Source organism: Sphingobacteriia bacterium (assembly GCA_017304685.1).
Taxonomy (GTDB): domain Bacteria; phylum Pseudomonadota; class Alphaproteobacteria; order Rickettsiales; family 33-17; genus JAFKLR01.
The window spans coordinates 345,079-460,421 of record JAFKLR010000003.1; the positions used below are offsets into that span (position 1 = coordinate 345,079).

103 protein-coding genes and 4 tRNA genes (1 of these 107 running past the window's edge) are annotated in these 115,343 nt (G+C 28.5%); 58 read left to right on the forward strand and 49 right to left on the reverse strand.

From position 1 onward, the window contains the following. Positions 1 to 568: the 3' portion of a hypothetical protein gene (locus J0H68_01640; GenBank protein ID MBN8827391.1), read on the forward strand. 296 nt of this gene lie to the left of the window's left edge; 568 of the gene's 864 nt are visible here — the last part of the coding sequence; its start codon lies off the left edge, out of view; it ends in the stop codon at positions 566 to 568. Between the two features lie 27 nt (positions 569 to 595). Continuing rightward, positions 596 to 1,471: a hypothetical protein gene (locus tag J0H68_01645; GenBank protein ID MBN8827392.1), complete on the forward strand. Its 876-nt coding sequence runs from the start codon at positions 596 to 598 to the stop codon at positions 1,469 to 1,471. A 136-nt stretch (positions 1,472 to 1,607) separates the two neighbouring features. Here the strand turns inward: J0H68_01645 and J0H68_01650 are convergent, their stop codons facing one another. After that, the gene (locus J0H68_01650; protein MBN8827393.1) at positions 1,608 to 1,832 is read right to left on the reverse strand and encodes a ChaB family protein; all 225 of its coding nucleotides are present in this window, start codon (positions 1,830 to 1,832) and stop codon (positions 1,608 to 1,610) included. A gap of 290 nt (positions 1,833 to 2,122) precedes the next feature. Between J0H68_01650 and J0H68_01655 the strand changes: the two genes are divergently transcribed. Further along, positions 2,123 to 4,519, forward strand: coding sequence for a hypothetical protein (locus J0H68_01655; GenBank protein ID MBN8827394.1), 2,397 nt, complete (start codon positions 2,123 to 2,125; stop codon positions 4,517 to 4,519). Between the two features lie 49 nt (positions 4,520 to 4,568). Here J0H68_01655 and J0H68_01660 read toward each other — a convergent pair whose 3' ends face one another. Then, positions 4,569 to 5,063, reverse strand: coding sequence for a VOC family protein (locus J0H68_01660; GenBank protein ID MBN8827395.1), 495 nt, complete (start codon positions 5,061 to 5,063; stop codon positions 4,569 to 4,571). Between the two features lie 101 nt (positions 5,064 to 5,164). Here J0H68_01660 and J0H68_01665 point away from each other — a divergent pair, with 101 nt between their 5' ends. From J0H68_01665 to J0H68_01680, 4 genes are all read left to right on the forward strand, one after another. Continuing rightward, positions 5,165 to 6,049 carry a LysR family transcriptional regulator gene (locus J0H68_01665; GenBank protein MBN8827396.1) on the forward strand — a complete coding sequence of 295 codons (885 nt, stop codon included), beginning with the start codon at positions 5,165 to 5,167 and terminating at the stop codon, positions 6,047 to 6,049. Positions 6,050 to 6,195: 146 nt separating this feature from the next. Further along, a complete protein-coding gene (locus J0H68_01670) occupies positions 6,196 to 7,485 on the forward strand; it encodes a hypothetical protein (protein MBN8827397.1) in 1,290 nt (429 codons plus the stop codon). Between the two features lie 80 nt (positions 7,486 to 7,565). Continuing rightward, the gene (locus tag J0H68_01675; GenBank protein MBN8827398.1) at positions 7,566 to 8,786 is read left to right on the forward strand and encodes a hypothetical protein; all 1,221 of its coding nucleotides are present in this window, start codon (positions 7,566 to 7,568) and stop codon (positions 8,784 to 8,786) included. 118 nt (positions 8,787 to 8,904) lie between these two features. Continuing rightward, complete coding sequence (locus J0H68_01680) at positions 8,905 to 10,995, forward strand: hypothetical protein (GenBank protein MBN8827399.1); 2,091 nt, start codon at positions 8,905 to 8,907, stop codon at positions 10,993 to 10,995. Between the two features lie 127 nt (positions 10,996 to 11,122). On the opposite strand, the gene J0H68_01685 is transcribed toward J0H68_01680, so the two are convergent. From J0H68_01685 to J0H68_01695, 3 genes are read right to left on the reverse strand one after another with little or no spacing between them, the layout of a single operon-like run. Next, positions 11,123 to 11,974 (reverse strand): hypothetical protein, encoded by an 852-nt coding sequence (locus tag J0H68_01685; protein ID MBN8827400.1) that lies wholly within the window; start codon positions 11,972 to 11,974, stop codon positions 11,123 to 11,125. Continuing rightward, entirely contained in the window at positions 11,971 to 12,690 is a 720-nt protein-coding gene (locus tag J0H68_01690; protein ID MBN8827401.1) for a tetratricopeptide repeat-containing protein, read from the reverse strand. Before J0H68_01690 ends, J0H68_01685 begins: the two co-directional genes overlap by 4 nt. A gap of 10 nt (positions 12,691 to 12,700) precedes the next feature. Beyond that, entirely contained in the window at positions 12,701 to 13,426 is a 726-nt protein-coding gene (locus tag J0H68_01695) for a hypothetical protein (protein ID MBN8827402.1), read from the reverse strand. 602 nt (positions 13,427 to 14,028) lie between these two features. On the opposite strand from J0H68_01695, the gene pheS reads away from it, so the two are divergent. From pheS to J0H68_01725, 6 genes are all read left to right on the forward strand, one after another. After that, positions 14,029 to 15,087 (forward strand): phenylalanine--tRNA ligase subunit alpha, encoded by a 1,059-nt coding sequence (gene pheS / locus J0H68_01700; GenBank protein ID MBN8827403.1) that lies wholly within the window; start codon positions 14,029 to 14,031, stop codon positions 15,085 to 15,087. Between the two features lie 128 nt (positions 15,088 to 15,215). After that, the gene (locus J0H68_01705; GenBank protein MBN8827404.1) at positions 15,216 to 15,938 is read left to right on the forward strand and encodes a hypothetical protein; all 723 of its coding nucleotides are present in this window, start codon (positions 15,216 to 15,218) and stop codon (positions 15,936 to 15,938) included. 44 nt (positions 15,939 to 15,982) lie between these two features. Further along, entirely contained in the window at positions 15,983 to 16,567 is a 585-nt protein-coding gene (locus tag J0H68_01710) for a peptide deformylase (GenBank protein ID MBN8827405.1), read from the forward strand. 71 nt (positions 16,568 to 16,638) lie between these two features. Beyond that, positions 16,639 to 18,315 carry a hypothetical protein gene (locus J0H68_01715; GenBank protein MBN8827406.1) on the forward strand — a complete coding sequence of 559 codons (1,677 nt, stop codon included), beginning with the start codon at positions 16,639 to 16,641 and terminating at the stop codon, positions 18,313 to 18,315. Positions 18,316 to 18,405: 90 nt separating this feature from the next. Beyond that, positions 18,406 to 19,128, forward strand: a complete 723-nt coding sequence (locus tag J0H68_01720; protein ID MBN8827407.1) for a carbonic anhydrase family protein — start codon at positions 18,406 to 18,408, stop codon at positions 19,126 to 19,128. 188 nt (positions 19,129 to 19,316) lie between these two features. Beyond that, the gene (locus J0H68_01725) at positions 19,317 to 20,570 is read left to right on the forward strand and encodes a hypothetical protein (protein MBN8827408.1); all 1,254 of its coding nucleotides are present in this window, start codon (positions 19,317 to 19,319) and stop codon (positions 20,568 to 20,570) included. A 421-nt stretch (positions 20,571 to 20,991) separates the two neighbouring features. Here J0H68_01725 and J0H68_01730 read toward each other — a convergent pair whose 3' ends face one another. Further along, positions 20,992 to 21,666 (reverse strand): HAD family phosphatase, encoded by a 675-nt coding sequence (locus tag J0H68_01730; GenBank protein MBN8827409.1) that lies wholly within the window; start codon positions 21,664 to 21,666, stop codon positions 20,992 to 20,994. A 192-nt stretch (positions 21,667 to 21,858) separates the two neighbouring features. Between J0H68_01730 and J0H68_01735 the strand changes: the two genes are divergently transcribed. From J0H68_01735 to J0H68_01755, 5 genes are all read left to right on the forward strand, one after another. Next, a complete protein-coding gene (locus tag J0H68_01735; protein MBN8827410.1) occupies positions 21,859 to 23,211 on the forward strand; it encodes an ankyrin repeat domain-containing protein in 1,353 nt (450 codons plus the stop codon). A gap of 79 nt (positions 23,212 to 23,290) precedes the next feature. Continuing rightward, the gene (locus tag J0H68_01740) at positions 23,291 to 25,669 is read left to right on the forward strand and encodes a phenylalanine--tRNA ligase subunit beta (protein ID MBN8827411.1); all 2,379 of its coding nucleotides are present in this window, start codon (positions 23,291 to 23,293) and stop codon (positions 25,667 to 25,669) included. 462 nt (positions 25,670 to 26,131) lie between these two features. Continuing rightward, the gene (locus J0H68_01745; GenBank protein ID MBN8827412.1) at positions 26,132 to 26,389 is read left to right on the forward strand and encodes a hypothetical protein; all 258 of its coding nucleotides are present in this window, start codon (positions 26,132 to 26,134) and stop codon (positions 26,387 to 26,389) included. Between the two features lie 151 nt (positions 26,390 to 26,540). Continuing rightward, the gene (locus J0H68_01750) at positions 26,541 to 27,140 is read left to right on the forward strand and encodes a hypothetical protein (protein ID MBN8827413.1); all 600 of its coding nucleotides are present in this window, start codon (positions 26,541 to 26,543) and stop codon (positions 27,138 to 27,140) included. Positions 27,141 to 27,254: 114 nt separating this feature from the next. After that, entirely contained in the window at positions 27,255 to 30,278 is a 3,024-nt protein-coding gene (locus tag J0H68_01755; GenBank protein MBN8827414.1) for an ankyrin repeat domain-containing protein, read from the forward strand. Positions 30,279 to 30,325: 47 nt separating this feature from the next. Here J0H68_01755 and J0H68_01760 read toward each other — a convergent pair whose 3' ends face one another. Both J0H68_01760 and J0H68_01765 read right to left on the reverse strand, forming a co-directional pair. Next, positions 30,326 to 30,523 carry a hypothetical protein gene (locus J0H68_01760; protein ID MBN8827415.1) on the reverse strand — a complete coding sequence of 66 codons (198 nt, stop codon included), beginning with the start codon at positions 30,521 to 30,523 and terminating at the stop codon, positions 30,326 to 30,328. 228 nt (positions 30,524 to 30,751) lie between these two features. After that, positions 30,752 to 31,246: a hypothetical protein gene (locus J0H68_01765; protein ID MBN8827416.1), complete on the reverse strand. Its 495-nt coding sequence runs from the start codon at positions 31,244 to 31,246 to the stop codon at positions 30,752 to 30,754. Between the two features lie 182 nt (positions 31,247 to 31,428). Here J0H68_01765 and lepA point away from each other — a divergent pair, with 182 nt between their 5' ends. From lepA to J0H68_01780, 3 genes are all read left to right on the forward strand, one after another. Then, complete coding sequence (gene lepA / locus J0H68_01770) at positions 31,429 to 33,237, forward strand: elongation factor 4 (GenBank protein MBN8827417.1); 1,809 nt, start codon at positions 31,429 to 31,431, stop codon at positions 33,235 to 33,237. 171 nt (positions 33,238 to 33,408) lie between these two features. Further along, complete coding sequence (locus J0H68_01775) at positions 33,409 to 34,851, forward strand: hypothetical protein (GenBank protein MBN8827418.1); 1,443 nt, start codon at positions 33,409 to 33,411, stop codon at positions 34,849 to 34,851. 75 nt (positions 34,852 to 34,926) lie between these two features. Then, positions 34,927 to 35,235, forward strand: coding sequence for a hypothetical protein (locus J0H68_01780; protein MBN8827419.1), 309 nt, complete (start codon positions 34,927 to 34,929; stop codon positions 35,233 to 35,235). 73 nt (positions 35,236 to 35,308) lie between these two features. Here the strand turns inward: J0H68_01780 and J0H68_01785 are convergent, their stop codons facing one another. After that, complete coding sequence (locus J0H68_01785; GenBank protein MBN8827420.1) at positions 35,309 to 36,445, reverse strand: ankyrin repeat domain-containing protein; 1,137 nt, start codon at positions 36,443 to 36,445, stop codon at positions 35,309 to 35,311. A gap of 332 nt (positions 36,446 to 36,777) precedes the next feature. Here J0H68_01785 and J0H68_01790 point away from each other — a divergent pair, with 332 nt between their 5' ends. Beyond that, entirely contained in the window at positions 36,778 to 37,713 is a 936-nt protein-coding gene (locus J0H68_01790; GenBank protein MBN8827421.1) for a hypothetical protein, read from the forward strand. 81 nt (positions 37,714 to 37,794) lie between these two features. Here the strand turns inward: J0H68_01790 and J0H68_01795 are convergent, their stop codons facing one another. Further along, positions 37,795 to 38,928, reverse strand: a complete 1,134-nt coding sequence (locus tag J0H68_01795; GenBank protein MBN8827422.1) for a branched-chain amino acid transport system II carrier protein — start codon at positions 38,926 to 38,928, stop codon at positions 37,795 to 37,797. Between the two features lie 436 nt (positions 38,929 to 39,364). Between J0H68_01795 and J0H68_01800 the strand changes: the two genes are divergently transcribed. Further along, positions 39,365 to 39,649, forward strand: coding sequence for a hypothetical protein (locus tag J0H68_01800; GenBank protein MBN8827423.1), 285 nt, complete (start codon positions 39,365 to 39,367; stop codon positions 39,647 to 39,649). Positions 39,650 to 39,673: 24 nt separating this feature from the next. On the opposite strand, the gene J0H68_01805 is transcribed toward J0H68_01800, so the two are convergent. The 3 genes from J0H68_01805 to J0H68_01815 form a co-directional block, all read right to left on the reverse strand. Beyond that, positions 39,674 to 41,026 carry a hypothetical protein gene (locus J0H68_01805; GenBank protein MBN8827424.1) on the reverse strand — a complete coding sequence of 451 codons (1,353 nt, stop codon included), beginning with the start codon at positions 41,024 to 41,026 and terminating at the stop codon, positions 39,674 to 39,676. A gap of 158 nt (positions 41,027 to 41,184) precedes the next feature. Beyond that, positions 41,185 to 42,153, reverse strand: coding sequence for a methyltransferase domain-containing protein (locus J0H68_01810; GenBank protein MBN8827425.1), 969 nt, complete (start codon positions 42,151 to 42,153; stop codon positions 41,185 to 41,187). Between the two features lie 128 nt (positions 42,154 to 42,281). Continuing rightward, positions 42,282 to 42,890 carry a hypothetical protein gene (locus tag J0H68_01815; GenBank protein MBN8827426.1) on the reverse strand — a complete coding sequence of 203 codons (609 nt, stop codon included), beginning with the start codon at positions 42,888 to 42,890 and terminating at the stop codon, positions 42,282 to 42,284. Positions 42,891 to 43,050: 160 nt separating this feature from the next. Here J0H68_01815 and J0H68_01820 point away from each other — a divergent pair, with 160 nt between their 5' ends. Continuing rightward, a complete protein-coding gene (locus tag J0H68_01820; GenBank protein MBN8827427.1) occupies positions 43,051 to 43,677 on the forward strand; it encodes a hypothetical protein in 627 nt (208 codons plus the stop codon). On the opposite strand, the gene J0H68_01825 is transcribed toward J0H68_01820, so the two are convergent. The 5 genes from J0H68_01825 to J0H68_01845 form a co-directional block, all read right to left on the reverse strand. Beyond that, on the reverse strand, positions 43,664 to 46,915 hold the full coding sequence (locus J0H68_01825) for a PDZ domain-containing protein (protein ID MBN8827428.1): 3,252 nt from the start codon (positions 46,913 to 46,915) through the stop codon (positions 43,664 to 43,666). The genes J0H68_01820 and J0H68_01825 overlap by 14 nt on opposite strands. Before the next feature lie 4 nt (positions 46,916 to 46,919). Further along, complete coding sequence (locus J0H68_01830; GenBank protein ID MBN8827429.1) at positions 46,920 to 48,167, reverse strand: MFS transporter; 1,248 nt, start codon at positions 48,165 to 48,167, stop codon at positions 46,920 to 46,922. Between the two features lie 239 nt (positions 48,168 to 48,406). Beyond that, complete coding sequence (locus J0H68_01835) at positions 48,407 to 49,642, reverse strand: hypothetical protein (GenBank protein ID MBN8827430.1); 1,236 nt, start codon at positions 49,640 to 49,642, stop codon at positions 48,407 to 48,409. 124 nt (positions 49,643 to 49,766) lie between these two features. Beyond that, positions 49,767 to 51,443, reverse strand: coding sequence for a ribonuclease J (locus tag J0H68_01840; GenBank protein ID MBN8827431.1), 1,677 nt, complete (start codon positions 51,441 to 51,443; stop codon positions 49,767 to 49,769). A 148-nt stretch (positions 51,444 to 51,591) separates the two neighbouring features. After that, positions 51,592 to 52,092 (reverse strand): hypothetical protein, encoded by a 501-nt coding sequence (locus tag J0H68_01845; protein MBN8827432.1) that lies wholly within the window; start codon positions 52,090 to 52,092, stop codon positions 51,592 to 51,594. Between the two features lie 209 nt (positions 52,093 to 52,301). Between J0H68_01845 and J0H68_01850 the strand changes: the two genes are divergently transcribed. Together J0H68_01850 and J0H68_01855 are read left to right on the forward strand one after the other, a co-directional pair. Beyond that, the gene (locus tag J0H68_01850; GenBank protein MBN8827433.1) at positions 52,302 to 52,583 is read left to right on the forward strand and encodes a ChaB family protein; all 282 of its coding nucleotides are present in this window, start codon (positions 52,302 to 52,304) and stop codon (positions 52,581 to 52,583) included. Between the two features lie 194 nt (positions 52,584 to 52,777). Next, positions 52,778 to 54,277 (forward strand): hypothetical protein, encoded by a 1,500-nt coding sequence (locus J0H68_01855; protein ID MBN8827434.1) that lies wholly within the window; start codon positions 52,778 to 52,780, stop codon positions 54,275 to 54,277. 38 nt (positions 54,278 to 54,315) lie between these two features. Here J0H68_01855 and J0H68_01860 read toward each other — a convergent pair whose 3' ends face one another. The 8 genes from J0H68_01860 to J0H68_01895 are packed head-to-tail and all read right to left on the reverse strand — an operon-like array spanning position 54,316 to position 61,956. Then, positions 54,316 to 55,083, reverse strand: coding sequence for a biotin--[acetyl-CoA-carboxylase] ligase (locus J0H68_01860; protein MBN8827435.1), 768 nt, complete (start codon positions 55,081 to 55,083; stop codon positions 54,316 to 54,318). Beyond that, the gene (locus J0H68_01865; protein MBN8827436.1) at positions 55,070 to 56,551 is read right to left on the reverse strand and encodes an NADH-quinone oxidoreductase subunit N; all 1,482 of its coding nucleotides are present in this window, start codon (positions 56,549 to 56,551) and stop codon (positions 55,070 to 55,072) included. The genes J0H68_01860 and J0H68_01865 overlap by 14 nt, the downstream gene beginning before the upstream one ends. A gap of 9 nt (positions 56,552 to 56,560) precedes the next feature. Continuing rightward, positions 56,561 to 58,111 carry an NADH-quinone oxidoreductase subunit M gene (locus tag J0H68_01870; protein ID MBN8827437.1) on the reverse strand — a complete coding sequence of 517 codons (1,551 nt, stop codon included), beginning with the start codon at positions 58,109 to 58,111 and terminating at the stop codon, positions 56,561 to 56,563. A 6-nt stretch (positions 58,112 to 58,117) separates the two neighbouring features. Then, entirely contained in the window at positions 58,118 to 58,582 is a 465-nt protein-coding gene (locus tag J0H68_01875; GenBank protein ID MBN8827438.1) for a VOC family protein, read from the reverse strand. Positions 58,583 to 58,598: 16 nt separating this feature from the next. Next, complete coding sequence (locus J0H68_01880) at positions 58,599 to 59,060, reverse strand: VOC family protein (GenBank protein ID MBN8827439.1); 462 nt, start codon at positions 59,058 to 59,060, stop codon at positions 58,599 to 58,601. Positions 59,061 to 59,067: 7 nt separating this feature from the next. After that, positions 59,068 to 60,999 carry an NADH-quinone oxidoreductase subunit L gene (gene nuoL / locus J0H68_01885; protein ID MBN8827440.1) on the reverse strand — a complete coding sequence of 644 codons (1,932 nt, stop codon included), beginning with the start codon at positions 60,997 to 60,999 and terminating at the stop codon, positions 59,068 to 59,070. A gap of 5 nt (positions 61,000 to 61,004) precedes the next feature. Beyond that, positions 61,005 to 61,313: an NADH-quinone oxidoreductase subunit NuoK gene (gene nuoK, locus J0H68_01890; GenBank protein ID MBN8827441.1), complete on the reverse strand. Its 309-nt coding sequence runs from the start codon at positions 61,311 to 61,313 to the stop codon at positions 61,005 to 61,007. A gap of 10 nt (positions 61,314 to 61,323) precedes the next feature. Further along, positions 61,324 to 61,956: an NADH-quinone oxidoreductase subunit J gene (locus J0H68_01895; GenBank protein MBN8827442.1), complete on the reverse strand. Its 633-nt coding sequence runs from the start codon at positions 61,954 to 61,956 to the stop codon at positions 61,324 to 61,326. 527 nt (positions 61,957 to 62,483) lie between these two features. Here J0H68_01895 and J0H68_01900 point away from each other — a divergent pair. Next, positions 62,484 to 62,678: a hypothetical protein gene (locus tag J0H68_01900; GenBank protein ID MBN8827443.1), complete on the forward strand. Its 195-nt coding sequence runs from the start codon at positions 62,484 to 62,486 to the stop codon at positions 62,676 to 62,678. A gap of 52 nt (positions 62,679 to 62,730) precedes the next feature. On the opposite strand, the gene nuoI is transcribed toward J0H68_01900, so the two are convergent. Continuing rightward, positions 62,731 to 63,213 (reverse strand): NADH-quinone oxidoreductase subunit NuoI, encoded by a 483-nt coding sequence (gene nuoI / locus J0H68_01905; protein MBN8827444.1) that lies wholly within the window; start codon positions 63,211 to 63,213, stop codon positions 62,731 to 62,733. Between the two features lie 194 nt (positions 63,214 to 63,407). On the opposite strand from nuoI, the gene J0H68_01910 reads away from it, so the two are divergent. Continuing rightward, positions 63,408 to 64,346, forward strand: a complete 939-nt coding sequence (locus tag J0H68_01910) for an amidinotransferase (GenBank protein ID MBN8827445.1) — start codon at positions 63,408 to 63,410, stop codon at positions 64,344 to 64,346. 311 nt (positions 64,347 to 64,657) lie between these two features. Here the strand turns inward: J0H68_01910 and J0H68_01915 are convergent, their stop codons facing one another. The 3 genes from J0H68_01915 to J0H68_01925 all read right to left on the reverse strand — a co-directional run bounded on the left by J0H68_01915 (position 64,658) and on the right by J0H68_01925 (position 68,621). Further along, positions 64,658 to 65,356: a MerR family transcriptional regulator gene (locus J0H68_01915; GenBank protein MBN8827446.1), complete on the reverse strand. Its 699-nt coding sequence runs from the start codon at positions 65,354 to 65,356 to the stop codon at positions 64,658 to 64,660. 183 nt (positions 65,357 to 65,539) lie between these two features. Next, entirely contained in the window at positions 65,540 to 66,562 is a 1,023-nt protein-coding gene (nuoH, locus tag J0H68_01920) for an NADH-quinone oxidoreductase subunit NuoH (protein ID MBN8827447.1), read from the reverse strand. A 1-nt stretch (position 66,563) separates the two neighbouring features. Next, on the reverse strand, positions 66,564 to 68,621 hold the full coding sequence (locus J0H68_01925; GenBank protein MBN8827448.1) for an NADH-quinone oxidoreductase subunit G: 2,058 nt from the start codon (positions 68,619 to 68,621) through the stop codon (positions 66,564 to 66,566). 171 nt (positions 68,622 to 68,792) lie between these two features. Between J0H68_01925 and J0H68_01930 the strand changes: the two genes are divergently transcribed. Further along, positions 68,793 to 70,016: a hypothetical protein gene (locus J0H68_01930; GenBank protein MBN8827449.1), complete on the forward strand. Its 1,224-nt coding sequence runs from the start codon at positions 68,793 to 68,795 to the stop codon at positions 70,014 to 70,016. Positions 70,017 to 70,075: 59 nt separating this feature from the next. Here J0H68_01930 and J0H68_01935 read toward each other — a convergent pair whose 3' ends face one another. The 4 genes from J0H68_01935 to J0H68_01950 form a co-directional block, all read right to left on the reverse strand. Continuing rightward, the gene (locus J0H68_01935; GenBank protein ID MBN8827450.1) at positions 70,076 to 70,738 is read right to left on the reverse strand and encodes a hypothetical protein; all 663 of its coding nucleotides are present in this window, start codon (positions 70,736 to 70,738) and stop codon (positions 70,076 to 70,078) included. Positions 70,739 to 70,934: 196 nt separating this feature from the next. Beyond that, a complete protein-coding gene (locus tag J0H68_01940; protein MBN8827451.1) occupies positions 70,935 to 71,495 on the reverse strand; it encodes a hypothetical protein in 561 nt (186 codons plus the stop codon). Between the two features lie 67 nt (positions 71,496 to 71,562). Then, the gene (locus J0H68_01945) at positions 71,563 to 72,024 is read right to left on the reverse strand and encodes a hypothetical protein (protein MBN8827452.1); all 462 of its coding nucleotides are present in this window, start codon (positions 72,022 to 72,024) and stop codon (positions 71,563 to 71,565) included. Between the two features lie 143 nt (positions 72,025 to 72,167). Beyond that, on the reverse strand, positions 72,168 to 73,283 hold the full coding sequence (locus J0H68_01950) for a quinone-dependent dihydroorotate dehydrogenase (protein MBN8827453.1): 1,116 nt from the start codon (positions 73,281 to 73,283) through the stop codon (positions 72,168 to 72,170). 52 nt (positions 73,284 to 73,335) lie between these two features. Here J0H68_01950 and J0H68_01955 point away from each other — a divergent pair, with 52 nt between their 5' ends. Together J0H68_01955 and J0H68_01960 are read left to right on the forward strand one after the other, a co-directional pair. Next, a complete protein-coding gene (locus tag J0H68_01955) occupies positions 73,336 to 74,238 on the forward strand; it encodes a tetratricopeptide repeat protein (GenBank protein ID MBN8827454.1) in 903 nt (300 codons plus the stop codon). Between the two features lie 12 nt (positions 74,239 to 74,250). Beyond that, positions 74,251 to 75,318 carry a type IV pilus twitching motility protein PilT gene (locus J0H68_01960; protein ID MBN8827455.1) on the forward strand — a complete coding sequence of 356 codons (1,068 nt, stop codon included), beginning with the start codon at positions 74,251 to 74,253 and terminating at the stop codon, positions 75,316 to 75,318. Positions 75,319 to 75,369: 51 nt separating this feature from the next. On the opposite strand, the gene J0H68_01965 is transcribed toward J0H68_01960, so the two are convergent. After that, a complete protein-coding gene (locus tag J0H68_01965) occupies positions 75,370 to 76,695 on the reverse strand; it encodes a dihydroorotase (GenBank protein MBN8827456.1) in 1,326 nt (441 codons plus the stop codon). A gap of 5 nt (positions 76,696 to 76,700) precedes the next feature. Then, positions 76,701 to 77,603, reverse strand: a complete 903-nt coding sequence (locus J0H68_01970; protein MBN8827457.1) for an aspartate carbamoyltransferase catalytic subunit — start codon at positions 77,601 to 77,603, stop codon at positions 76,701 to 76,703. 61 nt (positions 77,604 to 77,664) lie between these two features. On the opposite strand from J0H68_01970, the gene J0H68_01975 reads away from it, so the two are divergent. After that, positions 77,665 to 77,741: transfer RNA gene (locus tag J0H68_01975), tRNA-Pro, on the forward strand. A 6-nt stretch (positions 77,742 to 77,747) separates the two neighbouring features. Here J0H68_01975 and grxC read toward each other — a convergent pair. The 3 genes from grxC to J0H68_01990 all read right to left on the reverse strand — a co-directional run bounded on the left by grxC (position 77,748) and on the right by J0H68_01990 (position 80,070). After that, positions 77,748 to 78,011: a glutaredoxin 3 gene (grxC, locus tag J0H68_01980; protein ID MBN8827458.1), complete on the reverse strand. Its 264-nt coding sequence runs from the start codon at positions 78,009 to 78,011 to the stop codon at positions 77,748 to 77,750. 66 nt (positions 78,012 to 78,077) lie between these two features. Beyond that, on the reverse strand, positions 78,078 to 79,136 hold the full coding sequence (locus J0H68_01985; GenBank protein ID MBN8827459.1) for a hypothetical protein: 1,059 nt from the start codon (positions 79,134 to 79,136) through the stop codon (positions 78,078 to 78,080). Positions 79,137 to 79,335: 199 nt separating this feature from the next. Then, a complete protein-coding gene (locus J0H68_01990) occupies positions 79,336 to 80,070 on the reverse strand; it encodes a 3-deoxy-manno-octulosonate cytidylyltransferase (protein ID MBN8827460.1) in 735 nt (244 codons plus the stop codon). A 103-nt stretch (positions 80,071 to 80,173) separates the two neighbouring features. On the opposite strand from J0H68_01990, the gene J0H68_01995 reads away from it, so the two are divergent. The 5 genes from J0H68_01995 to J0H68_02015 all read left to right on the forward strand — a co-directional run bounded on the left by J0H68_01995 (position 80,174) and on the right by J0H68_02015 (position 84,823). Beyond that, positions 80,174 to 80,644, forward strand: a complete 471-nt coding sequence (locus J0H68_01995) for a nucleoside deaminase (GenBank protein MBN8827461.1) — start codon at positions 80,174 to 80,176, stop codon at positions 80,642 to 80,644. A gap of 97 nt (positions 80,645 to 80,741) precedes the next feature. Next, positions 80,742 to 81,452 carry an orotidine-5'-phosphate decarboxylase gene (gene pyrF, locus J0H68_02000; protein MBN8827462.1) on the forward strand — a complete coding sequence of 237 codons (711 nt, stop codon included), beginning with the start codon at positions 80,742 to 80,744 and terminating at the stop codon, positions 81,450 to 81,452. A 13-nt stretch (positions 81,453 to 81,465) separates the two neighbouring features. Then, complete coding sequence (gene hemB / locus J0H68_02005) at positions 81,466 to 82,470, forward strand: porphobilinogen synthase (GenBank protein MBN8827463.1); 1,005 nt, start codon at positions 81,466 to 81,468, stop codon at positions 82,468 to 82,470. 171 nt (positions 82,471 to 82,641) lie between these two features. Next, positions 82,642 to 83,556 (forward strand): hypothetical protein, encoded by a 915-nt coding sequence (locus J0H68_02010; GenBank protein ID MBN8827464.1) that lies wholly within the window; start codon positions 82,642 to 82,644, stop codon positions 83,554 to 83,556. A gap of 307 nt (positions 83,557 to 83,863) precedes the next feature. Then, on the forward strand, positions 83,864 to 84,823 hold the full coding sequence (locus J0H68_02015) for a hypothetical protein (protein MBN8827465.1): 960 nt from the start codon (positions 83,864 to 83,866) through the stop codon (positions 84,821 to 84,823). 77 nt (positions 84,824 to 84,900) lie between these two features. Here the strand turns inward: J0H68_02015 and J0H68_02020 are convergent, their stop codons facing one another. Continuing rightward, positions 84,901 to 86,478 (reverse strand): lysine--tRNA ligase, encoded by a 1,578-nt coding sequence (locus J0H68_02020; protein ID MBN8827466.1) that lies wholly within the window; start codon positions 86,476 to 86,478, stop codon positions 84,901 to 84,903. 41 nt (positions 86,479 to 86,519) lie between these two features. Here J0H68_02020 and J0H68_02025 point away from each other — a divergent pair, with 41 nt between their 5' ends. Further along, positions 86,520 to 87,002, forward strand: coding sequence for a disulfide bond formation protein B (locus J0H68_02025; GenBank protein ID MBN8827467.1), 483 nt, complete (start codon positions 86,520 to 86,522; stop codon positions 87,000 to 87,002). Further along, positions 86,968 to 87,528 carry a demethoxyubiquinone hydroxylase family protein gene (locus J0H68_02030; protein MBN8827468.1) on the forward strand — a complete coding sequence of 187 codons (561 nt, stop codon included), beginning with the start codon at positions 86,968 to 86,970 and terminating at the stop codon, positions 87,526 to 87,528. Before J0H68_02025 ends, J0H68_02030 begins: the two co-directional genes overlap by 35 nt. A 36-nt stretch (positions 87,529 to 87,564) precedes the next feature. Here the strand turns inward: J0H68_02030 and J0H68_02035 are convergent, their stop codons facing one another. Further along, the gene (locus J0H68_02035; protein ID MBN8827469.1) at positions 87,565 to 88,170 is read right to left on the reverse strand and encodes a hypothetical protein; all 606 of its coding nucleotides are present in this window, start codon (positions 88,168 to 88,170) and stop codon (positions 87,565 to 87,567) included. 210 nt (positions 88,171 to 88,380) lie between these two features. Between J0H68_02035 and J0H68_02040 the strand changes: the two genes are divergently transcribed. The 7 genes from J0H68_02040 (at position 88,381) to J0H68_02070 (ending at position 96,618) form a co-directional block, all read left to right on the forward strand. Next, on the forward strand, positions 88,381 to 89,385 hold the full coding sequence (locus tag J0H68_02040) for a hypothetical protein (GenBank protein ID MBN8827470.1): 1,005 nt from the start codon (positions 88,381 to 88,383) through the stop codon (positions 89,383 to 89,385). 224 nt (positions 89,386 to 89,609) lie between these two features. Then, positions 89,610 to 90,794, forward strand: coding sequence for a hypothetical protein (locus J0H68_02045; GenBank protein ID MBN8827471.1), 1,185 nt, complete (start codon positions 89,610 to 89,612; stop codon positions 90,792 to 90,794). 87 nt (positions 90,795 to 90,881) lie between these two features. Then, a complete protein-coding gene (gene radA, locus J0H68_02050; GenBank protein ID MBN8827472.1) occupies positions 90,882 to 92,246 on the forward strand; it encodes a DNA repair protein RadA in 1,365 nt (454 codons plus the stop codon). Between the two features lie 183 nt (positions 92,247 to 92,429). After that, entirely contained in the window at positions 92,430 to 94,265 is a 1,836-nt protein-coding gene (locus tag J0H68_02055; protein ID MBN8827473.1) for an ankyrin repeat domain-containing protein, read from the forward strand. 50 nt (positions 94,266 to 94,315) lie between these two features. Beyond that, entirely contained in the window at positions 94,316 to 94,900 is a 585-nt protein-coding gene (locus J0H68_02060; protein MBN8827474.1) for a hypothetical protein, read from the forward strand. Positions 94,901 to 94,956: 56 nt separating this feature from the next. Further along, a complete protein-coding gene (gene fsa, locus J0H68_02065) occupies positions 94,957 to 95,607 on the forward strand; it encodes a fructose-6-phosphate aldolase (GenBank protein ID MBN8827475.1) in 651 nt (216 codons plus the stop codon). Between the two features lie 84 nt (positions 95,608 to 95,691). After that, positions 95,692 to 96,618 carry a tyrosine recombinase XerC gene (locus tag J0H68_02070; GenBank protein ID MBN8827476.1) on the forward strand — a complete coding sequence of 309 codons (927 nt, stop codon included), beginning with the start codon at positions 95,692 to 95,694 and terminating at the stop codon, positions 96,616 to 96,618. Positions 96,619 to 96,624: 6 nt separating this feature from the next. Here the strand turns inward: J0H68_02070 and J0H68_02075 are convergent, their stop codons facing one another. Next, positions 96,625 to 98,655 (reverse strand): hypothetical protein, encoded by a 2,031-nt coding sequence (locus tag J0H68_02075; protein ID MBN8827477.1) that lies wholly within the window; start codon positions 98,653 to 98,655, stop codon positions 96,625 to 96,627. 262 nt (positions 98,656 to 98,917) lie between these two features. Here J0H68_02075 and fliF point away from each other — a divergent pair, with 262 nt between their 5' ends. From fliF to J0H68_02115, 8 genes are all read left to right on the forward strand, one after another. Continuing rightward, complete coding sequence (gene fliF, locus J0H68_02080) at positions 98,918 to 100,534, forward strand: flagellar M-ring protein FliF (protein MBN8827478.1); 1,617 nt, start codon at positions 98,918 to 98,920, stop codon at positions 100,532 to 100,534. Then, the gene (gene fliG, locus J0H68_02085) at positions 100,531 to 101,535 is read left to right on the forward strand and encodes a flagellar motor switch protein FliG (GenBank protein MBN8827479.1); all 1,005 of its coding nucleotides are present in this window, start codon (positions 100,531 to 100,533) and stop codon (positions 101,533 to 101,535) included. Before fliF ends, fliG begins: the two co-directional genes overlap by 4 nt. 52 nt (positions 101,536 to 101,587) lie before the next feature. Next, positions 101,588 to 102,355 carry a hypothetical protein gene (locus J0H68_02090; protein MBN8827480.1) on the forward strand — a complete coding sequence of 256 codons (768 nt, stop codon included), beginning with the start codon at positions 101,588 to 101,590 and terminating at the stop codon, positions 102,353 to 102,355. After that, positions 102,348 to 102,731, forward strand: a complete 384-nt coding sequence (locus J0H68_02095) for a response regulator (GenBank protein MBN8827481.1) — start codon at positions 102,348 to 102,350, stop codon at positions 102,729 to 102,731. The genes J0H68_02090 and J0H68_02095 overlap by 8 nt, the downstream gene beginning before the upstream one ends. Next, positions 102,731 to 104,098: a PleD family two-component system response regulator gene (locus J0H68_02100; protein ID MBN8827482.1), complete on the forward strand. Its 1,368-nt coding sequence runs from the start codon at positions 102,731 to 102,733 to the stop codon at positions 104,096 to 104,098. Before J0H68_02095 ends, J0H68_02100 begins: the two co-directional genes overlap by 1 nt. Before the next feature lie 104 nt (positions 104,099 to 104,202). Continuing rightward, positions 104,203 to 104,823, forward strand: coding sequence for a hypothetical protein (locus tag J0H68_02105; protein ID MBN8827483.1), 621 nt, complete (start codon positions 104,203 to 104,205; stop codon positions 104,821 to 104,823). 149 nt (positions 104,824 to 104,972) lie between these two features. Beyond that, on the forward strand, positions 104,973 to 105,551 hold the full coding sequence (locus J0H68_02110; protein MBN8827484.1) for a histidine phosphatase family protein: 579 nt from the start codon (positions 104,973 to 104,975) through the stop codon (positions 105,549 to 105,551). A 93-nt stretch (positions 105,552 to 105,644) separates the two neighbouring features. Next, positions 105,645 to 106,742, forward strand: a complete 1,098-nt coding sequence (locus J0H68_02115; protein MBN8827485.1) for a hypothetical protein — start codon at positions 105,645 to 105,647, stop codon at positions 106,740 to 106,742. 47 nt (positions 106,743 to 106,789) lie between these two features. Here the strand turns inward: J0H68_02115 and J0H68_02120 are convergent, their stop codons facing one another. Next, positions 106,790 to 107,302: a hypothetical protein gene (locus J0H68_02120; protein ID MBN8827486.1), complete on the reverse strand. Its 513-nt coding sequence runs from the start codon at positions 107,300 to 107,302 to the stop codon at positions 106,790 to 106,792. 86 nt (positions 107,303 to 107,388) lie between these two features. Further along, a tRNA-Asp gene (locus J0H68_02125) sits at positions 107,389 to 107,465 on the reverse strand. 254 nt (positions 107,466 to 107,719) lie between these two features. On the opposite strand from J0H68_02125, the gene J0H68_02130 reads away from it, so the two are divergent. Both J0H68_02130 and J0H68_02135 read left to right on the forward strand, forming a co-directional pair. Next, complete coding sequence (locus tag J0H68_02130) at positions 107,720 to 108,232, forward strand: hypothetical protein (protein ID MBN8827487.1); 513 nt, start codon at positions 107,720 to 107,722, stop codon at positions 108,230 to 108,232. 6 nt (positions 108,233 to 108,238) lie between these two features. Beyond that, positions 108,239 to 110,269 (forward strand): hypothetical protein, encoded by a 2,031-nt coding sequence (locus J0H68_02135; GenBank protein MBN8827488.1) that lies wholly within the window; start codon positions 108,239 to 108,241, stop codon positions 110,267 to 110,269. 44 nt (positions 110,270 to 110,313) lie between these two features. Here the strand turns inward: J0H68_02135 and J0H68_02140 are convergent, their stop codons facing one another. The 4 genes from J0H68_02140 to J0H68_02155 form a co-directional block, all read right to left on the reverse strand. Next, positions 110,314 to 111,375 (reverse strand): hypothetical protein, encoded by a 1,062-nt coding sequence (locus J0H68_02140; protein MBN8827489.1) that lies wholly within the window; start codon positions 111,373 to 111,375, stop codon positions 110,314 to 110,316. A gap of 311 nt (positions 111,376 to 111,686) precedes the next feature. Next, a tRNA-Val gene (locus tag J0H68_02145) sits at positions 111,687 to 111,762 on the reverse strand. 72 nt (positions 111,763 to 111,834) lie between these two features. Beyond that, complete coding sequence (locus J0H68_02150; GenBank protein ID MBN8827490.1) at positions 111,835 to 112,128, reverse strand: HU family DNA-binding protein; 294 nt, start codon at positions 112,126 to 112,128, stop codon at positions 111,835 to 111,837. 167 nt (positions 112,129 to 112,295) lie between these two features. After that, positions 112,296 to 113,120, reverse strand: a complete 825-nt coding sequence (locus J0H68_02155) for a transglycosylase SLT domain-containing protein (protein ID MBN8827491.1) — start codon at positions 113,118 to 113,120, stop codon at positions 112,296 to 112,298. A gap of 243 nt (positions 113,121 to 113,363) precedes the next feature. Between J0H68_02155 and J0H68_02160 the strand changes: the two genes are divergently transcribed. Continuing rightward, a complete protein-coding gene (locus tag J0H68_02160; GenBank protein MBN8827492.1) occupies positions 113,364 to 113,855 on the forward strand; it encodes a hypothetical protein in 492 nt (163 codons plus the stop codon). Positions 113,856 to 113,857: 2 nt separating this feature from the next. Here J0H68_02160 and J0H68_02165 read toward each other — a convergent pair. Next, positions 113,858 to 113,932 (reverse strand) — tRNA-Thr (locus tag J0H68_02165). Between the two features lie 154 nt (positions 113,933 to 114,086). Here J0H68_02165 and J0H68_02170 point away from each other — a divergent pair. After that, complete coding sequence (locus tag J0H68_02170) at positions 114,087 to 114,863, forward strand: hypothetical protein (protein ID MBN8827493.1); 777 nt, start codon at positions 114,087 to 114,089, stop codon at positions 114,861 to 114,863. The last annotated feature ends 480 nt before the right edge of the window (positions 114,864 to 115,343 follow it).

Below are 115,343 nucleotides of genomic sequence, written 5' to 3' on the forward strand. Positions count from 1 at the left end.
ATATGAGCTGAAAAGTAAGTGGAAGTTTATATCAACAGCAGGTGAAACGCCTGATAGCGGAATAATTTTACTATCATCAGCTAAAGCTAGTAATGTGATAAAGGATATTGGAAAGTCACCTATTTGCGGTCATGCATGTGCATATAAAATTACACAAAATAGCAAGGGTTTTACTTATAAATATTTTGATCCAAATTTTGGTGAATCTATAAGCAAAAATTTTGCTACGAAAGAACAAGCTTTTGAAGGGTTACATTTTAAAATTAAAGCAGATATGGCCTCAAAATATTCTTCTACATATAAAGATTTTATATTTCCAAAAAATTGTGAAAAATTAGTTGATGATATTCAAACTTGCTGGAAGCAAGATAAAGCTGTTATTACTGGAAAGGGAATTGGAAAAAATTCTATTAAATTTAAAGAAATACAAGAGTTTGTAAAAAGTGAATATGATACCGTTTCTGCGCTAAGAAAAAATCTACCAACATTAGAAATTGAAAGTGCTTTACCCCAAGAATCACTTACAGAAAGTACGCATGAGCATTTTCAGGATTATTATGCTTCTTAATATACATAATTATAGTTAATAAATATTATGGATTCAGATATTTCTAAAAAATATAGCTTTAACCAAGGTGATTTAATTTGCAACGGTTATATGAATAAAGAAGGTACATGTGCTGGTTTAAGCGTAGATTGGCTTAAATTTAATAAAGCTAACCCTGCTAAAAATTATTTTGAAGATAAATATTATAAAAAAGCCTATACCGTAGAAAAACATGTTGATGGTATAAAAGTTATTTGTGACCAAATTAATTCGGATAATTTCTATAATAGAATTAATTATTATCAAGAAATGTATAACAATCTTTTTAATAATAAATATAGTTCCAAGGCGTCACATAATTTTTTATTAAAGCAATTGGAAACCCCTGACAATGGAATTATTACTTTAATTTCAAGCTATAGTTCAACTTTAAAAGATGATTTACTTCATAATGCTTTAGAAGCGTCTCATGTTTGTGCATATAAAATCAACAAAACCGAAAATGGCTTTAACTACCAATATTTTGATCCAAATTTTGGAGAATTAATTAGTATTAGTTATCCAACAAGAGAAATGGCAGTTAACAAATTACATGATAAAATAGCAGACGATATGGTTTCGATTCCTGAATATTCAATTTTTAAAGATTTTATATTTCAAAAAAATATTGATCAATTTATTAGGGATATTAATTTATGGTGGAAGGAAGATAAACCTTTTATTTCTGGACAAGGTATAGGTAAAAACTCTTTAAGTCATAATAAAATAGAAGAATTTGTAAATAACAAATTAGACAATTCAATAAGAGAATATAAAGGATTACTTTCCTTAAAAATTGAAGGTTGCCTAAACATAGATGAATTAAATGAAGTTCCGGTTTTTGAAATTACAACCAGTTCTCTAGAAGGTTACTATTCTGTTTGATATAAATAACTACTTATAGGCATAAATGAATTATTGCTTATAAGTAGTTACTCACATTACCACGGAAATACAAGCATTATAGATACAAAAAATATATATAATAAATGTATTTCACTTACTACATACATATCAAACATTATTTTTCCTCCCATTTATCATTAACTTTTTCATACTTCTTCTTAACGGCACTCCAGGCAACTTTATGAGCTATTTGTTCCCTACTTTCATCAGTTCTTCTTTTGTCAGCGTCTTCATATTCTTCCCACGCATGATTAAAACTTTCTTTGTAAATTTCCTGCGCATGTTTAGGAAGATTATCTGTAATATTCTTAGGTAGTTCCGAAACTTTTGAATAAGGCATATTTTCCTCCTTTATCCATATGTTAAAAAAAATTTTAATAGGATAAAATTAAAGTTATATTAATAGAATATTAATATTAAATGACGCTCGCAACATATTTTTTAATAAGCTCTTTTTTGAAGTTCCTGCACACGCTTTTTTATTAAATAAGGGATAATAAAGGGGAAGGTTGATTACCATAAATAAGTGAAAATTATACAAATTATTAATTTGTTAAATAATTTAGCTTGTAAATTTTGTCATAAAAGTTAATATCTTAATATAAGTCTTAATGTAATAAAGGATATATTATGCTAGAACAAAATAGTACTTTAGTACGTAAAACTTATAAATTCGTACTATTTTATGATTCTACAAAGGGGCTTTGTCTTAAATTTCAGAAAAATGTGTTTGAAAATATAAGTGAGAGGGCGTTTATTCTTGCATATTCATTACTTGGAAAAGAACAGGAATTATTATTTAACGAAGAAAACCCTAATATTACTGAAACACTTATTAAAGCAAATTTTACTCGTGCAATCCAATTTTTAAATAATAGAGATGTTGAAAGTAATGAAAATTTGAATATAAAGCCTCCAAATTCAAACTCTCCACTTTCTCTAAGAGCTATTTATTTAAATTCTAATCAAGTAAAAGCTATTAGTTTAAATGAAGAAGAAATATTATTTGTAATCAATATTGCAAATCACGATCTATTAAATAAATTATTTGAAGAAGAAAAATATTTATCTATCAGGTATTTGGTTAAATTTAATTTTACTAATGCATTAGAAGCGGTTTTTAAGTGCATAAAAAAACAAGTTTCTCAAACATTATTAACTCATATTGATGAGATGTTTAATCAATTTTGTACTGATAATAATACTCATAATACACTACAAAATACAAAAATATTTAATTTGATTATAAATGAACTTAAAGGCATAAAATCTTTTGAAATTATTCTTATTAATTGTTTAAAGAAAAACTTTCTTAAGCTAACAAAAGATCAAAACTTCTTTTATATTGAAGCATTGCTTGATGGATTATCAGATGAAGAATTTAAAAAATTTGTAAACACAAATCTAACTTTTGAGAATAAGCTTAATATTGGGCAAAATGGATTTGCTAGTCTGTTTAATAGAATATTGAAACATTCAAATAGTAAAGAAAAAGAAAGCCTTTTAAGTCATAATGATTATAGAATATTTAAATATATTATAGCTAATTATAATACTGAAGGCATAGAAGGTATATTTGCAAATATAGGGGATTATTTCAAAGAAAAATTATTATTCAATAATTTTGATCAATTAGTTAAAATTGTTAGAAGTAGTAATGTTGATGAAAATATTGCTTTTTTCAGTGCGCTTTTTAATAATTGTTCTGCGAATTTAATGGCAAAAATTCTCAAATATAGAGATTACGCTATATATAATCATGTTTTAAGTAGTGGATATACTCGAACCCTTTCTTTTTTCCTTCAGCAATTAAATTTAGAGAATTTTGAGGAATGTTTAAGAGGGGTAAATAATAATTGGCAAAAACTTCTAAAAGTAATTAACCAAAATTTATATCTTGAATTAGATATTCTCCTAAAAAAATCTAATGAATTATATAAAAATGCTAAGACAAACCCGATTAAAGAAAAAATAATAGACATCATACAAGAGTCGAACGTTACCTTATTTGAAAACAATTTTTATAGTATTTTTCAAGTTTTACTGAGCAATTTATCTGAAGGAGAGCGAAGTAATTTTCTTGAGCATATTTGTTTTAAAAATAGTGAGAGTTTTTTTAATAAATATTTTAATAGCTACTCCTCAGAAGAACTTACAGACAAAAATAGTATGCCGAAAAATAAAGTGTTTGGAGTTATACTTAAGTACGCAAATAAAGAAATTTATGAAAAATTTTTAAACGGTTCTATTGCTGTCCCAAGATTTTTAATATTAATAGATATATATATAGATATTATTCAAACTCAAAATAGTGCTTTAGGATATATATTTTACCTTCCTGTATTTAACCCTAGTAGAGATGCTAACATTCTTCTAGAAATAGATAAACTTCATAAATTTGAATTATTAGATAAGTTAATTAGTAATGAAAATTTTTTTAAAGAGCTAGGAGAAAGACTTTCTACATGCATTGGAAGATTTAAAAATATAAAAAAATATAATAAATACATACTGGTTACTGCTTTTATTCTTTCTTATTGTAATGAAGAAAATTTAAGAAGTTTTAAGGAGTTTTGGAATAATGATAATTATCTACAACAATTTTATTTAACATTTTATTTTGAAGATGTAGCAACATCTTTTGTAAAAGATGTGTTTAAAGCCTCTTGGATGTTTTACGACTTAATTCAAATAAAAAAAATAGAAGTTAATACAGCTTTTAATATTGTAGAATATATTTTGGAATCTAAAGAAAAGGATTTTAAACCTTGGCGTATAAGCAAACAGGGTATAAGCGTTATGAATAATGCTAATAATGAACCTATCCAACTACCAATTGAAATTCAAAAGTTAATTACTGAAAAATGTATTGATATATCAAGCTTAAATATTAAAGAGCAAAATGTATTTGTTAAAGAAACGCATGTTAAAGGCGTAGTTAGTCGTGATAAAAATAATTTGTTTTATAAAACATATAGAGAATTTGAAGAGAGTAAAGAAAGATCAAAAATTGAAAAGGAACAATAATATAGTTCCACTTTAACCAAATCGCTAGAGTGGAACTATATTATAATAGCTAATTAAGTGTTTCTTTTATAAAATCATCTCGTTGTTGCATGTAGTCTGTAATTTTTTTTACAGATGAAAAATTATTAGTTATTGTTCTTAGTTCAATAATATAACCATTAGGATCTTCAATAAAAGCAAACATTTGTTCTTCCTCTGTACCTTTATTGCAAATGGTTTCACCAATTATTACCTTAGAGTTTAGGTTTCTAACTCGATTCATAATATTTAATAATTCATCCAACTCTAATTCAAAAGTACCAAAATGAAACACTGGAATGAAGTTTTCGGTTTGAGCTTTAATAATTTCTTTATCGGTTAATCTTAAATTATTTGCCACTTCAAAATGAACCTGTTCATAAAATGCTATTATTGTACCGAAAAAATCAAAATAAGCATGGTTATCAACAGTTTTCATTTCAATATCAAAAATAGTTTTATAAAATTGAGCGGTTTTTGAAAGCTGGTTTGTGTTTAATGCTAAGTGAAAGCGTTTATTTGTCATTTTAATCTCCTTTGGTTTTAGGTTATATATATTTTATAACTCTTTCCAAATTAGAAATTAATTGCTATAATAATAATCATTGTTCTCAAATTAGAAATAATATGTTTTTTAGTGAAAGTAAACTTATTCATTTTATCAGCTTCATTAAAATTGTTGAAAAAGGCAGTTTTGTTGAAGCTGCGCATGATCTTAATATAAGCCCGTCTTCTCTTACAAAATTTATAAAAGAACTGGAACACAATTATAAATTCAAATTGTTTGTTAGAACTACAAGAAGTATTAAAGTTACAGAAGAGGGGAGTATTTTTTATAATAAAATAAAAGAAATTATCGATAAATTTTATGAATTTGAAGCAGAATTTAGTGAAAATGTATTAGAACTAAGAGGAAATCTTAAAGTTTTCAGTAGTATTAGCTTTGCTAAAATATTTATTATTCCAGCGATTGAGGAATATAATAAGCTATATCCCAATGTTAAAGTTGAACTTGAAATTAATGATGATGTTACAAAGTTTAAACATCATAAATATGATATAGTATATGGATTACAGGGGATTTATGAAAATAATTATATTCAAAAAAAATTATTTGAAACCTCATATGTAATATGTGCTTCAAAAAAATATTTTAACGATAATGGTAAACCTACAAATTTAGAGGATCTTAAAAATCATACTTTAATCACTCATAAAAACCGACCGAATGAATTTAATGAAAGGTTTTTTGCCAAACAACGAATAAACGTTAATGATTCAGAAATAATGTTAGACCTTGCACTTAAAAGCATAGGAATAATAATTATTCATAAATATCTAATTCAAAATTATTTAAATTCCTGGCAATTAATAGAGGTTGAATTAGAGGATATTTCTTTAAACCCCATAAATATTTATAGTTTTCATCAAAAATTCGATTTTCATAATCGTAAACAGTTAAAATTTATGGAAATTGTTGAAAAAAATGTTAAAACCTTTCTTCCATACTAGATGATTCTGGTTATAAATCACTGTTTTATATAAATAAAAAATTAAAATTAACGATTAGTTAATAAATTATCTTGTAATTACAGAAAAATTAATATATAGTTAAAACCAATTTTTGAAATTAACTAATTATATTTATAGAGGCCTATATGAAAAAACGTCCAATTGAAGCAGTTGAAGTTCCTTCAACTCAGCAAAAACTCACCAAAAAAAGGAAGATTGAGTTATTACTTACTGCAGCAAAAGAATTATTAAGCACAATTGCCAGTGATTCTGATGAAGATAAAGATGATAGTGATTATGTAGAACCAAATGCACCTGCAGTACCTGCAAATATAACAATTAATAATTTCCATGTTTTTCAATTAAAGCCATTTATTAACCCTTCTTTACATGAAGAGTTAAATATTAATAGGGAAGAATATAGAGAGATAAAAGATCGAATTATAGATTCAGTCATTTGTAATTTAGGTTTGGGTAAAAATCGAACTGCTATTTATAATGAATATTTAGCTTTAGATGAAGTTATTACTTATGATTCGATTAGTACAAACAAAAATATGCAAAAAGAAATAAACGATATAATAATTGCGAAAAAATTATATTTACCTGCTTTAAAGCGTTTTATAGAAAGACATGCATCACATTTACCGAAATTAAGTGAGGAATTACTAGATAATAACATTAATGCAAGCTTTTTAGAAGAACTCCATACAAGAATTTCATTAATCTGCACTCGGAAGACTAAAAAAAGCGTTAAACCTAAAAAAAGCCTAAAACCACAAGTCACTTCAATAAATAGTGCAAATGTTGATTTACTTGGCAGACCGCGTTCACCAATATGCACCTCGCTTCCTTCATTTGAAGAAGGGTTTGCTCGTTTTTCTTATAATCAGAATACTTTAAACAATACAACAGAATTTAATAAATTACCTAGTTTAAATCAGTTACTAGGTAGTTTAGGCAGAGAATCAAATTTTAGGCAGCAAATTGATGCACCACTTAATACCAATGTTTCGATTTCACAACCAATTTCTGCAACCCAAGTTGTAGATAATACTGAAGTAAAATTAGAAGAAATAAAGAAAGTTGTATTTAGTAAAACAATTGAATTTTTTACTAATAAAAATTGTTTAGAAGCTTACGCAAGAACTAGATTAAAATCATTAGAAAATGTTGACGTGACTAGCCCTTTAATACTTAACTATATTATTGATTCAATAATTAAAACAAAATTTTATATGAATCAAATTAACGTTCAGATTTTTAGACATGTTCAAATTAATGAACATGAGCAAGTTTATAATTACATTTGCTCAAAAACTTCTGAATTAGAGAAGGTATTAACTAGCTTTACTATTAATCCAAATAGTAATCGTGAAGCAAGCTTTCGTGATAGAACGAATGTGAATTATGTTTTACAGCAAATAAACAAATAAAAATTTTTAGGGAAAGGTAATGCCTTTCTCTAATTTAATAACATACATTTATACATTGATTAATTAATGAGGAATTAATTATGAGCAAACGTAAATTACCAAAAAGAAGAAAAACGCTATCTGCGATGGAAGAGAGCGCAATAAACAGTTTAGCGTCTTTAGCTGGTAGTCAAAGTACAGAAGTTCCTCAAGTAAATAATAATATTAATACGAATGTTAATATTAACATTAGTCATACAAATGTAGTGGAACCAAGACAGGAAACTTCAGATGTCATTCCTTTAGGGGTTCAAAGTACACAGCCTGTAGTTGTTAATATAAGTAACACAAATGTTATTGTACCATCTTATTTACAACATTCATCACAGCCATATCAGATAGAGCAAAATTATGAATATCAATATTCAAATTATAGGCAAGCTTCGCAGCAGAACTATAGGCAGCCATTTCCTTTATCAGAGCGCCACTCTCAAGTGCAATATACTACGCCTTTGTCAGTAGTTAATATTAGTCAGCATGCACCAATGCCCAAAACAAATGTTATTCAGCATGCGCCAGTGCAAGTAACTAATATTCCTATTCAGCAAAGTGATTTTAGGGAAAGAATTGCGCCAACATCTAATATAGCACTTAAATCAGCGCAATTTGAGAAACCGGTACCTTCTAAACCTATAAGTGTAGAAGCTTTTTATAGGGAAGAAATGGTTAGAAAAATACAATCTTCAGGTGAAACAACAAGCAAAAATAGAAGGCCAATTTTACCAAAGCGTGTTAAAGTTAGTGAAATTGTAGATTTAACTATATCTGATGATAAAGAAAAAACAGCTAATATTAATAATAACAATAATACTAACATTCCAAACACAGTAAGTATTACCAATATTGCAAATCCTATGAATGTTTCTAATCCAGTTTATAAACTTGGTTCAGGCGAAGCCTTAAATAGGAATGATATAAATAATCTTAATAGATATGTAGAAGCTAGAGCTAATGCAATTGCAGATATGGTGAAAGATTATTATGAAAAAAAATCTGACTACCAATTACCTATTTTCTATTATTTACACAATATACATAATAGGACAAGTGAGAAGCCTGATTCAGATAAAATTTATATTAATATTGAATTGCGTCCGCATTTGCAACGTTACGCAGGAATTTACGGCCTACAATTTTATGATTTACAAGACTTTGTGTGGGAAAACCCTAAGCTTATATTAGAAGAAAATAATAAATATCAGCAGAATAATTCTCATCGCTCAAATGTTGAAAAACCATCTCCAACTATAAGAAGAAAATAATTAAAGAGGCTATAAAATTTGTCCTTATAGCCTCTTCATTCATTAAATTAAATTCTCGACTCGTAAAGTAATTATATATATAAACTGCCTTAATTAACTTATAATTGAGGTAAGTGGCATGGCTCTTGTAAAATCATTAGTAAATGAAAAAGGTTTTTTAATTTATAGCAATAATGAAATAGTTTGTTTATGTCTAAACAATGAAACCTATACTCAGTGTGATGAAGAAATACTGTTAAATGTGTTTTCAAAAATGACCGAGACCGAAGTTGAAAAATTTATTAAAGGTAATAATTATTGCAGTATAAAGATAGCCTTTGAACAAGGTTTCGATAAGCTTTTAAATAATATCTTTGCTAAAATCACAAATAAAGAAGAAATTAATTTAGTCGAGGTAGTAAAAAAAGGCTTTGAAACTGCGTGTATGAGAGATTTTGGGAGTATTTTAAAACTTACTTTACAATATTACAAAGATTCTAAAGCAAATGAAGAATTGGTAAGTGTTTTTAAAAGCAGGGAAGTGTTAAATCGCTTATTTAATTATCTGCCAAGTGAATCAGCTCTTAATATTGTAATGGAATATTTAACTGATATAGACCTTATAGAAATAGTTGATGAACATTTTAAAAGTGATGGTAAGCAAATTTACAATATCATCTATCGCATTGCACCTGAACATTTAAAAAGAATTTTAAACGCTATGAGCTTAATAAAGCTTGAAGAAATTTTTTCAAGTACTATGTATAGTTCACACAAAACATATCAATTTTTCTTTAATATAGTTTTTAATCATTCTCATAATATTTCTGATATAAGGCCTGCGGAGATAATAACTCAAAGACTTAGCGAAAATTTGCAAAGGAAAATATTTGTTGAAGGATCCCATAGTTTCTTTTCGGAAATGTGGTCTAATCCTAAAGTATTTGTTGCAATTTGTAGAAGCTTAAAGCCAAATGTGTGGGATAAAGTATTTATCCATAATAATTTTGAATTATTTGAAAATTATCTTTTTGATTCATTTACGAACGATGAAAAAGTAAAAGTATTTGAATATATTCTTGAAACAAGACCCTTAAAGGAAATTGAATGGCTATTATTTAAAAATGATAATAAATGCTTAGAGCAATGTTTTCATTTTAAGGGTTATATCGATACACTCTTAAGGTTTTCTCGAAAGACTTATCAAAATCAACCAATAAATCAAATTAAAGAAAAAATTTTAGAAATAGTTTTTCATGATCCAGGGTTTCATAAAGAAGTATTTGATAATTTATCATTAGAAGAAGCCAGAAAACTTATTAAATCTTTTTATAAACTAGAAGAAGGAATTATTGATGAAGAATCAGTTTTTTGGTCTGTATTAAATTTAAGAAAACCCCCAGAAAAAGTACTTGAAAGTATTTTTTCTTTAACCGTTTATTTTGACCGCGAAATTTGGCAAGATATGTTAAAATGTACTGTTATAAAAGAATTATATTTAACCGGTATAAATCAGTTTGATGAAAAAAATGAGCATTTATATAAAATTACTAAAAACCTTAAAGCTTTAGGTTTATTAGATAATGTAATAGGCACTCAAAGTTTTGCTAAAAGATTTGAGGAATTATTAGAAAAAAGCCTTCCAACTAATCTTGTGTATAAATGTCCTTCCATAAATATAAAATTCGGATACATTCTTGCATATTTGCCTCATGAATTTCGCACGCAAATTATAAAAAATCTTACCTCTCTCTCTGAAAATACTATTCAGCAGGAAATTTTACAAAAAATTGTACAAGCTGCAGAAGTTTTTTATGATCTTATTCAAGTGAAAAAAATGGATGATTTACTTGCTGCTAAAATTATGCTTTTAAAAACTCATTATAATATAAAATCAGATTTACCTGCCTATAAAGCATTTACTCTTCTTAATAAAAGCGTTTTTGCATTTTTTCACAATTCTAAAGCAGAAGAAAATAAAGAAGAGACATCAAAATTTTATGAAAATGTAATTATACCTTTTTATAAAGAGCTTATTACCCAACCTGGGTTTGATGAAAAATCATATGACCTTACTTTAAAAAATGAAGAAGTGAAGGAAGTATTAAAAGAAATGACTTGGCAAGAAATTACTAAAAGAAGTAAAGAAAAAACTTTTTATCAAAACAGAGAGGCAATTGAAGAGGAAAATATAATTCAAGTTAATAATGTGTTAAGCAAATCAAAGTAATGTTTACCTTATTTTTAAGACTATAAAACCTGCTCTTTTATTAATTTAAATAAAACAACTTATAAGTATACTCTCTAAAAAATTTTAAAGAGTATACTTAAACTAGATAAAGATTTAAAGAGTTTTTCTATTTATTAGGAAATTTAACTACAAAAGAACTATTATTAGAATTTTTTAATTTTCTAAAAACTATCTCTCCTAAAAGCTGCGCATCTTTTTGAAGTATATCTATAAAAGCACCAGTAGGATTTACTAGTGTTTTAAGTGTTTGCATTGCTATCATATCAAACAAATCATTAGAATTTGAACGTTGATTCAAATACGTATTACCTAAAGTATGGGTTACATTACTTAATGTGCTTTGATTAGTTTGATTTATTACAAGTTCTGTAGAAGGGTCAAGATCAGTCGGCCTGTTTTTTCTTTTATAATAAGCAAAATACGCAGTACTTGCTACCAATAAACCTATACCGACACCTTTAATAACTTTTGTATGTTTTTTATATATGTCTTTTAAATTATCTAATAAAGATTTATTAGTTGGAATTATAACATTAGTAAATTCTGTATAGGGTAATATATCACTTGTATTTTTTATACAATATTCATAATATGCAATCATTCTTTGTATTTCTGTATATCTAACATTATTTTGATCTAGATATGGTTTTATAATATATGCTTTACAAATAACTTTATCTTTATCATTAGTGATATTTAATTCCTGACAATAAACATTAGTTATAAATTCAAGCTTTTTTTCTATATAATTAAAAATATTTTGAGAGTTTTCAAGAAAAGTATGCGCTGCTTTAAAGTCAAATTTAGTTATACTACTTAGAAATTTATTAAAGTTAGACTCAAATAAAACAATTTCATCATCAATATTTTTTTCTGCTTCATTTATTAAATTTTGAGCATGAACAGAAACGTTAAATTTTGGTATTTTGTATTTTAATATTGTTTCTTTTTGTATCATATATTTATTCCTTTCTTAGTAATTTCATTTTTAGATTTTTCAAAAATACTTCTTAAGCAATTGCTTAATTTATTAGATAAAGTATTTGTAGAGATATTTTGGTTTTTATAAGAATTAGATAAAAAATACTGAGTTAAAAAATCTGATACAATATAAGTAATTAAAAATACCGAAATTGATAAAAAGATATTTTTAAATAATTTATGAGAAGATTTTTTTTCTACACGTTTTTCAAAGTGGTCAAAAAACAAACCCATTTCATTGTATTTTTCTTCAATGCCTGTTTGTACATCTAATTGTTTGCTCAAATTTTTTATAATAACCAATTTATCTCTTAAAAAATGATTATTATAATCATTTTCATCTTCTAAATTAAAGTTTAAACGTTCAATGGATTGCTTGTAATATTTTAAGGCTTCTTGTCGTTGGTTTAATGACATATATATTTCAGCTAAGCTTTCACAGGCCATGTTTCTTACAGTCAATCTTTGTAAAGGTCGTGTTAAATTTAAAATATCTAAACAACACCTAATTGCTATTTGTATATCATTACCTTGATTTCTACTGCGTAAATGATCTGATAAAAAAACCAAAGCTCTTATATTGTTTGGGTCGCATTGTAAACATTTAAAAAGTTCATTAATACCTGCATCAATATTATTTTGCATTAATAATTGAACTGCATTATTTAAAAATGTTCTGGCTTCTAAACTCATGATAAACCTCTTATTCTTTAAATTTACCAATTACATAAGGTTGATTGTACATTTCTCTATAATTGCAATATCTATATAAAAATTCATTTGCAGCCTGTAAGCCTTCACTAAATTTTTCGTTAATTCTTTTATTATAATTATCAATATTATCTCTATAATTTAATATAGTCTCTTTTGGTTGAGCAGGATATAAATTTTTATATTGCTTTTTAGCTTTAATTTCTTTTTCTAACATTTGCATTGCTTGGTACATTTTATTAAACATATCGTTAAAATGCCCTTTGTATAAAACATCATCAGGGTTAATTTGCTTTATGTTTTTCTTATATATATCGTAAAAAGATTTTATAAGTTCTACAAATTCCTTTGGTTTTACTTCAAAAGGTTCGTAGTTGGTATTTTCAATATTATTATTATATAGCCTGATTAATCTTTTAATTTCAGGATACATTTGCTCTTTTAATTTAAGTAATTCTTCTGTTTCGCCAGGGAACATTTTTTCAAAACCATCAATAAGCCCTGCAACGGAAACCTCATTATTATTTTCTAATACCTGGCCCAGAACTTGATTTTGGTTATTATTGTTATTTGGTTGAGGATTGTGTACTGCTTGTACCGGTCTATTAGTATACCATGTGTATAACGCATTAACTGCTAAAAGACCTGTAACAAATATTCCTAGCGGAACAATAAATGGTTCATTACGTTCTTGTTCTTCCCTGTCTCTTCTTCTCATTTTGTTGCTCCATAAAAATCATATAGTTTTTATAACTAATAGTTCATTTTATAACAAGCGTTAAGAAAGTATAAAAAACAGTAACTTAATAAATATGTTTATAATAAATATATTAAAAAAAGGTAAGTAATTCATTAACTTAGTTTAGTGTAATTATTATTTTACGCATAATGATTATAAGAAATGTAATAAAAAATCATTATAATATAAGGTATTTAAAGTAGTTATATTCATTAACAAAATTTTTATCAAAACAGAGAGGCAATTGAAGAGGAAAATATAATTCAAGTTAATAATGTGTTAAGCAAATCAAAGTAATGTTTACCTTATTTATATAATAAATTTTTATTTAAATTAAGGAGATGTATATGCTTACTTCTAAAAGAGAATTAGGTTTTGAAGGCGTTTCTTCACCTAACAGGAAAGCAAATATATTTTATTAGGAATATAAAATTATTAAAAGTAATAGGGAGCTTTACGATGAGTTTACAAGTATTTGTAACGATCCTTCTCTATAATATTCAAGCTTTATGCATTAAATATTGAACTTAATAGTAAGTTATAATATTATAAGCCCATATTTTAAAATATAGGCTTATAATATGTCTGAATTAGAACTTAAATTTAAAGAATGTGTAGAGAAAGTAAGGGCTTCTAAAACCTTACCTGAACTCGAGCAAATAAAAGCTGAAGTGTTGGGTAAATCAGGTTTTTTAACCCTTGAAATGGGTAAAATTAAAGATTTACCTGTAGAAGAAAAGAAAAGTTTTGGTGCACGTGTTAACCAAGTAAAATTAGAAATAACTGAGGTTATTGATTCAGTTCGCGAAAAGCTTGAAACCGAAAGTTTAAATCAAAAGTTACAGTCTGAAAGGATTGATGTAACTTTACCAGTAACACCACTTCCAAAAGGTTCAATTCACCCTATTAATCGTGCTTTTGAAGAAGCTATTGCAATTTTCGGTGCAATGGGTTTCTCAGTTGTTACAGGACCTGAGATTGAAGATGATTTTCATAATTTTACCGCTTTAAATACACCTGAAACTCACCCTGCACGTGCTATGCATGATACGTTTTATATTGAAGGTGATAAATTACTTCGTACACAAACCTCAAGTGTACAAATTAGGTATATGACCAATAATAAGCCTCCCTATAGAATCATTTCGCCTGGAAGAGTTTATAGGTGCGATTATGATGCAACTCATACCCCAATGTTTAATCAATTAGAAGTTTTATGCGTTGATAAAGGTATTAATATGGGGCATTTAAAATTTACTCTAAGCCAGTTTTTTAGCAAATTCTTCGAAGTTGATAATGTTCCAATAAGACTAAGACCAAGCTTCTTCCCATTTACTGAACCTTCAGCAGAAGTAGATGTAGGTTATGGTAAAAAAGATGGGGCAATTAAAATTGGCGGTGGCAATGAATGGCTTGAGATTCTTGGTTGCGGTATGGTGCACCCAAATGTTCTTAAAAACTGCGGAGTGGACCCTAATGAATACCAGGGTTTTGCTTTAGGCATGGGAATGGATAGAATGGCAATGCTTAAATATGGGATCGGTGACCTTAGAAGCTTCTTTGAAGGTGATAAAAGATGGTTTGATTATTATAACTTCTCAAACTTTGACATACCGAACTTAATCTACGGTCTTTCATAAATACATTTTATTTTTATTATAATTAAGCAATCTTAAGCCATAAAACTCAGTTTAATTTGTAATTATTATTCAAGTGAACAAAGAATGTTTTTACTTGTTATAGATTATATTTAAAAGGAAATTATAAAATGAGAAATCAGGAAGACAAGAAGAGATTGAGAGATGAAAATTTAAATGTAAACAGTAATTCTGAACAACCTAAACAGAAAAAGCAAAAAATCTCACATAATTCTATTTCATTAATACTTAATAAAGAGAATGTTGAAAATTTAAAATTAGAGGATATTTCTTTTTCTAATATAAGTGAACAAAATAAACCTTTAGAAGAAGAGCCTATTTACTACACTGAATTTGATAAAGCAACTCAAGAATATTGTAGAACGGTAGGAAAAATATTTAATGATGCTTTAAATGAATTTGAGCAATCATTAGGAAATTTTTTCAATCTGCCAATAGTTAAAAGAAACCTTATAATAATGGCAAAATATTATTCTAATACTTTAAATGAAGAAATAAAAAGTAAAAAATTAAGACAAGCATTAAGTGAGATTAATAATGTGATCGAAGATATTTCATGGAGAATTACAGGTACGCTTTTAATTTTAAGAATTAATTATATAAGCAAAGGAGAGGAAAAAATATCTGTTCCGGGCGAAAGTATTCCAGAAAGAAAAAACCTTATTGATGCAATAAAGAAAAAAGCAATTAAAACCTTGAAAGATGATTTAGTTGAACAGGTCGAAGATTTAATGTCAGATAAAGTAAAAGAAAAGTACGATTTAGAAAAAATTGGAAATTCATTTAGACATATTATTACTATAAATAATAATAGCACATGTCTTATGTGGTAATAAAATAATGGAATATAATTTTAATTATTTTTAGGAAAATAAAAATGTCGAATCTACCGCCTTATGTTGCAATTAATGATGAAAATATTGATAAGAATAAAAGAGAAATGCTCATTACCCCTTCTGAAACAATTCAATTTCCTTTATCAGAAGAAAATTTGGAAATTATAAAAATTTTAGAAACAAAATTTGATAATGAAGATAATTGTGTTGGGCTTGCAGCTCCACAAATTGGATTTCATAAAAGGATAATAGTTTTTGCTGTAAATGCATCAGAAGAACTTAGAAAATGGCGACCAGACCTAACAGAAGGTATGCCAAAAACAATATGGATCAATCCGGAATATCAAGGAATTGGAGAAGAAAAATCAGAAGATTACGAAGGGTGTTTTTCCGTAAATAACATGGCGGGAACTGTTAAAAGATATACTAGTATACGGTATTCAGCGTTTTTACCAAACGGGGAAAAAATAGAAGGTACTGCAAATGGTTTTTTAGCGCGAGTAATTCAGCATGAAATAGATCATACTCAAGGAATACTTTACATTCATAAGGCAAATGAAGGTTCAGTAATGACAATTGAAGAATATAGAGAAAAGCGTAAGAAGGCTATGGAAGGAGACAATTAACACATTGTAAACTATTGTTTTATAACTAAAAATGACTATTATGGTGAGATTAAATCAACCATAGGTAATTTATGAAACAAAATCTTGAGGACTTAAGGAAAATTTACCCTGACATTTTTAAACAAGAATGTAGCGAATACTGGCAAGCGGCATTAAGTGCTCTAATCGATATTAGTGAAAATATTGATCAAACCTTTTCTGTTACAAATTTAAATCCTTTTAACGCAAGTAATTTTAAAGAGTTTTTCAAGTATTTGGTTACTATATCTAAATTCACTACTTTAAATCCTTCTCAAAAAACTTCTCCACAATATTTTGAGATGGAACTAAATTCGCTTGCAGAACAAATCATAAAAATTATAGATACGCACCTACCTATTAAAAACTTGGATCAGAGACAAATTTACTACTCAAATTTTATTAGTAAGTTTAATTTATATGCGGCTATTCAGTTTAAAAACGAACCTACAATTGATCCTTTACTAGTAGAAAAGAAAATTCTTAAAAATAGCATGAAAATTGATGCTAAAGTTGAAACAATAAATAATGAAGAATATTATTCAGCAGCAGCTATTGGCTCACGTAATGATCAACAAGATAGACATATTGTTGCAAATGTAGAGCATATATCAAAAGATTTAATTGGTAATTTCTTTAATGAAATATTAAGAGAAGCCGGTAAAACATTAAAACCATATTTTAAAAGCGGTTCTACAGCAATCCTTGCATATCCTTCTCCTCAAACCATAATTGCAAGTGTAGGCGATTCAGTAGCTCTTGCTGTTATCATTAATAAAGCAACAGGTGAGGTAACATGCGAAAAGTTAAATCCTAGCCATTCACCTTGGGTAATAATGGAAAAACATATTTTACTTTATAATAATGAAAGTATTATTGAGGATAGGGTCAATTTAGCTGTTAATCTTTCAAGATGTATTGGAGCGGAAGGTATATTTGGTGATTCAAATAATAATTATTATGTTTCATCAATTATGAATTATGATTATTCAAAATATCTTAGTAACCAGGATAATGAATGTTATTTAATTATAGCGACCGATGGGCTTGTTGCAGAAGGTGCAATTAGCATAGAAAATATAGGTTATAAGTTAAAGGATTTAAGAGCTAATAAGGTAAATTTAGCAGAAGGTTTAGCTCAGTTTGTTTTAGAAAAAGTTACAAATGCAGATAACATTACTGTTAATGTAAAACAAATAACAAAAGATACTAAAGGTGCCTTAATAGGGGTGTTTGATGGATTTTATGATTCAAGAGTTGCAGAAGAGCTTGTAGCATATGTAAATCATAATATTAAAAATATTGATCTTAATAAGCTTAAAAAAGCTATTCCGGTTTCATATAAAGCCAGTAATCCAAGCATTTTTTCAGGGATAGCGGCAAATATTAGTTCTTCCATTTTAAGTTTTGGGGCTTTAAAAATTCCAAGAGTAATAGGAAATACAACTAGTTACTTTTATTCTTGGCTGGATCCTAATAGTCATTCTGATTTTACCAATTCACTTCGCGAAGACCCAGTAACTAATATTGATAATACGGAAGAAAAAGAGCAGAGAGAACAGAAGCAAATAAAAGATAATTCTTCTGAAACTTCCTCTATATCAGCAGATGATATTATTTCTCTTTTCAATGAAGAAGAATTAAATAACCATAGAAATAATATCGAAAAAGATGAGGTAAATAAAGTTGAGCAAGACAAGGTAAAGGAAGAAGAAGGTTTAGCTTTATAAATCTTCACTTAACATTTTAATACATTTAAGTAGAATAAATTATAGTACTTGATTTTAGGTACTATAATTTATTTTTAAATAATGGATAAAATGATGAAAACCTTTTTGGCAATGCCATTAAAAATATTTTTAATTACTATCATTTCAATTCCATTCGCCCATGCGGTTGAACGTAATGTATATTGGGAATATAAGAGCCATGAAGGTGATTATAAACAAGATAAGGCAAAAGATGAGTTGAAATGTCAAACTAATAAAGAACAAACTTTGATTGACTTTAAAGCGCCAATGAAGACAAAAAGATATAAATTGGAATATCATTATGCGCCGCTTAAATTACCTAAAGTAGTAAATAATGGTCATACCTTACAATTTTCACAAAGTATGAATAATCATATTACAATTAATGGTGAAGTATATAAATTATTACAACTTCATTTTCATGTACCAAGTAAGCATACAAAAAATCTAAAACATTCCGAGTTAGAACTTCATTTAGTGCATCAAAATCATAATAAAGAACTTGCTATTATTGGGGTATTTATTAAAACTGGTAAATCAAATTCAGTATTAAATGATTTAATTAAATTTGCATTGAGTAAAGAGGATGAAAATTTATTTAAAGATACGGAAATTGATTTATATAAATTGTTACCAGAGACCCATAAATATTATCATTATACAGCTTCTTTAACAACACCGCCATGTAGTGAAAATGTTAAATGGTTTGTGTTTAATGAGCCAATTGAGGCTTTAGGAAATGAGATTACTGCAATCACAAATATTTTAAAATATAATACACGTTTAAATTAATTATTAGATTTAAAAATAAATTACGAAAAATTATAAGATGTTGTTTTTACCATTTTCTTAATTTATTTCATTATACAAATATTAAGCGTGCTTACTAACTAATTGACATGCCAAAACTAATAGTAAAATATAAGTTAACATAGATAATAATTATTTAATCTATGTTAACTTATATTGCGGAGAATCATATGTCAAAGGTTAATGAAGAAATATATGGTGGTATTAAGAACACTTTAAAAGATTGTGATGGTATTAATTTTATTAAGTGCATAAAAGCCCTGAAAAATAAAGATGATGGTTTATTTAAAGAGGTGATAAAAAGAGATAATTATTTAATTTTTTATAATCTCCTAGAGGTTGAAAATTGGAAAAATAATCATGACCCGACACTTGAAATTATTCAATTAGCAAATGAAGTCAAAATGAATATAGGAAAAATGCTTGTTGCTACTTTTAACTTGTGTCTTACGAATGAGAATATCGCTGGACTTCAAAGATTTTTAAAAATAGTAAAAGAGAATAATATCAAAATTGATAAGCATGTTTTTAAAATAAATGATCTTATAAACATAAGAGATTTGTGTAAATATTTGCAAGCTAGCTTAGAGAGACAAAATCATCGGATGACGCATGAATTATTAGATATTATTAAGGAATGTAAAATAAGTATATATACAACGATTTTTGAGGAGTATGATAAAATAATTAGAGATGTTTTAACTAACGGCAATTTAGAAGTTATAAAAGAGTTTACTAATTTAATTATTAAAGAAAATAAAAAAGAGCTAAATAAGGGTTTAAAATTTGAGTTTAATTATATTTTATTCAAAGCCATAAAAGAAAATAATTTAGAGAAAATAAGCTTATTAATAGAATGTGCTAAAAGTATTTACGGCAATCTTAATAAAATTTTAGAGTGTGAAAATTTAAATTTATTTGCTGAAGCGGTCAGTTATAAAAATTTAGAAGCTTTAAAGCTTTTAACAAAAAACATTGATAATTCTTTATTACGTGAATTGATGAAAAAAAATAACTATAGTGTATTTGCTAGCTCTTTAGTAAGTAATCATTTTACATTTTCTGATTCTCCTGAGAAGAATGATTTGTTAATTTTTGAATATTTACTAGAAAGTGCATCGACGTGTAATATAAAATTAAATAAAGTAATTAAAGCCGATGAATATGAAGTCATAAGGTTGCTTACAAATGAAGTAAATGTTTGCTCTCCAAAATGGAGAGTTTGTGTTACTAAAATTTTTAAATCCCTAGCAACTAATGAAATCGTTGAAATTATTAATTATGTTAAGGCAAATTTTGATAAAGCAGAAATTGCTGCAAAACTCGAATTATTAAAAGATAGCATTGATAAAAATAATAATACACATAGGGGGCATTTTGATTCATCTAAATCAAATAACAAGGGCGCTCAATTAGGAGATTAATTAAGTAATTTTAATAAATTTAAGTTTTATATAATAGGTTATTAGGTTATTCTAATAACCTATCTTTTTAATTTCTAAATCGTGTAGGGTTTATATATCCATGTTAATAATTCATATTTAATACAATGAAAGTGTAAGTATACAAGAAAAGTTTATATAAAATATTTATAAATTATGGATATGGTAGAGCTGTAGATATATATGCATATACTATTTATGCTAGGAATAGAGTAGAAAATAGACTTGTAAATTCAACACTTATTCCTTTAAAAACACTACGAACATTAACCTTAGCTTTTGTAATTCAAACTAAAGAAGAAATAAAAGATCATAATATTGATCAAGATACATTAGTAAAACTTGAAGATGATTCTCACAGGCTTATAATTGATAAATATCCAAGTAGCTTTTTTTATACAGCTTATTTTGCAAAATAATTTTTAGTAAATTCAATTAATTCTTTATTTGTTGAAACTACTGGAACATTAAATTTTGTAAATTTTTCTTTATACCATGGAAATTGTGTATGTTTACCACCCAAAAAGCATACAACTTCCATGTTTGCATTTAAAGCGGCTTCAATGCCTACGGGGCTATCTTCGATTACTAAGCAATTTTTTGGATCTACATTCATTTGCTTAGCAGCATAAAGAAAAACATCAGGCGCAGGTTTAGGTTTTGAAACATGGTTATGTGCGGAAAATATATTATTTTCTTTAAAGAAACGTAATTGGTCAGTTACTTTAAGTGACAATAATATTCTATCAACATTACTGCTTGAAGCTACACAGCGAGGAATGTTTTCTTTTTCTAAATAACTCAAAAATTCTGTCATTAACGGTTGTAATTCATTCTTAAAAGCCATTAATAAATCGCTATTTGAATTATTAAGTGCCTCTAGAGGGATTTCAATACCAGTTTCTGATTTAATTATTTTGCATATTGTATAAACGTTAATTCCGATGAATTTCTTTAGGCATTCTTCTGTAGAAATTGAGTAACCAAATTTTTTAAGTAATTCAGCTTCTACTCGATGAGCAATGATTTCACTATCGACTAATACACCATCACAATCAAAAATAATAGTTTTAGACATTTAATGTACTCAAATATAAGGAAAATTCATACATTTATAAATAATATAAAGCTTTATAAATGGTCAAGTATGTATTTTAGCAAATAACTGATTATTAAATACTATTTTATTAAGCTTAATTTGTCTATAGACTAATTAGTAATAAAATTGTAAACTTTAATAGTAAATTAACTAACTGTAAGGAGTTAGTTTGTGTTAAATGAAAGATATAATAATCAAGCAGATACATTATCACCTGATGTAATAGCTCACATATTCGATGTTTCTCGCCCAAGAGATGTATTTAATTTTCTTAAGGCTAATAAAATTTCACGAGATATGTGCAACCGAAGAAGGCAGGAATTATTAGGTAGTAGTAAAGTTAAAGGTATCGATCCTGAAAACTTACTTGATTACTTAGCATCAATTCTTGCATTAAATGATGCAATTTTTGAAAAAGATATTAAACAAGTTAAAAAGCTTTTTGCTCTTGGATGTATTACAAATAATAATATTCAAAGTAAGATAAAAGAGATCAAAACTAGTGATGTAATGCTAAAACTATTACATGATTATAACATTTTTGATGCTATTGCTAATAAAGATTTTTATAGTAATGAACATGATGTTGAAGCACTTTTAAATGTTAGAAATGCCTATGGTTTAACTAACATCGAACAACAAGCTTTTTATTATAAAATTGAAAATATACAATCTGTTATAAATTATCTTAAAGTACATAAAGATATAAAATTAATAATAGAAAATAAAATTGAAAACTCCCTTAGTAAAATTAGAAAAATTATTGCAGGCAAAAGCCTTGAGTTAATAAAGCATAATAACCCGCATGATATAATAGCTTCGCAAATTCTATTATTAGAATATATAGAAAATGATGATGCGATTTCTTTAAAAAAATTATTACAATCAGGTGCCGGTTTTATTGAACAAAATATTGAAATCTCAAAACCTAAATGTAAAAAATTGTTTAAAGAACAAAAGCAAAATTTTATAAAACTTGATGCATTGCTTAACGTTAAAAATTTAGATTCTAATTCAATAAAAGAATTTATTTTAAATAATGGAATAAGTATTAATGCCTATATTAAAAACTTGTTGCTCAACACAACTTGGGATAATTATTCAAATAATGAAATATTAAAAATTTTATTTAATATTGGGCGTAACTATAACATAAAAGATAAATGCGGGCAAACCCCTTTACATTCCTTTGCTAAAGATGATATCAATGTTAACTTAGTAGATTATTGGCTCGGTGAGGGAAGTGCAAAAAACCCTAAAGATATTAATAGCCAAACGCCATTACATATTGCAGTTGCTCATAATTCTTTAAAAAATATTAAATCCTTAGTAAAAAGTGGAGCGAATATTTATACAAAGAATAATAAAGGCAAAACTCCGCTATTGATTGCACTTAATCAAGGAAATGAGGAAATTGTTAAATACTTTAATGAAGTTATTGTTAAAGAAAAGCAAAAACGTATTAGTAAAAGACTTAAACATAAAACTGTCATAATATATAAAGCTAAGCAAGCTCAAGGTTAAAACATCCTCATTTCTCTATTGCTAAATCCTTATAATTTATTAGAATGTCCTCAAATTAAGATAGTTTATAGAGGATAGGATGCGCATTACCTTAAATTGGCTGAAAAAATTTTTAGATACATCAAATTCATTAGAAGAAATTATTGATGGCTTATTCAAATTAGGCTTAGAAGTTGAAGAAACAATCGACTACCGTAAATCTCATGCGCCTTTTATTGTGGCTGAAATTACTCATGCAGAAAAACATCCAAATGCCGATTCGCTAAGAAAATGTAAGGTTAATAATGGTAAAGAAACCATTGATATTGTATGTGGAGCTCCAAATGCTAGAAGTGGCATTAAAGTTGTTTTAGCACCAGTTGGAACTTCAATACCTTTAAATGGTATGGTAATTAAAGAGTCAAGTATTCGCGGTGAAAAAAGCCAAGGAATGTTATGTTCAAGTGAAGAGCTTTGCTTAGGGAAAGATTCTGAGGGGATTATTGAACTTGGTGATGATGCAATTCCTGGCATGAGCTTTATTGAATATGCCGGTTTGAATGATGTTGTAATTGATATTTCTATAACTCCTAACAGAGCAGATTGTTTAGGTGTATATGGTATTGCTAGAGATTTAGCAGCATTAGGTTTAGGCACTTTAAAGCCAATTTCAATTCCAGAAATTAAAGGTAACTTTAATTCTCCAATAAATGTTAAAATAGAAAACAATGAAGAGTGTAAGTATTTTGTTGGCAGATATATTAAAAATGTTCAAAATCAAGTTTCACCAACATGGCTTGTTAATTTACTAACGCTTGTTGGGCAAAAGCCAATTTCGGCAATTGTTGACATTACAAATTATATTAATTTAAGCTTTGCTCGCCCCCTTCATGCTTATGATGCAAGTAAACTTAAAGGAGATGTAATTGTTAAAAGAGCGAAAAATGAGGAAAGTTTTCCAGCTTTAAATGATGAAGTTTACGAACTTACTTCTCAAATGACTGTTGTTGCTGATAGTGAAAAAGCTCATGCGATTGCAGGTGTTATAGGTGGTAAGGAAAGTGCAACTGAATTTACAACAAAAGAAATATTTTTAGAAGCAGCAATTTTCCCAAGAGAAACAGTAATTGCTTCAGGCAGAAAACTTCAAATTGATACTGATTCAAGATATCGTTTTGAAAGATTTGTTGATCATGAATTTACAAAAACAGGGCTTGATCTTGCAGCACAAATGGTTCAAGAAATTTGTGGTGGGGAAATTAGTGAAGCGGTTGAAATTGGTAGCTCAAAATATGAAGCTCCAACTATTGTTTTTGAAGCATCCAATATTGAAAAATACTTAGGTTTAAGGCTTGGTTGTCCTGAAATTATTAAAATATTTGAAAGTCTTGGCTTTAAATTAGACAAAACTGACCCGCTTAAAGTTACTCCGCCATCTTGGAGACAAGATATTACAATTAAAGAAGATTTAATTGAGGAAATTGCAAGAATTAAAGGGTTTGATCAAATCCCAGAGCTTCCACTTCCTGGTATGGAAAAGTTACCGCAAAGTGCGATGGATAATAGAAAAAGATCTTATTCTGTAATTAGAAAAATATGCGCTTCTCGTGGACTTCATGAGGCAGTTACTTGGTCATTTATGCATTCTAAAATTGCTAAAATGTTTAGTGATGAAGAGCATATTAAGCTTATAAATCCAATTAGTAGTGAACTTGATTGTATGAGAAAATCAATTATTCCAAATTTACTTGGAATAATAAGAAATAATGAAGCTAGAAGCATGTTTGATATGTGTGTATTTGAAATGGGGACTGTGTTCAATGATTCTGCACCGGATGCTCAACCTCAAATGCTTGCAATTGCAAGAGCAGGAATGCTTGATAGATCTCATTATAAAGGTCAAAATAAATATGATGCGCTTTCAGTTAAAGCAGATTTAATAGCAATTTTAGCAGAATATAATTTAGCTGAAAATATTAGAATTGATTTAGAAGTACCCAAATATTATCATCCTGCTAAATCAGGTAGAATATCGTTAGGCAGAGATGTATTAGGTTATTTTGGTGAATTACATCCAAAACTTGCAAAAGATATGGGAATTAAACAAAATGTAGCGATTGCTGAAGTTTTTGTTGATAAAATTCCTTTACCTAAATCTAAAGCGGGTTATAAAGGCGTGCTTAAGCTTTCAGATTTCCAACCGGTTGAACGTAGGTTCTCGTTTATTATTAATGATGAAGTAAACGTAGGAAATATGGTTATTGAAGCTAGGAAAATTGATAAAAACCTTATTAAAGAAGTAAAGCTTTTTGATTATGTGACAAGCTTACCTATTTTAAAAGAAGGTGAAAAAATAGCAGGGCTTGCAGTTACATTACAATCGGATAAGGAAACGCTTTCCGGTGAACAAATTGAAGGTATTTATAAAAGAATTATTGAATCAGTTGAAAAACTTGGCGCTAAATTTAGGGAAGTATAAGTTTTGATAGAATACACCCTTGGATTTACCAATTTTATTATTTGATTGGTTTGAATGGGTAAATTCTTAGGAGAGGAGAGTGGAAAACCTTATTACCTTGAATGCTAAAGAAATATATATTTATATATTATTTAGTAGGTTTAAGTATAGGCTAGCCTATTTTAATCAAATTAAAACCTTATAAACCATCGCGCAATGGGTTACTTTTATTCCTTACAGTAATTTGGTTAAAAAATGTAAGTTTAAAAAGTGTTGTTATAATAACAATCTGAAAATTTTCTGTCAAATTTCGGGACAACTTTTTATGTATATTAAATCAGTAGTTTAGTTAATTCTTTTAAAATTTGTTTGGGAATTTTGAATTATAAGTCAACTTTAGGTTGTTTTAACGTTTAAGATCAGATTGACTTTTAACTAAATCTTAACTATATTGAAAGTTATTTATTTAATATAGAGAAACTCATGACTAAACGTAATAAAAACACTTTAAAATCTAAAACTAAGCTTTTTTTTAAGGAAGCATTTCATCTATTACTGTTATTAACTCTTCCAAGTTTAGCATGTTATTGTGTAACAATGTTAGGAGGACATCTTTTCTTTTCAGTAAAATCTTTATCAGAATCGGCAATAAGTTATTTTAATACTGGAAGTAATAATCGTAAAACCTTTGAAACAGCAATCGAGAAAGGAAGTGACCTTGTTAAAAAGGTGCTAGTTTAAATAATTTATTTTAAAATTTCTATATATCAGTAGTTTTTAATTGTTGTAACTATTAATTTACTTTTCAGAGTTTTTTATTTGACTTCTAAAAAGATTAGAGTAAAAACTAACTTCATTAACCTTTTATTAACTATTTATTAAGATAATTATTATGGCAAAAGTTACTATTCGCAATTTAGTTGCTGAATTTATTGATATTGAAATGAACAGCGAAATGCGTATTGAAGCTGTGCGAAACCTCAGATTGCAAGATTTAAGAAATATTTTAGAAAGCTCAAAATTTGAGAAATCGCTTTTAACTTATCCTAATTCAATTGGTTATAATATATTACATCATGCGATTGTTAGTGGTGACCCAAGAATAATTGAGTATGTATTTAGTCGTATGAAAGTTTATCAAATTGATATAACTAAACTTATAACTAACAGTGGTGATAATATTTTCCACATAGCAAGTTATTTTTCCTCAGACAAAGAAAATGAAAATCCAAATGGCTTTGTTAATTTAGTTAAAATATGTAAAAAATATAATATCGATTTTATAGCAATGATAAAATCACGAAATTATAAGGGTAAAACTCCAGTAGAATGTTTAGAAGGAAAAGGTTTTGAAATTTTTGTGAGATATTTACAAGATACTTATGCAATGCCAAAAACCTCACGTTCTATGGTTGAAGAGGCTTTAAGAGGAATGATTCTACCTGAAATGGTTACAGAAAAAATTTCGCCAAAACTTTTTTCTAAATTATAGTTAATTATATTTTATTTAAAAATATTTTTTTAAACCATTGATTGTTAAAAAATAATTGATAAACTCCTGTAAAATTAATTAGAGGTTATATCTTTAATCATTGGACTTTTCATTATGAAAGAAAAAGAAAAAGAATTTTTGCTTGCTGTAAAAAAAGGCGATTTTGAAAAAGTTGAAGAATTACTTAGAGAAAATAAAGAAGAATTGATTAACATAAAAGCTCCTTTTAGTGAGGAGGAACGTCTTGTAAAAAATATGAGCAATCGTTTGCCTGAAGGTTATACTGCTCTTCATTTAGCTGTTCAACATATTAGTAATGATAATCCAAATAAAGAAAAAATTGTAAACCTACTTTTAGAAAGCGGGGCCAATGTTGATGAAACTATCTCAAACCGTAAAACTCCTTTACATTTAGCCGTTGTATGGGCGACCGACTCTATAATAAAAATATTAGTAGATAAAGGCGCAGATGTTAATAAGCGTGATAATAAAAAACAAACGCCAATTCATCTTACAATAAGCTTAAACCGGCCACGCATATTAGAAATTTTATTAAATTCTAATAATGTTAATTTGCTTACTTTAGATAACAATAACGATAAAAATACCTATTTGCATCTGGCTGTACAAGCAAGAAACATTGAAATGGTTGAAGCGCTTTTAAAACATCAAGCTAAAGGTAAAAATTTTGTAAATAAGAAAAATAATATAGAATATACAGCTTTGTTCATAGCAGCGGATAGAGGTGAAGTGAATACTTATATTGATGGCAATGGAGTAACTTCAGTAAAATCAAGTGTAAGCGATGAGGAAAAACAAGATAGACTTAATTATATGAAATTATTAATTTTATATGGTGCAGATCCTGAAATTAAAAATCCTGTACGCACCTCATTTGAAAGAGTGATTGAAGAAGATGATAGAAAGCAAATAGAAAGTTTTTATAAAAGTTTAAAGCTTTTAAAGATTGAAAATGATTTTAGTTTTTATAAAGGTTTAAAGCTTTTAGAAATTGCAAATGATTTTGAATCTAGGGATTACGATCTAATGATTAAATTATTATATGAAGGAGCCAATGTGAATATTCTGGGTCCTTTACATGATGAAAAATATAAAGGTACAGTCCTTCATCACATGATTTTGCGCTGGAATGCTTATTCAGAAAATTCAAATTTACTTGAAGAAGATCGTATAAAAATAAAAGAAATATGTGAGCTTATAATTATAAACCCTAATCATGGGTCATATATTGAAGATTCAAATCAACAACTTGCAACGCAACTTGCGAAGCATCATGGAATTGACTGGTTAGGTGACATGATGAAAAGTGTAGTTGAAGAGCAAAAAGATTCAAGTGATGATAAAAATGAAAAAATTCTCAACTGGATAATTGATGAAATAAATAATTATCCCCCAATTAGAGATGATTATATATTTTTTGCTATAAAAAAGAATCATATTAAATTTATGGAAGTGTGGATTACTGAAGTTAATAAAACACTTCAAGGCGATATTACTGAACGATTAAAAAACGCAATAATAGACAGACTTACCAATTTTTTTCATTTTGCACTTCAGCAGGAAAAATTTGACTTAATTAAGCTTTTTATTGAAAAAGGTGTTGAATTAGAAAGAAGAGTTTCACATAAAAATGCTATAAAGGGAAATGCTTTTGAAATAGCAGAAACTATATCTGATCAAAAAATAAAAGATTATTTAAATTTATTAAAATATAATATTCAGCTTAATCAAAGCGCAACTGATGGTGAATTTGAAGAATTTAAAAAAATATTAGAAGCTAAAGAAGAATTACTTAAAAATAATCCTGAATTTAAAGATCAGTTTAATTGGAGTTTAATTTTAGAAAAGGCGGTAAAAGGTAATGATAAAAATAAAGATGAAGCAGGGAATATAAATATATTAGAATATGCTTTATCTAAAATAGGTTATAAAACAAAAATTGAGAATCCTTTATTACCATTTACATTAGTAAAATTAGCTGTAGATTTAAAAAGACCTCAAACTTTAAAAGCATTATTTGATTTTAAAGTTGAAGAAAATTATTTTGTTAATCCTAGCGATTTACAATCTGAAGGAAAATTAGGAGACTATCTATTACATGCAGCTGTAAAAGAATGGCAGTATGAAATAGTTAAGTTACTTATTGAAAAAGGAAAAATTGATGTAAATTCAATGTTACTTGGATCACAATTTACCCCTCTTCAAATTGCAATTTTTTCAACTAAAAATAAGCCCGTACAAGCTGAAACACGAATAAAAATAATTGATTTATTACTTTTGCAGGAAAATCTCGAAATTAATAAACAAATGGAGTTTGAGGGTAAGCCTCATCAAACTGCTGCGCACTTAGCAGCTTCACTTAATGACAGTGAAATGCTTAAAAAACTAATTGATAAAGGTGCAGATTTAACAATTAAAGATGTAAATGGTGAAACTCCATTTGATTTAATAAAAGATAATGCAGTTAAAGAAGAAATTGAAAAATACATTAAGGGAAATAAATTTGAAGCAGAGCCTGAGTTACCTTTACCTCACGAAGTAACACCAGATTCTCCTAAGCCTTCATTTTCCTTAAATCCACCTTCACCACCTCAAAGCCCAATTATTGCGCCAACAGAGAAATCATCTAATAAGACGCAAGAAGGTGAAAGTTTTGATTTATCATCTGGCGAGAAATTAACCGAGGAAAGTGAAAATAAGGATGCAACAAAGAAAGAACCTTCATATGCTCCACTTACTGCGCATCAATTGCCTGATATTAAATCAGGTCCATCTTCACCTGCTAGTCTCAGTACAAGTAAAGAAGGAATAGCTTCAGGTGCAAGTTCTGCTCCGCAACAAAAAGAATTTGATACACCTCCTGTTACTCCACGTGATGATAAAAAATCATTGCTCACTAAAGTACTTATTGGTTTAGCAATAATAGGTGGGCTTGGCCTGCTTATGTATTTCACAAGAGCAGATAAAAAATTAGTTGATTGGTTTAAATCGACAAAACTATCCAATATTAAGGATAGATTTATTGTTAATAACAAAGGTGTTGAAGCAAACATTAGCGTGAGAGAGAAAGTAAGTCTTCCAAAAGCTAGTGTTAATGTGGAAGTAAGAAAATCTTAAAGGTTGAAAAGCCTGGGTTTTATTCTAGACTCAGGCTTTTTGTTTTCTTATTTTAGTCCGTGACTTCTTCGAGTATAGGTACTTTTTATTTTTTCTTCGTTTAATCTAAATCCAAATTTATTTTTGTTAATTGATAGATATTGAAAAATTTTTAAAATATCTTCAAGAGGTAAAAGTCCTTTGAAACTTTCTAGTGATTTTATTCCTAAAGATCTAAGTAATATTTCAGCATGTAATATTTTCATTTTTACATATATTTATTGTAGATAGTGTTGTTTCAAACCTGCATTCTTTTCGCCAGTAAAAAATTTACTTAAGTATTTATCAAGATATTTAATGTCATTAAGGGTAATTTTTGATTTATAGTCAGGTTTTTCAAATTTTTTCAATAGTTCTGAAATTGCAAAATTTCTTTGTGTAGCTTCTGATACTAGCCATTGATTTGAGTAAGTTGTTTCGGTAGCATAGCACCCCTATAAATACTTATGGTCAAAGTTAAGTAAAAACACATGGCTATCAATAGCTTTAGCTAAATATTTTCCTTGTTCACCACTAAAATCTAAGCTTGTCATAGATATGTGAGTAAGATTCGTGTTCGATTTAATTAAATTTGTAAAGGCAAGTTGTAAAGATTCTGACGATTCTATTTCAAGCCCATTTATGCTAAGGTACGTAATTTGAGGATGCGTTTCTAAAACTTTAGCTAAGTCAGGAATATATTTTGAAGTTATCCCAGTATCAGTTAAAGTTAACATTTGTATTGTTTTGTTAACTTTAAGCATTTCAATAATTGTTTGTAAGTCAGTATCCTTAATTTTAATATAAAGGATGTTTAAAGATTTTACAGAAGTATTCGATTTTAACGCTTCACATAAAAGTGTAATTTCTTCTGTGCTAACATTTTTATTTACTAAATGTAAATTTGTAAGTGTATTATCTTTAATTTGCTGTAGTAAGCTATCTAACATTTTATTCTCCTTTCATTAAATGGCTTGCAAAATACATATACCACTTAAAACTGTCAAAATTATAATTATTCAATTGGCTGAAGAAACAGAAAGAAGAAGGTAAGTAAATAGATAAATATTGCAATTATCAGGCTAATATAATATATGTTTTTCTAAATAAATTAATTTAAAAAAAGCTTATAATGGTAGATATTACAAAAATCCGCAATTTTTCAATTGTTGCCCATATTGACCACGGAAAATCAACTCTTGCTGACCGTATTATTGAATTTTGTGGTGGCCTTGAAAAACGTGAAATGAGTGAACAAGTCCTTGATTCAATGGATATTGAAAAGGAAAGAGGTATTACCATTAAAGCTCAAACCGTAAGGCTTAATTATAAACATAATAATGAAAACTATATTATTAACCTAATGGATACACCAGGACATGTAGATTTTGCTTATGAAGTAAGTAGGTCACTTGCAGCGTGTGAAGGCTCACTACTTGTTGTTGATGCAAGCCAAGGTGTCGAAGCACAAACACTTGCAAACGTTTACCAAGCTATTGAAGCAAATCATGAAATTGTTCCGGTATTAAATAAAATTGATTTACCGGCGGCTGAGCCTGACAAAGTTAAACAACAAATTGAAGATGTAATTGGCCTTGATGCTAAAGATGCGCTTTTAATTTCAGCTAAAAGTGGTATTGGTATTAAAGAAGTTTTAGACGCTATTTGTGAACGCCTACCGTCACCAAAAGGTGATGCTAATAAACCACTTAAAGCATTGCTTGTTGATAGTTGGTACGATACATATTTAGGCGTAATTATTCTTGTACGTGTATTTGATGGAGTACTTAAAAAAGGTGCCAAAATTAAAACAATGTCAAATGGGGTTACTCACCTTGTTGATTCAGTTGGTTTTTTTACTCCAAAAAAAGTTTACAAAGATACACTTGAAGCAGGAGAGGTGGGCTTTATTACTGCTTCAATTAAACAAGTTTCTGATTGTAAAGTTGGTGATACTATTACTGAAGAAAGAAATCCGTGTGCGGAAGCCTTAGCAGGATTTAAACCAAGTTTACCGGTAGTATTTTGTGGACTTTACCCGTCTGAAGCATCTGACTTTGAGAATTTAAAAGAATCGCTTGCGAAACTACGCCTTAATGATGCAAGTTTTGAATTTGAAGTTGAAACTTCATCTGCACTAGGTTTTGGATTTAGATGTGGCTTCCTAGGATTATTACACCTTGAAATTATTCAAGAAAGGTTAGAAAGAGAATTTAACCTTGATCTGATTACTACCGCACCAAGCGTAATTTATAATATTCATTTGATAAATGGGGAAGTTGTAACATTACATAACCCTGCTGATATGCCAGACCCTGTTAAAATTGATTTTATGGAAGAACCATGGATTAAAGCAACTATTATGGTTCCAGATCAATATTTAGGGGCAGTACTTGCACTTTGCACAGAAAAACGTGGTGTGCAAATGGATATGACATATGTTGGTAATAGAGTAATGCTTGTTTACCGTTTACCTCTTAATGAAATAGTATTCGATTTTTACGATCGCTTGAAATCATGTTCACGTGGATATGCAAGTTTTGACTGGCATATGGATGGGTATGAACAAAGTAGCCTTGTAAAACTTAGCATTCTTGTTAATGGTGAAGCTGTTGATGCGCTATCATGTATTGTTCACCGTACAAAAGCTGAATATAGAGGTAGAGAGCTTTGTAACAGACTTAAAGACCTTGTCCCAAGGCAAATGTTTCAAATTGCAATTCAAGCTGCTATTGGTGGAAAAATTATTGCACGTGAAACAGTTAAAGCTCTTCGTAAAGACGTTCTTGCTAAATGTTATGGTGGTGATATTACGCGTAAACGTAAATTGCTTGAAAAGCAAAAAGAAGGTAAGAAGAAGATGCGTCAAATTGGTAATATTGAAATTCCAAAATCTGCCTTTATTGCAGCACTTAGAATTAGTGATGAGAATAATAACTAATAAATTACATTTTATTAAGCTAAATTTTTAGAAGCTAAAGGAGAAGACTCTTTTAGCTTCTTTTCATTTATACATCAAAATAAATTTCATTAAAAAATTAAAATTTATTTACCTTTAAGAATTAAATTGATATATTAGTTACATAAAGGTTAAATTTTTAATTAAAATAAAATGAAAGAAACTCGTTTTCCTGATTATCATTCGTATATATTTAACGAAAAAACTAAATCAGCAATTATCAGTGGTAAAATAACTGGTTTTATTGAAATTGTAGAATTTGAATTTGCTTTCATTAAAAAAAGTAAACTTACTAAAAAGGTGAAAGAGGCTGTTGAAATAAAAAAAAGGTTAAGTAATAAAGAAGAAGCAGATCCTGAAATTCCTGTTTACCGGAATGGTTTGACTCCTAAAGATCTGATGATTGCAATTGCTTCAAATCCTGAAATTATAGGGCTTAGAATTAATCACTGTGAATATGCTTTAAAACATGATTTGGAAGGGTTTGCTTCAATTATAAATCTTACGAATTTAAAAGTTCTTAACCTAATGTATAATTGTTTAGAATGCGATAATATCAAAATTCTTACAAAGTCGCTAAAAACTAATAAAAAATTAAAGGTCTTGCATCTTTCAGAAAATAAAATAGGCAATGAGGGAGCTAGAGCTATCGCTGGTTTTCTTAAAAAAAATCAGTGTCTTCAAATATTGTTAATAAATAATAATAATATAGCTTATCAAGGCGGTAATACAATTGCTGGGGCTTTAAAATATAATAAAAGCTTAAATGTTATTGGCATAAAGGGAAATGGGGTAGAGTATAAAAAATTCGATAAAAGCACTGGAAAAGATGTAACTAAATTTGATTTTCTTGAAAGAAGCGTTCCTGCATTTATTGAAGCGACAAAATCAAAGAAAAGAGTAAATAATAATTTGCTACCAAATTTATTAAATATCGATTTTAATCTGACCGAAGAAGAAAATATTACAGAAGTAAAAGATAAAAGAAAATCAAAGAAAAAAAATAAAAAGGCAAATAAAGAGAAGATATTTTGTGAAAAAAAAGAAAGTGTAATACCTGGTATTATATATATCGATTGGGATTTAGGTGGTAAAGGAATTAAACTAAATTTATGTGAGGAATTAGAAAGCAATTTACTAATTAATAAGAAAAATTTTGTAGAAAATTTTTATATGAATATTTATGAATTCTATAATTTTCCTAAAGTGTATTTTAATTATTTTCTTAGTATTCTTACCCCGGTAAAGCCAGAACTTGCAAGCCCTGATTTCGAGCAATATATTGCAGAAATGAATAGAAAAAGAGTTGCTGCAACTGAACCCGAAATAAAAGAGCCAAAAACTTACAAAGAAATTGTAGAAAAAGAGAGAATAGAACCAATTAAAATTCAAAGTCCGTTTAGTCATAGGGAAGTTTATAATAGAGAAAAATATGAAAGAGAAAGAAGTATGACAATAAGTGAAATTGCCATAAAAGAACCTGTGGAAGAAAAAAATAATAATAATTTATCAACTAAAAGAAAAAAATATGAAAAAATCAGACGTAAATCTAGGGAAGTTAAAGATATACGATTAATAAATATGTTTCCAAAGTGATTAAAATAAAAATTGAAATAAATATATAAAAGACTTAAAAGAAGACTTGTAATAACTAATTTTTAGGAGATTATTATGTTACCAGTTGAGCCTCCTGTAAAACAAGCTTTGATTTTTATATGTGAAAAATGCGGTAAGAAACTTGCTCAGGAAACTAATCCTTCTGTATCAATACAACAAGATTTAAAGCAAAAATTAAGAGAGAAATTTCCTGCAAAAGAGATGAAAGCATCGCTTGTTAGTTGTTTAGGTATTTGTCCCGTTGAGCAGGTTTCTGTTGCTATTGTGCCTAATCAAAGCCAGCCTAAATATTTTACGGTTTCAAAAGATAAATTAGATAATGCTAGTGAAATTATAATGCATGAAGTCGAAGCGATAAAATAGAGGCTATAAACTAAAGCCTCTATTTTATAAAAATTACTAATTAAAAATGGGTAATTTGTGAATTATGCTTTTGCTAATTTATAGTAAAGACTTGTGATTTACTTTGGGAAGCTTTTTCTAAGAGTTTTTTAATATCATCACTTTGAGCATAATCAAATGTAGTTTTACCACTATAATCTTTAATAGTTACGCATGCTCCGAAATCTAATAACGATTTAACCATATCATATGAATTGTTTATTACAGCATAGTGAAGCGGAGTTTTGCCATCATTATCTCTAGAATTTGGGTTAGCACCTAAATTTAAAGCAAAATTGATTAAACTTTCATAACGGTTCCAAACAATTTGATGTAAAATAGTACCATTATGTTGTTCTGGATTTGGAATATTGATATTTGCTTGTAATTTATATGCTTGGAAGCTAAATAAAGAACATTCAAGCGATTCAATAAATTCCTTTTCACCTTTATAATTTCCTTTTAAATCAGATAAACCATTGTTTATCATTAAGAATAAATTGAATTTATCTTTTAGTTCTTTTAAAAGTTCAGGATTAGATATATTTTCATTAGATAGAGTTTCATTTACATATTTTAGAAACTTTCTAGGTAAAATTGTATGTTTATTTATTAAATAAAACAGTTTTTCAAAGTTTTCTATCACTAAATTTTTATAAGCATCAGTTAAGTGTAAATCTACTAATTGGTATTGGTTTGCTACAACTGAAATAGGATTATTATATAAATTAGGTCCATTAAAATTCTCTAGAAATCTTATTTGGGCTGGGCTAAGTAATGTAGGTTTTTTTGGAGTAGAAATACTAAATACTCCCATAGCTTCAAGCATTACATTCATATCATCATCGAAAGGTGTAAAATTACGTACAGGAGGAGCTGGAGGAGGAGCAATTTCACATAATTTTTCATGCAAAATGTCAATTTTTCCATAAACTGCATTTAAAATTAATTGAGAAAGTTCTGATCTTCTTATTTCTTCTTTTGAACGAGGATTCCATACATTATTTTGTTCTAAATAAGAAATAACATTACTATTTATTGGTAACTGGTCGAATATATATTCAATTACCTTTTCAAAATCATCTTTTTCAATCGCAGTTTGGTATAATTGGTTAGCTATACTTTCCTTATTAAGTTTATTACCAGTTTCGTGCTTACTTATTATATCTCTAAAATATTGTTTTTTTGACATTTAAACCACCAATTTAATTTATTAGGTTTCAGAATAGTTAAGTAAGAGTTAATTAGCAATAAAAAAATAAGGAGCAGGATGCAACTACTAAATAATAATTTTTTAAATTTTAATATAATGAAAGATTATTAAATTAGGAAGGATGTAGTTTTTAAAGTTATCATTATTCAACTAGTTTGAGCAGGTTTTTTATGATAAACTCTAACCATAAATAAATTCAAAATAATTTCTATCCTACTGATTTATTTAATAATTAAAAAAATATTTAATTATTAAATAAATTTTAACTAGTTGTTGATACCATTATTATATAACGTATAAAGGGTACCAATATGGTTAAAAATTTTGTTGATGAGTTAATTTCAGACAAAGTTATTGCAGCTTTTAACAATAATAAAGATAATTATGCAGGTTTCATAAATGAAATTAATAAAATAAAAAGAAAAGAAGCTTTAAAATATCACCCCGATAGAAATCTCGGTGTAGAAGGAATTGGTGATAAGTTTAAAATTTCTACTGCTGTATTTGATGTAATAACTAACATGAAAGAAGAAGAATTGAATAAATTTTCAACTTCAACAAGTTTTGTTAACCATATAAAAGATGCTGCAATAAAAAGCAAAGACCTTGATGAAAACCAACAGAAAATATTGTTTGGAAGTGAATATACGGAAATAAAGTTTAACAAACCACTTACACAAACAGTAAATTCAGCAATAGAAGAATTTATTACTAAAGACCTTTCAAAACATGTGAAAAAAGAGCTTATGAATAAGTATAAACTTGATAATTTAAAAGATGTTGTAAATGTTTTAAAACAAGAGTTTATTAGTGAAAATAAGCAGGAAGTTAATAATTATAAATCACTTGCAAAAGTTCAACTGGAAAAAAATGATAATCCAGTAAATTTTGAGAAAGTTAAAGAAGAGTTAAAAAAATCCTTAAAAACAGTGTATGAAAAGAATAAGAGTGAATTCTATAATAAAATGGATATCAAAGTTAAAGAAGGAAATAAGTCTTTAAATAAAACCTTTAAGGAATTTAAGAATTTCTTTAAAGACTTATTTAGTGAATTAAAGAAGGTCTTTGGTAAAAAAAGAAGTCATAATAAAACTACTAATAAAGAATATGATGATCTTACGAAAGGTGTAGGAACGGGTTTAGCTAAAATTGAAGCTAAAGCTCATGATTCTAAGGACAAAAATGAAAATAAAGAACTAGGTATTGTAAGCTTTAGTAAACCTGAAAAGGGCGGTAGAACATTTTAAAGCTAACAATAAGGCTTTTAGGTAAAATTTAATTTGTTTTTTTAAAAAGGTAAGTATGTTTGTATACCTACCTTTCTTATATTAAAAATAATTCTTTAAAACAATCAATCCAATAGTACCGTAAAAGGCTACAATTTTTAATGCTTTATATTTTTGAGTCGCAATTGAAAGAATTGTAAGCGCTATTAATCCTGGATATGTAACCTCAAGTACAGGGCTTAAAAAGGATGAAATCCCTTTAAAATCAAATAGTGAAGCAAAGAATGATGCTCCTGTTGTTAAACATAAAACTATTGGAAATTTATTGTCATTTAATTTAAATAATTTTGTTAAGTATCTTGCGTATATATTATTAAGTGCAACTGCTGTTGTAAGGCATGATAATAATATAATTATGCTTATTATTACCACTGCTTTTTCACCTAATAAATGAAAGGAAATGCTAGGTAAAATAAGTTCAGGGGTAACATCTGCCACAATAGTTTTATAATGTGCTCCTAAATATACAAAACCTAAATAAACAAAAGAAAGTAAGCTTGCCCCAATCAAACTTGATTTTAAAGCAAGCTTGATTATTCCACTTTCTGGATTATGAGTTGATTGAATTTGCTTAAACATTACTGACGAAAAGAAGAATGCTGCCAATAAGTCCATTGTTTCATAACCTTGGAAGAAACCGGTTAAAAAACTTTCTGGTTTATTAGTCACTATAGCGGTAATTTGTGGTGCTTTAATAATGCCATATATTATTAAAAAAATTAAAAAAGAAAGAAGAATAGGGGTTAACCACTTACCCAATATTGAAATCATTAGTTTGTCTTTAAGGCAAATTAGGTAGCATAATATACAATATAATAAACTAAAGCTAGAGAGCTCAATTTGTGGCCATAAATATTCTATACCACCATGAGCGACAGTTATGCAACGTGGAACAACGCCAAATGAACCTAGTAAGGATAAAGTAAAAAGTGGAAGAAAGATTTTAGTAAACTTCCCGCCTTCAGCAAAGAATGAATTATAACTTCCATTATGTAGTTTTATAACAAATAAGCCTAAAAAAGGAAGAGTTATTCCAGTAATAAAAAGTCCTAAAAAGCCCAAAAGCCAGTTCTGCCCCGTATCGATTCCGATCTTTAATGGGAAAACTAAGTTTCCAGATCCAAAAAACATGGAAAACATGGAAAATCCATAGATTAATATATCACGTTTTTTCATAAAAAAAGTTCCTTTAAATTTGTTCAATTAATAATAGGGAAATGTAAATAAGATCAATATAAATTTATGCGGCGCATCCGCCGACAATTGTAATGACCTGTGAAATATGAGAAATGTAAAAAATGGATAAGCTTAAAGGGTTTTTAGCTTTTTTAGTATTTTTAAATGTAAAAAAATACTTTTCCATAAATTATAAAGAAAGTTATTAAATATTTGTTAAGTATATCTCCTTAAAAATAAGAAGCAAGAAAGAAAAAGAAAAGGGTTTAATTTCTGGTTAAATATTTTGTTGTAAAGATAGTGAAATTAGGCTTAAGTCTTTGTTTTTTTAGCAAAAATTTATATAATCTCAGTTTACAAACGTTTAAATAATTATATAATTTTATAAAGCAGCCATGTCAAAGCAGCCGCACTTAAATTTAAGCAGGAAAATGAAATGAAAAACAAATTTCTACTTTTAGCGTTATTAATGACTACTTTTTCAAGTAATGCTATAGCTGAAGAGACAATGACAACTACCACAACCAAAGAAGGTAATAAAATTATTACTACTACTACCGATGAAAAGGGTAACACAATTAGATGTGAAATTAATGAGGAAGATGGTGGGTCTCAAACAATGAGCTGTACTTCTAAAGATGGAACTATGAATGCAACAATTGCACCAGACGGAACAGTTACTTCTACAAACACAACAGTTGATACAACAAATGAAGAGTAATTAAAATACTCTTCATTTCACACTTTATTTTTTTTGAATGTGATCACTTTTGTATTTTTCTTTTATCTCTTTAAACCTTTCTCTGTAAGTTTTTGCTTTTGATTTTTCTGCATTGTTATTATTTAATTCAATAATTTTACTTTGTTTAGCGGGTTCTTTAAATTCTTTTGCAAATTTAGCTATTTCATTTAAAGTTTCTTTAGAAATACTTGGGTCTATTTCTTTCAAAATTTCTTTAATAATGTCTTCAGGTAAACCACCCAAGTTAAATGAAGAAGTCTTATTAGTTACAAAGGATGCAAGATAACCAATAACAGATTTTAGCATGGCTATTATACCTTTATTTTCTTCTTTAGAAACCGGTGCTGGACCATAAACTTTATCGTGCTGCAAATAATACATTCTTAAAACATTCAACATTGAGAGTAGTGGGGCATATAAATTTTGGTTTGTTATCCTTTCAATAGCAGATAAATTTCTCTCAGATATATGCTTGTGATTTTGTATATTAAAATCTATTTTATTTACTGTTTTATTTTTTGATAAGCAATTTAAAAGCCCTTCCGCTGCTGCATTATTTCTGAGAAGTACACCTGGGGCAATAATAAGTTTTACATTACATTTAGGATTTTTTAAAAAACTGAAAAAATTCTCTGTGCTTTTTTTTGTATCAAAATAATTTGAAGTTAACTCGAGAGTTTCTAGAGTGGAATTTTTTGCGAGGGCTATTGAAATAGGATTTGCTTCATTTGGATGTATATCATAGGCCGAAATATATTTAATTGATTTATTAGATTCTATAATTTCTGCAATTTGTAATGATTCAAAATTAGATGAACGTATATCAAGTTTGGTAATACTTGTGTTTTTCTTTAAAGCTTCCTTAAGTAATTTTGAATTTTTAGAAGACATTCGGCAGTAGTTAAGCGTTAGCGTTTTTAGCTTACAATCAGGTGAAGCTATAGCCTTAGCAAAATTTTCTAACTTCACATTATAATCTTGAAAATCAAGATTTGGTAAATTCAATATTTCAATTGAGTGTTGATATTTAAAAAACATTTCTGCTAAGAGTATTGAGGGAGCTATATTATCACTTTTAACAGTAGGAATGTCTAAGATTTTAATATTCGGACACTCGCTTAAAGTTAAAAATATTTTTTCAAATTCTTGTTTATTCAGTGTATGAAATGCTTCCTGATCATTAAAATCTTTAAATTGTAATCCAGTTATTTTAGAATTAGCTTTTATTCTGGACATAACTGTTGAAAGTAATGGTTCTTTAAACCATGGAAGTCTTATTACTCCGTTTAAACCGTCAATTTCGTCAAGTTGTTGAGTATGTGGGTTATATGTCGTTACTTGATTTTGATCTAACATAATAATTAGCCTATATTTACCTAATATAAATTAATTATACATTAGTAAAGTAATTATTGCAAATGTGTATACAAACTAACAGTTTATAATGAGTTATTAATGTAATTTTAATAAAAGTAGTTATAAAACAATAGGATAAATAATTTTATTAAAATTATTTATTTACGAGCTATAACCGTTGGGAACATGCATTGAGAGTCATAAATAATCTCTTCAATTATAAATCCTACGACTTCTAATTGTTCACGGTTTTTCTTTTCACTTCTAAAGTTTTGCCATTTTGTTTCGATTATCTCAGCTAATAATGTTTTTTGCTTTACTAAATCATCCATATTAAAATTACGCCATGGAGAATTTGAATCAAGCTGAGGGGGTGGAGTTAAGAAACTCATAACAAAATGCCCACCAGGTTTTAAGGAATTATAAATTTCCGCATATTTTCTTATAATTTTATTATCATCCGATTCGTAAATATTTAGGCCATTACTAGTTACTACATCAAATTTATTATAAATATTTAGGTTCCAAACATCTTTATTTAAGAAATATATGTTTAAATTATTAAGTGAGTAATTTTTAATATTATCTTTTGCATATTTTATTGATTCATCATCTAAATCAATTCCAAATAGACTTATATTTTGAACGTTTGAGTAATTTAGCCCAAATAAATCGTCCATAAGTCCACAAGGGATTGATGCAAGTAACATATTTGATTTTAATAAAGCTTGAAGCGCTTTCCTGAAATTATAAAATCTTTCACGAGTAGCAAGCACAACCGGTGCTTTATTTAATAACCAATTTTCTAATTCATTTGAAGATTTTGTTTTATTTAATATGGCATAAGATGTCCAATAACCATTTAAACCTTGATTTTGTAAAAGAAATTTACCAAACTCAAAGCTTGCAAGTTCATCAACTAGCATAAAAGCTTCTTCTTTACTTATACTTAATTTTGGTTTTTCTTCGATTCTAGCTTTAACTTTTTTAATAACGCTTTCATCAAATTTTTTAGTTTGATGTGAAATCAGAGGTGATTTTATACTGGTAAAAACATCATTACTAGCAATTGTATTGCTTGAATATCTATAAGTTGTCGACATTTGTTTGTTATAAAGCTGCACCATAAAACCCCTGTAATACTCTGGCGTTTGTTGATTAAAAATATTGGTATAAAATTAATAGTAGCAAACTAATTTAAACTTGCACTTATTATTTTCAATTTAATTCAATTAATTTTTTGGTGTTATTAATTTTATAAATTATGCCTATTAAACTGAGAATAGCCTAAGGTAAAATAAACATTGAATATGGGGCCTTTTTCTGTTTTAGGTTTAAATATTTCTCTAAAACTTTTAATATTTTTTTCTTCAGTGAAATCATTTTCAAAAAATGGGCTTTCTTTTAATTGAGAAAATATTTCATTAACTGATTGAATTATTTGTTTGTCATTAAATAATATTATAAAAGGATTATAGTCAGCATAGCTTTTGCTTACTGAATTAAACTTTTTTTCAATATTTTTTTCATCAATTTCTAATTCATTTAAGCTTATTTTCAAATGACATGCGTAGTGTTTAATTCTATTAATAATATTTTTAAAGAGAAAGTGAGAAATTTCAAAAGTATTTAAATTCTTCTCTCCTAACTTTCTTAATGTTTTGAGGTAATAGTTTGGGCACCAGGTAATTAATGAAACTAGAGAATATTTATTGTATTTAGAAAAATCGGTATTAAGTAAGCTTTCAATAATTTCAGTAGCCTCATTTTTTAAGGTGTTTTGGCTAAGATTTTCCTCATTTAATTTAATTGATAAACATATTAAACTTTGTAGGAAAATCTGTTGTTTTGGTGTTAAACTCATTGTAAGGTTATATTCTATTAATTGAAAAATGAAGATATTAAAATAGTTTATATATTTAATCAACCAGCACTGCCATCATTAAGCTCATTATTTAACTAGATTTATATCAATCAATAAGAAAATTACATTTTAAATTATATAAGACTTAGGATTTAAAAATATGATAAATAAAAATTTAAATGAAGAACAAATTAAATATATCGAGGAAGAAATAGAAAAAGAATTGGCTAGTAAAGGTTTTAATTTAATAAAAGATATTGAATACGTAAAAGAGAATATAAACACGCTTTATGATTTACTTGTAAGTAATAATTTGTTATGTAGCCGTTATAATCCATACTCAGTAATTATTATGTTACTTGTTGACCCAAGTATAATAGGCGAAAATATTTATAAAAAAGGTAATTTCGAGGATGTAACAATTGGAGAAGTAAGAGAGGTAATAATTAATTATCTTGATACTAAAGTTATTAGCTTATTAAATTCTTTTAAAACACCTGATAACAATGTTAAGTGGAATCTATCAGCCATTAGAGAAAAAATTAGTCCCCTTGCAGATAGTGATTACTTACTAAGAGAAAATTCAGTTTATAGTTTAGAACAGATTAAAGAGACATTTAAAGGTCAACATACTGTTCAAGCAAAGGTTTCTTATGAAGTTTATATGACCTTTACATATCAAAGACCGCCATCACCAACAATTAAAAGCCGTAGAGGCAGTATTGATGAAGAGAGGAAAAGTAATATTAGTCCTTCAAAAGAAGGAAACAATATTACTCTCGATTAATTTGCTCAGCGTCTTTATTTTCAGCAATAACTTTATACATTTCCTCAATAGCTTTCTCAAGTTGTGGGTCACGGTTATTTATGTAATCATCAGGTAAAATGTCAACTTCTATATTAGGTTCAACGCCATAATTTTCAATATCCCAACCTATTGAATTAAACCAATGTGGAAATTCTGGTTGAGTAGTAACTCCACCATCAACAAGGAATTTATCGATATTAATAGCAATTACACCACCCCAACTACGTTTACCAATAACAGGCCCTAAATTAAAGGTTTTAAATGCATTTGCAAAAATATCACCATCTGATGCTGTGTATTCGTTAATTAAAAGTACATAATTGCCTTTAGAAGAATATGAAGGGAATGGGACTTGGCCAAATAATTTGTGAGTATTAAAGCCAATTCTTTTTCTATTTAATATTGAAATAATTTGCGATGATACATAACCACCTCGATTATTTCTAATATCAATTATTAAACCATCTTTATCAAATTGATTAATGTAACCTTTATAGAATTCACTGAATCCTTCAGCTGTCATATCTGGAATATGGATATAACCAATTTTACCATTAGTTTTTTTACTTACATATTCACGTCTTTTCTTAATATAATCTCTGTAATAGATTTCATCTTCATGGTCTAAAACTGAAACATTTACGAATCTTCTATTTTTGCCATTTCTATAAGCAACTTCTAATAAAACCTTTTTACCATTATCATTATGTAAAAGGGCTTGCTCAGGAGTGAATTCCTTTGTTAGTTTTTGATTATTGATACTGAATAATAAATCGCCATCTTTAATTTTTACACCAGGGTGCTTAAGTGGTGACCAAGCTTTCATATTACCTGGATCTCCACGAACAATAGTTTCAAATCTATAAGCTTTATATTCAGGATCATATTTGAAGTTACAGGCAAATTTCCCTATTTTTTCTTTAGAGTAATTTACAAAGTCACCACCCCATACATAAGCATGAGAGCTTCTTAATTCACCTTGCATTTCCCATAATACGTCATTTAATTCACTTCGTGTGCTTACTTTATCAATTAATGGATAATATTTATCACGAATTTTAAACCAATCTACTGATTTGATACGTGGATTATTAAATTTTTCTCTCAGTAAGCTCCAAGCTTCGTTATAGATCTTTTTCCACTCATCTTGCAGGGAGATTTTTAAGCTTAAATCAATATTAAGCCATCCGCTTTCTACCCCAGTTTCTTTTGAGGAAAATTGAGTTTGCTTAGGATTTGAAGTATGTGCAGAAGATATGTATCTAAAATTATTATCTATTCTAATTAAAAATGCTTCGCCATTTCGGGTTAAAATTGCATCGTCAATTCCTTCTGCAACAGATAGTAATTTGTTTTTTTCAAAATCAAATAAATGTAAAGATTTCTTATTTTCCTCTTTGAAATTTTTGCAGTCAAAGCACATTATTTCTGGAGAAGGTTGACTCGATAAAAACCATACACGGTTATTATGAGCGAAAATTTTATTGTAGACTAAATCATTTACAGGGAAGGGAGCAATTCTTCTATGTGAATTTTTAACGTTAATTATAGCTTGGGTATTATTTTGACTTTCAATAATTTGGTTAAAATTAAAAGAATTAACAAATGGCATAGGCACTTCATGATTCATTGTCATCAAATATGGTTTTGAGAACAGTGGAAAAATGATATTTGCATCATGAGCTTCCCTATATGGTACATGATTTTTATCCGATATAAAATATATATAACGTTTATAAGTATCGAAAATAGGATAGAAACTGCTATAATGAGTTTCTGTAAGATCAACACTTTTATTATCTTTTACTGAATAAAGTTTTAATTTATATCTTGGAAATGAATTGTAATCACCTAAGCTCATTGAAGTAACGGCATAAGTAAAATGTAAATCATCGTTTGACCAACTTATTTCATTAATTACGCTACGCTCAGATTTATCAACTTTTACTATTTCGGTATTATTTTTACTATAAGAAACTAAAAATAATTCACCTTCCGAATTTGTTACTGCAATTTTTTTAGCATTATAAGCCGGAATAATAGATTTGATTCTACCAAATTTAAATTTATTAAAAGTATAAACTTCTTCAAAATTGCTGGTATCAAATATATGAATACAGTCAGAATCTGTATGACTAGAAGAGGCTATAATAAATTCACCTTTTTCTGCCCATTCAATAATATTGTAACGATATTTTTCCTTACCAATCCTAATTGTAGTTCCATTATAAAAATGTGTAATAACAGGATGGCCTCTAACTATAAAAGCTATTAAATCTTTAGTAGGATGAGGTGAATAATGTTCATAATATTCTTTAAGATTAACAAACTTCTCTTCTTTAAGCTTTCTATTAGCTGGAAAATTAATAGTTAATAATTCATTTTTATCATTGGAGATATCATATATATATATTTCACCTGCAACTGTATAAACTATATTGTTGCCATCACTTCTAAAATTTCTTGCATAAAAATCTTTGTTATTTGAATGAATTTTAAGATCTTGACCATCTAAATTTAAAGAATAAATTTTTCCGACATTTTCATGATCAGAAAGAAAATATACACGTTCTTTAATGATTGTTGGTCGATTTAAATTACTTTCTAATTTTACAAACTCATGAAATTTTCCGTTACCCTCGCTATCAATCCAAATGTCACCTTTAGCTCCACCGCGGTATGTTTTCCAATAACCAAATTCATTATATTGTGTACGTTGCAAAACTTTGGCTTTTCCATTGGTACTATAAAATGTTGCAGGACCTAAAGGTAATTTTTCTATAGTTCTAATATCTGGATGTACACGATAAATATGGTTATAACCAAAAGGGTTTTTATAAGGAGAAGTGAAATAAATGTAATTTTTTTCATCCCAGTGGATAATTCTCATTCTAGGAACACCAACAAAGGTAATTCTTTGGGCGGTACCACCATTTTTATTAATTACATAAATATCACCAGCGCCGTGATGAGTACCTAAAAAGGCTATTTTTGAACCATCTTTAGAAAACACAGGTGTATGTATTTGTGAATAAAAACTCGTTAATCTTATTGGATTACCATCCGTTCTATTAACTTGCCATAAATCGTTGTCGCTAACAAAAACTATATTGTCGCCATTTATATCTGGTTCTTGAAAGTAACCTTCATTAGCTGCATTAGCGTTATTAAATGAGAAGCATAAAAATGTTAGAAAGAAAGGTAATAATTTTTTCATCGCTCTACACCTTATATTTTTTTATTGAGCCTTTAAAATTTAAGTAGCCCAATACTATTAAACCAGGGATTGAGAGTAAAGTAGAAAATATAAAAAATCCTGTCCAACCTAAATTTTCAGCTACAAATCCTGAACCTGTTGAAATAAATGTTCTACCAAAAGAGGAAATTGAGCTTATTAATGCATATTGGGTAGCTGTAAATAATGGATTAGTACAAAGAGTACTTAAATAAGTAAGCATAACAGCTCCACCCATACCAGAAGCTAAATCTTCAATACTAATTGTAAATACTAATGCTAATTTGTTATAGCCAAAATATTCTTGAACTATGTACATTAAGCAAGAAACCATTTGCATAATTCCGCATATCCAAAGTGCTCGATTTAAACCTACTTTAAATAATAAAGCTCCGCCAATAAATGTGCCTGTTATGGTTGCAATTAATCCATAGCTTTTCACGTAAGTTGCTATATCCCCTTTACTAAAGCCAAGTTCAACATAAAAGATCTGAGAAATATGACCTGCAAAAGCTATGCTTAGTTTATAAAGCATCGCAAGGAGTAAAAGAGCAATCCAATTTTTCTTTTGAATAAAATCTGCAAAAGGAGCTAGAATTGTTTTTTGAATAATTTCAAATATTCCATCGACTTTTTTAATTGAATAATTAACTTTCGATGTAAGATTAACTTTTGGTTCTGGTATAAAGAAAACAAATACCATTACACCTGATATAACTATAGCCATAAGTGCATAAACAGTAGACCATTCAAAGAATTCAGCCATAAATAATGTTTGTGCGCCTGAAATTAGCATTCCAATTCTATATCCAATAACATATGAGGAAACCCCTGGCCCTTGTTCTTTTTCTGATAGTAATTCTAACCTGTAAGCATCAACTACAATATCTTGAGTAGCGGAGCAAAATGCAAGAAATATACTTGCAAGAGCAGTATAAGTTAAACGAGTTACTGGATCAGAATAAGCAAGTAAGATAATTGCAATAATAAGGAAAAATTGCGTAGTAATAAGCCAAGATTTTCTTCTTCCTAGCAGATTTGTAAGCATAGGAATTTTCATAAAGTCAATAATTGGAGCCCAAATAAATTTAAATGAATAAGGAATTGTAACTATAGCAAATAATCCGATTGTTGTTTTATTTACTCCAATTTCATGTAACCAGACTGTTAATGTGGTGCCAGTAAGCACAAGAGGTAAACCGCTTGAAAGACCCAAAATTAGCATTATTAGCATGCGTGGCCTAAAATAAACAATTTTACTAGAAAGGTAATTGAATAATTTTCTTAGCATAATTCTCCTTAATGCTTATCTTGTATTTTGTTTACTAATAATAACACCCTTTTAAGGTAATATTACAAGATAAATTTTTAAGGGAAACTATAGGAAAAGTAGAATCATTATTTTGTTATAAAATAATGATAATTTTATATAAAATTTTTGCCTGTCGTTTGTTATTTTATTAAAATGATATTTTATCTGCTTAAATCTGCTGATAAGATTTTTTTTTGCCCTTCTTGTAAAATTTTGTCAAATTCAATCTTTAATTTACGAGCAATTTTAATTTGCTTGTCTAATTCTTTATGTAATACATTAAGTTCTTGTAAATTAGCCTTCATTTCTTTAGTTTGTAACTTACCTTCATTATACTTTGTTAACGGTAACAAAGTTTCCTTAATTTCTTCTAAATGAGTTATTGAAGTAGATATTATGTTTTGATAATTTTCTATTGATTTACTAAATAAATCAGATTTATTATATTTAGTTCCGAAAGTTTGCTCAAATTTTTCTATTAAGTGTTTTGGAACTTTTTTATTTTTATCTTTTTCTAAACCGTTTAATTTTATTGCTAAAACATTATATTTAAAATTATCACGCGTTTTATAAGCAAGCATTTCTCGTTCATAATCCATTAATTGGGCTTGGTACCTTTCTTTTGATTCTTCATACCTATGAACATTTTTCATAAAATGATATATAAACTCTAATTCTTTATCTTCAAATGATTCTACCTTATCATTAAGTTCTTTTAATAATTTTACTTCAGCTTTTGAACTGTTCTGTTCAACAATTTTATCTTTAATGAAATTAGTTATAGAAAAAGTGTCTGATTTATTCTTTAATTTTTTAAATTCTCTTTTTTCTTCATCATTTAAAGAGTTATTTTGTAGTATTTTTTTATAAAAAGAGAGGTATTTTTCAATCTCTTCATCTGAAAACTCATTTTTTTTAAGAAATTCGATAACAAGTTCTTTTTGTATATCATGTGTTTTATTCTTATTAGCCTCAGATTTAAGTCTATTATTTATATAAATATTATTTATAAACACCTGAATTTTTATTATTAAACTTGTAAATAAATGTGCTATTGCCCATAAACCATTACCATTTCTACGGTTTTCAATAGCTTTCATTTTTTTTACTATATCTTTTATTTCTTTTAATTGTTTTTCCGCTTCTAAACGCTCTTTACCTTTCATTAATTTTAATAAACCTTCAGTAGCAGGTATTATATTTGAATTAAGAGCAATATAACCCTTTTGAATTACATTAGAAATTTGGGATTGAGTGATTTCAGCTCTTTGAGCCTGTTTAGGGTTGGTTAATTTCTCAATCTCACTATTAATTTCTTGAAATTGGTTAGAAATTATTAACAGGCCATCATTCAGTTGATTTAAATGCGCATCTGGAGTTATTTGAGGTGTTACCATTTTAATTATAATTTTTATTGTTATAATTAAATTATAACATACTTGATATGAAAAAATAATTAAAAAATTAATTATTTTTTCAATAGAAAAATAAGGTGATTGTTTATGGTATTAGAGAGAAGTATTACATTCTCTCTAAGTGTAATTCAATAACAGGAGATTTACCTACTTCTTTTTCAATAAATCTTTTAATTACTGATCTAATATTATTGTTAAAATCTTCAAGATTAGTTTTACTAGTTTTAGTTAAACGCCTTGTTTCAACTGATGCAACTACTTCTTCTAAAATGGCTTCAATTAATCCTCTTTCTTCCTTATCATCAATTACGCCATATGTTTTAAGTACAGGATGATTAATAATATGGTAGTTTTTATCAACAATTATTACGCAAACAACTATTCCATCATTTTTAAGCCTTCTTCTCATTTTAATAACTGGAGAATTAGAAGGAATTAAATAATAACCATCTACTGCAAGCCTTCCTGCTTCAACAACTGCTAACTTTTCTGGTTTATCAGGTCCTAGTAATACAAGGTCACCGTTTTCAACTTCAACAACATGCGGAACGCCAATGCTTCTTGCAAATTTTGCATGTTCATGCATATGAATTAACTCACCATGAACAGGAATAACAGTTTTAGGTCTAAGTAATGTATACATTTTTTTAAGTTCACCACGAGCAGGGTGCCCTGATACGTGTACGAAATGATCACGTTCAGTTAAAACTTCTACCCCTTGCTTTACAAACATATTAAAAAGCCTGAAGATTGCTTTATCATTTCCAGGGATAATTTTTGAAGAGAAAATTACAGTATCCCCTGGTACAAACCTAATGCTTTGATGATTACCGGTTGCAATTTTAGTAGTTGCAGCAAGTGGTTCACCTTGACATCCTGTGCAAATTAAAAGAAGTTCACGGCGATCAAAATTACCAAAGCTTCTGTCATCCATAAGTTCTGGGGCATCTTGAAGATAACCTGCATCTCTTGCAGCGTGAATAACACGCCAAATACTACGTCCTGATACAACAATTTTTCTTCCTGCAACTTGTGCGGCACGAATTATTGTTTCAAGTCTAGCAAGGTTTGAAGCGAATGTTGTTACAGTTACTAAGCCTTTACAATCAAGAATTAGTTTTTCCAAGCTTTTAGCTAAATCGCCCTCTGATCCTGAGAATCCATCATTAAAAATATTGGTTGAGTCACCTACAAGAATGTCAACTCCTTCATCTCCAAGTTGCTTAAGTAATGCTTCATCATTTGGTGAACCTAGAACCGGGTCATGGTCAAATTTCCAGTCACCAGTGTGGAAAATATTTCCTCCTTCTGTTCTTATAAATAAAGCCTGCATTTCTGGAGCAGAGTGATTTAAAGAAACCATTTCAATATCAAATGGGCCAATTTTGGTACGTGTATTCATTGGTACTTCTTTAATTTTCGCATGTGCACTTGATCCAACGCTTTCAACAAATTTTGCTTTAATAAAATTAGCGGTAAAAGGTGTAGCATACATAGGGGCTTTAATTTCATCCCACAAGTAATTAATAGCACCAACGTGATCCTCATGGGCATGTGTTAGCACAATACCTAATAATTTATCTTTAATTTGTGCTAAAAAATCAATATTAGGTACAATAATTTGAACGCCTGGAAGGTAATCGTCAGCAAAACCTGCTCCTAAATCAACCATTATCCATTTGCCGTCATATTGATAAAGGTTTAGATTAAGGCCGATTTCACCTGATCCGCCTAAAGGAACAAATAATAATTTATCTTTGTAGTGATTAAGGTTTATAGTCATATAGTCTCTTAAATTTTTTATTGTATTTTTTTGACAATAGTAAAATGTATTGTTTTATGGAAAGTTTTAAATAATATCATGTTTTATACTCTTTTAAGGTATAAATGTCCAAACAAAAATTTAAGTATATATAGCCTTTATATATGCATTATATAAGACGTTCTTGAGGAATTATATCATTTTGGGTTTCAACACTAAGTCGGTAAGTAGCATTCTTTAGTTTATTAATAACTTTATTGTGAAAATTATTAATGTTGCTGATAGGGGAATCAATTAAAACCTCAGAATATTTTGGATAAGTACTATTAAAGCTATAATTAATTGATATATTTCCTAAGTTAGTTAGTGTAAATTCAACTAAATTATATTCTTTATTCATTAACTCACGTTCGATTTTGGAAAGATAGTAATTTATATATTCTTCTCTAATGACATTAAAATTTTGCTTCAAATTTTCTGTTTCTTTATTTTGTTTATAAATTACAGTTATATACTCGATTTGATATTCTAGAAATCTACCTAGTAATTCTTTAACATTTGAAATTTCTTTTGAAAGATTTTCAAGGTCTACCTCTATATCTAAATTAGTAAATAACTTATGTGATTTACTAATTTCAAATGTTTTGAATATAATTTTTATTTTACTCATATCTTCCTCTTTTATTTTTTCGATAACTACTAAAGGTAAAGAGAAGGTATATTGCTTTAAAAAAAATTTAAAGAAAATTATATTTTTCAGCAATTTAATGCTGTAATTTTATTTTTTTGTGTTAATATAAAATATATGAAGTTTTTCAACTTCTACGCGATACTTAGACTTTATTTAAATTTTATTTCAAATAAGGAGGAGGAGTCGTTATGTTATTTTATACTACAATTGCAAATTTACCAAATGACGTTAAAAGTGGCTTAAGTCCACATCTTCAAGAAGTTTATATTTGGGCGTTTAATAGAATTTGGAAGGAATGTAATAAGTCGCCTTTTGAACGCAAAATGAAAATGGCTCACAATATTGCTTGGAACGAAGCTAAAAAATTTTCTAAAAAAGACAGAGCTTCAGGAAAACGTAGTGCTCAAAAGAGAACTATGACTAAAAGCAAATTAAGAGGTGCTCAAAATAGTATATTCAGCAGCATATAATTTTCATAATTTTTAACTTTAAACTTCATGTAATTAAAGCATTTATAGCTAAAATGATGTGTTTTTACATTTTAATAGCTATAAATGCTTTAATTATACCTATTTACATAATTAATTGAAAAACATAGAAAATTGACTAGAGGTTTAAAATGCGTTAATGTAAGGCTATTATATTAATATATTGTAGACTAATCATGTTATCAAAAAACGAAGCCATTTTAATTACTAATAAAGAAGATATTGAAAAAATTAAAACAAAAGAAATTAAAGGTTCTATTCGTATAAGTGAATCGTTTTTTAGAAATAATACATTAAATGATTTAGTCTTGGCTTTAAAAGATAATAATGAAATCAGCGGAGTGATAATTGTAGATTATTATCAACGTCCTCAAAACATCCCTTATGAGGAACATGCACAAAATTTTGTAAATTTTTTGGAGTTTCTAGCTTCAGAAGAAAATAAAAGTCTGGTTAACTTAACATTTAATAATTGTTTTTTTGATATAAAATATTCAGAACAACATGATGAACAATTAGCAGATCATTGTGAGCAACTAGCAACTCTTATTAATAGCAATAAAATTAAATCATTAAATTTAGATAATAATTTAGGAATTACTGAAGTTGGAGCTGAAGTTATTGCTAAAGCTTTAGAAAGTAATACTTCGTTAGAAGTTTTAAAACTTGCTGGCGGTATGAATTCTGATTTATATAATAATGGGGGAATTGCGTTAATACTTAATGCTTTAGCTAATAATAAAACATTAAAAGAATTATATATACCACTTAATTTTAATATACATCCTTTAGCACACTCTTATAGATCTAGAACTACTGGTATTGTTCCGGCTTTGGCAAACTTTTTAGAAACAAATAACGTAATTGAAGTTTTAAGTTTACAGGACGCAAGTAATACCAATCCAATTGATAGTGAGGTAAGTCAAATTTACTCAGCTCTTGCTAAGAATGAATCACTTAAAATGTTACAATTAAAAGGGAAGCATTGGCCAAATATTATACTTGAAAATATATTTTTAAAATTAGGTGGAGATGTAGCGCCTAATTTAAAATATATTGATTTGCCAGATATAGTAATTAAAGATCAAAATATTGAAATTTTTAAAAGCTTTGTTACGGCAAACAAGACAAGGAAATTTAAAAAAAATGATATCGTTTATGATAATCGTATTATAATTTCTTATTCAGATTCTAATATTGAAGAATTTCCTATAGTAACTTTAGTACAAAATGAAGTTGAAAAACAAAGAAGTTCAATTCTAACTTCGTCTTTAAAAGATCTGCTTAATTTTGGTTATACTTTTTTAGCCCCCGAGAGAAGAGCGAATAAAGAAAACATAAAGAAGAGTAGCGTGTTTTATAAATTTACTGCGCCCATCTTTAAATTTATTTTATCTATAGCACCAAATTTTCTTACTTCATTAATACCAAATAGAATCAAAGAATATTTCTTACCTATGGAAATAGAAAAAAGCACAGCAGAGAATCAGGCGATTGAAAATAAATATCATATTGCGTATCAAATGCATTCGGAATTGCCAGCAAAGTTAATAGATGAAATATTAGATCATACTATTACAATGCACGGTAAATCAATTCGCGAAAGAGAAGAAAAATTTAAAGAACTTAAAAAAGAAAATACTTCAAAACAGGAAGAAAACATAATGTACAGATAGGTTAATAAATTTTAATTAAAAAAATTAAACGTTGAGCTTTAACCTAATAATTGTTTGAAGAAAACTTCACCGCTTGAAACTTTAGTTTGAACATTATTTTCATCGGTTATAATGAATAATCCTCTTTCATCAATACCTGTAAAATAACCTTTAAGTATAGTGTCTTTATTTAAACTTACTTCAGTATAATTATTTAAGCCATAGGCATGATCTAACCAACTTTTTCTAATATTAGTGAATCCATTTTTTTCCCATTCAGAAAAAGTTTTAAGAAAATTATTCATGAAATGATCCAGGATTACATCATCTTCGAGCTTAATATTTTCAGCTGTTAAACTTGTAGCAGGGAGTTTTCGTTCAGGTAAGTCAGGGTGATTATTTATATTTAATCCAATTCCTATAACTAAATAATCAACATTATCAGAACCAGCGCTAATTCCACTTTCAAGTAATATTCCAGCGCATTTTTTATCGTTTAATATAACATCATTCGGCCATTTAAGCGAAAAATGTTTATGTGATAAAGCCTCTAAAGTTTTTGCTAGTGCAACGCCTGTAACAAATACCAATTGACTTGCATGATCAATTAAATAAGGTTTATTAATTAACAAAGAAAAAGTTAAGTTTCCAGGATTTGAAAGCCACGCTCTTCCATATTTTCCATGCCCCTCGGTTTGAATTTTACCCCAAAGTAAAAAATTATTTCTCAAACCACGTCTACCAATTCGCTGAGCTTCAGTATTAGTACTATCAATTTGGTCGTAGATTAAAACTGTAAATTCGTCTTGCCAATTAGTGTATTTCATAAAATGCGAAGTTTAAAATTTTACCAAAAGAATTTTGCATCAATATAAATAATAAATTTATAGCTGCCATTAAGCTTGCAATAGCTGAAAGCCCTAAGGAAGGTTGAACTACTAAATTTTGATTATCTTGATCAAAATACATGATTTTTACTATATTCAAATAATAATAAGCTGAAACTACAGAAATGACTACTGTAATTGTTGCAAGCATTACATAACCACTATTTATAATTGTTTTTAAAATAGCAAATTTTGCAAAGAAGCCTGCAAGTGGAGGAATTCCTGCCATTGAAAACATTAAAATAGCAATTATTGCTGCTAAATACGGATTCGATTTAGAAAGACCTGCAAGGTCATGAATATTCTCAAAATGAGCAGTGTTTTCTTCAATCATAATAATGCATGCAAATGTTCCTAAAGTCATGATTGCATAAATCATTATATATAAAAGAATACTTTGATTACCAAGAGTGTTATTAGCAACAAATCCTAATAATACAAAACCCATGTGACCTATGGAACTATAAGCAAGTAACCTTTTAATTTTATTTTGTTTAACAGCAGCAAGAGCACCAATTAACATAGTAATTACTGCAACGAAAATAAATATTTGATTCATATATTCATGCCAACGACTAAAAATAAAGTCAAACATTCTAATAATTAAACAAAGAGCGGCAATTTTTGGTGCTGATGAGAAAAATGCAGTAAAAATTGTTGGTGAGCCTTCATAAACATCAGGTGTCCACATATGAAATGGAACGGCTGAAATTTTAAAGAAAAATGCTACTAAAATTAAAATCAAGCCAATTAAAATTGCTATTGGAACATTATGAATATCTATAAATTCGTTATTATAAAGCGATGAAAGGGCGCTGAAGCTAATTGTTCCTGTAAAGGTGTAAACAAGTGAAATTCCATAAAGGAGTAAACCTGATGCAAGAACGCTTAAAATAAAATATTTTAAGCCCGCTTCTGTCGAACGAGTATTATCCCTTCTTGAAGCTGCAAGTATATATAAACAAAGAGTTTGTAACTCAATACCCATATACATTACGAGTAAATTATTACATGAAGCCATAACAAGCATTCCAAGTAATGAAGATAAAAGTAGTGTAGGAAGCTCAAATTGATATTCACTATTTGAGGTATTTTTAACCGAACCTAACATTAGAAGCGTAATTATGGTAGCAAAAATGCAAAGAGCTTTAAAAACTATGGTTACTGAATCTATATAATAAATATCATTTAAATTTATTGAATAATGTAGGTAATGAAAACTTCCTAAATCATATAAGAATATTAAAGGAATAATAAGAAGCCCTGCAGAAAGATAGCTAAGAAAACTTACACGGTTTTTTTTAGAAAAAACGCCAATAAGAAGTGTTGTAATAATAATGAATAATATTGAAATTTCAGGAAATAGTATTTTATTTGATAATATATTTCTCATTAATTCTGACTGCATTGTCTATTCCTACTTTAAATTTAGCACAGTTGCTATAGGTTGTAAGTTCTTAATGGAACTATGTAAAATGTTATTAACTAGAGAAGGGTAAAACCCTAAAACTATAGTGAGTATTGCAAGTGGAGCAAATATAACTATCTCTCTCATTTTTAAATCTTCTAGTGTAATAACATTAGAATTCTTTATTTCCCCAAACATTGTACGAGCATAAAGTGACAGCATGTACATAGCCCCAACAATTACACCAAATGCAACAAATGTAGCAGCTATAGTGCTATAGTTATTAAATACAGATAATATAACTAAAAATTCTCCAACAAATCCACTTGTTCCAGGTAAACCAACTGAGGCAAGCATAAACACCATAAAGAAAGTAGCAAGTAATGGCATTCTTTCTGCAACACCACCATAAGCTGCAATTTCTTTAGTATGCATGCGATCATAAAGTGAACCAACAACTAAGAAAAGTGCTGCTGAAACTATACCGTGGCTAATCATTTGAAAAATTGCGCCATAAAAACCTGTTTCATTAGTAATAACTAATGTTTTATTAGTTAAGTCAAAGCCTTTAGCTGTGGTAAAAATTCCAATAGTTACATATCCCATATGGGCAATTGAAGAATAAGCGATCATTTTCTTCATATCCTTTTGAGCAAATGCAACAATAGATGCGTAAATTATGGCAATTATACTTAACACACTAACAAAATCGGCGTAATAGACCGATGCTTCAGGAAACATTGGAATTGAAAATCTTAAAAAGCCATAACCACCTAATTTTAATAATATTCCTGCAAGTATTACAGAACCAGCTGTTGGAGCTTGAACGTGTGCATCAGGTAACCAGGTGTGAACAGGAAACATTGGTACTTTAACTGCAAAAGAAGCAAACATAGCAAACCATAGATATTGCTGAATATCAAATGGTAAATTACGTGCATTGATTGTTAGCGTCCAAATGTCAAAGGTCTTAAATTGGCTATAAAGGTAAATTATAGCAATAAGTAAAAATACTGAACCTAGGAAGGTATATAAAAAGAATTTAAAAGCAGCATATATTCTATTGTCGCCTCCCCAAATACCAATAATTAAAAACATTGGAATAAGCGATGCTTCAAATAATATGTAGAAAAGTAATAAATCAAGGCTTGAAAAAACACCAATAATAATACTTTCAAGAACTAAAAAGCTTATTAAAAAGAAAACAGTTCTTTCCTTAATTTTTTCACTAGCAAGAATACAAAGAGGCATTAAGAAAGTAGTAAGTACAATCAATGATAAAGCCATTCCATCAACACCTAGGATTGGTGTAGCATTTCCATAATATTCTAGGAAAACAAAATTAGGATATGAAGTACTACTTAGTGGATTGTTTATAATTCCTAAACTAATTACTGCAGCTATTAATGAAATAATAAAATTTATAATTGTAACTGATAAAGTAAGAATTTTAGCTTGCTTAATATTTGCTATATTTTTGTTATTAAAGAAAAAAAGCAAAATGCCAGCACAAATTAAAGGAAGGTAAATTAAAACTGAAAGTAAAGGGAAATTTATCATAAATACCTACATTTTATGTGATTCATAAGGAATTCTGAATTCAGCAAAATCCCATATATATCCATTAATATCTTTAATTCTAAGGGTAGTATCGCCCCAAAACTGTACCGTTGGTTCGTGAAGTATAGTTAAATTATGATTTTGAAATTCTTTAAATTTTTCCCGAACGTTATTTGTGTACAAATAAAAAGTTACAACAAGAGGGCCGTCTTTTTCAATAGGCGGAGTCATAGGATGAGGAATTTGTCCTTTATATGCTTTTGGTTCATGTAACATAATACTTGAATTTTGATAGGTTAAAATAGCAAAAATTATATTACCTTCATCATTTTCAGCGCATTCAACTATTTCAAAACCAAATAAATTTGTGTAAAGTTCAATTGATTTTTCTATATTTATAACTGCCAAATTGGTTATCATTGCGCCAATATTGTCAGGTAAACTTAAATTTTCATTATTTTTATTTTGCATATCAATCCCATCCATCTTATTTTAATTCGTCAGGAATTAAATCTTCTATCACTTCACTTTGAATCATTTGAGCAAAATCCCAAATGTAGCCATTTATATCTACTACCCTAAAAATTTTATCGCCCCAAAATTGTAGCTTAATATCTTCTAAAAAAGTTAAACCATAACTTTTAAATTTTTCATATTTTTCTTCAAGATTATTACAATAAATATAAAGGCTTATAGGGCTATTGTGTCCTGTTATTACAGGAGGTAACATAGTTTTTTCAGCTCCTAATATGCCTGCTTCTGAAAGTACAATGTTATAACCATTATAAGTAAGACGTGCGAATAAAATTTTTCCGTTCCTATGTTCTACTTGTTGATGAACAAAAAAACCAAAAACTTTAGTATAAAATTCAAGCGATTTATTTGTATCTGCAACAGAAAGTGTTGTAGTTAATAAATTTTGTCCAGGGCGAATTTTAATATCTTCCATACAAACTCTATAATTTTATTATAATATAACAACTAATCATAATAAGCAGTCCTACAAGCATAACAAAAGCGTAATGATAAACATAACCGGTTTGTAAGTGACTCACATATTTTGAAAATGTTTTTGTTAATTTACTAAATCCATTTGGCCCTAAATCATCTACAATTTTTTTGTCTAAATAATTCCATGCAAAATTAGCTAGCTTTTTAATTGGACGTACAAAGCATGTATTATAAATTTCATCAAAATAATATTTATTATAAGACATTAAATATGGTATTTTGAAAGTTTTTATGAGTTTATCACTAGATTTTGGCATAACTAAATACATTAAAAACGCAAGGCCAATTGCAATTCCTCCAAGAACCATAGGAGCTATTTTTATATTCTGAGGAGTGTGATGAATGACTTCTAACAAATTATGTTCAGGAAGCACTTTGATTGCTCCATGCCAAAATTCATGATTTGATTCAAGAACATGAAAAACGTCATGGCCTACAAAACCTGCAAATCCTGCTCCTATTGCTAAAATTAATAATGGCATAAGCATGACAAAGGGAGATTCATGAATATGACTTTCAACTGTTGCATCGTAATTTTTTTCACCATGGAAAACTTTAAAAATTAAACGCCATGAATAGAAAGTTGTAAAGAAGGCTGCTGTTAAACCTAAATAAAAAGCAAAGTTGCCGATTTTAGAATTAGACATAAACGCTGCTTCTAATATTGCATCTTTTGAATAGTATCCAGCAAAGGGCCAGAAGCCAGCAATTGCAAGAGAACCAATCCAAAACATTGAATAAGTAACAGGAATTTTTTTCCATAAATTACCCATTCTTCTTATATCTTGTTCGCCACTCATTGCATGAATTACACTACCCGCACTTAAAAAGAGAAGGGCTTTAAAGAATGCATGTGTTGCGAGGTGAAAAATCCCTGCAGCATAAACTGATAAACCACATGCCATAAACATATATCCAAGTTGACTACATGTTGAATAAGCAATTATCTTTTTAATATCATTTTGAGTTAAAGCGATTGAAGCTGCAAATATTGAAGTAATTGCTCCTATAATAACAATCATATTGCGAGCAATTTCTGAATATTCAAACGCAGGAGAAAATCTTGCTACTAGAAATACACCTGCGGTAACCATTGTTGCAGCATGAATCAATGCAGAAACAGGAGTAGGACCTTCCATCGCATCAGGAAGCCAAGTATGTAGACCAATTTGGGCTGATTTACCCATTGCACCTAAAAATAGCGCTATGCAAATAAAATTAATTGCATTTACACTAAATGGGCCTATTTGAATTACTTCATTTAATTTAGTAGCTACTACTGGGAAAATACTGTCAAAATGAATAGAGTTAAATATTACGTAAGTTGCGCATATCCCTATAATAAATGCAAAATCACCAACACGATTAACAATAAAGGCTTTCATAGCAGCTTTATATGCTGATTCTTTTTTAAACCAAAACCCAATTAATAAATATGAGCAAACCCCAACTCCTTCCCAACCGAAGAAAAGTTGAAGTAAATTATCTGAGGTAACTAACATTAACATTGAAAATGTAAAGAGAGATAAATAACTCATAAATCTTGGTACATCAGGATCATCATGCATATAGCCAATTGAATATAAATGTACAAGAGAAGAAACTGAAGTTACAACTATAAGCATAACTGCAGTTAAGCTATCAACTTTAATAGACCAATATGTGAAAAATCCTGGAATATTAAGCCAATTAAATAATACTTCATGTAGCACTTTACCCTGCAAACAAACATCATAAAATGTTTTGCACGAAATAATAAAGGCAATTACTACTAAACTTGTTGTAATAACTTGCGCCATTAAATGAGAAATTTTGCGTGAAAAAATTCCCGCTACACATGAACCTAAGAGGGGTAAACCAACAATTAATTCTATCATTTAAATTATCCTCTCATTTGATTAACATCGTCTAGGGAAACTGAATTACGATTACGATAATAAATTACAAGTATCGCAAGGCCAATTGCAGCTTCTGCAGCCGCTACAGTTAAAATAAATATTGAAAACACTTGTCCTGTTAGTTGTCCAAGCTTCATTGAAGCTGCCACAAAATTAATATTTACTGCAAGAAGCATAAGTTCCACGCACATTAAAATCACAATGATATTACGACGGTTAATAAATATTCCAGCGACACCAATTGTAAATAAGATTGCTGATAAAATTAGATAATGAAAAATTGATATATTCATTAAGTTTAAGTTATTGAGAGATTCCATTGATACCTTCTCCAGTTTTTACTGAAATTACTTTAATAGAATTTTCTTTTGTTCTTGTCATTTGATTCGCAATATCTTGTTTTTTTACGTTTGGTCTTGAACGAAGTGTTAATACGATAGAACCAATCATGGCAACTAAAAGAATAATCCCTGCAATTTGAAATGGGAAAATATAATCGGTATATAAAACACTTCCAAGCTGATGTGTGTTAGTTGTGGTTGCAGGTAGTGCAGGAAGGTAAAAGAAATTAGTTTCACTTGCACGGGCAAATGATTTAGTAATAACTACAAATAAATCAATAAGCAGAATTACTCCAACGCTTAAAGCAAAAGGAATGTTTTGGCTAAAACCTTTACGTAATTCGTTTATATTAATATCTAACATCATTACCACGAATAGAAATAGCACTGCAACAGCACCAACGTAAACAATGATTAAAGTCATAGCTACAAATTCAGCTCCTATTAAAACAAATAGGGCAGCTGCATTAAAGAAAACCATAATTAAAGAAAGAACTGAATGAACAGGGTTTTTAAGCGTTACAACCATTAGTGAAAAGATGATCATTAGTGAGGCAAACAAATAAAATGCCATTGAGGAAAAAAGTTCTACCATTTTGTTACCTAAAAACTCATACAAAAAATATAATGTCTAATAATTAATACTACTCGAAATGAAATATTACAATAATTATCATATTGAGAAATAGAAAAATTATTTGTTGTCTAGATAATAAAATGAAAAAGTTTCTTTTTATTAAAGTATATATTTCAAAAAATTAAATTGAAAACTGCAAAAAATAATGTTGTAATATAATTAATTTATTAATTTTCTATATAAAACATATGAGTTTTTTTTTAAGTAATAAATTTTATAAAATTTGTAGGAATAATTTTTTAGTAAGTTTCTTTATTGTAGGTTTGTTTCAGATATTCAGAAGTGCATTTTACGGTGGAGTTACTTATCAAATATTATTTTTAATCGGTTATTTTATTATAAGTTATATCTTTTATATCTTATATGATATTTTTACTTTTAAATCATACCCGCAATCAAAATATTCCCTTATAATTTTTATTATTTTAGAATGGTTTTTAGAAAAGATATATACTTTCTTAATACCTTTTATCTATCAATTTAGAATGCTAAAATATAATTATTTGATAATTTTAAGAACGATTAAAGTAAATGAAGAGTTTTATAAAAAAATGATTTCTTTGTTTATTGTTTTAGGTTTATTTTTCTTAACTTTATTAATTATAAAACACGTATCATATATAGGTATGGAAGAAAGTATAAAAGAATTAATTGATAAAAGTGATTTAATGTTTAATTAATTACACTATATTTTTATTAGGCCAAAATCATTTTATTTAAAAATAAAATGATTTATCTATATTCAGCTTCTTTCTTAATATTTTCTGCGATTTGTTGTTCCCACACAGCTCCATTTTTTAGCAACTTTTCTTTATCATAAAATAACTCTTCACGAGTATAAGTTGCAAATTCGTAATTTGGACCTTCAACAATTGCATCAACTGGGCATGCTTCCTGACAAAAACCACAATATATACATTTAGTCATATCAATGTCATAGCGAGTGGTTCTTCTGCTACCATCTTTACGTTCTTCTGCTTCAATTGTAATCGCTTGAGCAGGGCAAATTGCTTCACAAAGTTTACAAGCAATACATCTTTCTTCACCATTAGGATAGCGTCTTAATGCATGCTCACCACGAAATCGTGGGCTTATCGCTGATTTTTCATACGGATAATTTATAGTAACAGGTTTTTTAAACATGTATTTTAAAGTTAAGATCATTCCCGAAACCAACTCTGAAAGAAGAAAGGAACGCGCTTGTTTATTAAACATTACTAAAGCCTCATCGATTTTCTAAAAAAATTTATCAATACTTGCAATTGTACAAGATTCTTACTTATAATGATTTGATTTACAAGATAAAAATTGTTAACGCAAGATTTATTTGTACAACTGCTATTATACATTGGAAAATCATTTATACAACTATAAATTACATAAACTAATAATAATTTTAGGAGAAAATTATGAAAAAATCATTATTAATAACTAGTTTTATTATAGTAAGTAATGTTATTTTTTCACCGTTAAGTATTGCTGATACAACTTATGGTGGTCAAACAATGGTTGGTAGTTTAAAAAAAGTTTTAGTAAGAAAGCCTGATTTGTCTTTTGGCAATGTTGATTCTGTAAAATGGCATTATACGAGTAAACCAATTTTAGATGAAGCTATAAAAGAACATAATGATTTTGTTGAAATCTTAAAAAGTGAAGGAGTTGAGGTTATTTATCATAATCAAATTCTAGAGAATCATGCGGATGCAATTTTTGTTCACGATCCTGCAGTTATTACTGATTACGGTGCAATAATTTTAAGAATGGGAAAAGAGCTTCGTCGTGGTGAAGAAGAAGCAATGAAGAAAAAATTTATTGAATTAAATATTCCAATTCTTTACGAGCTTAAAGGTACAGCTACTGCTGAAGGGGGTGATATTCTTTGGCTAGATGATAAAACTTTAGCAATAGGTCGTGGTTTTAGAACAAATCAAGAAGGAATAAATCAAATTAAAGATGCGGTTAAACCATATGGTATTGAAGTTGTTCAAATTGAATTGCCATATGACCAAGGTAAAGAAGCATGTTTACATTTACAATCTCTCATAAGTTTAATTGATCATAAAAAAGCTTTAGTATATTCAAAATTGCTTCCAGTTTCTTTTATTGAAATTTTAGAACAAAAAGGTTTTGAATTAATTGAAGTCCCAGAAGAAGAATTTGCTAAAATGGGCCCAAATGTTCTTGCAATTAAACCGAATGTTTGTCTTACAATTGAGGGGAATGTAATTACAAAAGCTCGTTTAGAACAAGCTGGTTGTAAGGTTCACATTTATAAAGGAAATGAGATTTCTAAAAAAGCTGAGGGCGGCGCAACCTGTTTAACCAGACCAATTTTAAGAGAGATGTAAGGATTTAAGAATGGAGTGATAAAATCACCCCATTCTTTATTAAATTTATACATATTTCATAGCTTCTTTAAGCCACTCTTTTACTTGGAGTGTAAAAGAAGTATCAGGGGCGTTAAAATAAGCTTCATAGAAATCTTCTTTTAGTTTTATATCATCACCAAATATTTCATCCATTAATTCAATCCATTTTTTAGCTAAGTTTTTACCTATATAACTTTTTGGATCTTCTATTATATTATTATGAATTTCCGTAATAATATTTTCTCTACGTTCATTATAATAAGCTTTGAAAGCTTGATCGATCCATAATACTACGTTTTGCGGAATAGGAGAATCGGGAATCTCTCCTTTTTTGTAATCCTCCCGATAGTAGTACGTAAGATAGCATTTTCTTTACCATACACTGAATTGACATGATCCATCCATTCTTTTGCTAATTTTTTTCCTATATTGCTTAATGGACTGTGATCAAGGTGTTGAATAGTTTTTTGAATTAATTCTGCCCATTTGTTTTCATAATTCTTTTTTTCTTCTTCTGAATATCGAGTGTTAAGTTCAGCGAAATCTTTTAGCTGATCTTTTGAAAAAATCTTACCTGCCCAAGTTTGTTCTAGTTCTTGTGTCATAGTATATACCTCAATTAATTTAATAGTAATTTTCCAATCTATCTCAAGTTTCTTTACTAGTGAGTCAATTGTTTCATCTAAAACTTTTGTAGCTTCGGTTAAAGATTCAATTTGCTTTTGTAAACATCTTTTTTGAGCATGTAGTTGTTCAACATAGCTATTGCAATCGTTGCTTAAAAAATGTGCGATTTGGGAAAGCTTAAAACCAAAAAATTTTAGAGAAACAATTTGTTGTAACTTTGATAAATCAGCTTCAGAGTATAAGCGATAGCCATTTTGTAAACGTATTGACGGCTTAAGTAATCCAATATCATCATAATGATGTAAGGTTCTTACCGAAATTTTTGTAAGTTTACTAAACTCTTTTGGATACCATTTAGCCATTGTTTTACTCCTTATAAGCTATAGGCTAATCTCTAACGTAGCGTTAAGGTCAAGAGATATTATATAAAATACTAGAAGAGTTTAATAAATTGATATAAAGATAATACCTTAGTATTAATATAATGAAGTTATAAACAAAACTTATAAGATAGAAAGAAATTTTAAGTTTTGTTTATATAAATACTACACCTTCGGTAAATTATCAGTAAGCATAAGGACGCTTGCAATTAATACTACCCAAATAAGTGATAAGGGTAAGAAAATTTTCCAACCTAAGCGCATTAATTGATCATATCTATATCTTGGGAAAGAACCACGTACCCAAAGGAAACAGAAAAGGACAAATGCAACTTTTGCTGCAAACCAAACAAATCCTGGAACAAAGTTTAAGAATTCTAAGTTAAAAGGTGGTAACCATCCGCCCATAAATAAAATTACCATCATCGAACTTGTAAGAATCATGTTCGCATATTCCCCAAGGAAGAACATAGCAAATGTAAGGGATGAATATTCAACGTTATATCCCGCAACAAGTTCCGCTTCAGCTTCTGGTAAATCAAATGGTAAGCGGTTAGTTTCTGCTAAAATAGAAATGAAAAATACAACCGCCATTGGTAATAATAAAATATCGATATACCAAGGTATGTGCTTTTGAGCGAGCACTATGTCCTGTAAGTTTAAAGAACCAACAGTAAGCAAAACGGTTATAATAACAAGACCCATGGATACTTCATATGAAATCATTTGTGCTGAAGAACGAATAGCTCCAAGGAATGCATATTTTGAATTACTCGCCCAACCAGCCATGATAATCCCGTATACACCAAGCGAAGAAATTGCTAACAAAAAAAGAACACCAACATTAATATTTGCGATTGCCATATTTTCACTAACTGGAACAACTGCCCAACCTACGAGGCTTAAGAAGAATGTTACCATAGGGGCAAGTAAGAAAATTACACTATTAGCTTGTTTTGGTACGATAATTTCTTTAAAAGCAAGTTTAATGCCGTCAGCAAGTGGTTGAAGTAAACCGAAAGGTCCAACAACGTTTGGGCCTTTGCGCAATTGAATTGCGGCTATAACTTTACGTTCTGCATAGGTTAAATAAGCAACGCATACAATCAATGGAACAACTAGAAATAAAATTTTTATTACAATCTCTAGTAATTTGAAAAAAGCATCAATCCACATATTTAGGTCCATATTACGCTGCCTCAGTTTCGGTTTTTTTGAAAGTTCTTGCGCATTCAGCCATAGTTCTTGATGCTCTTGAAATAGGGTCGGTCATATAATAATTTTTGCAAACTGAAGAAATTGGTGTGTCTAATATTTCACCTTTCATCCCTAATTTTGCAATTTTTGCTGGGGTAATAAAGTCAGTTTTAGAAAAGTGCGGAACATATTCAAACATCGCTTTTCTAACTTCATTTAATGATTCAAAAGGTTTAAGTCTACCCATAATTTTCATTAAATCTGAAAGAATTTTAAAATCTTCTTTTGCCATATTTGGTGCTGTGACAGCCGTTTTTGTTTTTTGCACTCTACCTTCAAGATTTAAAAACAACCCATTCTTTTCAGTATAAGCTGCACCTGGTAAAATAATATGAGCGTTATGTGCTCCATTATCACCATGATGACCTTGATAAATTACAGTACATGTGCTTGGTAAGCCTGATAAATCATAATCGTCACATGCTAGCAAATAAAGTAATTTTATTTCACCATTTTTTGCAGCTTCAATAATTTCTTTTCCTGTTTTGCCATCTCTTCCTGGTACTAAATGTAAGTCAAGTGCAGCAATTCTTGAGGCTGCTTGGTGAAGAACGTTGTAACCATTCCAATCTTCACGAATAATATTATATTTATCACTTAATTCTTGAATTAATGATTGTATTTGTAATGAATCTTCACGTTTAAGGACATTATCACCAATAATTATAATTGGTTTTTTAGCATTTTTAAGTTTCTCGCTAAAAGCATGTTTTTCAGAAATTAAGTCACGAAGTACAGAAATTTTATTACCTAAAAATTCTACTGGATATGTTTGATCATCTACTTCACCAATAGATGCAATAGGTAAAGTTCTGTTTGAATTAAGCCAAGTTTTTCTGATACGAGCATTTATTAAACTTGCTTCATAGCGAGGATTGCTACCTATAAGTAAGCATAAATCTGCTTGTTCAATTCCTTCAATTGTTGTGTTAAAGAGGTAAGACATTCTATTTGAATAATCAAGTTTAAGGTCACCGCTACCATCCATATATTTAATGTTTAAATCTTCGCAGATTTTTTTCATTAAAAACATGCTTTCTGCTTCAACTTGATTGCCGAAAATCACCCCGATTTCTGAAGGTTTGTGGCTTGCAAATTCTTTCTTTACTCTTTCGAGCGCAGTTTCCCAAGAAACAGTTTTAAATTTATCTTCTTCTTTAATATATGGTTTGTCTAACCGCTGATATTTTAAACCATCGCATGCAAATCTTGTTTTATCAGAAATCCATTCTTCATTAATTCCTTCGTGAAGACTTGGTAAAATACGCATAACTTCTTTTCCGCGAGCATCTATTCGGATGTTTGATCCTACTGCATCAAGTACATCAATTGATTCTGTATGCCTTAATTCCCAGCTTCTTGCTTTAAAAGCATAAGGTTTAGAAGTTAAAGCGCCAACAGGGCAGAGATCAATAATATTTCCTGATAATTCTGAAGAAATTGCTTTTCCAACATAAGTTGTAACTTCCATGTGTTCACCGCGGCCAACAGCGCCAAGCTCAGGAACACCCGCAATATCTTGTGTAAATCTTATACATCTTGTGCAATGAATGCAACGCGTCATATGGGTTTTAATTAATGGCCCCATATATTTATCTTTTACAGCTCTTTTATTTTCATGAAACCTATTTGAACCTTTACCATATGCATACGCTTGATCTTGAAGATCACATTCTCCACCTTGATCGCAAATAGGGCAATCAAGAGGGTGGTTAATAAGAAGGAATTCCATGACACCTTCACGAGCTTTTTTAACAAGAGGTGAGTCTGTATGAATTACCATTCCTTCTGCAACTGGCATTGCACATGAAGCAACTGGCTTTGGTGCTTTTTCCATTTCAACTAAGCACATACGGCAATTACCCGCAATTTTAAGCTTTTCATGATAGCAAAAACGTGGGATTTCAACACCAGCAATTTCACAAGCTTGAATGAGAGTTAAACCGTTTTCTACTTCAATTTCTTTACCGTTAATGATTAGCTTCGGCATAAGGATTCCACAAATTATTATTTTGATTATTTTTGTAAAACTATCTGAATTTAAAATAAAAAACAATAATAATCAATTATATATTATATAAGATATAAAGCTTAAACTAATTTGACGTAAATACCTAAACTTGATAACATAGTTAAATAATTAACTTTTATCAAAGATCTTATGGCAAAACATAAATATTCTAAAAATGCTAATGAACTTCCTTATGAATCAATTTTAATTAATTTACCTGATATATTAGTAAATGGCTCTCCTTCACTAATTACTAAATTACAAAAAACTTTAATCCTTCCATTAAGTATTATTAGGTTACCTCTTGCATTTTTTGTTTCATTTTCATCTATGCCTATTGGAATATTAAGACTTGTGAATGAAAAATTTCCTATTTTATTTCGGATAATAATAAATAAAACAAATGATCTAAGATTTAGGAAAAAGCTTGAAGCTATATTGAATGAAAATATTATTATATCTCAAAATGGAGAGGAAATAAAAAATATAAGTTTAACTCATAAAGTAGAATTAAAAGAAATAAATTTAAAAAAAGGTGCTGGGGTTGAAAACTCACGCGGATTATATTTAAAAAATAAAAATGTAAAAAATGATAATGCTAATAGAAAAATAATTATGTTTTTTGATGGTAATGCTGAATGTCTAGCAACATCAATAAAATGCTATGGTCCGCTTGTTGTAAATTCAAAAAGTTTAGATAGTTTTGATCATTATATGATTGAACCACCAAAACTAAGTTTAGGTATGGATGACCAAAAGCTAATTCGCCTAGGACAAGCTCATTTATATTATATTTTAAGTAAACTCGGTTATAAACCTGAAAACATAATTATTCTTTCTCATTCATTAGGTGCTTATGCAGTTAAAGTTATTGAAAGTTTTAAAGGTTTAAATTTAAATAACCAAGTGATAGGTAAGGATGTAGATTTTTCCGGCCTTTTAATCAGTAAATCATTTACCAAAATCTCAGAAGTTATATTAGGAAAAATACTCGCTAAATATGTTTCTAATAATCCGGAATATTTTCAAAAGCAAAAATATAATCCACTTACTTGGATGCTTGCAAGTTTATTTTCTAACTTAGCAAAATTTTTAAAATGGGAAATTAATGTTGTTGATGCAATAAAGGAAGGTTTACCGGTTAAAAAGATTTATATTTATAATCATAATAACGACACAATAATTCCAGGATTCGGTGCTCTTGCTTCAAATATATTTAATGATGAAAAAATTGAAGTCATTATTCTTAAAGAAAAAATTGAAGGGGTTTCAAATAACCATGCTTATGTTTTTTATGATGAAAGTGTAAGAGGGGATCAAAGGCTAATTATTGAGAACGAACAAACTATGTTAGAGAAAATAAGAGAGTTATAAGCTATATAACTCTCTTATTTTCTAAATTTTTAGAATGTGATTATTAACAACGAAATCTTTTATTGCTTCAAAAAACCTTCAAATAGTGATGGTTTTGGAAGGGTGTTACCAACCACAAACTTTTTCACAGCGTCATAAGTACTTCTTTTTGAATAATATATTGAGATTAATGATAACATACCACCAATCGCTGTGGCATCTTTCAAGTGTGTATCAAAATTATAGGCATTATTCAACCTTTTATTTCCTATATCTTGAGCATAATCGACTTCAGGTTTTCGTGTTATAAAAGATCCAATTATTCCGAAAGTAGTGTACGTAATTGCATACTTTAATGTTGAGTGCCTTAAAAGCGGAGCAAAAGATGAAAATGCTTTTTGTGCTAAAGTATTTAATTTTAAACCTTTTAATGAAGGGTTAATTAAGGGAGTGCCATGTACTAGAGTATTATAACCACTTGTTGCAAGGAAAATTATAGAACTTTGAATAATTGAACTTACAATAAATGAAGTGAATCCTGCAATTATTGAAGCTATAGAATCTTGCCAAAAAGGTAAATCAGTTTCATTTTCTTCTCTTGCAGAATGATCTGAGCCTTGCAAGTTATTAAAAATGTCCTGATAAATAGATAATTCAATTCCTGCAACACATAAGGTAGAAAGTGCAAAAGGTAATTTTACACCTATTACTCCTACTAATTTAGACAAAATTTTTTTTAACATATATTTAACCTATATTTCACCTATATTTAATTATAAATAACTATTAAGCTAACTTAACGATTTATTGATAATTTGTCAATTGTTAATTATGTATTAACATAAAGTATTGAATATTTGATTAAAACTTAGATAAAGATAGGCTTAAGTGGAATATAAGAGAAAATGAAGGAATAATAAAATTCCTTCATTTAAATAATTAACGTGAATGATGATGATGGTGGTGGGGGTGATTATGTAATCTAAAGTTTTTAGCGGTACTTGTTAAATTTTCATATAATTTAGTTATACCTCCATCTTTACCACCTGCTTTATAGGTTAAATAACCACCAATAGCTACGCCAACTAAACCAAATGTTAAACCAAGTGTTTTTCTCCACCAATTATTACTTTTTGGAGGTTCTGCTTCTACTACGCTATCATCAAAAAAATGATGATGTTGAGAGGAAGATTTATTTTTATCAACCTTACCACCTAACCAATCGCCAAAACTGCTTAAAGCTACTACTGGTCCTACCATTTTACCAATGCTACCCATGAAAAGTGAAGCTGGAAGTGAAACAAATAATAATTGTAAGCCCATTAATGTTCCTAAAGTAGCTACACCAGCAAGTGTTGCACCCATAAAGGTATAAAGAGCAGTTTTAAATAAATGGTTAGATTCGTCTTTAGATTGAATATTCTTTTTTGCATCTGTATTATTGTAAATATATAAACCTGTTGCAGAAGAGGCAGCAAAAGTTAGGAATTGTATTATCATAAGTTTATTACCATAAGTTAGTTAATAAGCGCTACATAACCTTTTAAGTAGTATTTGTCAAATAAACTTATTTGCTTAGTTTACTACCTGAGAAGTTTATATTATTTCTAAAAGCAATATCTGCTCCTAAACCTAATATGACTCCAATTATAGTATATTTATTTATATAGCTACCCCCAGCATTTTCATTAATTGTATTTAATAATGAGATGTCTTTATTTTCCGTATCTTTTATTAATTTTCCGTATTCATTAAGAAGATAAGCGCTAAGTAAGGGCATTACACTAATTTTAAGAGAAGAAAAAAGTAATTCAATAGAGCGGTTAATTAAAAACCCGCTAATAGCAAAAATTGAAGCGCTGGTTAATGAAAATATTCCAATTCTTCCAGCTTCAGCAATTTTCTGTTTTTTCCAATCTTCTTCTTTAAATTTAGGGACTTTTATAATATCAGAAAAATAAGTTTTACTAGAAAGAATCCCAGTAAAGAAACCAAGGATAGAGAGTTCTTTTAAGTTTATTAGGCTCATAAATTACCTCCTACTTTATGTATAAATTTATAGTAGAACAAAAAATTAGGAATGTAATTAAAATTTTACTATTTAATTTTACCGCTTTTAACTTTTTATTAATTTAAAATCTTAATATAAGGAATTTACGTGCATTAAAACCCTTAAATTCCTTTACCAATGGCTTCACTTACATTTTTAAAACCATTTTTTTGTAAGAGATATGAAAGATCCTGATTTAGTTGTTTAACAATGCTAAAACCTTGATATATAAAAGCGGTATAAATTTGAACAAGAGAAGCGCCATTTAAAATTTTTGTATAGGCATCTTCTGCAGTGAATACTCCACCTGCACCTATTAAAGGTATTTTTCCTTCAGTAAGTTTATAGAATTCTCTTAAAGTTGTTGTTGATCTATTGAATAAAGGTTTTCCACTAAGCCCACCTTTATCAAGTTTTTTCGGTGAGTTTAAATTTTCTCTATCTTGAATAGTAGTGTTACTAATTATTACACCATCAATTTTGTATTTTAATATTTTTTCTGCCATTAATTCTAATTGCTCAAGACTGTTATCGGGAGAGATTTTTACTAAAACAGGTTTTGTAGTTTTGGTGGTTTTAATCAATTCTTGTTTTTTATTTGAGATTGCTTCTAATAATTCATCAAAAGAAGAATCATGTTGCATATCGCGTAACCCAGGTGTATTAGGTGAGGAGATATTTATAGTTATATAGTCGCTAAATATATAAAACTTTTCTAAAAGATCTATATAATCTTTAATTCCATCGTTTGAATCTTTATTTTTACCAATATTTATTCCTAAACGGCAATTTAGATTTTCTACTTCTTCAAATAAATGGCTAATATTTTCAGAGAAAAATTCTGATCCTCTATTATTAAACCCTAAAAAGTTTATTATAGCTTTATCTTCAACCAATCTAAATATACGAGGTTTCGGATTTCCTATTTGAGGAAGTTTAGTAACCGTTCCTACTTCAAGAAAACCAAAGCCAAATTTTGCCAAGCTATTCATACATTCAGCATTTTTATCAAATCCAGCTGCAAGCCCGATAGGATTTTTAAACTCCATTCCAAATACATTTGAATTAAGATTAGAAAAATTAATCTTAAAATTTGGAATAAAATCTTTTACCGTTTCATTTTTTAATGCCGTAATTACAAAATTATGAGCATCTTCTTCATCCATTTTGAATAGAACTTTCCTGCATAAACCTTCAAAAATTTTGTAATGAAATTCAAAAGGTTGAAATTTTAACATTTTTGTTATATTATATAAATATTAATATTTTAACTAATTTAGGTAACTCGTAATGAACACATATAATCATAAAAGAATTATTATAGCAACGAGTTTGATAGTGGCTTTTTACAATATGGAACCTCTTGCTTATGATGATTTAGATAAAAATGATAACAAAGTTATCAATAATCTTATTTCAGAATACGCAGATGACATGGATGATATTGAGGATAACCATGTTACCATAAGCAGGGGAGTTAAAAAGGTTAAGCCTGTCGAACTAATTAATAAAGAAGATCAAAGTAAAGGGAATAAAAAAGCTAAGGAAATACTGGTTAAAAGTGATTTAGCGGGCGTAGATTTGGTAATTGAACCAAATGAAAACAAAGCTGATATTGGACAATTAATACAAGATGCTTATGAAGCATTTAATATGGGTCATTATGAAGTAGCTTTAACTTTTTATGAGCAAGCTCATAAATTAGATCCTAAAAACGATGAAATATTATTTGGCGTTGCAGTTGTACACCACAAATTAGGACAGTTTGAGCAAGCTAAACAATATTATGTACAAATCCTTGAAGCTCATCCAAGTAATAAACTCGCTTTAAATAATTTTCTTGCAATTGTAAGTCTTGAAAAACCCGATGCAGCTTTAAATGCTTTAAGAAGACTTGAAGCGGCAGAGCCAACAACAGGTGCTATTCCTGCACAAATTGCAAGCATTTATCAAAGGCAAGGTAAAGAAGAAATAGCTATTAAATATTATAAAAAAGCAAATAAGCTTGAGCCTAATAATTTAGATTATGTATATAATATTGGTTTCTTATATGAAAAATTAGGTCAAAAGAATAATGCAATGATTATCTACAATAAAATCATTCAAGCTTTAAATTCGGGTTATAAAGCTAATGTAGGTTTTCATGAAGTGCGTTCTAGAATAAATAATTTAAGCAGTGAAAAAGTACAATAAGAGGGATATATAATGAATCTAAACGATTTAGTTGATAATGCTCGTAAGCAATTTGCTTCAGACATTCATTTGTCTTCAAATCATCCACCAATTCTTAGAGTTAATGGAGAAATAAGGTTTTTAAGAGTTAATCCTTTAACTACCGAGCAAGTCAAAGAAATTATTGTAAATGTAATGACAGATGAGCAAAAAGCAAATTTTGAAAAAGAATGGGAAATTGATTTTGCTTATTCTGTTGAAGGTTTAGGAAGATTCAGAATAAATGCCTATCACGATAATAATGGTCCTGCTGCGGCAATTAGACTTATTAATAGTGAGATTTTAACTCTTGAGCAAGTTAAAGCTCCTAAAGTTATGGAAAAAATTGCAGCTCTACATAAAGGTTTAATTTTAGTAACAGGTCCTACAGGAAGTGGTAAAACAACTACAGTAGCGGCTCTCATTCATTATATAAATAAATATTTCAGTAAACATATTTTGACTGTAGAAGATCCAATAGAATTTGTTCATAAATCAGATAGATGTTTAATTAACCAAAGGGAAGTAGGCGCTCACAGTAGATCATTTGCGCGTGCTCTTAAAAGCGCTTTACGTGAAGATCCTGATATTATTATGGTTGGTGAGATGCGTGATTTAGAAACAATTCGTCTTGCAATGACTGCTGCTGAAACCGGACACTTAGTAATCGGCACTCTACATACAAGTTCTGCTCCACAAACAATAGATAGGATTATTGACGTATTTCCACCTGAAGAAAAAGCTCTTATAAGAGTTATGCTTTCAAATTCTATTGAAGCGGTAATTACACAACAATTAATAAGAACTGCCGATGAGCAAAGTAGAGTGGCAGCGCATGAAGTTTTAATTGCAAATTCTGGTATTAGGAACCTCATACGTGAAGGTAAAATTCCACAAATTTTCTCTGCTATGCAAGTAGGTGGTAACCTTGGTATGCAATTGATGAAAGATAGCGTGACTGCACACTTAAATAGTGGGTTGATTACAAAAGAATCAGCTATGCTTGCTCTTAATCAGGGTGATGATAATGCGCAACAGAAAAGAAGTGATAGTATATTTTAATTTGCTTAAACTATACCATCACTTTTCTGAAATATATTTTTACGAAATTTCTTAAATTTCTAATTCGTAAACCATTTCGCCGTTAACGAAGGTTTTTATTGCTCTACCTTTAACTTTTCTACCGTCAAAAGGTGAGTTTTTAGACTTTGAGTGGAAATTATTTGTTTCAATTACCCATTCTTTATCAAGATCAATTAAAGTTAAATCAGCAATTTTACCTTTTTCAATTCTACCAGCATCAATTTGTATAACCTCTGCAGGTTTGTTTGTCATAAGAGCTAAAACTTCAGTTAAATCCATACCATAATTATGATATAACTCTAACGAAAGTGGTAGCATAGTTTCCATGCCAACTATTCCAAATGTAGCTTCAGAAAGTGGTTTATTTTTACTTTCTAAATCATGTGGTGCATGATCTGTAGCTATTGCATCAAATATTCCATCTTTAAGTCCTTTAATAAGGGCAAGTCTATCAGCTTCTGACCTTAATGGTGGGTTCATTTTTGCATTAGTGCCATAAGTTAAAACAGCTTCATCATTAAGTAAAAAATGATGAGGTGCTACTTCACAAGTTACGTTTAAACCTTTTTGTTTAGCTAGCTTAATTAGTTCTAATGATTCTTTAGTAGAAACATGTAATACATGATAATGTCCACCTGTAAGTTCAAGAATTTGAAGGTCGCGAGCAACCATTGCTGATTCAGAAATATTAGGAATACCAGTAACGCCAAGTTCAAATGAAACTTTTCCTTCATTAATACAACCGCCTTGAGATAATTGTAAATCTTCAGCATGTTGAACAATAGGTTTATTTAAGCTTCGTGCATATTCAAATGCTCTACGCATTAAAAGAGAGTTCATTACTGGCAAACCATCATCGGTAAAACCAACTGCTCCATTTTCTGCAAGCATTGCCATATCAGAAAGTTCATTTCCTTCCATGTTTTTACTAATTGCAGCGTAGACATGAATATGACAATAAGCTTCTCTAGCTTTATCTTTAATTATATCCATTACAGTTTTTGAATCTATTACGGGTTTGGTGTTAGGTTGACACACTACGCGTGTAATTCCACCTGCAACCGAAGATTTGCTGCCACTTAGTATATTTTCTTTATGTGTAACACCTGGTTCACGAAAATGAACTTGAATATCAATTAGACCTGGTGTTAATAGATGTCCTTTACAATCAATTTTTTCAAATTGATCTGAAACATTATTAAAATTTAATAGGTGAGGGCCAAAATCTTTAATTAAACCATTTTCAATTAATATACCGCCCTTAAAATCGCTACGAGATTTAGGGTCAATAATTCGTGCATTAAATAATAACTTATTATTTTTATTAGAATTACGATTAAAAAACTTTTGAGTCATGAAAATTACCTATTATTCCCTTCAAGATAACTAAATATTGCTTGTCTTACATAAATTCCATTTTCAACTTGCTTTAATACAACTTTTTTTGGCCAATCAAACATTTCATCAGAAATTTCAATACCTCTATTTATCGGTCCAGGGTGCATTATTAAAGCATCTTTATGAGCATATTCAATAGTATTACTATTTAATTGATATAATTTTTTATAATCATTAAGAGAAGGAATAAATTTCTTTTCCATTCTTTCTAATTGAATTCTAAGCATCATTACAATGTCTGCATCTTTAATGCCGTCTTTTAAACTGTCATAACATGTAAATTCAGCGCTTTCGTGAATAGGTAAAAGGGTTCTTGGACCAACTAATCTAACTTTAGCGCCAAATTTATTTAAAAGTTTAATATTAGATCTCGCAACACGACTATGTAAAATATCACCTACGATTGAAATAGTTTTGCCTTTAATATCATTTATATTATCGATCATTGTAAAATAATCAAGCAAGGCTTGGCTTGGGTGCTCATTGCAACCATCACCAGCATTAATTATATGTCCTTTGACGTAAGGAGTTACAAGGTTAAGTATACCACTTTGATTATGTCTTATAACAAAGTAATCGATATCCATAGCATTTAGGGTATTAATAGTATCAATTATAGTTTCACCTTTACTAACTGACGATTTTCCAACATCAAGATGAATTACATAGGCTCCTAAATTATGCGCGGCAAGTTCAAAAGAGGTTCTGGTACGAGTTGATTCTTCAAAAAATATAGTTGCAACATTTCTTTCTTTTAAGTTATTGGATCTTTTATTTTTTTTAAATTCTTTAGCTAAATTGGTGATATTCTCAATATCTTCCTTGGTTAATTGAGCAATCGAAATTAGATGACGTGGTTTTATCATAAACAAACAAAATTTTAATTTGACAAAATATATTATATAAGGTATACACAAACACGGTTTTCGGGGCATAGCGCAGCCTGGTAGCGCATCTGGTTTGGGACCAGAGGGTCGGGAGTTCGAATCTCTCTGCCCCGACCATTAAATTTAAGCGCTACTAAGTAGCTTATCTAATTCTCCTTTTTCATTCAAAGCATACAAATCATCACAGCCACCAACATGGGTATCGCCGATAAAGATTTGCGGAACGGTTCTACGACCATTTGCTTTTGCAAGCATTTCTTCTTGTAGGTTAGTATCATTAGTAATGTCAATTTCTTGAATATTACTTACATTTTTCATTTTAAGTAATTGCATAGCTTTAACGCAATATGGGCAATAATCTTTAGTATATATTATAACGTTTTTCATTAATCACACTCCTATATAAAGGGTTTATATGGCAATTTATAAACTATAAACGTCTTAAAGGCTATCTTAAATTTTATTAACGATAGCTATACGTTGTGAATGATTAAGCTCTGCTTTTTTTCTAAATTTGCTATTATAATACAACGATCTCATATCATTATTTAAAAATTCATAAAATTGAGATGAAGTGTAATTAAAATCCTTTGGCCTTTTAATAGGTTCATCATTTTTTAGTTGATCCGCTAAATTTTGCAATTTTGTTATTTGCTTATCTCTAAAATCAAAAGGAGCATATAAAGTATCCGATACAATATTATCAATTTTTGCATCAATTATTTTACGATTTAAAAATGTTTGAAATCCAATATTTAAAAGGTTAAGTGAAAAACTTAAAATTAAAGATATTTTAGAGATATTATAATTATATTTTTTAGTGAAAGTTTTAAAAATATTGTCTTTCAAAAGATTTGTAATAGATTTTGAGTTTTTATAATAAAATTTATCTAATATTGTAAAATAAATAATATTTTCAATTGGATAATAAACAAGAGTCCGTAAAGAGGGTAATGAGTAAATAAATTTATTTGTGATTATTTCTACTGTTTCTCTAAATAAACTAGTCTCTATTCTTAAAGTTTTACTTCTAATATTATTTTTATAAGGACTGATAAAATTATCGGTTATAAAATTTTTAAAAGTCCATCCAATAATAGAATTGCTAACAATTAAATAAAATGGAAATTTGTTTTTAGAAATGTTTAGTTTATTAAAAAGAAAATTTGATATTATTAAAACGCTTCCATTAAATATATTGCTTAAAAACTTACTAACTGAAGAACTGAAAATTCTTCTTAATTCAAACTTTATTGTATAAAACACCCAATTTTTTAAATTAAATTTTTGTTTATCAATAAAAGGTGTGACATCAATAAACTGATTTTCTTTAATTTTTAAATAAAAACTATTATTTTTATTTTGTTTTACAATTGTTTCTAAGTCAATAACCGGTATTTTACTTGCAGCTTGAAGCCTAGTAACATTAATTTTATAAGGGAAAGGGAGGTTGAACCTCTTTTTATAAACAAATAATTTAGCTTTTTCTAAATCATTTCTCATTTTTACCATTTAGTTTACTATATTTCTTTACAAGGTTTTTTGAAAAGGTAGTATAATATAACATAATGTTAACTTAATGTTAATTGTTTTTTTATAATTTAAGCGATTGTACAAATGATTTTTAAATATTTCTTTTTAAAATTCATACAATTCAAATGCATAAATGCATATTAATCTACGAATCATTCCCCCTTTTGTAATATACCACTCATAAATTATTGGACATCATTTTTCTAGCATATTCAAGATCTTCAGGGGTATCCACCGATATTGGTATGTATTTAGTAATTCCAATGCCTATAGTCATACCATTTTCAAGTGCTCTTAACTGTTCCAATTTTTCTTGTAATTCAAGTTTTGAAGGGGGAAGGTTTACAAATTTTGTTAAAGCATCTCTTGTAAATGAATAAATTCCTAAGTGATGATAAAATTTTTCTGAACCGAAGGGTACAAGGCTTCTTGAAAAATATAAAGCTTTCGCAAAATTATTTTTAATTTCACTAAAAACAGGTTTTACAACACTTGTCTTTTTAGCTTCTTCTTCCGTAATTTCAGCACATAAAGTTCCAATATCACTATTAGAATTCTTTAATACTTGAAGCGCTTCATTTAAAATATTTGAATCAAAATTTGGCATGTCACCTTGTAGGTTGATTATATATTTAAACTTACCTTCTGGGTCTATTTTTGTAAGGGCCTCATAAATTCTATCAGTCCCACTTGGAAGATTAGGGTCAGTTAGAATTGCCTTGCCGCCTTTGCTTTCAATAAGTTTTACAATATCCTCATCACCTGCAGCTACATAAACTTCAAAATTACTTGCTTTAACAGCCTTTTCCCACATATGCACTATCATAGGTTTTCCTGCAATATCGAGAAGAGGTTTATTCGGAAGTCTGGTTGCGGCTAGACGTGAAGGTATAATTACAATGGTATCTGTCATATGATTATCTCAATTTTACTAAATTTTATCGATTGAAATATATATATGTATATATATACATGTATATATATATTTTATGTAAAAATAAATTTAAAGGTACTTAATGCTTCCAAGTTCTATGAAAAATAACCAATTTATGCAAAGAGCGTTAGAGCTTGCAAAAGAAGCGTATAAAAAAAATGAAGTGCCTGTTGGAGCGGTTATTGTAGACCCTAAAACTAATACAATTATTTCTGAAGGAATTAATTTTAGCGAACATGGTAAAAATGCAATTTTGCATGCTGAAATAATTGCTATAAATAAAGCATGTAATGTTATCGGTAATAAATACCTAAATGAGCTAGATTTGTATGTAAGTTTAGAACCTTGCCCAATGTGCGCTTATGCCATTTCACTTTCAAAAATAAAACGACTTTATTTTGGTGCTTTTGATAAAAAATGTGGTGGCGTTGAGAATGGTCCTATTATTTATAATTCATCTTCCACACATCATAAACCAGAAATTTACGGTGGATTAATGGAAGAAGAATCAAAAGAATTATTAAAAAGTTTTTTTGAGAAATTAAGAGATTAAATGATTATATATATTAAAAGGTTTTATAACTTTTTATTCCTTGATTAACAAAATAGAAAAAAGTATAAGTAAAGGCAAATTTAATAGGATAAATTTTATGTCTTTACCTAAAAACCCAGTCCTTTTAGCATTAGATAATTTAAATGATGAACAGGTAATTGAAGCTGTTAATAATTTACATCAAGATTTAGGCGGAATTAAACTTGGGCTTGAATTTTGGAATGGATATGGGGCTCTTAAAGTAAAAGAAATAAATGAAAAATTTAACTTACCATTATTTTTAGATCTTAAATTTCATGATATTCCAAATACTGTAGCAAAAGCTTTAGACTATGCGCTTAATGTAAAACCTTTTTTAACAACAATCCACGCTCAAGGTGGTGCTGAAATGATAAAAGCAGCAGTAAACATTGCAAAGGAAAAAGAAGCTAAAACTAGCTTTAAGACTAACATACTTGCAGTTACAATTTTAACTAGCATGCAAGAGAATGATTTGATAGAAATTGGTTATAATGGAAATGTTCAAGATATAGTAATGAAATTAACTGAAACTGCAATTAAAAATGGCGCCGATGGGGTAGTTTGTTCACCTCGCGAAATTGAAATTATAAGAGAAAAATTCGGTAAAGATATTTTAATTGTAACTCCAGGAATAAGGCCAGTAGGCAGTGAAAGCAATGATCAGAAACGCACTTTAACACCAAAAGAAGCATTAGAAAAAGGATGTAACTATATGGTAATTGGTAGACCAATTTTAGCAAATGAAAATCCTAAACAAGCGCTTCAAAATATTTTAAAAACATTATAAGTTAGAGATATATATGAACTATTTAGCTTCCTTTCCAAATACACGTTTAAGAAGATTAAGACAGTCATATCCTATTAGAAATTTAGTTAGGGAAACTAACTTAAGTGTTAATGATTTAATTTGGCCAGTATTTATTATTGATGGTAAAAATGAAAAGCAACCGATTCCATCAATGCCAGGAACTTTTAGATATTCAATTGATACTCTTCTACAGGAATTAAATGAAGCGATAGATTTAGGGATTAATGCAATTGCTTTATTTCCTAACATTGATCCTTCATTAAAAGATGAAAATGGGTTAGAGGCTATTAACCAAAATACTTTAGTCGTAAGAGCGGTAGAGATTATTAAAAATCACTTTCCGGAATTAGTAGTTATTTGTGACATAGCCTTAGATCCATATACTACTCATGGTCATGACGGTATTCTTAATGATAGAGGCGAAGTTGATAATGATAAAACTATAGAAATTTTATGTCGCCAAGCAATCCTACTTGCAGAAGCTGGATGCGATATTGTGGCGCCATCCGATATGATGGATGGTAGAATAGGAACTATAAGAGAATCCCTTGATTACAATGGTTTTTTAAATACTGTTATTCTTTCTTATGCGGCAAAATATGCCTCAAGTTTTTATTCCGCATTCAGAGATGCTGTGGGTTCAGGAAAAAACCTAGGAAAAAGTACTAAAGAAACTTATCAAATGGACCCTGCAAATTCTAAAGAAGCATTAAGAGAAGTAGCTTTAGATATTCAAGAAGGAGCTGACATTGTTATGGTAAAGCCGGCAGTGCATTATTTGGATATTATAAAATCCATTAGCGATAATTTCCCAATTCCTGTATTTGCCTATCATGTAAGTAGTGAATATGCCCTTTTAAAACTTGCAAGTGCGCACGGCTTAATTAATTATGATAATGCAATTTTTGAAACATTAATTTCCATAAAAAGAGCAGGTGCTAAAAGTATTTTTACCTATGCAGCTAAAGAAGTAGCTTATTTACTTAAAAGTTATTAATTTCTTAATTTTATTGCAAATTGTTTATTTATAAATATCAAATTTTCTTAGAAGTGCATATGTTTATTTTGTATTAATAATATCTATTGATTTTAACTTTTATATAACTATAATGATGAAAGGATAAATTTGAAATATAATTTATTTAAATAAAAAAATTAAGAGGTAATTATGGGAAGAGTAAGTTACATATATACTAATAATTCACAAACAAATCAACATTATATTATAAAACATGAAAATCATAAGAAAGTTGCAATTGAATGCAACCTCGTAAACGGTAAGTTAGAACCTGTATCAAAAGATCATTTTGTTGAAACAGTATATAGTCGTTCTGATTTTGATAAAAATAATAATATTGGTGGTATGGCTGCCATTAAACAACCTTCTGATGAAAAAGAATTTCTTCAATTACTTAAAAATATATTTAAATATTTATTAGTTAGAAATTTTGAAAGCAGTGCAACTTATCAGGATCTTTTAACTTCTATTTCAGATATTGAAATTACACCTCCAGTAGGTAATTACGATGTAACCTCACAAGTTAATAATGTTAGAAAAGAAGCGGTAAAAAAACATAAAGAGCTAAAGAAAGCAAATGCGTTTGAAGATTTATCTGAGCCATTTAATTTTGAAAAATTAGGTAAACAATATTTATTTAAAGCTATAAATCTAGCTATTGGTGCTACATTAACTTATTTCTTATTACCAAGAGCAGGTAGGTTTTTAAATAATTTAGCAATCCGTTATTTTAACACAAATGTTGGAGCGGCACTTAATAATGTGGTTGACTCTGGTGTTAATATAGCAGCAAATTACGTTACTCCAAAATTACCGGTACAACTTCAAAATTTAACTAACCAAGCAACAGTTAGTAGTTTATTTAAAAAAGGTGGTAAAGTCGCTGCTTATGCAGGTGGAACAGTTTTAGGAGCAGGAGCAGCACCAATGGTTGTTGAGGCTTCAATAAGAACAGCTGGAGGTGATTATTCAGCTTTCATTCCTAATATAAAAACTACACATAGATTATCAGCATTTTGTTCAAATGCTATAAGTAGGCCTAATGAAGCTATAGTTAGAAAATAATTTTCTATCTTAATTTTTAAAAAGGCAGTTTACTAAATAAACTGCCTTTTTTTTATTTATAATTATTTCATTTATAAAACTCTTTGTATAAGCAAAGAAATTAGATGTTTACACAAAAAATATTGGTTATTTAACTTATTATTTAGTTATTGCACCAATGCGAATCATATTTTTTTGCAAGTAAATAAATTTATTTTGTGTTAATAATATCTATTGTATTTAACTTTTATATTCTTATAATAATGAACGAATAAATTTGAAGATGGTTTATTCGAATAATAAATTTAAGAGGTTGTTATAAATTATTATGAGTAAAGTAAAGTTCGTGTATGTTGAAGAAAATGATGAACATTTTATTGTTCCTATGATAAATAAAGGTTCATTTTTTAAAAAAAAATATGAAGCTATTAAAGATGAGAATAATGATGATATTAAGTTCAAATGTACATTAGATGATGTTAATATAACATTAACTGTTGATGATACAGATGAGTTAATTTCCTTTGTTTATACAAAGGATGATTTTAATAAAGATAATAATATTGGTGGTTGGGCTGCTTATAAATCACAATCTTCTATAAAAAATGGAAATGCTTTAAAATTTTTATTAGGCAGGAATTTTAAAAGTAGCGCTACTCACAAAGATCTTTTAGATAAATTTAAATATGCAATTGAGATTACACTTCCTAATAAAGGAAACGATGTAACTTCACAAGTTGATAATATTAGAAAAGAAGCAGTAGAACAACACAAAGAACTCAAGAAAGAAAAAGCAGCAAAAGATTTATTAAAGTCACCTAATTTTAAGGATTTCGGGAAACAATATTTATTTAGAGCAGCATTCCTAGCTGTTGGTGCGGCGTTAGCATATTTCTTGTTACCAAGAGCAGGTAGGTTTTTAAATAATTTTGCAATCCGTTATTTTAACAAAAATTTTGGTACGGCACTTAATAATGCTGTTGACTCTGGTGTTAATTTAGCAGCAAATTATGTTATTCCAAAATTACCGGTACAACTTCAAAATTTAACTAACCAAGCAACAGTTAGTAACTTAGTTAAAAAAGGTGGTAAAGCTGCAGCATATGCTGGTGCTACAGTTTTAGGTGCGGGTACAACAAAATTATTTAGTGAAGCTGTAGTTGATGCAAAAGCAACTCGTGGTGGATCATTCATCCCAACTCTAAAAACTTCACGTAGATTAATTGCCGAATCTATCAAAGCGGTAAGCAGACCTGACGTAAGTACAATGAATAAAAGTAGATCATAACTTATATTTTATTTTATAAAAAAAGGCAGGTTGATAAAACAACCTGCCTTTTTTTACAGTTACAAAATAAACTGAGTTTACATTTCTCCATTTAAAGCTTTTTTAGCTTTCTCTATAGTATTTTTTATACCATAAAGTGCAATAAAAGATCCCCAACGTGGCCCTTGTTCTTGACCAAGTAGTAAATTATATAAAGCTATAAAGAAAGTTTTAGTCTCAATATTTTGTTCACGACAGAAATCATATAATTTATTCTGAATATCTTCCGCGCTTGAATTTTCAGGAAGACTGTTAAGAGATTCAATAAAATTATTTAATAAAGTTTTATCTTCTTCGTTAGGAGCTTTATATTTTTTATTAGGTTTAATAAAATCATTATAATATTTAATAGCAAATTTTGCCATTGATGCTAAAAGTGGAGCTTTTTCAGGTGTTAAGCCAGGTGCATATTTTGAAATAAAACCCCATAACACTGAATCATCATCTGGGTTACAAACACCAACTAAGTTTAATAATAAACTAAAATTAATATTATGTTTTTCAGGAGATGGAACTTTACCACCATGCACATGCCAAACAGGGTTATTTAATTTTTCTTCGCTTGAAGCTTCTTCAAATTTATTTAAATAAATTAAATACTCATCCATTTGTTTTGGAATTACATCGAAGAAAAGTTTTTTAGCTTTATTTGGAGATTGATATAAATATAATGCTAAGCTTTCTTTAGGAGCATATTTTAACCAATCATCCATGCTAAGACCGTTACCCTTAGATTTAGATATTTTCTGACCTTTTTCATCAAGGAAAAGTTCATATTTATATAAAATCGGTTCTTTATATCCTAAAACATTAGTAATTTTAGTTGAAAGCTCAGCGGTTGGAATTAAATCTTTACCATGCATTTCGTAATCAACATCAAGTGCACACCAACGCATTGCCCAATCAGCTTTCCATTGTAATTTAGCTTTTCCACCAAAAATACTTTGTTCAATTTCTTGCCCGCTTGTTGTTTTAAATTTAATTGTACCTTTTTCTATATTTCTTTCTAAAATTGGAACTTGTAAAACTAAACCTGTTTCTGGGCAAATTGGAAGAATAGGGCTGTAAGTTGCTTGTCTTTCTTCTCCAAGAGTTGGTAACATTACTTCCATAATTTTATCGAAATGTTTTAAAACATTTAAAAGCATTTCATCAAATTGACCTGATTTATAGCATTCAGTAGCACTTTTATATTCATATTCAAAACCAAAATTATCAAGGAATTGTTTAAGTCTTGAATTCATATGAGCGCCAAAACTTTCATGTGTACCAAAAGGATCAGGGATTGAAGTAAGAGGTTTTCCTAAATGCTCACGAACCATTTCCTTATTTGGTATATTATCAGGAACTTTTCTAAGTCCATCCATATCATCAGAAAAGGCATAGAATTTTGTTGGTATTCCAGGGTAAAGTAATTCAAAAGCTTTTCTAACGAAAGTAGTTCTGCAGGCTTCACCAAACGTACCTAAATGGGGTAAACCTGAAGGTCCATAACCCATTTCAAAGAGCACATGTCCTTTACTAGGAGTTTTATTATTAATGCGCTCCATTATTCTTTTTGCTTCTAAAAACGGCCAAGCGTTGCTTTTATTTGCATAATCTTGTAAATTTGTCATAATTATATAATCCATATAGAAATTTTTATTAATTTACAAAAATGATGGTCTACATGCAAACTAAATCTTTATCTAAATATTATGTATTTTTATTATGGGCTTCTTCTTTAGTTGCCTTATCTTATTCTTTCTATGCTCAATATATTGATCACCTTAAACCTTGCTCCTTATGTTTAATTCAAAGGTATATATATTTGGCAATAGCGTTATGTCCTGCTTTATTTCTTACATTTAAAAATAGGAAACTTAAAATTGTTATAATGACTCTGCTAATATTAGGTTCAGTTGTCGTTGCAGGATATAATGTGTTACTTGAAAACAGAGTTATTGATCCAATCTTTTCATGTGCTACTCCAATTAATATTGATGATATAATGCAACTCTTACCTGAAGATTGCAGTACAAAGCAATATGCAATGCTTGGTTTTTCTTTTGCAGAAATTAACTTTTTCTTTAGCTTAATTATGTTTTTACTTGGGATATATACTTATGGAAAAGAAACTACTGAAAAAGAATCCATTTAATAATTATTTACCAGGCGATTTAAAACCAGAAGAAAAAATTGCAAGAATTCTTAGAGTGAATCATGCAGGGGAATTTGGTGCTAAGCGTATTTATGATGGTCAACTTGCGGTTCTCAAAGGGCATCGTAAAATTACTCATATGGCAAATCAGGAATTAAAACATCTTGAATATTTTGAGAACGAAATGCGTAAACGTGAAGTAAGGCCAAGCTTACTTTCACCATTTTGGCATATTGGCGGTTATTTGATGGGAAGTGTTACTGCTCTTATGGGCGAAAAAGCTGCGATGGCTTGTACAGAAGCGGTGGAAGATGTTATTCAAGAACATTATGCAAATCAATTAGAGGATTTAGGTGAAGAAGAACCAGACCTTGCTGATAAAATTAAGCAATTTAGAGAAGAAGAACTTGAACACCATAATGAGGCAATTGCAAGTGGTTCACGCGAGACTATAGGCTATTCCATTTTAACATCAGTTATAAAAATCACTAGTAAAATAGCAATTAAAGTAGCGGAAAGATTTTAAATTTATTCCCGCTACTTTAATTATTGAAACGTCTTATTAAAATTCTTTTATAAATTTTTTAAGTCTACTTGGAAATATAATATGTCCAGTATCAAGTGGAATTAATTTAGCTTTAAGTTTCTTTTGTAAATAAGTCGCGTTTTTAAAATCCACAATAAAATCTTTTTTACCATGAATAATTATAGTTTCAGGGTAAGGGGTTTTGATAGGAAAGTATTCTGCTAAAAACCCGTACCAGTACTTTATTTTTTCACGTGACCAATTTGGGCTTGGAACAAGCTTAACATTATAAAGTAGTTTTAAAACCGAATTAAAAATTATTTCAGGAATTCCTGTAATTAAATGGCGTAAGTTCCTGAAAGTTTTAACTTTCATTCCATATGGAAAATCAGGAGTTGAATGAACGTAATAAGGCGCACCTACGATATAAAGCTTTTTAACCTTAATATGTCCTTCAGAAATAAGCCTTAAAAGGATTCTACCTCCTAAACTGTAGCCAATTGCTACATTATACTCACCTTTAACGTCTTTTTTAAGGTCTTCATATGAATTATAGCTTAAATAGTCGATATATTGGTAATTTATACCTAAATTTTTGTAAACATTGCCTAATAAATAACCACTTAAAAATATATTCTGCATATAAACCTCTGATTTGTATGATATATATATCAAGTTTAACAGCTAGTTAATTAAAGGTAAATAAAAATATAGAAACTTAATTTATCATTAAATTTAATTTAGTAATAAAGTCTTGAATTAATTACTTAAATCATGAGCTTTAAGAATTTATTGACAATCTATTAATAAATTTGTATTATTTTACCTTATAAGTTTTAATTAGAGGTTAGAATGCCAAAGCAGCTATTTAATGAAGTTAAGAAACAATCTTTAGAAAAAAATTTAATAAATTTAGTTAATTTACTAAAAGATTATATTGGTAAAGATGGTAAAATAGATTTTGAAAAGAAAATTGATAATAAAAAATTTATTGATCAAATTAAAGATTATTTCCCTAAATTAAATGCTGATTTGGCTCTATTAATTAATGATAATGATTCTTTAATTTATTTAAAAGGTTTCATAAAAGATTTTACTCTAGCTATAATAAGAAATGACCCGATTGAAGAAGAAAAATTACTTAAGAAATGGGTAGACTTAACTAAAAACATTTCAGATAAAGCTTTAGATGAGAAAGATTTAAAAGAATTTATAAGCTATGCAAAACAAATGCATAATTTTATGATGGGAAGTGATAAAAATTATAAAAATTATGTTGAGTATTTAAAGACAAACCCTAATACACATTTATTTGATATGTCTGCATTATTTTTTGCAGGGTACGCTGTTCAAATAATGTTTAAAATTAACGTTTTTAAAGACACGGGGATAGGGGCAAACTGGATTAATGGAATATTTGCATTAAGTGTAATTGCTGGTTTAGTTGCATTTTCAAAGTGGAGCGTGCTTAGAGATAAGCAAAGTAAATATTCTAATCCGCATATTTCTTCAGTTTTATCACCAATTTTTATAGCAGAAAAAGTTATAAAAAAAGAAGGTGATAGTAATATACCTGAAATATCATCAAGCACTATTACTAATTTAGATGATTTATTTTTAGAATTAGATAAAAATATAGCATTTATGACATATCCTAAGGCTTATTATCTTTATTCTAAAAATGATAAATTTAATTTTTGGATAGATTTAAATTGCGCAATAAATGAAGAAATAAAAAAATCTACTTCATTTGTTGATAAAATTAACCTTCAAAACCTTAAAAAAGCTGTGGAAGTTTTTGCTGAGGAAGATGGTGTACCATTAAAAGATCAAGCTACGTTTAGCTTTACAGTGTAATTTGCTATAGCTAACGACATTAAAAGGCAGTAGATATTACTGCCTTTTTTTATTAAAACCTGCGACCAAACTAAAAACTGATCAAAATCTATCCAGCATTTCATTTATAAATTCGATTTTACTTACGGTAAGCTAATATTAAATGCTATAACTTATAGTTGATAAAGTGTCTAAATTTCTTTATTAAAATTAAGGTTTTAGAATTAATTATTAGGTGTTTTGTAATGTTACAAAAATTTATTGATGCACATAAGCTAACGGGTTTTTATAATAATAGGGATGTGAACGATTTTTTGATTGAATTTGGTAAATGTATATTGGCTGATCTCAAAATGCATTTAAAAAAAGATATTTATAATTTGGAATTTATAAAATTGTATAGTTGGATCGAAATACATAACTTTCTTGAATATAGATTACAACAATCATCTTACGATAATACTATATTAATTCAGCTACTATGGGACATTAGAAAATTCGTTCCACGTGATGGGCTTAAAGAGCGAGGAATAGTAAAAGATTTTTATGGTTATAAAGTGATTGATAGGGAAGATATTAAGGAGTTTTTAAAGATTAAATGCAGTGGAAATAAAGACAGTGATATTTTTGTAAGTAAGATTATTAATAGGTTAGAAAAACTTTTTGATAAATATTCAAAAGAAGTAATATCTAAAAAAAAACAGGATGTTGATAATGAAATTCGAATTTTGCGTAATACTCATGAACATAGAGAAATAATAATTTGGCAAGAAAATAATCAAACGCGTTCCAGAATATTGGTAGCAAGTTTTATTATTTTTTGTCTCCCTTTAATATTTATAAATAGTAAGATATTAGGTAGAATATTAGCTATTACGGGTGCAATACTTACTATATGTATTGGTACTGAGATAATAAAGGATAGAAAATATCCTGTTTATGATGAAGCACCTTCAAAAAAATTGAAAGACGATTTTGAGGATTATAAATATGACGAAATATTATCTTTTATATATGTAGTTAAATTTGCTCTATTGACACAAACATTAACTAAAGGATCTGATTTAGAACTTCACTTTAATGACCATATTTATAACATAGATAAAAATATTATAAATTATAGAAAAATGAATAAATCTGTTGCAAATACTCAAATTGATATTCATAAGAAATTTGCATTACTTCCGGAAAGTTTTAAAAAGATTTATTTAACAAATATCAATAAATTTATGTCAGATAATAATGAAAATTCTGTTATAGGTACTACAATATTTTTTGAAAATAAACAGGTTTTAATAAATTCTAGAATACTGGAAATATCAAATGACCATTTAGGTTCCAACAGTTTTTTAGAACATGAATTAATAAAGCGGTTTATTAAATATGTTAAAGAGGTGGAATGCGAAAATATTTATACAAAATCTTTGTGATTTTATTCAATAAACATATTGATATGTAGTAGTTGTACCATTATCTTTTAATTGGATAATAACTAAATAAATTGTATTTTAAAACCTATGGCTAAACCAAAAACAGAATATGTATGCCAAGCTTGTGGCGCAGTGTCAAATAAATGGATGGGTAAATGTGAGGATTGTGGAGAATGGAACACATTCGTTGAGCAATTAACCCAAAAATCTGAAAGTTTTTCTAAAATAAAAGGAGCTGCAAATACTAATGGTTTAGCTCTAAAATTTGAAAAATTAAGTGGTGATGTTAAAGATGCTTTTCGCATTAAAACAAACATTAATGAACTTGATCAAGTATTAGGTGGTGGTTTAGTTCCAGGTTCTGCAATTTTAATTGGTGGTGATCCTGGTATTGGTAAATCAACATTACTTCTTCAATTGTTAGCGCATCTTGCAAATAAAGGAATTAATTCTGCATATGTTTCAGGTGAGGAATCATTATCGCAAATTTCATTAAGAGCCGTAAGGCTTGAAGTGGAAAATGCACCTATCAAAATGCTTGCTGCAACCAATTTACAAAATATTATAAGCACAATTCGTTCGGAGGAAGGAGTTCAAGTTGCAGTTATTGATTCTATTCAAACCATGTTTATTGATGAGCTTCCATCTGCTCCAGGAACTGTAGCACAAGTAAGAGCATGCGCTCATGAATTAATTCGTCTTGCAAAAGAATTAAATATTATTCTTTTAATTGTAGGTCACGTTACAAAAGAAGGTCAAATCGCAGGGCCAAAGGTTTTAGAACATATGGTTGATACAGTTCTTTATTTTGAAGGTGAAAGAGGGCATCAATTTAGAATTCTACGTGCTGTAAAAAATCGTTTTGGTGGCATTAATGAAATAGGTGTTTTTGAAATGTGTGATTTGGGGCTTAAAGAAGTTTCAAATCCATCGGCTTTATTTTTAAGCGATAGAGCAAATAATGTAAGTGGTGCAGCAATTTTTGCAGGTATTGAAGGAACTCGGCCTATTCTAGCAGAAATTCAAGCTTTAGTTGCTCCAACCTTTATGGCAACACCAAGACGTGCAGTTGTAGGTTGGGATCAAAATAGATTAGCGATGATTATTGCAGTTCTTGCAACTCGCTTTGGTCTTAATTTAACTGATAAAGAAGTTTATTTAAATATTACAGGTGGACTTAAAATTAATGAACCTGCGGCTGATTTAGCAGTTGCTGCAGCACTTATTTCCGCAGCAACAAATGTTCCAATTGCACAAGATACAGTTATTTTTGGTGAAGTTGGCTTATCAGGTGAAATTAGGCAAGTGTCTCAAAGTGATGCTAGAATTAAAGAAGCTTTAAGGCTTGGATTTAATAAAGTAATAATGCCATATGCAGGCAAGGATGTTCAAAAGCAAGATAATTTTTCAGTTTTAAAACACATTAAGCAGCTTAAAGAGGCAATGTACTAAAGCAATAATTAAACGTGCATATTTTATTGGACTAAAATTTTTTAAAATCATTATTAAGTTATCTTTAGTTACTAATGTAAATTTAAGATATTTTAAATTTTAACTATTTAGTAAAATAATTAATTGACATACTAGTTAAATTCCAAGAGAATTCAAGGTTTAATCAATTCTCCTTGAGGTATTATGTCTAAGCTTGCCCAAAAATTGCTACAAAGATTTTCTTCTTATAATTACACGACACACAAAGTAAAAATTGAACAAGAGATTGAAAAATTATCATTAGAAGATGAAATTAATAAAGTAAAAAACGAAAAAGCTCATACGCTTTTACATTATGCAATTGAATTTGGTGAAGTGGGTTTTGTTAAAAAATTAATTGAAGCTGGCGCTGATGTAAATGCCTTTAACCTGATTTATAAAGATGCTGATAAGAAAAACCATAATCCCTTAATGCTAGCAGTTTTAAAAGGTGAAGTGGAAATTATAGAAATTTTAATAGATAATGGAGCAGATTTGTATGCAATATCTGATACCGAAAAAACTTGTTTAGAGATAGCTGCTCGTTCGGGTAAATTGCATATAATAGAAATTTTATTAAAAAAAGGATTTGATGTTACTTTAAATACTGAAGGAGAAAATGCTCTACAATTAGCAGTAAGCAGTAATCAGATAGCTGTAGTAGATAAATTATGCGAACACATTCCTAATGAAAAATTAGATTTAAATAATTTGCTCTTCCTTACAAGTGATTTAAATATGATTAAAGCTCTTACAAAAATCGCTCATTCAAAAGGGGAAAAGTTAGATTTTAATATATTTGTAAATAAAGAAACCCTTTTACAAAGAGCGGTAAAAAAAGGAAATATAGATTTAGTAGAATATTTTTTAGAAAATAATGCTGACCCAAATTTAAAAAACAATCATGGAAATACACCTTTTCATTATGTAACAAAATTTATACCAAAGTCTAATTCAAGGAATTTTATTAAACCTGAACCTCAAAAATTAATTCAGCTCGTAGACGATGTTAAAAATATAATTAAAAAGCTACAAGCTAAGGGTGGAGAAATAAATGCTACAAATAAAGCAGGAATAACGCCCCTTTATAAAGCTATAAAAAAAGGAATTCCTGAACTTATTGAATGTTTTTATGAATTAGGAGCAGATTTTACATTAGGTAAACCTTTAAAATATAGCATTACAACACCTCTATATATTGCAGCTAAAACTCAAAACATAAATATTCAAAAAATGATTTTGAGTAAATTAGTTATTGGTAAAAGTGAAAAAGAGCAGAAAGAAATTTTAGATGAACAAATATTATTATTAAATGGTAAGGGAGTATTAAATGAACTTTTAAAACTACCTGTAAATACATTATTAAAAATAATAAATAACTTTCTCGCTTTAAACAAAGAGCTTAAAAAATATAAAAGTGAGTACTTAAGTAGAATACTTATATTGCATTTTGAAGAGCTTGAAACAATAATGTTTAAACAGGAAGTTTCAGCACTAGATGCAATATTTAAGCATCTTTTTAAAAGTGGGTATTCATTTAAATCAAGTGTTATAAAAGATAATATTACAAAACGTATTGAAAGAGAGTTAAATAATTCTAGCGATACCTTAAACTTTAGTAACTTTGAAACTTCGCTACGATCAGCAATAACTGCAGTATCATTTGAAAATGTTAGTTCAAGCGATATAGACTTAAATGAATTAGATCCGGATTATCTAAAAAATATATTAAAAAATATACGAGAAGAAAAGCTTAAGCCCTTTAAGGATCAGGAAGATTTAAGGATTAGAACCGAAGTAGTAAATGCAAAAAAATTAAAAGAGAAAGAAGAGAGGGAAAGAGAGAAGGCTTTTGAAGAAGCTTTACGTGCTGATAATGTAGGAGTTAATACTGAAAATAATACTAATATTGAAAGTTCTTATCGCTCGAAGGAAGATAAAGAAAGAAAAGATAAAAAAGACCATAAATTTAAACGCAAAAGTGTTAAAAAATCTAAATAATTTCAGTAGTATTTATTTTTAGGTATCAACATTATAAATAAAAGGTGATTATGAGAGTACAAATAGAAGTTGTAAAAGAATATGATGACTTGCTAACTTACTTCAAAAACGTAATCGACATTGCTAAATATATTAAAACCTTTATGGAGGAAAAAGGTTATAAATATGATAATGGAATTGAATATTCACTTACGAATGGTCCGAATGCAGATTATTGTCTTTTATCAAAAAATTGTAACTCGATTCTTTTAGAGTTTTATCAAGATGACCCAATTATGATTCATACTCAATTAGGGGTTTTTTATATCGCACACAAGTCAATTGCGACCCCAAGCGAGATAAGCTATTATAGAACTGATAATACAAAAAAAGCAAAAATCGATAACGGTAATTATAATTTAGGAAGCACTTTAATTTTAAAAGAAGTAAAAGATTACCGTTCTGAAAAGGAAAAAGCTTTTTGTACTTTAATGTCTATAAGTAATTTTAAAGGTGTTGATATACCTCATTATGAGCAAAGTATAATAAAACTAACTTCTTTGGATAAGGAATTAGTTAATGGAATGTGGGAAAAATTAAAGCCAGAATTACAAGCGTACTATAGTAATGAAACTATAATTACTAAGTCAAAATAAACTAATTGCCAAAATAAAGAAAATTTACTAACCTCCACCCAAAAAGGAGAATTTATATGCAGTTTTTTGTTGATACGGCAGATCTAAATGAAATTAGAGAGCTTGCAGATCTTGGAATGGTTGATGGAGTAACCACAAATCCAAGTATTATTGCAAAATCAGGCCAAGATTTTAAAAAGGTTATTAAAGAAATTTGTTTAATAGTAAAAGGTTCAGTTAGCGCTGAAGTAATTGCCACCAAATATGATCAAATGATCGAAGAGGGAACTACTTTAAGCAAAATAGCTGAAAATGTTACTGTAAAACTTCCAATGACATGGGATGGGCTTAAAGCTTGTAAATATTTCTCAGAAAGAGAAATTATGACTAATGTAACATTATGTTTTTCAGCTAACCAAGCTTTACTTGCCGCTAAAGCAGGTGCAACTTATGTTTCTCCATTTATCGGTAGGCTTGATGACATTGGGCTTCAAGGAATGGAATTAATTAAAGATATTAGAGATATCTACAGTAATTACATGTTTGAAACGCAAATTTTAGCAGCTTCAATTCGTCATCCAGAACATATTTTAGAAGCGGCAAAAATAGGCGCAGATGTTGCTACAATGCCGCCAAAAACTCTTCGTCAGCTAATTAATCACCCATTAACAGATATTGGGATTGATATGTTTTTAAAAGATTGGGCAAACGCTAATCAGAAAATATAAAGTTTTAAAGGAAGTATATAAAAATTTGTATGCTTCCTTTTTACAGCTTTTAATCATAAAAGATAGTGAAAGGTCACTAAATTTATGTTGTTAAATACAAAACTTAGACAAATTACTGATGAATTTCTTTCATCACTTATAGAGCAAAAGAGCTATTCTTCACATACTCATTTAGCTTATCAAAACGATATTTTTTCCTTTTATGAGTTTTTAAGTAATTATAAAGATAATGAAGTTTCACTTGAATTACTTAATAATTTATCGATTACTGATTTTAGAGCTTTTATTGCGCACCGTGTAAACAAAAAATACGATTCTACCTCTAATACGCGAATAATTTCTTCACTTAGAAGCTTTTATAAATACTTAAACAAATACTTTAATATAGAAAATCAAGCAATTATTTTACTAAAAACTCCAAAGAAAAAAGAACGCTTACCTAGAGCGATGACAGAAAACGATGCAAGTAAGTCAGTAGATGTAATTCAGGAATTAACTGATAATCCTTGGGTTGCAAAACGTGATTTAGCGCTTCTTACTCTAATATACGGTTGCGGGCTTCGCATTAGTGAAGCATTAAATCTTACATTAGATAATTTTGATAAAAGCGGTGATTTTATAAGAATTATAGGTAAAGGAAATAAAGAAAGGCTTGTGCCTGTTCTTAAAATTGTTAAAGAAAGAATTGATGATTATATTTCAAACTGCCCTTACCCTGTAATTCCAGATGGAACAATTTTTTTTGGTTTAAGAGGAAAGAAACTTCAAGCAGCAGTTTTTGCAAGAAGGCTTATTGATTTAAGAAGAATGTCCGGGCTTGATGAAGCAGTTACAGCACATGCTTATAGGCATAGTTTTGCGACGCATTTACTAGGTAGTGGCGCTGATTTAAGGTCAATTCAGGAATTACTAGGTCACGCTAGCCTTTCTACAACACAAATTTATACTAAAGTGACCCCTAAAACAATGCTTGAAGCTTACTTAAAAGCCCACCCTGAAGCTAGTGAATAAATAAGCTTATTTATTAGGTCCTTTAAATTCATTGGTATTGTTCTTTTTTGCAGTTTCAATATCTTGAAAAGATTTGTTATTCTTAGTAAAACTTTTATAATATTCATTCCATTCTTCCTCTGAAGAAAAATCTTCTCTACTAAGTAAAGGTTCTGTTTTTTCAACATCATAAGTAAGAGCAAGAGGTTGTTTATGATTCTTTAAAGAATCCAGGAATGATCGAGCATTCTCTTGACTAGCTTTATAAGCTTCATTTTGGTATTTTAAAGTTAATTTTGTAGTTAAAGAATTATAAGGCGAAGGAGAATAGAAATCCTTCATCATGTTAGTTGTAATATATGGATCTTGAGAATTTGTAAGATTATTAGGATCAGGGTCATAACTAAGGGCTAATTGAGGTTTATTTATTTCTTCAGTTTTCTTAGGTCTTTTAGCTTTAATCTTCGCTTTAATATTTTGTCTTCTTTGTGCCTCATTAGCTATTAATTCGTTTACGTCCTGAGGATTATTTACCATTACAGCTTCTTTTGAAGGCGTTACAACAATACGATCCACTTTATTATCAAACAGATAACTAAAGAAAGTTTGACCTTTAAATAATCTTTGATATTTTGCAAAGCTTTCAATGTATAGTTTAAACGGTTCAAACAATTTTTTATACCAAGGAATATTAGCATTTTTATCTCTTAAATATGCATAACTTAAGAAAATGTCAGGAATAACTTTAAGCGGTATAAACACACCAATAGCAGTAAGTATTGTAACTGGGTTTCCTGTCATAAAGAGGGCAATATTAGCTGCTATGCTTGCAAAAGTTGCAATTAAAAGAGTTACAGTTTTTGCACGCTCAAAACCTTTATTTTCAGGTTTATTTTTATACCCCATTGTAGAAGCATAATGTTTACTAATCGCAATATCAGTTGCATATTTAGTAATAAAATAAAAACCAAGAACTGATAATGGAGAAATACCAAGTCCAATATGCCATAATCCGCCTGAAATTCCTAAAGCAATTGCCGGATCTAACCATTTAAGTGCAGCTTTAGCGCTAGCCGCATTTGTATTAGTTTTACCAATATCAAAATTAGGAGTGACTTTATTACCCGTAAATTTTACATATGAAGCTTCATAGGCTTGATTAATTATAATATTATTCTCTTCATCACTATGGAGATTATCTTTATTTGTGCCTTTAAATGCATTGTATAATTTTACATTAGTAAGCTTAAGTTCTTTCTTTTTATTTTCAAGACGCATTAATTGATTTGCATGATCATTTCGTGCTTTTTCAATTGTAATATTACCTATATTTTTTCCTAAACGTTCTTTTTTCGTTTGAATTAATACCGGACCACAGTCAATATGCTTTGTTTTACTTCTATCAAGTAAAGTGTTACCTGGATTTGAAACGAATGGGAAAGAGATATTATTATTAAATATTTCTTTTAATTTTTTATGAGCGTTATTATATAAAATGCTCATATCTTTTCCTTTTTCATCTTTAGTTTTTAAAGTAGGAGCAAAGTTATGGCATGTGATTATATAATTTTCTAAAGGATTATTTGCATCCAAATTTAAAGCATTGTCATTTTTTCTTTCTAATTCTATTAAAATAAAGTGATGATTTTTATTATCATCGCTCGGAACAATAAAAGGTAAAAGAATCTTTTTAGGTAAAAACCTTTTGTTACCTTTATTTAATTTAATTATTCCATTAAAAATATTATCAAATTGTTCTTTAAGTTCATCGGTAGTTTTTAAAATTTTATTTTTAACAAAAAAGTTTTCATCTATCTGCCCTAAAATAATTCTATCAGATAAATCGTTACCAACATGACCTATAAGTTTTTTAAGTTTGTTATTTATACCGATTTTATGAAAGAAAAAAGGGGAGTCTTCATTTGGTTCAATAATATTATCTAATGCAACAACATTATTTTCATTGTTAATAAGGTCTTCAATTAATTCATTAATGTCATTATGGCCGTATGATTTACCCTTTAAATTCTCATATCTTTTATTAGTTGCTTTGCTCATAATATCATCTTAAATAAAAGTTTATTCTTATATTATTATATAACATCTGTTAACAAATGTATAGAAAATAGCTAATTAATTAACAAAAGGCTAAAAGGTTATTGTTTTTCAAACTTTTAACATAAAATTCATAAAAGATAAATTTTTTATTTATTACAACTAAGCTATTGTTTTTAGAAAATAAAACAAATATTATATTTTTAAATTTATTGATATGTTCGTTATTCTGTAAACTAATATGAAACACTTATAGGCTTAAAATATGGAGTCAGTACTTCAATTATTTCGTAATATGTCACCTGCAAAAATTTTTGGTGTTGCTGCAGGAATTGTTGTGGTTATTGCTGGAATACTTTTTATGTTCTATGGAATAACAACCAAAAACTTTAGTGTATTATATAGCAATTTAGATCTTAAAGACAGTAACGAGATAATTAAAGAATTAGATGCTCGTGGTATTCCCTACCAAATTAAGGGTAATGGAACACAAATTCAAGTGCCGGAAGAAAGTTTACTTCGTCTAAGAATGGAAATGGCTGAAAAAGGGCTTCCAAATAAAGGTTCCTTAGTTGGTTATGAAATTTTCGATAAATCTGAAGCCTTAGGGACTTCAAATTTTATGCAAAACGTAAATCTTATTAGAGCATTAGAAGGTGAATTAAGTAGAACAATTTCTTCAATTGCTCAAATTGAAACAGCAAGAGTGCATTTAGTAATTCCTAAGAGAGAATTATTTACAAGAGAAGTACAAAAACCAAGTGCTTCGGTAATGGTTAAAATTAGAGGAAGTAATACTTTAACTAAAGAGCAAATTAATGCAATGGGTCATATGGTTGCATCAGCAGTGCCAGGTCTTGATATGAGTCAAGTTACAATAATTGATTCAAAAGGTAGGGCGCTAAAACTTGCAGCAAATGCTGATGAAGATGAGACAAGTGCAATAATTGCTCAATCAGAAGATTATAGAATTAATTACGAAAAAAGAGTTAAACGAATCATTGAAGAATTAGTAGAGAAATCAGTAGGGGTAGGCCATGTTAATGCTGAAGTAAGTGCGGAAATTAATTTTGATAGAGTTGTTACTAATTCGGAAATATATGATCCAGAAGGGCAAGTTGTAAGGTCTGTTCAATCAATTCAAGAAAATGAAAATAGTAACGAAGGAACAAACTATAATACAACCGTGCAAAATAATTTACCAAACACTGCAGAAACTAACGCTGCACCTGGTAGTAGTAGTAATGTTTCACGACTTGATGAAACCACAAATTATGAAATAACTAAAACTATAAAGAATCATATTAGTGAAACTGGTACCATTAAGCGTTTATCAATCGCTGTAATTGTTGACGGTACTTACGACATTGATGAAAAAGCAGGAACTGTAAAATATCTTCCACGTTCAGAAGAAGAACTCAAAAAATTTGAAAGTTTAATCAAATCGGCTGTTGGTTTTGATGAAAAAAGAAATGATAAAATTGAAGTTGTAAATATGCAATTTGCAATTGATCTCGATCATTTGAAACCAAAAACATTTAAAGATTGGTTTAAGGAAGAATTTGCAGGTTTAATCCAAACTTTAGTCATAGCCTCTGTTGTTATTTTAGTAATTTTACTAGTAATTAAACCAGTAGCAATGAGAGCTTTTGAAATTACACGTGCAGAACTTGATGAAATTAATAACATACAAAATGCAATTGATGACCCAAGTGCTATTAAAGTTGGTCAGGGTGAATTAAAAGAAGAAATTATCGAGATTCAAGAAGCCGACCTTATGCATAAAACTAGTACTACAAAAACAATTAATGAACTTGCAAGTAAATATCCTAAAGAAACATTATCAATTATTCGTAGATGGATTCAGGAGACTAGCCAATGACGGATTCATTACTTACTGGCTCACAAAAAGCTGCAATAGTTCTTTTATCAATGTCGGAAGAAAATGCTACTAAAATATTTTCTTCAATGTCAGAAGAGGAAATAAAAGCTGTTTCTTTTGCAATGACTACAATTGGTAGTATGAAGCAAGAAATGGTAGAAAAATTATTACTAGAGCTAAATACTGAAATAACAAGTGACGTTTCTTTTATTGGTAATTTTGAAAATACTGAAAAATTATTAGAAAAAATCCTGGGCAAAGAAAAAGTTGCTGCAATAATGGAAGAAATTACCGGCCCTGTCGGTAAAAATACATGGGATAAACTTTCAAATGTAAACGAAGATATATTAACCGCTTATTTAAGAAATGAGCATCCGCAAACTATTGCATTGGTTGTTTCAAAGCTTACCGCTCCTCATGCTGCAAAAGTTTTAGGAATGCTACCAGAAGATACAAGTATTGAAGTAATGCTTAGAATGTTAAGTATGGATGCCGTTAAAAAGGAAATTCTTGATAACGTTGAAAGAACTTTAAGAATGGAATTCATAAGTACACTTTCTAAAACTCAAAAACAAGATAGTAACGCAATGCTCGCAGAAATCTTCAATAACTTTGATAGAGTTAATGAAGCTAAATTTATGGGCATGTTAGAAGAAAAAGTTCCTGAATCGGCTGAAAAAATTAAAGCTCTTATGTTTACCTTCGATGATCTTACTAAAGTTACTCCACAAGGTATTCAAGTTATCTTACGTGTTATTGATAAATCGAAGCTTGCGGTTGCTTTAAAAGGTGGCTCTGATGCGGTTAAGCAATTATTTTTAAATAGTATGTCGCAACGTGCTGCTAAAATTCTTAATGAAGAAATGGCTGCTATGGGTCCTGTAAGAATTAAAGACGTAGATGAAGCGCAGTCAGGAATTATTAAAATTGTTAAAGATCTTGCAGCTAAAGGTGATATCGTTATTGCCGATAGTAATGCGAAAGATGAGTTTATTTACTAATATAAGGCCAAGAGGTCTGTTTATTATAAAGTATTTGGGTGTTTTTTAATTTATGGAAATAAAAAAGTTTATATTCCAACCATTAATCGATGTAAATGATTTACAAAATGAAATTAAAGAAGCGATAGTATTTGATGAGAATATTGATCGTAAACTTGCATCCCTTGGTGAAAATACATTACCTCCCTTAAATGTTAAAAAAGCGGATGTAGCGCTTGAAGAACCTAAAAAAGAAGTTGCAATGCCAACTTTATTTGATGAAGAAACATTAAATGCAAAAGTTAAAGCCGCATTTGATGAGGGATATAATAAAGGGCTTAATGAAGGCATTACTAAAACAAAAAATGAACAAGATAAAACGCAACAAGAAGCTATTGATCAACAAAAAATAATTTTAAGCGGCATTTTGGACAAAATTGAAAGGTTGTCAATTGATGGACATGAAATTATAAATTCACTATTAATTGAAGACATGGTTGGGTTAACAAAGTTAATTGCAAGTAAAATAGGTAATGAAATACTTGAAAGCACATATGAAGAAAAAATAAAATCTGTTGTAAGTTATGTTTTATCAAATTTAGTTGAAAAAGATAGGTTAGAGATTTTTGTAAATGAAAAAAATATTGAACTTATAAAATCATTAATTAAAAAAGAAAATGGTAAATTACAGGTTGAAATTCTTGCTAATAATGAAATTAACATTTATGATTGTGAAATAAAGTGGAGCCAAGGTTTTCTTAAGTTTAATCTAAAAGATAGACTGGATGAAATAGAGAAAGTTATTAATCAACATTTATCAAGTGGCAGTAAAAGTGAATAAAGGTAAAATTCTAATTGTAGAAGATAATCAATTAAATCTAAAATTATTCCAAGATATATTAGTTATAAATAATTTTGAAGTAATAGCGATTGCTGATGGTTTTAAAGCTATGGAGCAAATCGATTTACATATGCCTGATTTAATATTAATGGATATCCAATTACACGGTATTTCTGGCCTTGATATTATAAAACAAATTAAACAGCGTGATGATTTAAAACATATCCCAGTAATTGCAATTACTGCATTTGCTATGAGTTATGATGAACAAAATATCTTGTCATATGGTTGCGATTCTTATATTGCTAAACCAGTTATGATTGCGGATTTTTTAAATAAGATTAATGAATATTTTAAAGTTAAAGAAGGTAAGTAGTGTCAGGTACTGTACTCGTTGTTGATGATTTATTGCCTAATATTAAATTATTAGAAGCTAAACTTAACGCTGATTACTATATGGTACTTACTGCTAAAAGTGGACGCGAAGCTTTAAGCGTTCTTGAAACTAATCAAGTTGATATAATTCTTCTTGATGTAATGATGCCTGAAATGGATGGCTTTGAAACTTGTAGAGCTATAAAAACTAATCCGAAATTTGCTAATATTCCTGTAATTATGGTAACGGCTTTAAGTGAAGTTGAAGATAGGGTGATGGGTTTGAAATCAGGAGCGGATGACTTTCTAACTAAGCCTATTAATGATGTTATATTAATGGCAAGAATTAAATCTTTGCTACGCCTTAAAGCAATTATTGATGAAATAAAAGTAAGAAGCGAGTCATTATCGCAATTTGGTATTGATAGCCAAATTATGCATTTAGATTTAAACGTATTAACAAATGCTAAAATCATTTTGATTGATGACGACTTAGCGCAAGGTAACCTTATTCAAAAATATCTAACTGAAAACGGTGCTATTGTTGATTTACAAAAAGATCCTGGGGTTGTTATCGAGCAAATAAAGTCATTTTTACCTGATGTTATAATCATAAATAGCCAACTTTTAAATACCGATAGTTTAAGATTATGTTCTCAAATGCGTAGTCAGAAAGAATTTAGAAATATACCTATATTATTATTAGTTGATGAAGATGAAATAAATATTTTAGTTAAAGGGCTAGATATTGGTGTTAATGATTACATTATGACTCCACTCGATCAAACCGAACTTCTTACTCGTATAAATACTCAAGTTAAAAAGAAAAGATATCAAGATGATCTTGTAAATCAATTAAAAAACAATGCCAATTTAGTTGTAAAAGATGCGCTTACCGGAGTATTTAATAGAAGATATTTAGATATTTATGGTAAAAAAATCATTGAACAATGTACATCAACTCAAACAACTCTAGTTATTGGTGTAATTGATATTGACCATTTTAAAAAAGTCAATGATACCTATGGCCATTTAGCAGGTGATGAAGTTATAAAGAAAATAGCTTCTTTACTTGTTGAAAATCTTAGAGTAACAGACCTTGTAGTTAGATTTGGTGGAGAAGAATTTGTAATTATTCTAGCAAACATTAGTATGGAAGATGCAAATTCTGTTGCAGAAAGAGTGAGAAATTCAGTAGAAACCACCACTGTTATTTCTCCTAGTGATGGAAAAATTATAAATGTTACCGCAAGCTTTGGTTTAACAAAAGTGCAACAAGGTGATTATTTAGAATTAGCTCTTGACCGCGCTGATCAAGCTTTATATAAAGCTAAGGAAAGCGGTAGAAATAGAGTGATTGTTCTTTAAGGCGCCTTTTATATTAATCACGTAGAAAATTTATAATTATTTTAAAAATAAACTGTTAGCGGTTTGTTTATTCATACTTTTATATAATTTGAATGGGATAATCAATGAAGCTTTCTTATAACTATTCGACAGGGTATTATATTCTATGTATAAGCGATGGAAATGATTGTAAATTTATTGAATTGCTCTCAGGTAAGAAAAATCTAAAATTAAAAGTTGAAATAATTGATTATGAATGTTCATCTTCAAATAAGAATAAAATATTTAATGATATAATTTATAATTTGATTAAATATAACGATGAAATAAAAGAATTAGATTTTAGTTGTTTAATAAACATATCTGATTCTCCATACAAAAATGAAAGATTAGAAATAATTAAACTTCTTTTAAGTAAATTAAAACAATTAGATACAGTTATTTTAACTAAGGTTATTACTAACGAATTTGACGTAATAGATATACTTTCTAGTGTTTATTTAAATAAAGCGAAAATTGGTAAAATTGTGTTTAACTATAATTGCCAAACCGAAAGAGTAAGTAAATATATACTTATATTAAATGAAAAAGGGTTTAAAATTAAGGCTTTTTTTTCACCAATTGATAATTACGCTGATTTTTATGTAAGTTTTAACTCTTCGTTACGCTCTAAACATGAAACCTTGGAAATGGATGCAAATAGTTCAGTTCTAAAAAATGAATGCCTTTCTAAAATTGCGTTATAAGATAATTAAGTAAGTGTTATCCATCAGAATATATTAACAATAATATAAATTTATACAACCTATTTACAAACATAAGAGTTATGTTATCATTAAAAGTTAAATAATGATTTATAATGTTTATAATTTTAACTCTAGGTTTGGTATAGTTAGTGAGAATTGAGTTCAGCAATTACAAAATTAACCCCGTAAGCTTTTATTTTGTTAGACATGGAGAAACTGATTGGAATGTTATTAAACGAATTACTGGACAAACGGATGTACCGCTTAATTCACAAGGATTAAAGCAAGCCCACAAGGTAGGAGAGATCTTACAAACATTAGAAATTAAAAGCATTTTTACAAGCACCTTACAAAGAGCAAAGCAAACAGCTGAGATTATTCAAACATATATAAATAGCCCCCTAGAGGAAAATCCAGGCTTAATGGACAGTAAGCTTGGAATAATTGAAGGAAATACAGATAGATCAAAATTATATGAATGGGAAAATGGTAAACAGCTTACAGATGCTGAATCATTAGATGATTTTAACCTCAGAATAACTAATACAATTAATGAAATTCTTTTGTCACCTGGTCCTATATTAGTAGTTTCTCACAGTGGTGTTTGGCGTCATTTAAATCAAATACTTAATGGATCAATTCCTCGCATACCTAATGCAACGCCAATATTATGTCGTCCATATTATTTAAAGCCAGATTATTATATTTGGGAAACTATTCTTTTATAAACATATTTTAAACTGAATTGTATCTTAATTGACAGTAAGTTTACTATTATATATGTTATTAATTATATTTTAATAACATATTTGGATAGTAAAATGTCAATAGATATAAAAACTAAGCTTATAAAAGAAATTAGTGAAATTCTTCCAATCTACAAAAAACATTATGACATCACTACAGAAATTTTAGCTATACAGAATAAATATAATACCGGCGATTTAAAAGATTTTAAATTTAAAGTTACCAATAATATCGTTGATCATGAAGATAAAGTTAAATTAAAAGAACTTTTAAAAGTATTTTATGAGTTTCAACCAAAATATTTCTCTAAAGCGTTAGAAATTGAGCTTCTTAGTCTAAAAAATGAAAGCGACATAGAAAACACCGAAAAAGCTTTCTTAAATGATTTTGATACAATTTCTGAAAAATTATTTAATGGTTTTAAATTCTCAGAAATTTATAAACTATTTCCATCTAATCCTTTATTAGAAAATTATAGTAATAAAACATTATTTGTAAATTTTAATGAAAAAGAACCATTTGGCAGTAAAAATATTACTAAATTAATTAGTAGTAAAATTAATAATCACGATAAGGATGAGACATTACAATTAATATATAATGTTGAAAATAATAAAGGGAAATCCAGTTTTGTGAATTTAAAAATTGATTTTGATAAAAAGTCTATTGAAGTAATTGATCTAAATAAACCCAATCATAGCGATGTGCTTAAAAAATTTGAAAGTAACTTAGGATCTTCACTTGCAACTGGTTCTGAAGAATTAAAATCATATAACGTAAAATTAACATATGATAATTATGTAATTGATAATCATAAAGAATTTATAACTGATTTATTATATTATAATGTAGTAAAAGCTAGCTGGAGCCTTGATGGGAGGAAGTTATTAGATGAAAGCCCTTACAGCTTCTTTAATAACCCTAAATTTACCATTTTTGATCCGTTTAAAGATTTAAAAACTAAAGCTTACGCTAATATGAAAACTTATGAAATGCTTGATGAGGCTAAATTAAAACTTGAATCATCAACTAATGAAGAAATTTTAAAAGATATGAAAAGTCATTTAGCAGAGACTATTTTTGATGTTTCTAATGAAACGATAGAACCTGCTAATTTTGATAAATATTTTGAAGTACCGGTTGAAGCAAGCTCAGGATGGTGGTTTTGGTAAAAAAATTAGAAGTAACTGTTTAAGTCAAAGTAGTTACTTCTAATGATTTATAATTTTGAATTAAGTAAAGTAACCTTATTATTTGTGTTAGCTGTTTCTAAATTTATTCGAAACTCTGCATTAATATCTTTTAATTTTAGGCTATTATATTTAGTTTTACATACTAATTGTATTTCTTGATCTAGGCCTTCAGTAAACCTAAATCTATTTTTATTTTCCATTAAATTAATAATTCCATTTAATGTACAATCCATACCATATTCGTATATTCTAGCTTTAATCTCTTTAACTATATTAAAAAAATTATGAATATTATCTTTAATAATTTTTTTTGAAAGGGCGGGGTTAGAATGTTCATCAAATTGAATTTCATATTGGAAATTTGATTGACCTTCTAAAGCTGCAACTAAAAATGGTTCAATGTCATAGGAAGATCCAAGATATAATATTCCCTTATTAGCACGGATTTCATTTCTAACAGCTAAAATATTAGATTTATCAAGTAATATTCTAATTCTTTGAAATAATGGAATTTTACGATCAGTTAGTTTAGATAACATATTTTCAACCTACAGTTAAGTTAATATAAATAAAATATGAGGTCTAACTATTAAAGTCAAAAATTGTTTTATTATAAGGGAGAAAATGGCGGAAGTGACGGGGCTCGAACCCGCGACCTTCGGCGTGACAGGCCGACGCTCTAACCAACTGAGCTACACCTCCCTATATTCCGAACGTTCGTTCTCGACTTAAAATAATGTTTTTCAGAAAAAAATCAAGGACAAATTTTACTTTTTATAAAATTTTATTTTAAATCGATATAATATCGCTAAAACTCTTACTTAAAAATATAAAAAATACCAATATTAAGTAATAAACTTATTAAACACTTAATTTATCAACTTGTAAAATTAGTTAATTTATAGTATATTTCTTGTTAAAAAATAATATTCTTTTAAATTTTGTGAGGTAAAATTATGTCCAAAGGAAAGCAAGTTACTAAAGAACAAAGAGATTTTGTTACAGAAGATGAGTATACCATAGTTAATGAATTCTTTAATAACCTGGATAATGGCAAAATTACTTCAAAAGAAGAATACACTAATAAACTTAACCCAGTTATTGAAATAATTAAAAAACCTGGCTTTAATCCTTATTATTTACTTAGAATTTATAATGAAAGAGAAAATAAGACTTATTTCCAAAGCATAATATTTAAGGTATTACATCCATCTTTTCCTTGGATTGTTAATTATAATAATTTGACACCCACACTCCAAACTGAGGATAAAGTAAAAATTATAGAAATATTATTAGCAAAAGAAAGCTTTAAAGCTGATGAGAAATTTATAAATACCTTTGAAGAAGGTAATTTTTCAAAGAATGATCCTAATGACTTTGATTTTACTGATCCAGCTATGTTGAGTGAAGGAGAAAAAATAGCTAATTTTATTATACGTAGACAATTTAACAATGCAGTTGGCCATTAAGTAAATATGTCACATTTGTTTCCAACGTGGAAAAGTTTAGAAAAAATATTAAACGATGGAGATATAAAAATAAGAAAAGAATTAATTGAGCAATTTAAAACTCATTTAATTGTCGAGAGTAAAATATTAAAAGAAAATGGCGAAATAATTATTAGTCAGTCTCAAGAAAAAATTAATAATTCTCAGCGTATTGATAGAACATATTCCGATATATTTTTTACAATACTTGAACAAGATAATAGATTTTACCAATTATTTTTAAAAGACCCTGAAATTAATTTAGAAAAAATAGAAGAGGCGGTTAAATCAAATAGCAATTATATGATTAACCAACTTAATGAGATAAAAATTCTTATTAAAGAAAGCGGGCAAAAATTTGAGAGTAGGGATATATTAGAGCTACTTATTAGAAAAGGTTACTCACTTTTTGCGCTAGAATATTTAATTGATACTAGCTACCAAAAACAAGAATTTATACGCAAAATAATTGATGTTATGCACCAAAACATTGAAGCATTGGATTTCGACAATCCTACGCATCAAAATTTCCTAATTCTTTACATTATAAGTGGTTATTTTGATTTAAATAATTATAAAAATAACGAATTCCAAGATAAATCAAAACTTTTAAACGATTATTGTAATGAATTTATATTTAAGTTATTCGTAGAATTAAGAAAGGAAAAGCTTAAAAATAATATTGCTAGTAGTAAGGAATACAAAGCTTCAGAAAGTGAAAAAGCCATTTTAAAAAGAATATACGGGTTGTATGACATTTTAAATGCAATGTGTGACCATGTTCTTTTTATACATGACAATAAAAAAGCAACGATTTCTGGAATGGGTGATAGAATTAAATTTTACTCACATTCTAAAGGTAAAGAATATCCTAGTAAACAATCACAAGATGAACAAAATACGAGTAAACAAATTTCTGAATTAATGAATTTAGAATATAATCGCACAAGGCAATTTTTTAAAAGTGAGAGGGTGAAATCATTAAGGAGGCTACCTTTAACATCATTTAAAGAAACCCTAGATGAAATTAATAAAGAAGGTTACTATATTAATTTTAATTGCTTGAACAGTGATTTACATAACGATTTATTAAAAGCATTGTTTTTTGATAATAGTTCTAATGAAATTACAGATGTTAAACAAAAAGAGATTTTTGAAGAAAAAGTAAAAGCTTTACTTGAAGCAGGAATTAACATTTATTCTGCCAATGAAAGAAACTATCTTGCATGGTCTTCTGTGTTTTATCCATTACATAGTAGTCCTATTATAAATATTTTTAATCCGATTACAGAAAAATTTTTAAAAGTAGCTAATCCCACAGCGGTAGGAAAAAGTTTAGGTTTGAATTTAATTAAAGCAATAAAAAATGATAATGAAGATTTTATCAAAGAAAATCTTCATTTAATTATAACAGCTCTAAATAACGCTGAAAAAAGTAGAGCTTTGAAAATAGTTTTCGTGGTAATGGATGAAATTATCATTTGTAAAGAAAATATAGACGCGCAAGCTACCTTATGTAATTTTGCAGAATTTTGCAAAAAGATAGAAGTATTTAATGATGAAGATAAAAAAGAATTAGAAGCTTATAAAGAGAAGATTATAAGGGAAGTTGAAGATAATATAAAAAGAGCTGAACAGCAAAGAAAAGAGGAAGAAGAGCAAAGGCGCAGAGAAGAAGCTAGACGTTTGGCAGAAGAACAGGCAAGAGAAGCTCAAAATGCTAATGTAGGCCATAATAATCAAGCAGGAAATGGAACGCAAAGACCAGTAGAGAAAAAAATAACTACTAAACTATTTGAACTCATTAGAGATAATAAAGATACCGTAATCAGTTTATCGGTAATACTAACATTTATTTTTATTTTTTATACTAAACCTGGTGAAAAAGTATTTCACAAAATTTTTGATCTTGGTTATAAATCTGCCAACAAATTATCAGAAATAGCTGGAAATGCTTCTATCAGAAATTGGAGAAAAGATGTAACTGAAACTGTAAAAAACGTTACGAAAACACTTTAATAATGTGAGAAGGGTTTTTTAATAACCCTTCTCTTAACTTAAATTTACTGCAACATTGGGGTAGCTAATTGAGCAGTTACAGCTTTTTCATTTAAAATCCTCAAATTGTTACTTATGTCATTATTAACATTTGATGTAAAAATATTCTTATTGTCTTTAGCAACATTAAAAAACTTTTGCAGAATATTTGGTTTAAAATAGCTAATAATAGCGAAAAAAATCGCTATACCACCGATAACTTGTAAGGCTAATTGTAATTTAGGTAAAAGTTTTAAATAAAGATTTGTAAGTTTGTTTTTTTTAGTTTCCTTTAATAAATTATCGTTATCTGAAGATTCTGATCTAGTAGTTTCGTTTTCATAACTAAGTTTTTTAGCTACTCCTTCTTTCTTAGGGATTTGAAAAGAACTTTTTAGGAAGTTCAAAGGATCGTTTCTATAATTTAAACCACCCATTTGAGGAGAGTCAGAAATAACACGTTCAGAACTTAGTGATCTAGTAAGTTTAGAAGGAGAGCTGTAAGTGGGTTTGTCTTTAGTTTGAAACTTTTTTAAAGGAGATTCAACATGTTTTGGTATGTTATTATCAGGATTTTTATCGAAATAGAATGTTGGTAAGTCATTATCAAATTCTTCCAGTAACTTTTTTATTTCATCGAAACTTTTATTAATATAAATTTGACTTAAAGATAGTTTATGTAATTTTAATTCGTGCTCAATTTCTTCTAATTTAATATTTTTATATAGTACCAAAATTGCTAAAATTAGGTTGGTACTTCCAATTTTATTTGCTCTAATAGCTATTTCAAGCGGTGTGTAATCTATTCCTTCAATATTATAAGTAGCGTTTAATAAACTTCTATTATTAATTAAAATTTCACACGCTGTTTTCCATAAACCTCTTTCTAATGATTTTCTAAATAACTCATGTAAATTCGAGTTGTTTTTAAAAACGGGTTTATTAGCTTTTAAATGATTTACTGCATCTTTCTCTATTTGATCTATAGAAAGATTATGATTATGAATTATAGAAATTAATGTATCTAATTTTTTTGATGTTTCCTCAAAAGGTTCTTTTAGTAATTCATGATTTATTTTTTTTGACATATTTAGCCTCACCACTTGAAGTTGTAAAACATTAGGTAGTAACCTATTATCATGGTTGCAATAAAAGTGTCAATATTTAATTGCTACTAAAAATTGTAATTAATCATAATTTAACACTCTTAAAAGTAGAATATAAAAAGTATGGATAATTTTTTTTAGAAAAAAAAGAAAGTATAGTAGTAGTTGAAATTATTATTTTAATTATTTAGGAAAAAATAATGATTATAAAAAAGGATATAAAACTGTTTAGGTGATGATGAAAATTATTAAGTATATAAGGAATTTATCTAATAAAGGAAGATGAGGGGAAATGGTGGGCGATGACAGACTCGAACTGCCGACCCTCACGGTGTAAACGTGACGCTCTACCAACTGAGCTAATCGCCCCCTGCAATCTTACTGCATTGCCATATATATAAAAGTTTTATATAAATGGCAAGCACTAATTACAGATTTACCTTATTTTTTTTTCTTTTTGTTTAATGCTTCTTTAAATCTTTTTGTTGGACGCATTTTAGCAACGAAAGCTGCTGGAATCTTAATTGGCGCGCCATTCTTTGGGTTTCTACCCATTTTTTCTTCTCTTTTTGTAACAGTAATGGTACAGAAATCAATTAATCTAACGTCATCGCCAGAATTTAAAGCTCTGATTACTTCTTCAACAAATGTGTCAAGAACTGCATTAACACCAGTTTTTGTTAAACCAGTCTTGTCAGCAATTTTAGAAACTAAATCGTTTTTATTCACGGTGATTCTCCATAAAACAGTTAAAAATAACTTTACTAAAACAGGAGCCCTGTTACTCGAAAGGCTCGAATAACAGTCATTCTAGAACAAAAAATATTCCTGTAAAATAAAAAATTAAGAGAAAATGCTGAAAAATAAAAAAAAATGCAAAAATTATGCAGACTGTTGCAAAATTATTGCAATTCGTACGTTCCGTTAGGCTTAATTCTAAATTGTTTGAGTGTATCATGACTAATTTTAGCAACTTCTTTACGATTACTAGGTATCGATGAATCGTTATTAACTTTTACGTATAATTTTCCTTTTTTAAAATCGCGTTCATTTGGATTTAAACGTTTATTAATATTATTAGTACTGCTGCTAACTCTTATATAAGGTTTAGTGCCTTGTGTACGTTCTTCTTGTGTTGATGTAAATGTGTTTGAAAGTTGAGTTGCTTCTTTTCTCCATAAATTTAAAACTGAATTTGAATATGGTAGACCCTTTGAACGTTCTTCTGAGTGATAAGCAGCAACTGCATGTTTCCAACTATTATGGCGAGAAAAATTAGAGCTCAAAAACTTTGCTCCATATTCAACATTACTTCTAGGGTCAAAAGCATGCTCAAGCGATTTAAATGCATTCTTATGATAATGTAAGTTTATTTGCATGCAACCAACGTCTACAGATTTATCACCTCTAGCAAAAATTTTTTTTACAGCGTTTATAGCATCATGCTTAGTTTTAAAATAATAACCCTTACCTTTATAGTTTATAGCCCATGGCCATGGATAAATTTTCTTACTACCGCCATGATAAATACCAGATTCTTTTAATGAAACCGCTTTAAGTAAATGTGAAGGAATGGAGTGCATCTTTTCATAATAAGAAAAATATCTTAAGCAACGACCAGAATCGCGAGCAATTATATCTTCTGAAGCATAAGCAAGATTTGGTATTATAATAGATGTATAACATGTAAGAGCGAAGGCTAATACTTTGTAGCGACCTTTTAACATGTTACCCCATTAGTTAATAAATTAACTTTTTTGTCCTGAATTATTATTTATAACAGATTTTTATATATCTTGCAAATGCTTGTGGCAAAAGCCCTAGATATCCTAGATATTAAAAAATTTTTGGTAATATTTAAGCTACTGATTTTCCTAATAAATTTACCCTATAAGTTAAAAAATTGTTGACAAATAGTTAATAATAAATTAAATTACGCTAAATTTTAATATTATATTGAGAATAATTTAATGCGTAGTAAAACAAAGGTTATTAAAAATAAAAATTTTGTAGAACAAGAAATTTTAGGTGAGTCTCCTGATAAAAGTCCTAGGAAAACTCCTAAAGGATTAAATCTTTTAGCTGTCGTAAATAAAGAGCTTAGAGAGAAAAAAGAGCAGCATAGAGAAGCAATTGAATCTGCTATTAGTTCAAGCATTGGTAATAGAATGAAAAATTGGCAGGCTAAAAATCCTAGTTCTAATGCACAATTATCAAGGCATGTCGGTAAAGGGAGTTTTAATGAATTTTCATCAAATCTTACAAAGCTAAAAAGAATTACAGCTTATGAAGTGTATATTGGTGTGAGAAAAAGTGATGATGCTTACTACACTACATTTAGAGATATTAAAATAAATTATGAATTTGGATGTCTTGAATTTCCTGCAACTTCACACGAGCCTGCAAAAGTTACTTTTTATAGCGTGAATTCCAAAAAAGCTTCTATAGATCATTCTAAATAAAATGGTGCCGCTAGAGGGATTTGAACCCCCGGCCAACGCTTTACGAAAGCGCTGCTCTACCCCTGAGCTATAGCGGCATTATAACAAAATTTAAGTCACTTTATAAATTATTTGATTTTAAAAATCAATTTCCTTAGTTAATATTTACTTTATTTATTTATCAATTTATATAAATAATAGCTTACAAATTATTTGTTTGAGCAAATTCATTTAGTTGTATGGTATTTATATATGTTGGATCAAAATTTTAACAATAAAAAAAGAAAATTAGAAGAAAGGGAAGAAGATAATTCTCAACAACCTGTTACCAAAAAAATAAGACTTAGTGATTTAAATATGAATGATACTTTTTTTCAAGAGTATTCTAATGATGAAATGATGGAAGAAGGTGACAGAAGTACTCAACCGTTTGATGAATTTAATGAGTCATTTAGTAATACTAATTATACAGATCTTACTGAAGAAATAATAGATGACTCAGTCAATCAATTATTACTCGCAGGTGTGCCATTAGAAGAAATTGAAGCAAATAGACAGGCTTATTATTTAAAAAACGATGCAACAACGAATGTTAAACTTACAAACCATGGCTTGACTAATGAAGTTGAACAAATGAGCTTAGATGAAGAGCCAATGAATAATATAAGATTATCCGATCGATACGTTAATATCTCATCAGAATATAATAAACGAATAGATAAAATCAGAAGTAATAATGTGTCTTATACATATTCAGGCGAGATGACTGGGGAAGAAGTATTTATAAAAGAAGATTGCGGTTTAGAATTTAATTCAGAAGAATTTTTAGGGCAGCAAAATTTATCACTATATAGGGAAATCCAGGACGCAGTAAGAGGGAATAATACTCCAAAAGCTAATAACCACGGAAATTTAAATAATAATTTTCGGAATAATTTGAAAAATGTAAATGATCATCCATATAGAATGAATATAGAAAAAGAAGATAAAAATGAGATTAAGGATTTGAGGCATAGCCGTGATTCTTAAATAGAATACGGCCTTGGTGAGATAATATACTATAGAAATATAATAATTGATTAAGCTAATATAATAAGTTTTATTTCTCTACTTTATATAATAAGATTTATTGTACTTTAATTAAACGAGTTAGAGTATAGGCTAGCCTATTTTGTGTAAATTAAAATTTTAAACTCAAATTTCTGCGCAGAAACTGATTTTTTCTTAATACCATCATTAAGTCTTGTGAAAACTTTTGATATTAATTGAATCATATATTAATAACTTAAAAATTTTCTGTCAAATCGCTTAGTAAATTTTTAGCTTCTAAAAATCAATAACTTAGATTTGGCATAAAATTTTTTTTATTTTTCGTAATATTTTTTATTAAAAAGCTTTAAAGGTAATTTGGTTTTATGAATAAGTGTAAATAGTTTTGCCAACCTCAGCAAAATAATACATCTATATGTAAAAAAGATAGAGAATTATTAAGGTTAATATAGAAGTGGG

Bases quoted from the DNA above. Each gene is read 5' to 3' on its own strand.
- J0H68_01915 (MBN8827446.1), bottom strand. From the start codon at position 65,356: ATGGCTAAATGGTATCCAAAAGAGTTTAGTAAACTTACAAAAATTTCG.
- fliG (MBN8827479.1), top strand. From the start codon at position 100,531: ATGACGGATTCATTACTTACTGGCTCACAAAAAGCTGCAATAGTTCTT.
- J0H68_02120 (MBN8827486.1), bottom strand. From the start codon at position 107,302: ATGTTATCTAAACTAACTGATCGTAAAATTCCATTATTTCAAAGAATT.
- J0H68_01965 (MBN8827456.1), bottom strand. From the start codon at position 76,695: ATGACTCAAAAGTTTTTTAATCGTAATTCTAATAAAAATAATAAGTTA.
- J0H68_02115 (MBN8827485.1), top strand. From the start codon at position 105,645: ATGTCAATAGATATAAAAACTAAGCTTATAAAAGAAATTAGTGAAATT.
- J0H68_01925 (MBN8827448.1), bottom strand. From the start codon at position 68,621: ATGCCGAAGCTAATCATTAACGGTAAAGAAATTGAAGTAGAAAACGGT.
- radA (MBN8827472.1), top strand. From the start codon at position 90,882: ATGGCTAAACCAAAAACAGAATATGTATGCCAAGCTTGTGGCGCAGTG.
- J0H68_01825 (MBN8827428.1), bottom strand. From the start codon at position 46,915: ATGAAAAAATTATTACCTTTCTTTCTAACATTTTTATGCTTCTCATTT.
- J0H68_01935 (MBN8827450.1), bottom strand. From the start codon at position 70,738: ATGTTAAAAAAAATTTTGTCTAAATTAGTAGGAGTAATAGGTGTAAAA.
- J0H68_01795 (MBN8827422.1), bottom strand. From the start codon at position 38,928: ATGAAAAAACGTGATATATTAATCTATGGATTTTCCATGTTTTCCATG.
- J0H68_02055 (MBN8827473.1), top strand. From the start codon at position 92,430: ATGTCTAAGCTTGCCCAAAAATTGCTACAAAGATTTTCTTCTTATAAT.
- J0H68_01850 (MBN8827433.1), top strand. From the start codon at position 52,302: ATGTTATTTTATACTACAATTGCAAATTTACCAAATGACGTTAAAAGT.
- J0H68_02090 (MBN8827480.1), top strand. From the start codon at position 101,588: ATGGAAATAAAAAAGTTTATATTCCAACCATTAATCGATGTAAATGAT.
- J0H68_01985 (MBN8827459.1), bottom strand. From the start codon at position 79,136: ATGGTAAAAATGAGAAATGATTTAGAAAAAGCTAAATTATTTGTTTAT.
- J0H68_01755 (MBN8827414.1), top strand. From the start codon at position 27,255: ATGAAAGAAAAAGAAAAAGAATTTTTGCTTGCTGTAAAAAAAGGCGAT.
- J0H68_01740 (MBN8827411.1), top strand. From the start codon at position 23,291: ATGCGCATTACCTTAAATTGGCTGAAAAAATTTTTAGATACATCAAAT.
- J0H68_01665 (MBN8827396.1), top strand. From the start codon at position 5,165: ATGTTTTTTAGTGAAAGTAAACTTATTCATTTTATCAGCTTCATTAAA.
- J0H68_02140 (MBN8827489.1), bottom strand. From the start codon at position 111,375: ATGTCAAAAAAAATAAATCATGAATTACTAAAAGAACCTTTTGAGGAA.
- J0H68_02160 (MBN8827492.1), top strand. From the start codon at position 113,364: ATGCGTAGTAAAACAAAGGTTATTAAAAATAAAAATTTTGTAGAACAA.
- hemB (MBN8827463.1), top strand. From the start codon at position 81,466: ATGAACTATTTAGCTTCCTTTCCAAATACACGTTTAAGAAGATTAAGA.
- J0H68_01845 (MBN8827432.1), bottom strand. From the start codon at position 52,092: ATGAGTAAAATAAAAATTATATTCAAAACATTTGAAATTAGTAAATCA.
- J0H68_01720 (MBN8827407.1), top strand. From the start codon at position 18,406: ATGATGAAAACCTTTTTGGCAATGCCATTAAAAATATTTTTAATTACT.
- nuoL (MBN8827440.1), bottom strand. From the start codon at position 60,999: ATGATAGAATTAATTGTTGGTTTACCCCTCTTAGGTTCATGTGTAGCG.
- J0H68_01990 (MBN8827460.1), bottom strand. From the start codon at position 80,070: ATGACAGATACCATTGTAATTATACCTTCACGTCTAGCCGCAACCAGA.
- J0H68_01655 (MBN8827394.1), top strand. From the start codon at position 2,123: ATGCTAGAACAAAATAGTACTTTAGTACGTAAAACTTATAAATTCGTA.
- J0H68_02070 (MBN8827476.1), top strand. From the start codon at position 95,692: ATGTTGTTAAATACAAAACTTAGACAAATTACTGATGAATTTCTTTCA.
- J0H68_02030 (MBN8827468.1), top strand. From the start codon at position 86,968: ATGGAAAAGAAACTACTGAAAAAGAATCCATTTAATAATTATTTACCA.
- J0H68_01645 (MBN8827392.1), top strand. From the start codon at position 596: ATGGATTCAGATATTTCTAAAAAATATAGCTTTAACCAAGGTGATTTA.
- J0H68_01745 (MBN8827412.1), top strand. From the start codon at position 26,132: ATGACTAAACGTAATAAAAACACTTTAAAATCTAAAACTAAGCTTTTT.
- J0H68_01805 (MBN8827424.1), bottom strand. From the start codon at position 41,026: ATGTTAGATCAAAATCAAGTAACGACATATAACCCACATACTCAACAA.
- J0H68_01950 (MBN8827453.1), bottom strand. From the start codon at position 73,283: ATGTTAAAATTTCAACCTTTTGAATTTCATTACAAAATTTTTGAAGGT.
- J0H68_01970 (MBN8827457.1), bottom strand. From the start codon at position 77,603: ATGATAAAACCACGTCATCTAATTTCGATTGCTCAATTAACCAAGGAA.
- J0H68_01660 (MBN8827395.1), bottom strand. From the start codon at position 5,063: ATGACAAATAAACGCTTTCACTTAGCATTAAACACAAACCAGCTTTCA.
- J0H68_01855 (MBN8827434.1), top strand. From the start codon at position 52,778: ATGTTATCAAAAAACGAAGCCATTTTAATTACTAATAAAGAAGATATT.
- J0H68_01670 (MBN8827397.1), top strand. From the start codon at position 6,196: ATGAAAAAACGTCCAATTGAAGCAGTTGAAGTTCCTTCAACTCAGCAA.
- J0H68_02025 (MBN8827467.1), top strand. From the start codon at position 86,520: ATGATGGTCTACATGCAAACTAAATCTTTATCTAAATATTATGTATTT.
- J0H68_01865 (MBN8827436.1), bottom strand. From the start codon at position 56,551: ATGCAGTCAGAATTAATGAGAAATATATTATCAAATAAAATACTATTT.
- J0H68_01830 (MBN8827429.1), bottom strand. From the start codon at position 48,167: ATGCTAATAATGCTAATTTTGGGTCTTTCAAGCGGTTTACCTCTTGTG.
- nuoI (MBN8827444.1), bottom strand. From the start codon at position 63,213: ATGTTTAATAAACAAGCGCGTTCCTTTCTTCTTTCAGAGTTGGTTTCG.
- J0H68_02020 (MBN8827466.1), bottom strand. From the start codon at position 86,478: ATGACAAATTTACAAGATTATGCAAATAAAAGCAACGCTTGGCCGTTT.
- J0H68_02075 (MBN8827477.1), bottom strand. From the start codon at position 98,655: ATGAGCAAAGCAACTAATAAAAGATATGAGAATTTAAAGGGTAAATCA.
- J0H68_01680 (MBN8827399.1), top strand. From the start codon at position 8,905: ATGGCTCTTGTAAAATCATTAGTAAATGAAAAAGGTTTTTTAATTTAT.
- J0H68_02170 (MBN8827493.1), top strand. From the start codon at position 114,087: ATGTTGGATCAAAATTTTAACAATAAAAAAAGAAAATTAGAAGAAAGG.
- J0H68_01810 (MBN8827425.1), bottom strand. From the start codon at position 42,153: ATGGTGCAGCTTTATAACAAACAAATGTCGACAACTTATAGATATTCA.
- J0H68_01895 (MBN8827442.1), bottom strand. From the start codon at position 61,956: ATGGTAGAACTTTTTTCCTCAATGGCATTTTATTTGTTTGCCTCACTA.
- J0H68_01840 (MBN8827431.1), bottom strand. From the start codon at position 51,443: ATGACTATAAACCTTAATCACTACAAAGATAAATTATTATTTGTTCCT.
- J0H68_01880 (MBN8827439.1), bottom strand. From the start codon at position 59,060: ATGGAAGATATTAAAATTCGCCCTGGACAAAATTTATTAACTACAACA.
- J0H68_01715 (MBN8827406.1), top strand. From the start codon at position 16,639: ATGAAACAAAATCTTGAGGACTTAAGGAAAATTTACCCTGACATTTTT.
- J0H68_01900 (MBN8827443.1), top strand. From the start codon at position 62,484: ATGCTAAAATATAATTATTTGATAATTTTAAGAACGATTAAAGTAAAT.
- J0H68_01725 (MBN8827408.1), top strand. From the start codon at position 19,317: ATGTCAAAGGTTAATGAAGAAATATATGGTGGTATTAAGAACACTTTA.
- J0H68_01785 (MBN8827420.1), bottom strand. From the start codon at position 36,445: ATGTCAAAAAAACAATATTTTAGAGATATAATAAGTAAGCACGAAACT.
- J0H68_01780 (MBN8827419.1), top strand. From the start codon at position 34,927: ATGTTACCAGTTGAGCCTCCTGTAAAACAAGCTTTGATTTTTATATGT.
- J0H68_02135 (MBN8827488.1), top strand. From the start codon at position 108,239: ATGTCACATTTGTTTCCAACGTGGAAAAGTTTAGAAAAAATATTAAAC.
- J0H68_01960 (MBN8827455.1), top strand. From the start codon at position 74,251: ATGAATCTAAACGATTTAGTTGATAATGCTCGTAAGCAATTTGCTTCA.
- J0H68_01775 (MBN8827418.1), top strand. From the start codon at position 33,409: ATGAAAGAAACTCGTTTTCCTGATTATCATTCGTATATATTTAACGAA.
- J0H68_02105 (MBN8827483.1), top strand. From the start codon at position 104,203: ATGAAGCTTTCTTATAACTATTCGACAGGGTATTATATTCTATGTATA.
- J0H68_01750 (MBN8827413.1), top strand. From the start codon at position 26,541: ATGGCAAAAGTTACTATTCGCAATTTAGTTGCTGAATTTATTGATATT.
- nuoH (MBN8827447.1), bottom strand. From the start codon at position 66,562: ATGGACCTAAATATGTGGATTGATGCTTTTTTCAAATTACTAGAGATT.
- J0H68_01930 (MBN8827449.1), top strand. From the start codon at position 68,793: ATGGCAAAACATAAATATTCTAAAAATGCTAATGAACTTCCTTATGAA.
- J0H68_01955 (MBN8827454.1), top strand. From the start codon at position 73,336: ATGAACACATATAATCATAAAAGAATTATTATAGCAACGAGTTTGATA.
- J0H68_01800 (MBN8827423.1), top strand. From the start codon at position 39,365: ATGAAAAACAAATTTCTACTTTTAGCGTTATTAATGACTACTTTTTCA.
- lepA (MBN8827417.1), top strand. From the start codon at position 31,429: ATGGTAGATATTACAAAAATCCGCAATTTTTCAATTGTTGCCCATATT.
- J0H68_01860 (MBN8827435.1), bottom strand. From the start codon at position 55,083: ATGAAATACACTAATTGGCAAGACGAATTTACAGTTTTAATCTACGAC.
- J0H68_01685 (MBN8827400.1), bottom strand. From the start codon at position 11,974: ATGATACAAAAAGAAACAATATTAAAATACAAAATACCAAAATTTAAC.
- J0H68_01910 (MBN8827445.1), top strand. From the start codon at position 63,408: ATGAAAAAATCATTATTAATAACTAGTTTTATTATAGTAAGTAATGTT.
- pheS (MBN8827403.1), top strand. From the start codon at position 14,029: ATGTCTGAATTAGAACTTAAATTTAAAGAATGTGTAGAGAAAGTAAGG.
- J0H68_02130 (MBN8827487.1), top strand. From the start codon at position 107,720: ATGTCCAAAGGAAAGCAAGTTACTAAAGAACAAAGAGATTTTGTTACA.
- J0H68_02060 (MBN8827474.1), top strand. From the start codon at position 94,316: ATGAGAGTACAAATAGAAGTTGTAAAAGAATATGATGACTTGCTAACT.
- fliF (MBN8827478.1), top strand. From the start codon at position 98,918: ATGGAGTCAGTACTTCAATTATTTCGTAATATGTCACCTGCAAAAATT.
- J0H68_01945 (MBN8827452.1), bottom strand. From the start codon at position 72,024: ATGAGCCTAATAAACTTAAAAGAACTCTCTATCCTTGGTTTCTTTACT.
- J0H68_01940 (MBN8827451.1), bottom strand. From the start codon at position 71,495: ATGATAATACAATTCCTAACTTTTGCTGCCTCTTCTGCAACAGGTTTA.
- J0H68_01765 (MBN8827416.1), bottom strand. From the start codon at position 31,246: ATGTTAGATAGCTTACTACAGCAAATTAAAGATAATACACTTACAAAT.
- fsa (MBN8827475.1), top strand. From the start codon at position 94,957: ATGCAGTTTTTTGTTGATACGGCAGATCTAAATGAAATTAGAGAGCTT.
- J0H68_01650 (MBN8827393.1), bottom strand. From the start codon at position 1,832: ATGCCTTATTCAAAAGTTTCGGAACTACCTAAGAATATTACAGATAAT.
- J0H68_02045 (MBN8827471.1), top strand. From the start codon at position 89,610: ATGTTACAAAAATTTATTGATGCACATAAGCTAACGGGTTTTTATAAT.
- J0H68_01690 (MBN8827401.1), bottom strand. From the start codon at position 12,690: ATGAGTTTAGAAGCCAGAACATTTTTAAATAATGCAGTTCAATTATTA.
- J0H68_01870 (MBN8827437.1), bottom strand. From the start codon at position 58,111: ATGATAAATTTCCCTTTACTTTCAGTTTTAATTTACCTTCCTTTAATT.
- J0H68_01705 (MBN8827404.1), top strand. From the start codon at position 15,216: ATGAGAAATCAGGAAGACAAGAAGAGATTGAGAGATGAAAATTTAAAT.
- nuoK (MBN8827441.1), bottom strand. From the start codon at position 61,313: ATGAATATATCAATTTTTCATTATCTAATTTTATCAGCAATCTTATTT.
- J0H68_01675 (MBN8827398.1), top strand. From the start codon at position 7,566: ATGAGCAAACGTAAATTACCAAAAAGAAGAAAAACGCTATCTGCGATG.
- J0H68_01835 (MBN8827430.1), bottom strand. From the start codon at position 49,642: ATGGTAACACCTCAAATAACTCCAGATGCGCATTTAAATCAACTGAAT.
- grxC (MBN8827458.1), bottom strand. From the start codon at position 78,011: ATGAAAAACGTTATAATATATACTAAAGATTATTGCCCATATTGCGTT.
- J0H68_01820 (MBN8827427.1), top strand. From the start codon at position 43,051: ATGATAAATAAAAATTTAAATGAAGAACAAATTAAATATATCGAGGAA.
- J0H68_01730 (MBN8827409.1), bottom strand. From the start codon at position 21,666: ATGTCTAAAACTATTATTTTTGATTGTGATGGTGTATTAGTCGATAGT.
- J0H68_02035 (MBN8827469.1), bottom strand. From the start codon at position 88,170: ATGCAGAATATATTTTTAAGTGGTTATTTATTAGGCAATGTTTACAAA.
- pyrF (MBN8827462.1), top strand. From the start codon at position 80,742: ATGTCTTTACCTAAAAACCCAGTCCTTTTAGCATTAGATAATTTAAAT.
- J0H68_01815 (MBN8827426.1), bottom strand. From the start codon at position 42,890: ATGAGTTTAACACCAAAACAACAGATTTTCCTACAAAGTTTAATATGT.
- J0H68_01875 (MBN8827438.1), bottom strand. From the start codon at position 58,582: ATGCAAAATAAAAATAATGAAAATTTAAGTTTACCTGACAATATTGGC.
- J0H68_02040 (MBN8827470.1), top strand. From the start codon at position 88,381: ATGCCAAAGCAGCTATTTAATGAAGTTAAGAAACAATCTTTAGAAAAA.
- J0H68_01790 (MBN8827421.1), top strand. From the start codon at position 36,778: ATGGTTAAAAATTTTGTTGATGAGTTAATTTCAGACAAAGTTATTGCA.
- J0H68_01710 (MBN8827405.1), top strand. From the start codon at position 15,983: ATGTCGAATCTACCGCCTTATGTTGCAATTAATGATGAAAATATTGAT.
- J0H68_01760 (MBN8827415.1), bottom strand. From the start codon at position 30,523: ATGAAAATATTACATGCTGAAATATTACTTAGATCTTTAGGAATAAAA.
- J0H68_01695 (MBN8827402.1), bottom strand. From the start codon at position 13,426: ATGAGAAGAAGAGACAGGGAAGAACAAGAACGTAATGAACCATTTATT.
- J0H68_01995 (MBN8827461.1), top strand. From the start codon at position 80,174: ATGCTTCCAAGTTCTATGAAAAATAACCAATTTATGCAAAGAGCGTTA.
- J0H68_02155 (MBN8827491.1), bottom strand. From the start codon at position 113,120: ATGTTAAAAGGTCGCTACAAAGTATTAGCCTTCGCTCTTACATGTTAT.
- J0H68_02015 (MBN8827465.1), top strand. From the start codon at position 83,864: ATGAGTAAAGTAAAGTTCGTGTATGTTGAAGAAAATGATGAACATTTT.
- J0H68_02010 (MBN8827464.1), top strand. From the start codon at position 82,642: ATGGGAAGAGTAAGTTACATATATACTAATAATTCACAAACAAATCAA.